Raw genomic sequence first — 88,628 nt, 5'->3', positions numbered from 1 at the left:
GCCGGGTAGCTACATGCGGAAGAGATAAGTGCTGAAAGCATCTAAGCACGAAACTTGCCTTGAGATGAGTTCTCCCAGTTTATAAGACTGTAAGGGTTGTTGGAGACTACGACGTAGATAGGTGTGGTGTGTAAGCGGTGCGAGCCGTTGAGCTAACACATACTAATTGCCCGAGAGGCTTAACTATACAACGCTCAAGTGTTTTTACAGCTTGTTTTTAATTTAAGAAGAGAAGAACAAAGCCAAAGAAGAACAAAAAATAAAATCAAAAGAATATTAAGTCAGAGCAGAGTAAGAAACGAAGCTCAAGGCTAAAACAGAATATTCTGGCGACTATAGTGCGGTAGTTCTACCTGAATCCATTCCGAACTCAGAAGTAAAATGCCGTAATGCCGATGGTAGTGTGGGGTTTCCCCATGTGAGAGTAGGGCATCGCCAGATTGAATTACAGCGAAAGCGAATAACCCCGTATCGTAAGGTATGGGGTTTTTGATTTTTATATTTCTTATTATATTGGTTTCTGATCTGTACCCCAAAAGTTAGACTAACTCTCTAACTGATTAAGATTGGCGGTAAATCCATTATCAAATGCAGAACTATCAACGCCTATTAGCGAAAAATAAGATTTCTCAAAGTATGTCTCGAAAAGAAAATTGTTTGGATAATGTGGCAATGGAAAGCTTTTTTGGGCGAATGAAAACGGAGTGTTTTCATGGAAAATCGTTTGCTAACATTGATGAACTGGAAAAGGTTATCAATGATTATGTACGGTACTATAATGAAGAACGAATCCAATTAAAATTAAAAGGACTGAGTCCGATACAATATCGAAAGCAGTCCTTTAAATAACAGTCTAACTTTTTGGGGTCAGATCAAATTTGTTACTATTGGTATTTCAGTTAATAAATTATTTGGTGTTGTCCGTAGTTCCTCTGGTAAGGTTGATAGCTTACTCTTATGGAAACAAGCTAAATTAAAGTCCATTCCACCAAGAGATTGCTCCTGCTTAAAGTAGTTATTTTTTTGATAACGTTCAGAAATAAACCAATAACACTTATAACCAATCTTATCCAAATAGGATATCAACTCATTAGAGTGATGAATATGAGCTTCTACAAAAATTATAGGCTTATGCCTATCTATGATATTCTTTGCACCATTTAACACATTTAGCTCAAATCCTTCTGCATCAATTTTTAATAGTTCTATACCTGCCAATCGATTAATTTCTGGATGTTTATCTAGAGAAATGACATTTATAAACTCCTTAGATTCTAGGCCTACAAAATTATCTTCAGTGCTAAACCCTTTATCTAATGAAAAACTCCCATAATTCCAAGCAGTATCATAATTTGATGAGGGAATCTCAATCAACTGTTCATTTTCACTAACCCCCAAATTATAGGCATAAACATTTGTTAATTGATTAAGCGACAAATTTGCACAAAGTGTCTGAAAAATAACCCTTTGAGGTTCAAAACAAAATAATTTACCCCCCCCCCACTTATTTTCTTTGCAATAGGAACTGCGTGCATTCCAATATTCGAACCAACTTCAATGACATTACTTGAAGAATTTAGGTTTTCCAAAAAAAATTGAACTTCTACATCTGACCATTCGCCATAAAGTGCAGCATATTGGCTAATAAAATCCCCTTCAATAAGATTAAAGGTTCCCCACTTTAATTGATAAATAGATGTTTTCATAAATAATATGCCTTAGATTTAAATTACCGATACTATAACAAAAATAGAACTCTTTGTACGATAAAATAAACAAAGGAATTAATTTTTAATCATCCGTACAAATTCTCCGTACGACTTACGAATCTCTTATATGTTATCTTCCAACTGCACTTTTTCATCGCATTTTGCTGTATTTCATAGTAAACCATCCCAAGTTTTCAGAAATAATAGGTAATTTATGCGTCTTTTCATTGGAATTTTAGTAGGTGTTTAAACCATTCTCTCTGGTAGATTTTCGATGGAAAATGCTGCGCTTTACTTTGGTATTGCGAGTGGTGGAACCATTAGTCAATGGTTAAAAGCCTTTCGGAAAAACGGTATAAATGGGCTCCAACCCAAACTCAAAGGTCGCCCAAGTATGAAACCCAAATACGCTAAAATACCTCTACCACCCAAAACAGAAGAAGAACGTTTATGCCTACGCATCCTTGAGCTAGAAGCAGAGGTTGCTTTTCTAAAAAAGTTGGACGAAATAATCAAGAGGGACGAAGCCAAACGGCAGAAACAGTCCAAAGTTTGAGAGAGCATTATCCGTTAGAGATACTTTTACCTATAGCGAAATGAACACGAAGTACCTTCTTCTATCATCGCTCATCCAAACCTGATAGAGATAGCACAGTAAAAGCCCGAATTCGTGATATTAAGCAGGCAGAGCCTAATTATGGCTATCAACGAGTCAGTGCGAAGCTCGTGGAAGTGAACCATAAGTGTTTACAACGCTTGATTGAAGAAATGGGTTTGCAAGTTCACACGAAGAAACTGCGTAAATATCGTTCATACAAAGGTGAACAAGGCAAAATTGCACCGAACCTGTTACAACGGGATTTTAGTGCGAGTAAACCGAATGAGAAGTGGCTGACCGATATTACCGAATTTAGCGTGAAAGACGAAAAGTGCTCTTTTTCCCCGATTTTAGATTGCTTTAATAATGAACGGATTGCTTATGGATTAAGTCGTCGCCCTAGTGCAAGAAATGCTATTACAAGCGGTGGAAAAATTACCGAGAACTACGAATTTGATATTACATTCAGACCAAGGAATCCATTATCAAATGCCGAGCTACCAACGCCTATTAGCGAAAAATAGGATTTCTCAAAGTATGTCTCGAAAAGGGAATTGTTTGGATAATGTGGCAATGGAAAGCTTTTTGGGTGAATGAAAACGGAGTGTTTTCACGGAAAATCGTTTACTGGTATTAATGCACTTGAAAAGGTTATCAATGATTATGTCTGGTACTATAATGAAGAACGAATCCAATTAAAATTAAAAGGACTGAGTTCGATACAATATCGAAAGCAGTCCTTTAAATAACAGTCTAACTTTTTGGGGGCAGATCACCCTCTTTTTAGCAACTATTTTGTCTACTATAGCCTGAATTTTAGGGGAAGGAAAATAGTCAAAAAATATGTATATTTTACGCACATTAAAAATAGCCACCAATTTCTTTATAGTGTAGCTATTATATAATATTGTAGGTTTTGAATTTGACTTATTAGTTTAAAGTTCCTAATAATTCTCCCATTCTAGTTTTATTGCCAGTTTGGATTTCTTTCGCAAAGGTTATCGTATTTTTAGGGAAAAGATTGATGACGGTTGAACCTAAACGGAATGCCCCCATCTCTTCACCTTTTTTCAGATGAATTGCTTTTTCACCTTCAGTTTCATAGTGATATTCTACCACTTCATTTGGGCGAGGCGGGTTGATGATGCCAGCCCATACAGTACTCATACTCGCTGTAACGGTCGCCCCTACTAAAATTTGCACTATCGGTCCAAATGCGGTTTCAAACTCACAAATTACTCGTTCATTGCGTGCAAATAAATTTGGCACATGTTCGGCTAAAAATGGATTTACGGAGAACAGTTCTCCTGGGACATAAATCATTTTTTTTAACACGGCATCACACGGCATGTGTACACGGTGGTAATCGCTAGGTGATAAATAAGTCGTAATAAAATCGCCATTTTTAAATTTTTCTGCCATTTCAAGATCGTTAGCAAGTAAGGTTTCAAGTGTGAAGAAATGCCCCTTCGCTTGAATAAGTTGATTTTCTACGATGCTACCATATTCACTCACACAACCATCCGCAGGTAAAGCGATAGTGTTTTCGCCTTCTACGATAGGACGAACACCTGCTTTTAATGGACGGATGAAAAACTCATTAAAGGTTGCATAATCTGAAGGGGCTGTTTTTTCTGCTTCGTTTAAATTTACGCTATATTGTTTTGCAAAGAGTTTGATGATGAGATGAGTCACTGATCCCCATTTTTGTTCAGCAAGCCAGCCTGCTACACGGGTAATGGAAAGTTGAGGTAAAAGATAGTGACAGGCAATCTTTATACGTTGCCAGTAAGTTGGAGTTGGATAGGCTTTAAGTGCCATAACATTATCCTTTCTGTTGTTTCGAAAATGGGCGATTATAACAGAAAAGCGGTTAAGACCAAATATGTAAAAGGTTGTTGAACCGAACGTGAGTTGAGTCTTCTTTAATCTTTATAGACACAACCCACCCAATTCTGTTCGGTTCAACAAATCTGAGAAATGATTATAAAACAATACGTGAGCGGTTTTTCTCAAGTGTCGCCGCTCCAATACCAGATACTTCTTTTAATTGCTCAATACTTAGGAATGCACCATTTTTGGTACGATAATCCACAATAGCTTGGGCTTTTTTCCCGCCAATCCCAACGAGTTTGTCTTGAATTTCTGCGGCTGACGCAGTGTTAATGTTTACAGAGTTTGGATCTGCAGTAACCTGCTGAATATTAACAGGTGCTGTAGAGGTTGCTGGTGCAGTTACAACGGGGGGTTGTGTAGATAGCGTTGTTGGTTGGGTTGTAACTTCATTGGCAAATACTGCGGTTGAGAATAAGCCAACGATAAGCGATATTGCAAATGTGTTGATTTTTTTCATAAAGTCCTCTTGTGAAAAATGGTTAATGAACCGAAGTGAAAGATACAGATGTAGGGAAAAGCTCGCAACGAGCAAAAATGGAATTTTCGAGCATACTCGAAAAAATAGAAAAAAGAGATTGATTTTTGCTGTAAATTTGTGAACAGAAAAAATGAACTTGACTGAGCCAAAAGATTTATTAATTTTTTGGGGAAAAATCGTGCTGATAAGAAAGAAATCCTTTAAAATAAATAAAAATCTTATTTTTAATCCGTGGAATTTAATATGAGTCAGAATGAACGCAAAGAACCTACTTTTGGTGATTTAGAAACAAAAAATCCTAAAACAGTTATTCCTTCATTACGTATAACACAATCGCCAGGGCATACTTTTACTCCAGTAATTCGACCCGCAGGCTTAGTAAAATCTGAATTGCCTAAAATGGATGGTGGTGATGCAACACATCCTACAGGATTTGCCTTTTCCCCTATAGAAGAGGAGGTTATATCCCAAGCTGAAAATATAGTAGAAGAAGTAAAAGAGATGAAAGATCAAGTTATAACAAATACACAAGAACCCGTAGAAGATATAGAATCTGTGTTACCAGAAACTATAAAAGTGACAATTAATGCAGCAGAGCGTGTTATTCCTATAACAGGGAGAAGTGAAACAACAGCAGAGAAGAATACAAAAGAAGGTTCGTCAAAACACCGACGTTTGGGTATCGTTGCTTTATTAGCCGTTGCACTAGGTGTCGCATTTTGGTTATTAAAACCAAGCACACCAGAGACGGTTGAAGAATTACAATCTCAGCAGGGTGGTAGCTTACCTATTGAATTCCGCCCTGTAGATGAGGCAGAGGCTCAACGTCAAGAGGCTGAGGCAAAAGCACAAGCTCAAGCACAGCAAGAAGCTTTAGTTCAGCAACAAAATCAGCAACAAGCTCAGTTAGAACAACAAACACAGCAGCTAGCTCAACAGGTTATTTCTCCAGTAGAGAAAATAGAACAACCGCAGCCTGTTCAATCTGTGGCAAATGAATTTGCTCAGCCACAATCAACCTTGCAAGTAAATCAGCCTCAACCAATGACGGTTGTCACTGAAAAACCTGCGACTCAAGGCAGTGTAGTATATCAACCTGAAACACCAACAGCTCAAGTTGCTCAACCAAAAGTTGAGAAATTAAAAGCATCTCATCATGCAAATAATAAACAAGTTGTTCAACCAAAAGTTAAGGCGGTAACGAAAGCAGAGTTTGATACTAAGAAATCACAAAATGCTCAGTTAGATCGTTTAGTAAAAAATGTTGAAACGGGTAAGCCAGTTGTAGATAAAGCCACACTAGCTCCTTCATTAGCAGCAAAAACAGAAGCTGCAAAAAGTCAAAATGTGGTTATGGCGAGCAAAACATTAAGCGTGCCTAAAGGCGTCTCATTAATGCAAGTATTCCGTGATAATCAGCTCAATATTTCTGATGTGAATGCAATGAGTAAAGTGAATAACAAAGTGAGCAGTTTAAAAGTAAATGAAAAGGTAACTGTGCGTTTAGATAAAAATAACCGTGTGGTAGAAATGACTATCGGTTCAGGCGGTAAATTTACTCGCCAAGCAGATGGCACTTACCGCTTTAAATAATTAAGCTAAAGAGCAACGCCAATACGTTGCTCTTTTGTTATAAAAGGGGAAAAATATGTCTTTAAAGCTTAATATTAGCCTATTTATATTGATATTATTGCTCATTTCGGGTTGTACAAAAGTTGCTGTTTCGCCTGTTGAGCAGGTGCAGCAAGTTCAGAAAACGAATAGTGACAATACTGAGCAAGTTAAAAAAGTTGCTCAACGTAGTGTGGTTAAAAACCAAGCAATGAACCTTTATTTGTGCAAGAATGATAAAGAAGTTCGTATATTGAAAACGAAAGGCAAAAAGAACAGTATTAGTGTTACCTTTATGGATACTACCCATACACTTTCGCCAACAGTCACAAAAAACGGCAAGAAATATAGCAATATTCGTTGGGTATGGTGGGAAATGCGTTCTGGCATTGCGGAGCTCTATGATAATAACAAAAAAGCCCTTGCGAAAGAGTGCATTAAGCAACGTTAAGCATTAAACAAGCGGTTAAATTTAAGAGAAAAAATGAATATTTTAGTGATTGGTCCTTCGTGGGTGGGCGATATGATGATGTCGCACGCCCTTTATCAGCAACTCAAGGTGCAATATCCAGATTGCCAAATTGATGTAATGGCACCTGATTGGTGTCGTCCATTGTTGACAAGAATGCCAGAGGTGCACAAAGCTATTTCTATGCCGATTGGACATGGTGCTTTCCGTTTAAGAGAACGTTTCCAACTGGGAAAATCTCTTCGTAATCAATATGATATGGCGATTGTGTTGCCTAATTCGCTGAAATCTACCTTTATTCCATTGTTTGCCAAAATTCCCGTGCGTCGAGGCTGGAAGGGGGAAAGTCGCTATTTCCTGCTGAATGATTTGCGTGCCAATAAAAATGACTACCCTATGATGGTGCAACGCTATGTAGCGTTAGCTTTTGAAAAGGGGCAAGTGCCAACGGTGCAGAATTTACCGTTGATTTATCCTTATTTGCAAACACAAGCGGTCGAAATTGAGCAGACAAAAGCAAAATTTGCAGATATGCTTGCTGTATCTGAAAATTGCTCTGTGATTGGTTTTTGTCCAGGGGCAGAGTTCGGTCCTGCGAAACGTTGGCCGCATTATCATTACGCCAAATTGGCGGAGATGTTGATTGAAAAAGGTTATGCGATTCGCTTATTTGGCTCGAAGAAGGATCAAGAAGTGGGCGAGCAGATTTGCGAGAGTTTGCCTGAAAATCTTCGTTCTTATTGCGTTAATCTAGCTGGGCTAACAGATCTCAATCAAGCGGTCGATTTAATTGCCGATTGCGTTGCCGTGGTCAGCAACGATAGCGGCTTAATGCACATTGCTGCTGCATTGAATAAGCCGCTCGTAGCACTTTACGGACCAACAAGCCCACAATATACCCCCCCTCTTTCACCAAATGCGGAAGTCATTCGTTTGATTGAAGGTGGCTTGATTAAAATCCGCAAAGGTGAAGGTCAAGGTGGCTATCACCAAAGTTTGATTGATATTACGCCTGAAAAGGTAATGGAGACATTGTTGAGTAAATTAAATAAAGCGTAATGAAAGTCCTTATCGTTAAAACCTCCTCAATGGGGGATGTAATTCATACTTTGCCAGCCCTTACGGATGCTCAAAAAGCGATTCCGAACATTCAATTTGATTGGGTGGTGGAAGAGCTATTTGCGGAAATTCCTCACTGGCATTCGGCAGTTAATCGGGTGATTCCCGTGGCAATTCGTCGTTGGCGGAAAAATTTGCTGAATCGCCAAACGTGGCAAGAATGGCAAGCCTATCTGAAAGTGCTTCGAACAGAAGAATATGATGCCGTGATTGATGCCCAAGGCTTGATTAAAAGTGCAGTGCTTGTAATCAAGCAAGCCAGAGGAACAAAATATGGTTACGATAAACATTCTGTCCGTGAAGGGTTGAGTAGCTGGTTTTACGACAAAACCTTTTCGATTGCGTATCAACAGCATGCCGTGGAGCGTATTCGCAAACTCTTTGCCGAAGCCTTAGGCTATGCATTACCGCAAACTATTGGCGATTACGGCATAGCCCCTCATTTTGTAAAACAGCCACAAAATCCGACCGCTTATATGGTGGCAATTCACGCAACCACACGAGTAGACAAGCATTGGAAAGAGGAATATTGGGTTGAGCTGATTCGCTCGGTTACAATGCAAGGACTGCAGGTGCATTTACCTTGGAGGAGTGCTGAAGAGAAAGCCAGAGCAGAGCGACTAGCGAAAATTTCAGCTGATGTGGTGGTCTTGCCTAAATTAATGCTCGCAGAGCTAGCACAAGAGATCGCCAATGCGAAAGTGGTAGTGTCGGTTGATACAGGCTTAAGCCATTTAACCGCTGCATTGGATAAGCCAAACGTGATTTTATACGGAGCCACCGATCCGAAATTGATTGGGGCTTACGGCAAAAATCAGCATTATCTGACGGGCAGCGGTATGGAAAACATTTTGCCGTATCGGGTGTTGCAGGTGTTGGAGAATGAGTTGTAGTCTAGTATAGATATTAATTTTTTGGATAACGCTCTAGGTATTTTCTAGAGCGTTGTTGTATATGAGAAATTAGTAAAGAATATACCCTTGTTTACTTAATGATTCTACTTTATCTTTCCACTCTTGAAGTTCTTTTTTAGGAACGCCATAACGATAACCATCAGCAGCCATGCAACTGGTGATAAGCGTGTCTTTTTCCGTGACTTCAACTTTATTCATGCCAACATCATAGGTACATTTTGCATATTTACTTTTTGCTATATCAGGACTTACGCCATCTTTGAACCATCTATCGACGGGTTTTTTTGGCATTGGTTGCATATTTGCACAGCCCGCTAAAGTTGTACAAATGCTTGCTAGAATAATTAATTTAGAGATTTTCATTATGTTGTTCCTAATTTAGTTAAATATATTATTTTTAGCGTGAATTTAATACCAAGCATTTTGGGTTACAGCTGTTGATACATTAGTCACTTTATTGGTTCCTGTATCAATTTTTACTCTTAATTGTTTTTCATTAAACGTGATAACTGCATATAGTTTTTTCATGGAAAATTTCCTCATTAAAGTTAGTCTGTAGAGGTTTGCTATGTTATATTTAGTATAAATTTAATCCAGACACTCAAAGAGCAATTTGCTACGCTTAGAGAGTGAAAATATGACTAATAGGGTAGATTGTGGGATCATCAGAAAAGATCAAAATTATGCGTGAAATGAACCAATGGACACAGGAAGAAGTAGCGGAGAAATTAGGTATGTCTACGACAGGTTATGCGAAGATTGAACGTGGACAAACCAATGTTAGCGTAGAAAAATTAAAACAAATTGCTCAAGTTTTTAATCTGAATGTTGCCCAGTTACTTGATGATGATGAACGTTTTGTGATTTGTTCAATTGGCGATAATCATTCAAACTACAATAACTATTTCGGTACAAACGAAAAACTCTCGCTTGAAAATGAGAAATTAAAGCAGCTACTGAATGCAAAAGAAAGCGAAATTGAAGCATTAAAGAAAGTGATTGCGTTGTTAGAAAATGCAAAACAATCAGAAAAATAGACCGTTTGCAGACTTCTCACAATGCCTTGACATTTAGCCAGCATCACACTACAATTTACCGTCCTTTCCATAAGGGAAGGATTTTTTAATTTTATTTTTAATAATTTTAACTGGAGCTTTTAAATGGCAACTATCAACCAATTAGTACGCAAACCGCGTGTGAAAAAGGTTGTAAAAAGCAACGTTCCTGCATTAGAGGCTTGCCCGCAGAAACGTGGCGTGTGTACTCGTGTATACACTACTACACCTAAAAAACCAAACTCTGCATTACGTAAAGTTTGCCGTATTCGTTTAACTAACGGTTTCGAAGTAACTTCATACATCGGTGGTGAAGGTCATAACCTTCAAGAGCACAGTGTTGTGTTAATCCGTGGTGGTCGTGTTAAAGATTTACCAGGTGTGCGTTACCACACAGTACGCGGTGCATTAGACTGTGCTGGCGTTAAAGACCGTAAACAAGGTCGTTCTAAATACGGCGTTAAACGTCCTAAAGCTTAATGGATCTCCGTTAAGTAAGGCCAAACGTCTAAATTTTTAAATTTAACCATAAACTCCAGTCAATCGTGCTAAGCCAATGTTTAGCTACAATAGATGAGTTTTGGAATATCCTGAATATATATAAACGGAGTATTTACAATGCCACGTCGTCGTCGTATTGAACCTCGCAAAATTCTTCCAGATCCAAAGTTCGGTTCTGAATTACTTGCAAAATTCATCAACGTTTTAATGGTTGATGGTAAAAAATCTACAGCTGAAGCTATCGTTTACGGTGCTTTAGAAACTTTATCTCAACGTACAGGTAAAGAAGCATTAGAAGCGTTCGATGCTGCACTTGAAAACGTACGTCCAACTGTTGAAGTTAAATCACGCCGTGTGGGTGGCTCTACTTACCAAGTTCCAGTTGAAGTTCGTCCATCTCGTCGTAATGCATTAGCAATGCGTTGGGTAATCGAAGCAGCTCGTAAACGTGGTGACAAATCAATGGCATTACGTTTAGCAAACGAACTAACAGATGCAGCTGACAATAAAGGCTCAGCAGTGAAAAAACGTGAAGACGTTCACCGTATGGCTGAAGCGAACAAAGCGTTTGCACACTTCCGTTGGTAATCGTTGCTTTAAAACGAAATTGCTAGGCTTCATCTTGTGTTTATTAGGTGAAGCCTCATTATTAAGAATTTTAATTTAAATCCCAAACAAGGTAATAAATAAAAATGGCTCGTCAAACTCCTATTGAGCGCTACCGTAATATTGGTATTAGTGCTCATATCGATGCAGGTAAAACAACTACCTCTGAGCGTATTCTATTCTATACAGGTGTAAGTCACAAAATCGGTGAAGTTCACGATGGTGCTGCAACAATGGACTGGATGGAACAAGAACAAGAACGTGGTATTACCATCACTTCTGCTGCAACAACAGCATTCTGGTCTGGTATGTCACAACAATATCCACAACACCGTATCAACGTTATCGATACTCCAGGGCACGTTGACTTCACTATCGAAGTGGAACGTTCAATGCGTGTTCTTGATGGTGCGGTAATGGTTTACTGTGCGGTAGGTGGTGTTCAACCTCAATCAGAAACAGTATGGCGTCAAGCTAACAAATATTCTGTACCACGTATTGCGTTCGTAAACAAAATGGACCGTACAGGTGCAAACTTCCTACGCGTTGTTGAGCAAATCAAAACGCTTTTAGGTGGTAACTCAGTTCCTCTTCAACTTCCAATTGGAGCAGAAGAAAACTTCACAGGTGTGGTTGACTTAATCAAAATGAAAGCAATCAACTGGAACGAAGCTGACCAAGGTATGACATTCACATACGAAGATATCCCAGCGGATATGTTAGAAGCATGTGAAGAATGGCGTAACAACCTTGTTGAAGCAGCAGCTGAAGCATCTGAAGAGTTAATGGACAAATTCTTCTCTGGTGAAGAATTAACTGAAGAAGAAATCAAAACTGCATTACGTCAACGTGTATTAGCAGGTGAAGTCATCCCAGTTTGCTGTGGTTCTGCATTCAAAAACAAAGGTGTTCAAGCAATGCTTGATGCGGTAATCGACTACTTACCAGCACCAACTGATATCCCAGCAATCAAAGGTATCAACGAAGACGAAACTGAAGGTGAGCGTCACGCAAGCGATGAAGAACCATTTGCATCATTAGCATTCAAAATTGCAACTGACCCATTCGTAGGTAACTTAACCTTCTTCCGTGTGTACTCGGGTGTAATTAATTCTGGTGATACAGTTTACAACTCTGTAAAACAAAAACGTGAACGTTTCGGTCGTATCGTACAGATGCACGCTAACAAACGTGAAGAGATCAAAGAAGTTCGTGCGGGTGACATCGCTGCAGCAATCGGCTTAAAAGATGTTGGTACAGGTGACACATTATGTGCATTAGACGCACCAATTATCCTTGAGCGTATGGAATTCCCAGAGCCAGTAATCTCTGTTGCGGTAGAACCAAAAACTAAAGCAGACCAAGAGAAAATGGGCTTAGCATTAGGTCGTTTAGCACAAGAAGACCCTTCATTCCGTGTTCATACTGATGAAGAATCTGGCGAAACAATCATTTCTGGTATGGGTGAGTTACACTTAGACATCATCGTTGACCGTATGAAACGTGAGTTTAAAGTGGAAGCAAACATTGGTAAACCACAAGTATCTTACCGTGAAACTATCCGTACTCGTGTTAATGATGTGGAAGGTAAACACGCAAAACAATCTGGTGGTCGCGGTCAATATGGTCACGTTGTAATTGACTTATACCCATTAGATCCAGAAGGTCCTGGTTACGAATTCGTGAATGAAATCAAAGGTGGTGTAATTCCTGGCGAATACATCCCAGCAGTTGATAAAGGTATCCAAGAACAACTTAAATCTGGCCCATTAGCAGGCTACCCAGTAGAAGATATCGGTGTACGTTTACACTTCGGTTCATACCACGATGTTGACTCATCTGAGTTAGCGTTTAAACTTGCAGCGTCATTAGCATTTAAAGCAGCGTTCGCAAAAGCTAACCCAGTATTACTTGAGCCAATCATGAAAGTTGAAGTGGAAACTCCACCAGACTACGTTGGTGATGTAATTGGTGACTTAAGCCGTCGTCGTGCAATGGTAAATGGTCAAGAAGCAACAGAATTCGTTGTTAAGATCAATGCTGAAGTTCCATTATCAGAAATGTTTGGTTATGCAACAAACTTACGTTCACAAACTCAAGGTCGTGCATCATACTCAATGGAACCATTAAAATATGCTGAAGCTCCGAAAAACGTTGCTGATGCAATCATTGAAGCACGTAAATCTAAATAATTAGATAAATCGTTATTTCAACCCGAGCCATAGCATAAGGTTATGGCTCATATTTTAGGAAACTATCAAAGTGTCTAAAGAAAAATTTGAACGTACAAAACCCCATGTAAACGTGGGTACGATCGGTCACGTTGACCATGGTAAAACAACTTTAACAGCTGCAATCACAACTGTATTAGCGAAACACTTCGGTGGTGCAGCTCGTGCATTCGACCAAATCGATAATGCGCCAGAAGAAAAAGCACGTGGTATCACCATCAACACTTCACACGTTGAGTACGATACAGCAACTCGTCACTACGCACACGTTGACTGCCCAGGACACGCGGACTACGTTAAAAACATGATCACTGGTGCGGCACAAATGGACGGCGCTATCTTAGTAGTAGCAGCAACAGATGGTCCAATGCCACAAACTCGTGAGCACATCTTATTAGGTCGCCAAGTAGGTGTTCCATACATCATCGTATTCTTAAACAAATGCGATATGGTTGACGATGAAGAATTATTAGAATTAGTTGAAATGGAAGTACGTGAACTTCTTTCACAATATGACTTCCCAGGTGATGACACGCCAGTAGTACGTGGTTCAGCGTTACAAGCGTTAAACGGCGTAGCAGAGTGGGAAGAAAAAATTCTTGAATTAGCAAACCACTTAGATACATACATCCCAGAGCCAGAGCGTGCGATTGATAAACCATTCTTATTACCAATCGAAGACGTATTCTCAATCTCAGGTCGTGGTACAGTAGTAACAGGTCGTGTTGAGCGTGGTATCATCAAAGCGGGTGAAGAAGTTGAAATCGTAGGTATCAAAGACACTACGAAAACAACAGTAACTGGCGTGGAAATGTTCCGTAAATTATTAGACGAAGGTCGTGCGGGTGAAAACGTTGGTGCATTATTACGTGGTACAAAACGTGAAGAAATCGAACGTGGTCAAGTGTTAGCGAAACCAGGTACAATTACACCACACACAGACTTCGAATCAGAAGTGTACGTATTATCAAAAGAAGAAGGTGGTCGTCACACTCCATTCTTCAAAGGTTACCGTCCACAATTCTACTTCCGTACAACTGACGTAACTGGTACTATTGAATTACCAGAAGGCGTAGAAATGGTAATGCCAGGCGATAACATCAAAATGACAGTATCATTAATCCACCCAATCGCGATGGACGAAGGTTTACGTTTTGCGATTCGTGAAGGTGGTCGTACAGTAGGTGCGGGCGTTGTTGCTAAAATCATCAAATAATTGATGGTTTAGTCAGAGCTTCACAAGAAAAGGCGTATCGAAAGGTACGCCTTTTTGTGTTTTTATTTCCTCTCTAAGTGGTCTAAGTTCCTGACATTTTCTCTAAATTTCATAGATTTTAATCGCAAAATTCACGAAAATCAGGTAATCTACGCACATCTTTTTTATCCGTTGATTCGGTTTTCTCTGTAAAAATCAGAATGATCGGTCAATTTATTTAACCCAATGGAATTTCACTATGGATATTCGCAAAATCAAAAAATTAATCGAATTAGTAGAAGAATCAGGCATTACCGAATTAGAGGTTTCTGAAGAAGAAGGCACAGTACGTATTAGCCGTGCGGCTCCAGCTGTTGCACCAGCAGCAGTACAATATGTGGCAGCACCTCAACAAGCATCAGTTTCTGCACCTGTAGCTCCACCAACAGAGTCTGCTCCAGCTCAAGAAGCATCATCTGTTTCTTCTGAAGTTTCAGGTCACGCAGTACTTTCTCCAATGGTAGGAACTTTCTACCGCAGCCCAAGCCCAGATGCGAAACCATTTATTGAAGTAGGGCAACAAGTGAAAGTGGGTGATGCACTTTGTATTGTTGAAGCAATGAAAATGATGAACCGTATTGAATCTGATAAAGCAGGTGTTGTAAAAGCAATCCTTGTCAATGATGGTGAAGCGGTTGAATTCGATCAAAAATTAGTCATCATCGAATAATGTTATAGGCAGTTGGGGAACGGTTCCTGAGTTGATCGAAGGACTTCTCAAACCATAAGCCTAGGAAGCGGTGAAATTTAGAGAAGATTTTACCGCTTGATTGTTTTCAATAGTGAGTAAAACTCATTCTACAAGGAATAAGCAATGTTAAAAAAAGTTGTCATTGCCAACCGTGGCGAAATTGCTTTACGCGTTTTACGTGCCTGTAAAGAATTAGGTATTAAAACCGTAGCAGTTCACTCAACAGCAGACCGCGAACTTAAACACGTATTATTAGCGGATGAAACCGTCTGTATCGGTCCTGCACCTTCCGTAAAAAGTTATTTAAATATCCCTGCTATTATTGCGGCAGCAGAAGTAACGGATGCTGATGCGATCCACCCAGGTTACGGCTTCTTATCTGAAAATGCAGATTTTGCAGAACAGGTTGAAAATTCTGGTTTTATCTTTATTGGCCCAACGGCGGATGTAATTCGTTTAATGGGCGACAAAGTATCTGCAATCAATGCAATGAAAAAAGCGGGTGTGCCTTGCGTGCCAGGTTCTGATGGTCCAATCGGAAATGATCCGAAGAAAAACAAAGAAATTGCAAAACGTATTGGCTATCCAGTCATTATTAAAGCATCTGGCGGCGGTGGTGGTCGTGGTATGCGTGTGGTTTACCAAGAGAAAGATTTAGAAGAATCGATTGCAATGACTAAAGCGGAAGCGAAAGCGGCGTTCAACAACGATATGGTATATATGGAAAAATACCTTGAAAATCCACGCCATATCGAAATCCAAGTAATGGCGGACACGCATGGCAACGCGGTTTATTTAGCAGAACGTGATTGCTCAATGCAGCGTCGCCACCAAAAAGTGGTTGAAGAAGCTCCAGCACCAGGCATTACCCCTGAATTGCGGAAATTCATCGGTGAGCGTTGTGCAAATGCGTGCCGTGAAATTGGCTATCGTGGTGCAGGCACATTCGAATTCCTTTTTGAAAATGGCGAATTCTATTTCATCGAAATGAACACCCGTTTACAGGTAGAACACCCAGTAACAGAAATGATTACAGGTGTGGATTTAGTGAAAGAGCAACTTCGTGTTGCAGCAGGATTACCGCTTTCTATCACGCAAGATGATATCAAAGTGAAAGGTCACGCGATGGAATGCCGTATCAACGCTGAGGATCCAAATACCTTCTTACCATCACCAGGTAAAATTACACGTTTACACGTGCCAGGTGGTTTAGGTGTGCGTTGGGATTCACATATTTACTCAGGTTATGCTGTTCCTCCACACTACGATTCAATGATTGGTAAATTGATTACTTTTGCTGAAAATCGTGATATTGCTATCCGTCGTATGGAGCAAGCATTGTCCGAAACTATTATTGAAGGCATTAAAACTAATATTCCACTTCACGAAAAAATTATGGAAGATGAAAATTTCCGTAAGGGTGGAACGAATATTCACTATTTAGAGCATAAGTTAGGTCTGAAATAATTTTTAGATCATTTATGAATGAGTAAGCGGTTAAATTTTAAAGATTCTTTGCAAAAGTTCTTTAGGATTTAACCGCTTGAGTGTTTTTGAAACCCTCCTGTTTTGTTATAGCTTCTGTTACCATTTAGATTTCTTAAGGAATTTCTGATAGAATTTACAAAAGCATTTTAGCCATAATATTCATTTTATGACGCTAAAAACCCAACCACTCTTTAAGGATCAAAATGCAACCAAACGACATCACTTTTTACCAACACTTTGAAGCGGATATTCTCGCTGGGCGTAAAACCATCACAATTCGGGATAAATCCGAAAGCCATTTTAAAGCAGGTGATATTTTACGTGTCGGTCGATTTGAGGATAATCAATATTTCTGCACCATTGAAGTGTTAAGTGTATCGCCGATTACTCTTGATGAACTGACGGAATAACACGTGAAGCAGGAAAATATGGGGTTGGAAGAATTAAAAGAGGTAATTAGGGGGGTTATCCGAGTGAGGAGTCGCTTTTTATAATTAAATTTAGGTTTTTTATATGATCTATACTATTTGTTTATTCATTCTTGTTATTTTTATTTATTTAGCATTAACTCCAGATATGGAAAGAGATTTCATTAATAATATAAAGTTGAAAATAAAATTTAAGAATGGAAAGAGATTAATTTGTTTTTTATTTATTTTATTTGCTGTATTTCATTATTTCCTTTTTAGTGATATATCAAATCCAAATGTAGGCGTTCTTTTTATTATAACCTTGCTGATATGCATGTGCTGGATTTATATGTTTAGTAATTTTAATAAACTATCTGAAGATATCAGAGTGAAATTAATAATTATTGGTGGTCTATTTGTTGCAACGTGTATGACAGCTACATCTATGCCATTAGAGCAGAAAAACAATGAAGATATAAGCAATATTTATCAGCTTAAAACTTTTTGGAACTTTATATATTTGGTAATGCCAGTTTTCTTTATTTATGAGTTAAGCAAAAAGAATAAGCTATTAGAGTTATTATCTAAATATAGAAAGTATAGAAGATATTTAAGAATAAAAACTATTGATTTAAATAAAAGAGAGCAACAATGACACAAAAATTTGAAATGGCAGACCGTTTTAATCCGTCTGCGGTAGAACAAGCCCTTTATCAACATTGGGAAGAGAGCGGTTATTTTAAACCGTCTGAAAATGAAAACGCGCCGAGCTATTGCATTGCGATTCCACCACCGAACGTAACAGGTTCCCTACACATGGGGCACGCTTTCCAACAAACCTTAATGGATACTTTAATCCGTTTTAACCGTATGGAAGGGCATAATACCTTATGGCAAGCAGGGACAGACCACGCCGGTATCGCCACCCAAATGGTGGTAGAACGTAAAATTGCCGCAGAAGAAGGCAAAACCCGCCATGATTATGGTCGTGAAGCGTTCATCAACAAAATTTGGGATTGGAAAACCTATTCAGGCGGCACAATCAGCCAACAAATGCGCCGTTTAGGGAACTCAATCGACTGGGAACGTGAGCGTTTCACGATGGACGATGGTTTATCCAACGCAGTAAAAGAAGTGTTTGTTCGTTTGCACGAAGAAGGTTTGATTTACCGTGGCAAACGCTTAGTAAACTGGGACCCAAAACTTCACACCGCGATTTCTGATTTAGAAGTGGAAAATAAAGAGAGCAAAGGCTCCCTTTGGCATTTCCGCTATCCGTTAGCAAACGGTGCAAAAACGGCAGATGGTAAAGATTATTTAGTGGTCGCAACTACGCGTCCAGAAACCATGTTGGGCGATACGGCGGTGGCTGTGCATCCTGAAGATGAACGCTACAAAGATTTGCAAGGTAAGACGGTAATTCTACCGCTTGCAAACCGTGAAATTCCAATTATTGCCGATGAATATGTAGATCGTGAATTCGGTACGGGTGTGGTGAAAATTACCCCTGCACACGACTTTAACGACTACGAAGTGGGTAAGCGTCACAGCTTGCCGATGGTTAACGTATTAACCTTAAATGCGGATATCCGTGATGAAGCGGAAATTATCGGTACTGATGGCAAACCACTTGCTGGCTATGAGGCGACTATTCCTGCTGATTTCCGTGGTTTAGAGCGTTTTGTTGCACGTAAGAAAATCGTGGCAGATTTTGAAGCACTTGGTTTATTAGACGAAATCAAACCACACGATTTGAAAGTGCCTTATGGTGACCGTGGTGGCGTGCCGATTGAGCCGATGCTAACTGACCAATGGTATGTGAGCGTGAAACCGCTTGCTAATGTGGCAATCAAAGCGGTGGAAGACGGCGAAATCCAATTCGTGCCGAAACAATATGAAAATCTTTACTTCTCTTGGATGCGTGATATTCAAGATTGGTGTATTTCCCGCCAACTTTGGTGGGGACACCGTATTCCTGCGTGGTATGATGCAGAAGGTAATGTGTATGTTGCACGTAACGAAGAAGAAGTGCGGTCAAAATATAACTTAGATTCTGCGGTTGAGCTCAAACAAGATGAAGACGTGTTAGACACGTGGTTCTCATCAGGCTTATGGACGTTCTCCACTTTAGGCTGGCCAGAGCAAACTAAAGAGCTCAAAATGTTCCACCCAACGGATGTGTTAATCACAGGTTTTGATATCATCTTCTTCTGGGTTGCGCGTATGATTATGTTTACGATGCACTTTGTAAAAGATGAAAATGGTAAACCACAAGTACCATTCAAAACGGTGTATGTAACAGGCTTGATCCGTGATGAGCAAGGTCAAAAAATGTCGAAATCGAAAGGTAACGTGCTTGATCCAATCGATATGATTGACGGTATCAGCCTTGAAGATTTACTTGAAAAACGCACTGGCAACATGATGCAACCGCAATTGGCAGAGAAAATTGCCAAAGCAACCCGCAAAGAATTTGTGGACGGCATTGCCGCTCACGGTACAGACGCATTGCGTTTCACATTAGCTGCGTTGGCTTCAAACGGTCGTGATATCAACTGGGATATGAAACGTTTAGAAGGCTACCGCAACTTCTGTAACAAATTGTGGAATGCAAGCCGTTTCGTGCTTACCAATGAAAAATTAGATTTAAGCGAAGGCGAGATCGAATTCTCATTAGCTGATCGTTGGATTCAATCGGAATTCAATCGTACCGTGGAAACTTTCCGTAATTCATTAAGCCAATATCGTTTCGACCTTTGTGCCAATGCGATTTATGAATTTACCTGGAACCAATTCTGCGACTGGTATTTAGAATTAACTAAACCAGTATTTGCCAACGGTAATGCCGCACAAATTCGTGCAGCAAGCCAAACTTTGGTTCACGTATTAGAAAAATTATTACGTTTAACACATCCGCTTATTCCATTTATTACCGAAGAAATTTGGCAAAAAGTGAAAGGTTTTGTCGGCATTACTGCAGACAGCATTATGTTGCAACCTTTCCCACAAGTGGAAGAGAACGGCTTTGATCCAGAAGTAGAAGCTGAAATTGAATGGCTAAAAGAAGTGATCGTTGCGGTGCGTAATATTCGTGCAGAAAGTAACATCGCACCAAGTAAAGGCTTAGATCTGCTATTCCGTAATTTAAGCGCAGAAAACGCAAAAATTCTCGAAAAACAGACCGCTCTTTTAAAAGCCATGGCGAAGTTAGACAACGTTCAAGTGTTAGCCGCAAACGAAACTGCACCGCTTGCGGTAGCGAAACTCGTTGGCAATGCTGAATTACTCGTGCCAATGGCGGGCTTTATCAATAAAGAAGCAGAGCTTGCCCGTTTAACCAAAGAGATTGAAAAATATCAAAACGAAGTTAAACGCATCGAAAGCAAACTCAGCAATGAAGCTTTCGTGGCTAAAGCACCAGAAGCAGTGATTGCGAAAGAACGCGAAAAACAAGCGGAATACCAATCTGGATTAGAGAAAATCCAAGAGCAGTATAAGGCGATTGAAGCTCTGTAATTGAAAAATAAGAGCAGAATAAAGATCTGCCTCAAAAAATTAGACTGTTATTTAAAGGACTGTTGTCGATATTATATCGGGTTCAGTCCTTTTAATTTTAATTGGATTTATTCGCCCAAAAAATTTACCATTTCTGTATCATCCAAATAATTTCCTTTTGGCGACATATTTTGGAAAACCTATTTTTCGCTAATTAGCTAGGCATTCGATCCTTAAAACCAACCGCTAATGGTTTAAATGGACTATTTAGGTAAAGTATTGGAATAAAAATCTGGCGAAAGATCCAGATTCCTGTGTGGTTGCGGGATAGAATCCTGTTAGTGTTTTACGGAAATGTATTATTAGGTTTATTAAGATTGTCACTCTAGTCTATTTTTTGTATAATCCTCCCCCTTCATACTAAAATTCCTAGAATCGCAAATTGTTGGAGTAACAAATGGCTCGTGTAACTGTTCAAGAAGCTGCTGAAATTATCGGCAACCGTTTTGATTTAATTTTAATTGCGGCACGTCGTGCAAGACAAATCCAGCTTCACACTCGTGAGGCATTAGTGCCAGAAGAAAATGATAAGCCAACTGTAATTGCTTTAAGAGAAATCGAAGAAGGCGTAATCAATGGTGAAATTATGGATCAGTTTGATAATCAACAAGCTGTTCAACAAGATATCGCAGAAAAAGAAGCAATTTCATTCTTAGCAGACGTTCAAGCAAATGCTTAATTAAAATTTATAAATTCCTGAAATGGATAATGGACAATTAAAACGCAAGCGGTTAAATTAACCATATTAATTGCAATTTATTGTCCATTATCCATTTTTAATGTTGGGGGTATCGTGTATCTTTTCGAACCATTAGATCGCATAATTCGTCAGTATTTGCCAGCCGATAAAATTGAGCTGGTCAAACGTGCTTTTGTTGTTGCGAGAGACGCTCATGAGGGGCAGACTCGCTCAAGCGGTGAACCCTACATTACGCACCCTGTTGCCGTTGCAGGCATTATTGCGGAAATGAAACTCGACCACGAAGCCGTAATGGCGGCGCTTTTACATGATGTAATTGAAGATACGCCTTATACCGAAGAACAACTTGCAGCTGAATTTGGCAAAAACGTTGCTGAAATTGTGCAGGGGGTTTCAAAACTCGATAAATTAAAATTCCGCACTCGCCAAGAAGCACAAGTGGAGAACTTCCGCAAGATGATTTTGGCGATGACCAAAGATATTCGCGTGGTATTAATCAAACTTGCCGACCGCACGCACAATATGCGTACGTTGGGTTCACTCCGCCCTGATAAGCGCGTGCGCATTGCCAAAGAGACGCTCGAAATTTACAGCCCACTTGCCCACCGTTTAGGCATTACACATCTGAAAAACGAGTTGGAAGATCTCTGTTTCAAAGCGATGTATCCGCACCGTTATAATGTGCTAAAAATGGCGATTGAAATAGCACGCGGTACTCGTCAAGACTTGCTTGCCACTATTTCGCACGAACTGGAAAGTCGCCTGAAAGAAGCGGGAATTCCTGCTCGCATTTACGGGCGTGAAAAACATCTTTACACCCTTTATCACAAACTTCGCCAACGCGATCAGCGTTTCCGCTCAATTTTAGACATTTACGCTTTCCGCGTGGTGGTGGATAATGTGGATAATTGCTACCGAGCATTGGGGCGAGTGCATGCTCTGTATAAACCGCGTCCGTATCAAGTGCGAGACTACATTGCCGTGCCGAAAAGTAACGGCTATCAATCGATCCATACCTCAATGATTGGGCATAAAGGTCTGCCGATTGAGGTGCAAATTCGCACCGAAGAGATGGATCAAATGGCAGAACTTGGTGTGGCGGCATTCTGGCAATATAACGATGAGCAAATTCACGCAACCAGCGTGCAACAAAAAGCACAAAAATGGCTACAAAGTATCATCGAATTGCAACAAAGTGCAGGCAATGCAGAAGAGTTTATCGAAAGCGTGAAATCGGAGCTGTTCTCAAACGACATTTACGTATTCACGCCAAAAGGCAGAATTGTAGAATTGCCTGCAAAATCGACCGCTATCGACTTTGCTTATGCGGTGCATTCCGATATTGGCGATCACTGTGTGGGTGCGATTGTGGATCGTCAGCCATATCCAATCTCACAACCGTTACAATCTGGTCAAACGATTGAAATTTTAACTGAAACAGGTCGTTACCCAAGCTCAAGCTGGTTGAATTTTGCAGTGAGTGCTAAAGCTCGTTCGAAAATCAAACAAGCCTTAAAACAGCTTGATGCTTTGGATAAAGCTTTAGAAACTGAAGAGCCTGAGAATCTGAATGTAGAATTAGTGTTGGAAATCAAAGATCAACCAGGTGTGTTGGCAAGCCTTACCAATACCATTGCATCTCTTAATAGTAACATTGGTTCGGTGCAAAGTTACCCAATTGAAAACGGTAATTATCAAGTGAAATTACAGATTTCGGTTACTGATAATGCTCATCTTTACGTGGTTATTCAACGATTAACCAAGTTAAGTGGTGTGGTGAAAGTGGATAAGAAATAGCACCTATCATTAAGTAGGGTAGGGTTATCCCGTCCCTACGAAATCTAAGCGGTTAAATATGCTGAACTTTTTGTAAATTATTCTGCAAATTTAACCGCTTTTTATTTTACTGGCGACAAAAACCGCTATAATGGCACGAATTTTTAACATTCATTTGAATACTCAAAAAGGAACATAGTCAATGTTATATCCAAGCGAAGAATTTTTATACGCACCTATTGAATGGGTGGATCACAGTGAAGGTTACACCGACATTCGTTATCACAAATCAACAGATGGGATTGCGAAAATTACTATTAACCGCCCAGAAGTGCGTAACGCTTTCCGTCCACAAACGGTAAAAGAGATGATTCATGCATTTGCAGATGCTCGTTTTGATGAAAAAATCGGCGTAATTGTATTAACAGGTGAAGGCGAATACGCATTTTGTGCGGGCGGCGACCAAAAAATTCGTGGTGATTACGGTGGCTATAAAGATGACAGCGGCGTGCACCACTTAAACGTTTTACAATTCCAACGTGATATCCGTACTTGCCCAAAACCAGTGGTGGCAATGGTAGCAGGTTATGCCGTAGGTGGCGGTCACGTGTTACATATGATGTGTGATTTAACCATCGCTGCAGATAACGCGAAATTCGGTCAAACAGGCCCGAAAGTGGGTTCATTCGATGGCGGTTGGGGTGCAAGCTATATGGCTCGCATTGTAGGTCAGAAAAAGGCCCGCGAAATCTGGTTCTTATGCCGTATGTACGATGCGAAACAAGCACTAGATATGGGCTTAGTGAACACCGTTGTGCCTTATGCTGATTTAGAAAAAGAAACTGTGCGTTGGTGCCGTGAAATGTTACAAAACAGCCCAATCGCATTACGTTGTTTGAAAGCGGCGTTAAATGCAGATTGCGATGGTCAAGCAGGTCTTCAAGAGTTGGCGGGCAATGCAACAATGTTGTTCTATATGACGGAAGAAGGTCAAGAAGGTCGCAACGCGTTCAACGAAAAACGTGAACCTGATTTCAGCAAATTTAAACGTAATCCGTAATTCTACTACTTTTATAGCCGAATTCTGAATATTTTACTCTCTCCCACAAGGGACGAAGATGATTTTAGAACAAGGCAATTCTTACTCCAAGCGGTGGCATTTCGTAAATTTCTTGCAAAATCTCACTGCTTTATTTTTTGATTATATATAAGACAATATTATGTTTTCTCACCAAGATTATCTTTCTTTTGTCAATAAGAAAAATAAAATGAATGGAATAGATTTATTTAAATTAATTCCAGATAAAGCGGTTAAAATTGCATTTTTCGATCCTCAATATCGAGGGGTTCTTGATAAAATGTCCTATGGAAATGAAGGTAAAGGGCGAGGAAAGGAGAGAGCGGCTTTACCGCAAATGACAGATGAGATAATTCAGCAATTTATTAATGAATTTGAAAGAGTATTATTACCTAATGGGTATCTATTTTTGTGGGTTGATAAATTTCATTTAGTTGAAGGTGTTAAACCGTGGTTGGAAAATACCCCGTCGTTATCTGTTGTCGACATGCTTACTTGGGATAAACAAAAAATAGGCATGGGATATAGAACAAGACGTAGAAGCGAATATTTAGTTGTTATTCAAAAAGAGCCAAAAAAAGCAAAAATTACTTGGACATTGCATAATATTCCTGATGTTTGGGCGGAAAAATTGCAGAGCAAACCGCACACACATTCAAAACCGATTGAAATGCAAAAACAACTTATTCTTGCAACAACTCAAGAAGGGGATCTGATATTGGATCCAGCATCTGGAGGGTATTCTGTGTTTGAATGCTGTAAACAAACAAATAGAAATTTTATTGGTTGCGATTTAATTTTTGGAGACGATGAAAATGAGCAAGATTAGTAATGCGTTAGGTCGTAAAGATGGTAATTCTGGTTATACTCGTGTTGTTGGGAACGCAGAACTAGGACAACTCTTATCAAGAGTGCAAGCAACAGTTATTTCTAATGGTAATGAACTCGAAAGGTTAATTACACAAAGATGTAACTTAATTGAAAATATTGATGTTTTTATTGAAGATACCACGAGGGGAAATAATGTTCAAAATGGAGTATATCTTTGCTTGAAAAAAACCTTTAAAAAGTCTAAGAAGTATGCCGAAAGCGTGAAAGGTATTGAGCCTGATATGCTTATTTTCATTGTAGAGAGCTATCGCGTTTGTAAAGTGATTGAATTGAAAGATGGAGATGCTTTTGATACAAAAAAATCACAAGGTGAAAAAGAGCATTTAGAAAAATTTGCAACATTATTTGGTGCAAAAATTCCTTTTGTTACGGATTATTATATTTGTAGTTTCAATCAAAATGATAAAAAACTCATTATGGCAGGATTTAAAGGTGTTTTTTCATTAGAGCATATTTTAACAGGGAAAGAATTATGTCAGATTCTCGGTATTTCTTATCAAGAAATTCTTGATATTAGAAGAAGAGATACTGAAGAGAACTTTGCTTACTTAATTGCTGAAATGATGAAAATCCCTGAAGTTAGAGAAGAAGTGAAAAAACATTTCTAATTGAGTAAATCTTTTGCAAAATTTCACCGCTTTCTTTTGGTTGAACTATGTCAAAATGTAAAAAAAAGCAAAAAAACAGTCGTTTTCTTTGTTCTCGATTACTCACCACGGGGCTAAAATTAGGCGTGGTTGGGGCGAGCTTTATGGCGGTTTATGCCGTGTATTTAGACGGTAAAATTCGCACTAAAATGAACGGGCAAGTTTGGCAATTGCCAGCTGAAGTTTATGCTCGCATTGAAAGCATCAAAATTGAGGAAAATCTCACGCTGGAGCAAACCAAAACCGCTTTGTTAGATAATGGCTATCGTCAAGTATCGCAAATTGTTGCTCCTGGTGATTTCAAACTCGAAGGCAATAATATTGTGGTGTTGCGCCGTGCCTTTCCATTTCCTGAAAGTCCTGAAGCACAACGTGTTTTGCGTTTACGTTTTCAAAACGACAAACTGACTTATATTGAAGATTTGGGGACTCAGCGTTTAGTGGAAGAGTTTAGGCTGGATCCCAAATTGATTGCAATGTTACATTCAGAAAGCGATGAAGAACGCCAAGCGTTAAAATTGCAACAATATCCGTATTTCCTCATCCAAGCCCTACTTTTAACCGAAGATAAACGCTTTTACCAGCACGATGGTATCAGCCCAATGGGGATTGCCCGTGCGTTGGTCGCGAACTATCAAGCAGGTAGAACAGTGCAGGGGGCGAGTACGCTCACGCAACAGTTGGTTAAAAACCTCTTTTTGAGCAGCGAAAAATCACTAAGCCGTAAGATTAACGAAGCACTGATGTCGCTGATTTTAGATGCTCGTTACGATAAAAACCGTATTCTTGAAACGTATCTAAACGAAATTTATTTAGGTCAGAACGGTAGTTATCAAGTGCATGGTTTTGCGTTGGCAAGTCAATTCTATTTTGGTCGCCCAATCCAAGAAATCACTCCGTCACAAATGGCATTGTTAGTTGGAATGGTGAAAGGTCCATCACTTTACAATCCGTGGCGACACCCAGAGGCAGCACTTGAACGCCGAAATGTGGTGCTCAAATTGCTCCAAGAAAACCACGCAATTAGCCAAAGTGACTACGAATTTCTAGTCAAACAACCGCTAGGCGTGAAAGAGAAAGGTGCGATTTATCGCCAACAACCTGCCTTTATGCAAGCGTTGAATATGGACTTGAAAAATGAGTTTGGTGAAAACCGCTCAGCTTTGCTTTCTGGGGCAAAAATTTTTACCACTCTTGACCGTAAACAACAGCGTTCTGCGGAACAAGCGGTAATTAATGGCTTGGAAGATTTGGAAAATTCGGATAAGAAAATCAAAGATTTACAATCTGCGATTGTGGTGTCGGAATATCGTACGGGTAAAGTGCGAGCGATTGTAGGTGACCGTTTAACTCAATACGCAGGCTTTAACCGTGCGATTCAAACTAAGCGTCAGATCGGCTCGTTAGTGAAGCCTTCGATTTATGCAATTGCGTTGTCTGATCCGAAAAATTTCCGTCTTAATACACCCATTGACAACAAACCGATCACTATTCACGTGAAAGGTTCTGCTCCATGGTCGCCAAAAAACTATGACAGACGTTTTAGTGGCTCAGTGATGTTGATGGATGCACTGGTTCGCTCGCTCAACATCCCAACCGTGAATATTGGGATGAAGTTCGGTTTGCGAAAAGTGATTGCGAAGCAAAAAGAAATGGGTTGGGATAAGGTTGATATTCCTGTTTATCCCTCAATGTTGCTCGGTGCTTACTCAATTTCACCGTATGACGTAACTAAATCCTACCAAGTGATTGCAAACAAGGGCTTGAAGGTGCCTCTCACGACGATTGAATCCATCACGGGCTTTGATGGTAAACCACTCTATCAACGCAATATTGAAGATGTGAGCAAACAGATACTCCCTGAAGAGGCAGCGACACAAGCGCTTTATGCAATGCAGCAGGTAGTGGAACGTGGAACAGCACGTAGCCTACAAAATGAGTTTGCCGACTTACGCTTGGCTGGTAAAACAGGGACAACCAACAATGCTCGTGATACTTGGTTTGTGGGGATTGATGGCGAAAATGTCGCGACGGTATGGCTAGGTAAAGATAACAATGCCGACACGCATTTAACGGGTTCAAGTGGGGCATTGTATGTTTATAAAGAGTATATCCGCCGTGCTTTACCGTTGAAATTTAGTTTGCCGAAAGTGAAAGATATTCAATGGGTAGGCATTAATAGCTATGGCAGTATTGCTTGTGAAAGCGGACGCCAAATTCCAATGTGGCGTGACCGTGGACAAACTTATTGTTCTTCAGGTGGCTTAGTTGTAGAAACCCAGAAACCAACGGTGTTAGAAGCTCTTTCACTTGGAAAATCGAAAACAGAGAATACCAAAGCAGAGGTTTCAGAAGAGCAGCAAACTATCCCTACAGAAGAAATTGCACCAACGAGTGAATAGTTTAAGATAAAGAAAGCGGTTGATTTTAGTAAGGAATTTGTTAGTTTTCTTATAAAATTAACCGCCTTTGTTTGTTTAGTAAGCAACTGAATACGAAAAAGGTTGCAAGCTTGCTCAAAATCCTTATAATTCACCCTCATTATTTTAGTAGCATTCTTTTAAACCTTTCTATGCCGACTTAGCTCAGTAGGTAGAGCAACTGACTTGTAATCAGTAGGTCACCAGTTCGATTCCGGTAGTCGGCACCATTTATTCTCCAATTTTTAATAAGCCTTTCAAACTTACCTTCATTTTCTCAACTTGCTCTAAATACAGCTCTTTATTTTCTAATTCATCAATGAGCTGCAATACAGCTTGTGAAAGCGTTACCCCTTGAGCATTCGCATACTTAGAAAGCTGTAGCCAACTTGCGTATTCTAAATCAATCGATTTCTTTTTGGTTGTGATTTTTTCAGCATTGAAAAAACGTTTACGGCGAGCACGAATAGACTGGCGCATTTTTTTGCGTTGCTCAGCGGTCATTTCTGTTTTTACCCATTTTTCGATTTCATCAGGCGAGTTTTGTAGCGTAGTCAGCAGCTGGATTTTTAGCTCAATCATACTGCTTTCGGTATATTTAGTGATATTTTCACCCTCGCGGTGTTTCTTGAGTAAGTATTTCCACTTCCAATTCGCTTCTTGGGATTCTAGCTTTTGATATCTCATTGTTTCTCTTGATTTATTCGCAAATTTTAGGCAAGTATAACGGAATTTTGTATAATAAACCAAATTTCTATTATGAGGCATTTTTGTGAATTTATCTCCTTTATCGTGGCAGTCGCTTTCTTTATCTCACACCTTCCAATTAACGGGCGAACAAGTCAATTTCTTCGATTTTCAGCCGAAGGCACAGCAAGCCCTAAGCCTATTTAAATCGCAAGAAATGGGCTCATTATTAGTGATGAAAAGTGAAGTGTTGCCTGAGTTTTTAGACGAACTCAGCACCCAATTATCTATAGAGAATTCACAGCCTGTGATTGTGAGAACCGAATTTAAAGCCTCTCATTTGTTCGGCTACACACTCTTTTTAGAAAAAGAGAATCGCATCAAGACCATCGAATGGGCAATTCAGCAAGCACAAAATGGCATTTTAGTGCTACGTTTAAACACGCTATTACACGATTTAAAACAGTGGGATAAACTCAAACAAGCCTTGTTATTCGGCTTTTATGAACAGAATGCGGTAAACCATGTGCCCGAAGCGCTGCCTGCGATTCAAAGCCCATTTAAATTGCTGTTGGTTGGCAGCCGTGAAGATATTTCAATGCTCGCTGCCTATGATGGCGATTTGTACCAATTTGCCCAATATACCGAAGTAGATTCATTCTTGAATGTGGATGAGACAAGCCTCAACCAATGGGGCGATTATGTGCAAGCCTACGCCCAAAAATTTACGCAACGCAAATTAAGCGAACCCGCACTTCAGCAGCTTTTACAACATTATATCCGTGAAAGCGAAAGCCAAACGATGATTTCTATTTCACCCACTAAGCTCAAAAATCAGTTGCTCGGCTTTGCAAAATTCTACCCAAATTCAACCGCTTTCACGGAGGTCAATAGCTACTTTGAAGCCCAAGAGAAGCAGGCTTCGAACCTAAATGAATATGCCTTGCAGGATATTTTGAACAACCAAGTTTATATCGAAACGGAAGATGAAGAAATTGGGCAGATCAACGGATTATCAGTCATCGAATTTGAAGGCGTGCCCTATGCTTTTGGCGAACCGCTTCGCATCAGTTGCAACGTGCAATATGGTGATGGCGAAATTACCGACATTGAACGTAAAGTAGAACTCGGCGGCAACATTCACTCGAAAGGGATTTTAATCGCCCAATCTTGCTTGGCGAATTTGTTAGAGTTACCAACCCAATTGCCGTTCTCTGCATCACTTGCCTTTGAGCAATCTTACGGCGAAGTGGATGGTGACAGCTCATCATTAGCGATTTTCTGCGTGTTAGTCAGCAGCTTAGCGAAGGTCGCACTACCGCAATCTATTGCGGTGACAGGCTCTATCGACCAATTTGGTAACGTGCTAAGCGTGGGCGGTGTAAACCAAAAGATCGAGGGCTTTTTCGAAGTGTGTGATGCTCGTAGGCTGACAGGGAAGCAGGGCGTGATTATTCCTGCAAGCTGTGTGTCACATTTAAGCCTGAAACCTAGCGTATTGGCTGCCGTTAAAGCAGAGAAATTCCAGATCTGGGCGGTTGAAAGCGTGTTTGAGGCGGTCGAAATTTTACTGAAAAATACATTTTATGCGGAAGAACGTCGCGAAAAATCCGACAAACCTGCCTTGTTTGATCTTATTCATCAAGGCATTGAGCAAAGTTTAAATCACGATGTAGAACATAAATTGTGGCATAAAATCTTCCCTTGGTGGAAATCTCACTGATCCGACAAGTCAGCTAACAGTTGTTAGCTAAAATAAAAGCCTGTACTATCTGCTTTTACAAACAAAATTAGGAAAGCAAGAGAATACAGGCTTTCTTTTTAGTAATACAGGATTAAAAAGATGAACAGTTGTACACCAAATATTAAATCTAACTACACTTATGAAGATTTATTAGCATCAGGACGTGGTGAATTATTCGGCAGTGAAGGTCCTCAATTGCCTGCACCTCCCATGTTAATGATGGACCGAGTGAACTTGATGACCGAAAATGGTGGCTTGTTCGATAAAGGCTACATTGAAGCGGAATTAGACATTCGCCCAGATTTATTCTTTTTCGATTGCCATTTCATCAATGACCCTGTGATGCCAGGTTGTTTAGGTTTAGACGCAATGTGGCAATTAGTTGGCTTCTTCTTAGGCTGGGTTGGCGGAAAAGGCAAAGGCCGTGCTTTAGGTGTTGGAGAAGTAAAATTCACAGGACAAATCTTACCGACCGCGAAAAAAGTAACTTATCGCATTCATATGAAACGAGTGATCAACCGCAAGCTCGTGATGGGATTAGCGGATGGCGAAGTGGAAGTGGATGGTCGTGTAATTTACACCGCAACAGATCTGAAAGTCGGCTTATTCCAAGATACTTCTTCATTCTAGTTATTTAATTTTTCGATCACGCTCGAAAATTTAAACATTCCCAATTTACATTTCTCGCAAACTCGCCCATAGTGTTCTCTCTTTTGAGGAAAGATTATGTGGCGAGCTTTTACTTTAATAGAAATTTTAATTACCTTAACGCTTCTTACTATTTCTATTTTATTTATTTCTCCTATCCTTTTTTCTTTGCAAGATAAATGGGCGTTAGAAAGAGAAATAGAAAATCTCTCTTCTTTCATTTATCAAATTCAAACTAAAGCTCGTTTTCAAAAAAAGAATTATTCACTTACCATTGCGCAAAATAATAATGAAAAAAAATGGTGCATTATTGCGATTCAAAAAGAGAGTAGTAAACAAGTAACCTGTAATTGCTTAAATATGAAAAGTTGTTTGCTGACAGATGAATATCATCTTTATGAAAACCAACATAAAAACATTGTATTACGCAACAAAAGCCTCTTTCCAAAATCTTTTATTAGTATTGATGGCAATGCAGGACGGCTAGAGTCTAAATGTATCAATATTAGCCTAAATAATACCAGTGAAATTCTACAATTCGATCAGTGGGGAAGAATTTATGTTAGCCCGAAAAATAAGCGAAGTACCTGTAAAGATTAGCCATTTGAAGGCATTTAGTTTAGTTGAAATTCTAATTTCATTAGCATTAGGTTCAATGTTATTACTTTCTTTTACCTATTATTACTCTAATTATTATATTGTTTGGAAAAAACAAAAAGAGCAATTTTTCTTACAAAAAGAAGCCCATCAATTAGCACATTATTTGCAACAACATATTCAGCATTTAGGTTATCAAGGCAATAATAAAGAAGAGAGTAATTTTGAATTGTTTGAGAAAGATAACCAACGTTTTGTATTAAATGATCAATGTTTAATCTTTTTTTATGATCTCAACGGTGATGGTTGTTTAGGCAAGCGAGCGACGAAAAAGTCATTATGTAGAAACGGAAAACTAAATAATACTAAAGATCTAGCAAAAGAAGTTTTTGGCTTTAAGCTAGAAGAGAAAGAAATCCATTTTTATGCGGATAACCGTTTTGAAAATTGCTTGGGTGAAAAATGTAAAGCACTATTAGATAGCTGCGAAAATAAATGGACAAAATTTACCTCTAAAGAGGAGTATTTAGTTGATAAACTCCAATTTAATTGGAAAAAACAAAATGAATTGATGCAAATAGAATTAACGCTTTCTTCAATTAAAGATCATAAACTAAGCTATAGTTTAATTGCTAATGTTTATTTATTAAGTGGAGCTTCTCAATGAAAAAATTAGAAGCCAGTAGTTTATTAAGTTCGTTACTGATTTTATCAGGCATTTTGACATTGCTGTTTTTAACCAAAGAAAATTGGTTAAAGCAAGAAAGTGTTGCACATGGCTATTATCAACAATATTTATCTTCTAAACTCACATTATTAAAAAGAGTAAATCAAAATGAATGTGCCTCTCAGAAAAAAGAGATTGTTGAAGAGAAAATAGGCGAACTTATTTATTCTTACCAGTGTGAAATGAATAGTCTATTTATTAAACCAAAGCCCACGAAAGATAAATATATTGCAGTAGATAATATTGAAAATTGGCTAGATTTAGATTCTTATGCTTCCCAAATAATTTATATTAATTCATTATCTGAATTACCTAAAAATAGTGAAAATGATCCAAAAATTGTTATAGCAAAAAAGGCGATTGAAGAGAGATTAGAAGATTATTTTTACGGTATTATTATTACCGACTACCATTTTGATATTACAGGATCTAAAAAAGTATATGGCGTGCTTTATTCTACCTTTGATAATGAGCGAGAAGAGCGGAATCTAACTTTTAGAAGAGCTGTAGTAGATAATTTAGAACAGAAATATTCAAAATGGCATCTCGTACCAAATTCAAAAAATATATTAAATAATAAATAGTATGGTTAAAAAATTAAAAGCGGAAAGTTTAGTTTCACTACTTGTCGCATTAACGTTATTTGCAATTTTGGCATTAAATTTCACCGCTTGGCAGAAAGATCAGCTTGAACGCGGAACAAGAAATTACCAGCAACAGCAGGCATTGCAAATTGCAGAAAATCAGATTGCGTTAAGAATGGCGGGGCTAAGTTGCGAGTCGCAAGCGGTCGAAAATGATGTAAGATTTACCATCCAATGTAGTGGGGAGTTAATAAAGGTCACTTATCCGATGGGGAAGGTTGAAATTAAAACAAAGTAATCGGCTAAAAGCGTTGAATATTCTAGCCAATTCAAGCAAAATGGCTCGTTCTATGAGGGTTTTAGTATGTTCACCGTTTATTATTCCAATGATCTCAACGCCTTAGCGTCAATGCTTATTCAATATCAAAAAATTTCCCCAAATCCCGATCCTTTTGCCGAAGAAACCATTTTGGTACAAAGTATCGGAATGGCTCAATGGCTACAAATGGAAATTGCTGAGCAAACAGGCATTGCAGGCAATTACAACTTCCCATTCCCGACCAGTTTTATTTGGCAGCAATATCGCCTTATTTTTCCTTACCTGCCGAAAGAGAATATTTTTGAACGTGCTGTGATGGCGTGGCGATTGATGCGAATTATCCCGAATGTACTTGAGCAAGAAGGCTTTAGTGCCTTACGAGCTTATCTTAAATCTGAAAAAGAGGGTTCGGATTTGCGCCTTTATCAATTAGCCAATAAAATTGCTGATCTTTTCGACCAATATTTAGTTTATCGTCCACATTGGTTAGTTTCCTGGGAAAAGAATAATCAAAAATTAGTTATTGATGAAATTAAACATCATTTTTCTAATAAAATCAAAAATGAAGAAGATATTGCCGAAAATGTACTTTGGCAAAGTATTCTATGGAATTTATTGATTGAAGATACTAAGAAAGATTACGATGAGCTTTTATTTACTACTTCACATCGTGCCTATTTACAAAATTTATATTTTGAAAAATTAGATAATTTGACTGAAGAAGAACAACAAAGATTGCCTAAACGTATTTTTGTTTTTGGTATTTCTTCACTTCCACCGTCTCAGCTTGCTGTATTAAGAAAATTAAGTGAGCATTGTGATATTCATTTATTCTTTTTAAACCCCAGTGAAAAATATTGGGGTGATAGTATTGAAGATAGCGTATTAGAAAAACTTGCATTAAAACAACAACTCTCTCAAGAAGATATTGATGCATTATTAGCACAACAAGGTAATCAACTACTCGCAATTTGGGGTAAACAAGGGCGAGATTTTTTAGCACAATTAGTGGAAGAAGAACATGATGTGATAGAAGGTTTTATTCCACCTTTTGAAGCCCATAATTTAAGCCAAATTAAGCAAGCGATTTTAGAATATCATAACGAACTTGATTTAGATTTCAAACAAGATCATTCGATTCAAATTCATTCAGTACATAGTATCTTACGAGAAGTTGAAATTTTACATAATCAATTGCTTCATATTTTTGAACAAAATAAAACACTCTCGGCAAAAGATATTATTGTGATGTCACCGAATATTGAGCAATATGCCCCTTATATTCAAGCTGTATTTTCTCGTTATGATAAAAAAGATGAAAAAGGCATAAGAGATAAACGTTATATCCCATTTACAATTTCAGACCAAAAAATCAGTGAAGTTGATCCTATTCTTTCTAGCTTTATTTATCTGCTTTCAATGAAAGAGAGCCGTTTTAGTGCAGAAGAAATATTAGATCTATTAGACGTTAAGGCAATAGGTGAGAAATTTAATTTACGTGAAAACGATATTGTTTTATTAAGAAATTGGATTAAAGCAAGCGGTATTCGTGCAGAACTTACCATTCAGAAAGATGAACAATGGGATAATTATAATTCTTGGGAAAATGGTTTAAATCGCTTACTGCTTGGTACAAGCTTAAAAGAAGAGAGCGGTATTTGGCAGAATACGATTGCTTTTAATGAGAGTTATGGCTTGATTTCAGAACAAGTGGGTTATTTAGCAGATTTTATTGAGAAATTAACAGCTTGGGCGAATTTTTTACAGGAAAGTCATACTATTGATAAATGGAAAGAAATGCTGGAATATATAGTCAATCATTTCTATCAAGAAAATGAAACGACGACTAACGCATTATTATTGATCTTTGAAGAAATTGAAAAATGCTATTCACTAATTGAACAAACAAAATATAATCAGACTATTTCGATTGATATTATTAGCTCAATTTTTAAAGAGAAATTAAATTATCAAAAAAGCCATCTACAATTTTTAGCAGGAAAAGTGAATTTCTGTACTTTATTACCAATGCGAGCTATTCCATTTAAAGTAGTTTGTTTATTGGGAATGAATGAAGCAGATTTTCCAAGACAGCAACAAATCAATAGTTTTGATTTAATGCAATATCATCCACAAAAAGGTGACCGAGCAAGACGAGATGATGACCGTTATTTATTCTTAGAAGCATTGCTCTCTGCTCAAGAGATTTTTTATATTAGTTATATTGGTCAATCATTAGTCAATAATAAAGAGTATTTTCCATCGATATTAGTTTCGCAATTAATGGACTATTTAATTGAGCACTCTGATTTAGAAGAAAAAGCACAACTTATTCAAAACCATCCTATTACGGTATTTAGTCCAAATAATTTTAAAGAAAATTATTTTTCTTATGATAAAGAGTGGTTGCCGTTAGTACAGAATAGTAATGGAGTTAAAGAGTTTATCTCAGAACAAATTATTAATGAAGTAGAGTTGCCAAAATATATTGAATTAGACGATCTAATTAGCTTTATTCAATCACCTGTTCGTTATTTTTTTACTCATCGATTAGGCGTGAATTTTAGCTCAAGCGAAGAGAGTATTGAAGAAACTGAACATTTTTCACTTTCTCGTTTAGATGAATACACTCTATTAGATGAACTATTAAATATCAAAGATGAAGAGCTAGAGAATTTCTTTGAAAAAGAAGATCTAAAAGGGAATTCGCTAGTGCTGAATTTTGGTAAATTAAAAAAAGAAGAATTAAATTCTCGCATTGAGAATATGCGTTCAGAATTGGCTGGTTATTTAAATCAAGATAGTCAAGTGCTTGAAATTAATTTAACGTTCGATCAAACCGAACTTGTTGGCAATATTCCGCATCAATTTGGTAATGGTATTGTGTTATGGCGAACGGGTAGTTTGCGAGATAAAGATGTGATTAAACTTTGGATTTATTATCTTGTCTCAATTTTATCAGGAAAAGAAAACTCACCTGTTTTCTATTATTTAAATAACAAAGCGTTAGCTCAGCTCGGTTTTAATAAAATAGAAAAAGAACAAGCTAAGGCACAGCTTGAAATCTATGTTTCCGCTTATCTACGCAGTTTTGTTACATTTGAGTTGGCAATTACCTCAAGTTTAGATAATTACTTTGACAATATTTCTGAAAATATCGAAAAAGATTGTGAAAATAAACTGATTGAAATTGCAGAAAGTTATAATGATGAGAATATCTATTTACAACGTATTCTTAATCAAAGTGAAAAATTAGATTATGCTCATATTCACCAAACGACATTAGATTGGTTTGATTTAATGCAAAAATCTAAAAATAAAGGATAATAAAAATAAATATGAAGAAAACACGATTAAATCACGCTATTCGTTATGCTATTCTTTCTACATTTTTGGCACTGAATGTGATACCAATTGCATTTGCAGAAAATAAGCAAAATTTGAGTGCTATTATTCAAGAAAAAACTCAAGCTAATTTAGGCTTTGAGTTGATTAAAAGCCAAATCAATAAAAGCCCGAATGATAAAGCTATTTACCAAGGTATTAAATTAGATAATGGGATGACGGTATTATTGATTTCGGATGAAAAGGCGAATAAGTCCCTAATATCAATGGCAATTCCCATCGGTTCGATGGAAGATCCGATTTCTCAACAAGGTTTAGCACATTATTTAGAACATATGATCTTGATGGGATCAAAAAACTTCCCAGAAATCAATAGTTTAGATAACTTTTTAAACAAAAACGGGGGCTATAATAATGCCTCAACTACAGCTTATCGTACCGCTTATTATTTGGAAGTAAATAACGATGCATTCGATGAAGCAGTTACTCGCTTTGCTGATACGCTCGCATTTCCACTGCTTTCTAAGGAAAATGCGGAAAAAGAAGTGAATGCAGTGAATGCTGAAATGGTGCGTGCAAAATCAAGTGATGGACATTTATTAAATAGCGTTAATTTAGCTACTTCTAACCCTGCACATCCAATTACAAAATTCACTGTGGGAAATAAAGAAACACTTTCAGATAAACCAAATAGTTTATTACAAACAGAATTAGAGAAGTTTTATCATAAAAATTATTCTGCAAATTTGATGAAAGTGGTTTTATATTCTAATCAACCGATTGAAAAATTAGCAAAATTAGCAGATAAAACATTGGGTAAAGTAGAAAATAAACATTTAGTTGCCCCGAAAATAGATGTTCCACTTTTGAGAGATGAAGATAAGAGTGTACTTATCTCTTATAAGCCTATTCGACCAATGAAAATGTTAGCTATTTCATTTGATATGCAAAATGATGAAGACAAATTTGCAAATAAAACAGGAGAATATTTAGCCTATATTTTTAATAATAATACTGATGGCACTTTATCAGATTATTTAATTAAGCAAGGTTTATCAGATAGTGGAATTTCTGCTCAAGCAACAGCAAATATAAGTCGTAATCGTGGTAGTTTTACCTTTTATGTTGCATTAACTGAAAAAGGATTAAAAGAAAAAGAAAATATTATTTCTCTTATTTTCCAACAAATAGATCAAGTAAAAAAACAAGGTATTCAAGAAAATTATTTTAATGAAGTACGTGAGAGTCTAAAACAAGAATTTGCTCATTTACAAGTCGAAAAAAACGGGAATTATATTGAAGCTCTCGCAGAACAAATGCTATTTTATCCTTTAGAAAATATTTTAGATGCGGATTATCTGGTTAAAAATATGGATAAAAAAGCGATTGAAGAAAAATTATCTGAAATGAATATCGATAATGCACGTATTTTATTGGTTAGCGATGATGTAAAAACTGATAAGAAATCGCCCTATTTTGAAGCGGGTTTCTCTATTGAAAAAATAAGTGATGAACAGAAAGAAGCATGGCTAGATTTCAGTAAAAACCCTGAAATCAAATTACCTGAATTAAATCCTTATTTCACTACTGACTTTTCTTTAATTAAAGAAGATAAAAGAACTTCGCCGAAATTGATTGAGGAAGAAAAAGGGACACAACTTTATGCAATGTCAAGCCAATATTTTTCTCATGATCCGAAGGCTCGTATTGCTGTTAATTTCTCAATTACGCCAAGAACACATAGCTTAAAAGAAAGCATCAGTGCGACAATTTTGAGTTATATGAATGAATTAGCTCAAGCAAAAGTGGATTTCCAATCTTCTGTAGCAGGGATGGAGGCTGGCTTATCGTTAATCGAAAATGGTTTTTCATTGCGGGCAGAAGGTTATACACAGCATTTGGCTCAGTTAATGCAAGATAAAATGCAACAATTTAGCCAATTTGAATTAAATGAAAAATATTTAGTACAAGCGAAACAGCGTTTAATTGAAGCCTTAGATGGAAAACGTAAAGCGAATAGCTTAAATCAAGCAAATGAAATCTTTGTAAATTTCTCTAGTTATCCTTATTTTGAAGAGGATAAACAGCGTGAGATGATCGACAAAATTACGTTAAAAGATATTCAATCTATTCGAGAGAAATTATTATCGAAAGCTACGAGTGTGCGGGCTTTATCTGTAGGTAATTTCACTGATAATCAAGTTAAAAATATTATTTCTGAGTTAGAAAAAACAGCTAAAAATAATAATAGTAAATTAGCTAAATATCGCTATTTAGATATTAACCAAAGCACAAAAAAATTAAATGCAATTAAATTTGTACCAAATGAAGATAATGCACTCTTGATTGCTTATATGGCAAAAGGCTATGATGAGTTGGCAGGCGAAGTGCGAGCAATGTTGCTGAAAGATATTATTTCTCGCTGGTATTTTGATGATTTACGCACTAATAAACAATTAGGCTATGTAGTGTATGCAACTCAAGCGAAAGTAGGCAAAACATCAGGTATTCGTTTTATGGTGCAAAGTCCAAATACGAGCCCGAAAGGGATTATGCAACATAATGAACGCTTTTTTGCAGAAAGTTTGCAAAAATTGACCGTTTTAAGTGAGTCTGAATTTGATAAGTTCAAAGAGAGTTTATTAAATAAATTGGAAAGAAAGCCTGAGTCGCTTTCACAAGAATTTGAAAACTTTAGTTTTGATTATGCACGAGGCAATCAGCTATTCGATCGTAAAGAGAAGTTGATGCAAGCGGTGAAAAATCTGACGAAAAATGACATTCTGGAATTCTATCAAAACGCGGTGATTGAGCAACAAGGTTTGGTCTTCATCAGCCAGGCATTGGGCACGAAAGTAAAAGCCGCTGATGCGATTTCACCACAGGGGTTTGAGAAAGTGGAGAATGTTGAAGAACTTCAGAAAGCATTTGAAGTGAAGTTTTATTAAGATGCTAAAGGCACAGGCATTTAGATTTGTGCCTTTTAATACAAAGGATCGTTATTTTCACTATTCTTTATTTACGCTATGATAGCTACCTTTCTATTTTCCTAAGAATAATTATGCTCAAAAAATCCAAATTTATCCTTGTTGGTATTACCTTGGTCACACTTTTTGCTTGTACTACAATGCCTAACAAGCAACAGCCCAAAAAATCTGTACAAGCAAGATTTCTAAAAGAAGATATTACACAGTCGGAATTGAATAATCTAAAAGATTACAAACGCTATTACTATGTTTGTAAGAATGTCATGACAGGTGAACGGGCATCGCTGACTAATTATTTCCCGCTTTCACGAGAGAGTCGAAAAAAAGAAAATTTTGGTATCTATTTTCAGCTAAACGGTGGAAAAGCTGTGCCGTTCGATCATATTCAGAATAGGGAATTGAATGCTCGAGGTACGCGTTTTGAGGTTATTTATCGTTCATATTACCCAATTGAAGGGGGCCCAGTTGAGCTTGTAGCTCGTCAACACGGTTCCACTTACTACAAAATCTATCAAGGGCAACGAACAGCTTGGTTGAATTGTAAGGAAGGCTGATTAGAGCTTGTAGATGTATTATAAACATCTACAAGTATTGATTTTATTACATCGCTACAATCACGCATTCTGCCACACTTCTTGCATTAGATTGGGCAGTTGCAGCTGCTGAACGATTCCCGACAGGACCGACAAATACGCGGTTCCAATCTGCCCCGCTAACAATACGGGCGTTGAAACCTGCCATAGCAAGGCGGGCTTGCATATTTTCGGCTTGTGCTTTGTTTTTGAATGCACCGCATTGAAGTCCAAAACTACCAGGTTTGGGGTGAGAAGCGGTCGGTTTTTCTTCCGATTTTGCAGATATTACTTTAGCTTGCTCTGTTTTTGTTGGCTCTACTTTCGCTTTTGCTTTTTCTGCTTCCGCTTTTTTCGCAGCTAATTCTTGCTGTTTTTTTAACTCTGCTTGTTTACGTTTTTCTTCAGCAAGTTTTTGCTCGCGTGCTTTTTGAGCTGCGATTTCAGCATCGGATGGTACTGCTGGTTGCTCTCTTGCGACTTCTGGCTCAATGGGTTCTGCTGCAAGGCGAGCTGCTTCTTCCTGTTTACGTTTTTCTTCTAATTGTGCCAGTTGCTCTTTCGAAAGCTGAGCTGATTTTGGCTGTCCTTTGTTTGGATAGGTAATCACCTCACGGGTTTCTAAATCGCGAATGTAGCTATACACTTCCTCAGGGCGACTAGGCAATGTTGTGCCTTGTGGCAAGGGTTGTGCAATTTGTGGAATCGGAGAATTAGGGGCTGGTGCATTTTCTTTCATCAACCATAAGCCCAGTCCAAGTGCTAACAAAATAATGATAGCCAGCGATAATATGGTGGAAACGCGCATTCCTTTCGATCTTTTTGAGCGAGCCATAGATTGTCGAGACATCTTTTCTTTGAACCTTAAATTAAAAAATATTGTGCTAAATTTTACTGAAAAATAGCCCGTTTGCCTATCAATTAGGCAAGTTCAGTTTTAAAAGTTTTGTAAATTTTTGTTACATTTGCTGAATTTTCCGTTTAAATATGAAGCAAATGCGACAAATACACATCAAATCGGTGATTTTTGGTCATTTGGCTAAAATCAGGTTTTTGTTCAGCAATAAACGGAGCATAATCAGGGCGTTTGACTACCACGCGTTTGCGAGCCACTTGTTTCGCTGGTTGGAAAAAATCATCCGAATCTAAATCTGCACCCACTAAATGTTGGAATACGCGCATCTCTTTTTTGACCAACGCACTTTTTTGTTTATGTGGAAACATCGGATCGAAATAGACCACATCAACTGGTGCTTCATTCGCAGTAGCATATTCACTAATGGTATGAAATGGCAATAAAATCATCCTTGATTGCATAAATTCGCCAATTTCAGGATCTTGATAAGCCCGCTTTAAGCCATCTTCCAGTAAGGCGGAAACCACGGGGTTGCGCTCAATCAATTGCACTTTACAGCCAATTGCCGCCAATACAAACGCATCGCGCCCAAGCCCTGCGGTTGCATCAATTACGGTGGGTAAGTAGCTACCTTTAATGCCGACTGCTTTCGCTACTGCTTCGCCTCGTCCACCGCCAAATTTACGGCGATGTGCCATCGTGCCATCCACAAAATTAACCGCAATTGCACCCAATTTTGGTTCGTCTAATTTGCGTAATTCCAAGCGTTCGGGTGTTTGTACTAGAGCTAAAATAGCATCTGGATTGTGGCGTAGTTGCCATTTTTCACAAATGGCTTGGAAGGCGTTTTCATCGCCATTTTCGTTAATCAATTGAATTGTCATTACAAAATATAATCTTTAAAAAGCGTGTCAAAATGGGCGATAAGTGCTTCTTTACCTGCAACCTCTTCCGTTTCCCAGGCTTGTGTTAGGTGGTTTGTAGCAAATTGTTGTTGATAAAGCTCCGCAATAGGGAAATAACTGATATGCCAAGGCTCAACGCCAATGAGCTTACCTTCGTTGTTTTCAGGCATAAAGGGGAAGTAAAAACCAAACGTTTCAGCATTTGCCAACAACCAGTTGGTTAAACGCTGGAAGTAACCGCCTGTCTGGTATTCCCAAGGTTCAAGCATCAATTTTTTGCCCACAGGCAGCATCTCAGGATCGAAGAAATCGATCTCTGTTCCCCAGTGATGGCGGCTCGCACCTGGTACAGCAGACCAGCGTAAAATAGCTTGGCATTTTTGCCAATCGCTCAAGCCTTCCAGCTCAATCGCATTGCCTTTATCATCGTGTACTTTACGCTCGCCATTAAATTTGGCGTTCCAAATCAGTTTCTGGCGTTCAAAATCACGGAACGTGCTGGCAGGTTGTAAATTAAAGCCTGCATTTTTGGCAGCTTGCTGTAATGCTAAAAAAGCTTTTACCGCTTCTGGTTGCAAGGCGTGTTTGTCCGATAGTGCATTCGGCAATGCAATTAAATGCTCACGGTTTTTGCCCGTGAGAATATCGGTAAGGTTTGCAAAGTTTGGCATTTTTTTGACCGCTTGTTTAGATAAAATGTAGCAACTATGTTGTTTTTCGAGTAGTGGCGAGTGTAATACGCATCTACAATTCTTTAATCAACAATTTTTCCGCAATTTGGTAATAAACTTCACCACATTTGCTTAAATCGTCCACATTTACGCACTCGTTCACTTTATGAATGGTGGCATTGAGAGGGCCGAATTCCACCACTTCGGCACCCATTAGGGCGATAAAACGTCCGTCTGATGTGCCGCCACTGGTGTCTAAACGAGGTGTAATCTTGGTTACATTTTTGACCGCTTGTTGGGCAGCTTGGACTAACTTTCCATTGCCTGCAAGAAACGGTTTTCCAGACAAGTTCCAGCTAATTCGGTGTTTTAAACTGTGTTTTTGCAACATTTCGGAAACTTTTGATTTAATGACTTTATCGGTTACTTCCGTGCAATAGCGTAAGTTAAATTGCACATAAAGCTCCCCGGGGATCACGTTATTGCTGCCCGTGCCTGCTTTGATGTTGGCGATTTGCAGACTGGTTGGTGGGAAGAATTCGTTGCCGTTGTCCCATTGGTACGTGGTGAGTTCTGTCAAGAAACTTAGAGAAGTATGCACAGGGTTTTCGGCAAGATGTGGATAAGCAACGTGTCCTTGCACGCCTTCAATGTAAAGCTCAGCAGTGATTGAACCGCGGCGACCATTTTTAATTACATCTCCCAGCACTTTACCGCTTGAAGGTTCGCCCACTACAGCATAATGGATGGGTTCATTGCATGCCATTAAGGTTTCAACCACTTTTACTGTGCCATCTTTGGCGGCAGCTTCTTCGTCGGAGGTGATGAGTAAAGCGATTTTGCCAGCGTGGTTTGGGTTATTTTTCACAAAATTTTCTGCGGCAACTACAAGGGCAGCGAGTGAGCCTTTCATATCGGCAGCACCGCGTCCATAAAGAATGTTATCCACAATTTCAGCAGAGAAAGGTGGGTAAGTCCACGCATTTTCATCACCCACAGGTACTACGTCAGTATGACCTGCAAAGACTAAACAAGGTGAATCTTTCCCATGCGTTGCCCATAAGTTGAGCGTGTCGCCAAATGGTAGCCATTCGATCTGAAATCCGACCGCTTGCAAGCGTTCTGCAATCAGTTGTTGGCAGCCTTCATCATTTGGGCTGATGGAAGGGCGCTGAATTAAATGTTGTGCTAAAGAGAGGATTTGTTGTTTCATTTTTTATTTCCCAAAAGCCACTTTATACTCTGTTTCATTAAACCCAATCAATGCTTTGCTGTCTTGTAAAATAATCGGGCGTTTGATAAGCGTTGGTTGCTCGGTTAAAACTTGTAATGCAGTTGCACGATCTAAGTTATTTTTAACCGCTTGATCGAGGTTACGCCAAGTCGTCGAGCGTTTATTTACAAGCGTTTCCCAACCAAAGGTTTGTTCTGCTTGTTCAAGCCAAGCGGTATCTAAGCCATCAACGCGATAATCGTATAATTGATGTGGGATCTGGTTATCCGCTAGCCATTTCAACGCTTTCTTAACGGTGTCACAATTTTTAATACCATATACTTTAATCATTTTTCTTCCTTATTCTACGCTATTCATCGCTTGCCAAATACTCAAAGCTTCAGCCGTTTCGGCAACATCATGCACGCGGACAATTTTTGCTCCGTTTTGAACCGAGAGTAATGCCCCCGTTACGCTGCCAATTACGCGCTGATCCACAGGTTTGCCCGTAATTGCCCCAATCATTGATTTTCTGGAAAGCCCTGCTAACACAGGGAAACCAGAATCGACAAAGGCTTTGAGATGTTTCAATAATTGGTAATTATGTTCAACAGTTTTGCCAAATCCAAAGCCAACATCTAAAATAATATGCTCTTTCGGAATACCTGCAAGCGTACATTCTAAAATGCGGTGGTTTAAAAAATCTGCTACTTCTTCGACGACATCCTCATAATGCGGGGCTTGTTGCATCGTTTGCGGCGAGCCTTGCATATGCATAATGCAGACAGGTAAATCAAGTTCTGCGGCGGTCTCTAGTGCATTGAGTTCTGTTAAGGCTCGAATATCATTGAGAATATCCGCCCCTGCTTTTGCTGACTCGCGGAATACTTCTGCCTTTGAGCTATCTACTGAAATCAAGCAATCAAAACGATTTCTAACGGCTTCAACAAGCGGTACAACTCGCTCAATTTCTTGCGAAACGGTTACAGTTTCTGCATTCGGACGGGTCGATTCGCCACCGATGTCGATAATGTCTGCCCCATCATTGAGCATTTTTTCCACTTGAAATAGTGCTTTATCTAGCGAGAAAAATTTCCCCGAATCGGAAAAAGAATCAGGAGTGAAATTCAAAATGCCCATAATATTCGGGCGAGTTAAATCCAACAAGCGGTCAGATTTTTGTTGGTTTTTGAAATGGATTTGCATTTTGTTCTCCTTTTTCGACCGCTATTTTTCTGCTCGTAACTTCGCCAATACCGCTTTCATTTTTTTATCTAAAGGTGCGGTAATTACCATTTCTTCACCCGTTTTGGGGTGTTCAAAACGGATAGAATAAGCGTGCAAGAACAGGCGATTTAAGCCAATTTGTTGCATTTTCTGGTCGAAATCACGGTCGCCATATTTATCATCACAAGCTATCGGGTGCCCAGCGTGTTGGGTATGCACGCGGATTTGGTGGGTTCGCCCTGTTACTGGCGAGGCCTTTACCAAGGTCGCTGACGGATAACGCTCTTCAATCACAAAACGGGTTTCCGACGGCTTGCCTGCTTCGCTCACTTTTACCATTCTTTCACCGCTTGCAAGTTCATTTTTGAGTAGTGGGGCTTTCACTACTTTAACGTGTGATTGCCATTGCCCTCGTACTAATGCTAAATAATCTTTTTGTACGACTTTTTCACGCAGTTGCTCGTGTAAATTGCGTAATGCTGAGCGTTTTTTAGCAACGAGTAGAATGCCCGATGTATCTCGGTCGATACGGTGTACTAATTCTAAAAAACGTGCTTGCGGACGTAATGCGCGCAAGGCTTCAATTATGCCAAAACTCAAACCGCTTCCGCCGTGCACGGCAATGCCAGAAGGCTTGTTGATCACCAACATCACCTCATCTTCATACAAAATCTGGCTTTCTAATTCCGCCACTTTGTTGAGTTTGGTTGAAACGGGCACTTCGTTCTTCTCTGCCACACGCACAGGTGGCACACGCACGACATCATCTTCTTGAAGTTTGTATTCTGGCTTAATTCGCCCTTTATTGACGCGCACTTCTCCCTTACGTACGATGCGATAAATCAAACTTTTCGGCACACCTTTGAGTTTCGCTAAAAGAAAATTATCCAAACGTTGCCCTGCTTCATCATCGGAAATGGTAAAAAATTGCACGTTTGAACTTATTACTTTTTCTACAGTCATAAAATAATCAATTTAGAGATAATATTGTCCTGAATTCTAACACAATAGCCCCTAAATTGCGGGTAATTTCAATAAAAAGGAAACAAAATGTCACAACCAACTCAAACAGAAACGCAAGCAACGCAAAATATTGATGTGATTGCCACCACGGAAAAAATTTTTAATCAACTTGATTCAATGAGTCTTGATGCCATTCTCCGTGATTGGATTATTCCTTATGGCACAAAAGTTTTTCTAGCAATCGCTATTTTTGTGGTAGGTAAATGGCTTGCTAAAGGTATTAGCCAATTACTGAGTAAAGCTGTGCTAGCTTCAACCAAAGATGAAATGTTACAAAGTTTCGTGCGTTCGATTAGCTATTTCTTACTGCTGCTGATTGTCGTGATTGCCTCGCTTTCCCAACTTGGAATTAACACCAGCTCACTTGTAGCACTGATTGGTGCGGCTGGCTTGGCGATTGGTTTATCGTTACAGAATTCATTACAAAATTTCGCAGCAGGCGTGATGTTATTGATCTTCAAACCCTTTAAAAAAGGCGATTTTATTGAAACTTCAGGTATTAGTGGCACGGTGACTCAGATGGGGCTGGTTGTGCTTGAGCTTCGTACTGGTGATAATAAAACGGTACTTGTACCTAACAGTAATGTGTTTTCAAGCACGATTACTAACTATTCTGCGAATGAAACTCGCCGTGTCGATTTTATTTTTGATATCTCTTACGATGATGATATTGCTCAAGCCAAAGAGATTATTCGAGAAATTTTAGAAAAAGATGACCGTGTGTTAAAAGAACCTAAACCTGTTATCGCTGTTAGCACGTTAGCCTCAAGTAGTGTACAAATCATTGCTCGTCCGTGGGTAAATACGCCGAATTACTATGCGGTTTATTGGCAGGTTACTGAAAATGTGAAAATCGCTTTTGACAAGGCAGGTATTTCAATTCCATTTAACCAATTAGATGTGAATTTGAGCGGTTCTATACCAGAAAGCTCTGTAAAATAGAGTTAATCCCATTCCATCTTCAATGGGTTAATCCCAATTCTCGAGCTGTGTAACCCTACTTTTAATTGCTCAATTCGTTGGCAGATGCGGTTGGTTATACCTTCCGCTTCTGCCATTTTTTCAGGCGTAACACCCTCTGGTGGCTTACCAAATAAAATTGAATTTAGCAGGCGTTCGGCGTGCATTCCTTCATGGCAGTAGTGCAATACGCCAGCATCTTGGAAACAGGTTGCAACATTGGCAATTTTAGTTGTCGCAATACCTAAAGCACCATCTTCTCCTCCTAATTCACGGAAAAGGGCATTTTGCGGAAAGCCACCGCAGGCGAAGAAAAAGGCTCTGCGGACAACCACATTGCCACCGCCAGTCATTCGCATATGCTGCCAAGCATATTCAAATTGCGGATGCGTGGCATATTTTTCCGCAATGCCAACAGGTTTTAAATCAAGGCGAACAAGGCTGACATCAGGGCAGAAATCCATCACGGCTTGAGCCACTTGTAAGGCTTGCGGTTCGTAGGCATCATCAGCATCTAAAAAGGCGATAATTTCCGCTTCACTTTGTAATGCTCCCCAATTTCTTGCTTTTGCTACACCGCCATTTTTCGGCATTTGTTCAATACAAATTTTTTCAGGGAATTGCTTTTTTAGCGATAACATCAGTTCAAATGTGCGATCTGTTGAACTATCATCAACTAGCCAAATTTTCCCTAATTCGGCTTGATTTAACGTACTTTGTACTGACTTCAGCAATGTGTTTTCGGCATTGTAACAAGGAATAATTACATCAATCATATAAATTTTTCTCCTGTTTCATTGAGTACTAAGATGGAGGCATAATCGTCTCTCCAATCACCTAAGACAATACGAGTAAAGCCATTTTCTTGATGAATATGTTCTCGGTGTGTATGCCCATGAATAAGTAATTTTGCTTTAAATTCTGCTACTTTTTCAGCAGTAAATTGTGTATTTACATCCATGATCGTTAAAGATTTTGATTGCTTATCTTGTTGACTTTTGGCTCGAATTTTATTGGCAATCTTCAAGCGGATAAAAAGGGGTAGGCAGAGGAAGAGTTTTTGTCGCCATTTTTGATGTACTTTTCGGCGGAATTGCTGATATTTGACATCGTCAATGCAAAGAGTATCGCCGTGGCAAAGTAATATCTTTTTGCCGTATAAATCAAGTACTTGATAATCAGGCAAAATCTCCATTCCTGTTTCTTGAGCAAAGCGTTGACCAATTAAAAAATCACGGTTTCCGCAAATAAAATAGCATTTCACACCGCTTGAGGTAAGTGTTTTAATAGCTTGTTTGATTTGAACGGTGAGTGAGGATTGCTCATCATCACCAATCCAAAAGTCAAACAAATCACCTAAAATATAAATACTTTCCGCAAGCGGTGCTTTTGTTTGCATAAATTGCAAAAATAGCTCCGTTAATTTAGGAGTAGATTTGCTTAAATGCAAATCGGACATAAAGTAGATCATAGTGTTAAATCAAATTGTTAAAATTAGCAGTAATGTAACGAAAAATAGTAGGCACTGCAAAGAGTAAATTTTGTGATTTAGATCACATTTGTGTGCTTAACTTAAGAGGTAGCTAAAGTAAATGTAATGTTAAAATAAATGTCTGTGATGAGGCGATAAAATTCATCGCCTCATGCTGAACGTGAAAGGTTAACTTTTTAAATTTGCTTCTGTAATATGTTTAATATTTTCTAATACAGCTTGATAATCTATCGTTGGCATTCCCGTACCACCTAAAAAGTGCATTTGCACGTTTTCCACACCACAGAAGTTAAATAAGCCGTTACCAAGCGTGTGGTCGAGTGATTGCAAAAAGCCTTTTTGTTCATATTTCTCATTAGTGTTACCCATTGTGACGAATTGTTGCATTTTCTTGCCTTTGAGTAAGCCAATGGTCTCTTTACCTGTTTGGTAAGCAAAGCCGTGGGTTAATACGCGGTCGATGTAGCCTTTTAAAATCGCGGGGAAACCCATCCACCAAAGCGGGTAAACGAAGGTAATCAAATCCGCTTCTTTCCAGAGAGCCTGTTCGGCTTGCACATCTTCTTCGTATTGTTTGCTGAAGGTGTTGATACACTCTTGCCATTTCAGCACAGGCAGGAAATTTTCTCCGTTTAAATCGCGAATGATAACGTCGTGTCCAGCTGATGCTTCAACGACTTTTTGCAAAACTGCTTGGTTGAAACTTTCAGGATTGGGATGAGCATAGATAATAAGATGGGTCATATTGTGTTCCTTTTGTTATTTGCTTTTAGTGCATTTTACCTGCGAAACAAAATTTTCTCTATCGTTCTTTGATTCTCATCAATAAAAGGAAGATTAGCTTTTTAAATACCTCTTTCAGGTAATAAGGGGAAAATCGGAAAAATCGGATAATATCCATTCAGTATTTTGTAAGTGAAAAATCTGTTTTGAGTGATTTAACTGATCAACATTTGCCACGAAGAGCTTTCTTACGAGGACAATTTTTAAATACGCTGAAAACAGAGCAAACCCAGCTACAAGGCTATTCGGTAGTTCGTCCACCTTGGGCGGATTTGGCAAATTTCTTGGAAAAATGCACCGCTTGCGGGCAGTGTGTGACAGCTTGTGAAACCAAGATTATCAAGCAAGGTGCGGGCGGTTTTCCAGAGGTGGATTTTACTCTTGGCGATAAGGAGTGCACCTTCTGCGAAAAATGCGTAAAAGTGTGTCCAGAGCCTGTTTTTTTGTTAACCAGCGAAGTGGCTTGGTCACATAAGGTGGAAATTTCCGAGCAATGTTTATTGCAACGAAAAATTGAGTGTCGTTCTTGTGGTGATTATTGCCCTGAGCGAGCCATTCGATTCCGTCCAAGTTTAGGCGGAATTGCAATATTATCTTTAGATTTAACCGCTTGTAACGGCTGTGGGGCTTGTTTAAGTGTTTGTCCTGTTAAGGCAATTAGCCTTGTGGATAATTAATATTTTAGTGATTTCTGATGAGTCAATTTAGCGAAAACGAAAATTGGTATGTGTGTAGCATTGTAGTGCAAGCCAGACCAGAAAAATTAGAACAGGTGAAAGCTGAGATTTTAGCCATCCCAACGGCAGAAATCCATGGTGAGAAACCTGAGGAGGGAAAATTGGTGGTGACTCTTGAAAGTAACCGTCAATTAGCTCTTGCTGATTTAATGGATGAAATTAAAGGCATTTCAGGTGTGATTGTAGTGTCATTAATTTCAAATTATTTAGATGAAAAATAATAGCGTGGGAAAAATTATGGAACTCAATCGTAGAGATTTTATGAAAGCCAATGCAGCGATGGCGGCAGCGGCGGCGGCGGGAATGACGATTCCTGTGAAAAGTGTCTATGCGGAAGATATGGGCATTAAGTGGGACAAAGCCCCGTGTCGTTTCTGCGGAACAGGCTGTAGCGTATTGGTCGGCACCAAAGATGGTCGTGTGGTGGCAACCCAAGGCGACCCAGATGCAGAAGTAAACCGTGGCTTGAACTGTATTAAAGGCTACTTCCTGTCCAAAATTATGTACGGTGCAGACCGTGTACAAACGCCTTTATTGCGTATGAAAGAGGGCAAATTCCATAAAGAGGGCGATTTCACGCCTGTGACTTGGGATCAGGCTTTCACTGTGATGGCGGAAAAAGTGAAAGATATCTTGAAGAAAAAAGAACCGAATTCTGTTGGTATGTTCTCTTCGGGTCAAACCACGATTTTTGAAGGCTATGCGAAAGTGAAACTGTGGAAAGCGGGTTTGCGTTCTAATACTATCGACCCGAATGCACGCCACTGTATGGCATCTGCTGCGGTAGCCTTTATGCGTACCTTCGGTATGGATGAACCAATGGGTTGCTATAACGATATCGAAAAAACCGATGCTTTTGTGCTTTGGGGCTCTAATATGGCGGAAATGCACCCTATTTTATGGAGTCGTATTTCTGATCGCCGTTTATCTAATGACAATGTCCGTGTGGTAGTCATGTCTACTTTCGAACATCGTTCATTTGAATTGGCGGATACTCCAATCATCTTCAAACCGCATTCAGACTTGGCAATCCTCAACTATATTGCGAACTACATTATTCAAAACGATAAAGTGAACTGGGATTTCGTCAATAAACATACTAAGTTTAAACGTGGTGAAACCGACATCGGTTACGGCTTACGCCCAGAACATCCGCTTCAAAAAGCGGCGAAAAACGTGAAAACCGCGGGCAAAATGTACGATTCTGACTTTGAAGAATTCAAGAAAATCGTTGCCCCTTACACGCTTGAGAAAGCACACGAAATGTCTGGCGTACCGAAAGATCAGCTTGAAACACTTGCAAAAATGTATGCAGATCCAGAGAAAAATATTGTTTCTTACTGGACGATGGGCTTTAACCAACACACTCGCGGTGTGTGGGTAAACCAAATGATGTATAACGTGCATTTATTGACAGGTAAAATCTCAAAACCAGGTTGTGGACCGTTCTCGCTAACAGGTCAGCCATCAGCTTGTGGTACGGCTCGTGAAGTAGGGACTTTCGTTCACCGTTTACCAGCGGATATGGTGGTCACCAACCCTAAACACGTTGAAATTGCTGAGAAAAAATGGAAATTACCAAAAGGCACGATCCCAACTGTGCCAGGCTATCCAGCAGTACAACAAAGCCGTGCCTTAAAAGATGGCAAGATGAATTTCCTATGGCAGATGTGTACCAACAATATGCAAGGTGGCCCAAATATTAATGAAGAAATTTTCCCAGGCTGGCGTAACCCTGAGAACTTCATTGTGGTTTCAGACCCTTACCCATCAGTTTCAGCAGTGGCAGCAGACTTAATCCTGCCAACCTGTATGTGGGTAGAAAAAGAGGGTGGTTATGGTAATGCAGAGCGTCGTACACAGTTATGGCGTCAACAAGTTAAAGGTCCGGGCGAATCTCGTTCAGACTTATGGCAAATTGTGGAATTCTCTAAATACTTCAAAACTGACGAAGTATGGGGCGAAGAATTATTAGCACAAATGCCTGAATATCGTGGCAAAACACTTTATGAAGTGCTTTACGAAAATGGCGAAGTAAACAAATTCAACGTGCCAACCGATATTCCTGGTTATCTCAACGATGAAGCGGATCACTTCGGTTACTACTTACAAAAAGGCTTGTTTGAAGAATATGCTTCATTCGGTCGCGGTCACGGTCACGACTTAGCCTCATTCGACACTTATCACCAAGTGCGCGGTTTACGCTGGCCAGTGGTGAAAGATGAAAAAACAGGCGAATTTAAAGAGACCTTATGGCGTTATCGTGAAGGCTTCGACCCGTATGTGAAAGCGGGCGAAGAAGTGGCGTTCTATGGATACCCAGACAAAAAAGCGATTATCTTAGGTGTGCCGTATGAGGGCCCTGCGGAAAGTCCAGACGAAGAGTACGATTTATGGCTCTGTACAGGTCGTGTGTTAGAACACTGGCATACAGGTACAATGACTCGTCGCGTACCTGAATTGCACCGTGCATTCCCGAACAACCTTGTTTGGATGCACCCAGCAGATGCGAAAAAACGTGGTTTACGCCACGGTGATAAAGTGAAATTGATTACCCGTCGCGGTGAAATGATTTCACACTTAGACACCCGCGGTCGTAACAAATGCCCAGAAGGTTTGATTTTCACCACCTTCTTCGATGCAGGTCAGTTAGCCAATAAATTAACTTTAGATGCAACCGACCCTATTTCAGGCGAAACCGATTACAAAAAATGTGCGGTGAAAGTGGTTAAGGCGTAAATATACTCCCCTCTTTAGAAAAGAGGGGCAGGGGGAGATTTGATTACGATGTCTCATCTCCTATGAGGTTGAAGTTACTTCTACCAAATCTCCCCTAACCCCTCTTTGCTAAAGAGGGGGATCTATATCACTAAGCGGTCAATTTCCGCAAATCTTTTGCAAAATCCGACCGCTTGAATACCGCAAAAAGGAAACGCTATGAAACTAGATCCAAACCGCCGTCAATTTTTGAAAAATGTGACACGAACTGCGGCGGGGGTATGTGGAGCAGGCGTTATTCTTGGATTGCAACAACAGCAAGCTAAGGCGAAAGAAGGCGTGGCTCTGCGTCCACCTGGGGCGTTGCCAGAAAACGAATTCTTAGCTGCTTGTACCCGTTGCGGGCAGTGTGTGCAGGCGTGTCCTTACGATATGTTGCACTTAGCTTCGCTGATTGCTCCGATGGAAGCAGGAACGCCGTATTTCGTGGCACGCGATAAGCCTTGCGAAATGTGTCCCGATATTCCTTGTATGAACGCTTGTCCGAGTGGTGCATTAAGCGAAGAGCTTAAAAATATCAACGATGCCCGTATGGGCTTGGCTGTGTTACTTGACCACGAAACCTGCCTCAACTGGCAAGGATTGCGTTGCGATGTGTGCTACCGAGTTTGTCCGCTGATTGACAAGGCGATTACGCTTGAGAATGTCCATAACGATCGCACAGGCATTCACGCCAAATTGATTCCAACCGTGCATTCTGATACTTGCACAGGCTGCGGTAAATGTGAACAAGCATGTGTGTTGGAGGAGGCGGCGATTAAAGTGTTACCGATGGATTTAGCCAAAGGCTTGCTCGGGCGCCATTATCGCTTAGGTTGGAAAGAGAAACAGAATGCAGGTAAAGCTCTAATTGAGGAACAGCACCCTGACGGATTGCGTCCGCAGTTTGAGGCAAGAATGCCAGAGGGGATGAGTGAAGCAAGCTATAAACCAATGCAAGTGAAGCCAAATCAGAAAGTGGCAACACCAAGCCGTGCTTCTATGGATTATGTGCCAAGTTCAACCACTGTGCCAGAAGCGGAACATTTCCCAAATTTAGACTTAAATATTAAGGGGGTGAAATAGTGGCAGTTGCTCCAAAATATACCCCAAATAAACCCAAAGATGCGGGCTTAGAAGCTCGGCAAAAATTGGGATGGTGGCGAGCTTATCGCTTCCTGATTTTAAGACGGCTCAGCCAATTGAGCATCATTTTGATGTTTTTGAGCGGGCCGATGTGGAATGTCTGGATCTTAAAAGGCAATTATAGCTCGAGTATGTTATTCGACACCGTGCCGCTGACTGATCCGCTGATTACTGCAGAAAGTTTAGCCACAGGTTACTTTCCTGAAATGACTACGCTTATCGGTGCGTTCATCATTGTGCTGTTTTATGCGGTTGTGGCAAGCAAAGCCTTTTGTAGCTGGGTTTGTCCAATGAATATAGTGACCGATGCCGCTGCGTGGCTCAGACGCAAACTCGGCATTCGTCAATCGCTAAAAATCTCCCGCGAATTACGTTATGTGATTCTAGGTGTGATTTTAGTCGGCAGTGCTTTCACAGGCTCGTTGCTGTGGGAATGGATTAACCCCGTTGCTGCTATTGGACGTGTTTTCGTTTATGGCTTAGGAGCAACACTCTGGCTAGTTGCAGTTATTTTCCTGTTCGATTTACTAGTTGCTGAACACGGCTGGTGCGGTCATCTCTGTCCGATTGGGGCAATGTATGGCGTAATTGGAGCAAAAAGTTTAGTGAAAGTGAATGTGGTGGATCGCAGCCGTTGCGACCGCTGTATGGACTGCTACAACGTCTGCCCAGAGCCACAAGTGTTGCGTATTCCACTGCACGGTAAGCCTGAAGATAGCCAAATTGTGTTGGCGAAAGATTGTATTACTTGCGGACGTTGTATTGACGTTTGCGCTGAAAATGTTTTTGCATTTGGTTCTCGGTTTGAGAAGCAAATTAACATTAAAAATTTGTAAAATTGTAATGGAGTGATTTATGAAAAAATTCCTTGCTGTAATGCTAATGGCACTTTCGGGTGTGGCTTTAGCAGATGCCCCAAAAGTGGCAAATAATATTGAAGGTGCGGCAGAAAGTATTGCCCCAGCTTTTACCACCCCTCCTAAAGATGTGGGTAATATTCCGATTACTTTCCCACACCAGCCGCCACTCGTGCCACATAGCATTCGTGGTTTACAAGTAACGAAAAATGCCAACCAATGTTTGGGCTGCCACTCACCTGATGTTGCCCCAACTACAGGTGCCCCACGTGTGCCAGAAAGCCATTTCTTAGATCGCGATGGTAAACGCACTGAGGGTACATCACCGCGCCGTTACTTCTGCTTACAATGCCATGTGCAGCAAGCAAACGTAAACCCAATTATTCAAAATAAATTTGACACTATTCGCCAGGCACAAGGCAAATAAGGAGCAACGAAATGATTAAAAAAATTTGTACTTGGCTTCGTACGCCAAGTAAATTAGCAATTGGTACATTAATTATTATCATCGGTGTTGGCACCTTAATTGCCTCAGCTGGCTTTAACAAAGGGATGGAAATGACTAACACAGAGCAATTCTGTTCGGATTGTCATATGAACGATGTTGTGCCGGAATACCAAGCATCAATCCACTTTAGCAATCGTTCAGGCGTGAAAGCGATCTGTTCTGACTGTCACGTGCCACACGAATTTGTGCCGAAAATGATCCGCAAAATGCAGGCTTCGACTGAAGTTTATGCACACATCACAGGCAAAGTGGATACCAAAGAGAAATTCGAAGCACACCGCTTAGAAATGGCAGAACGTGAATGGGCACGTATGAAAGCCAACAACTCAAAAGAGTGCCGCAACTGCCACAACTTTGATGATATGGACTTCACCCAACAAAAAACGGTAGCACAACAAATGCACGCCTTGGCACAAGAGCAAAACAAAACTTGTATCGACTGCCATAAAGGTATTGCCCACAATCTGCCACATATGGAAAAAGTACAAAAATCCTTTATTCCTGCGGATATGATTAAAGCGGAAGAGAAGAAATAATTTCTATAGCTAGAAACAACAAGCGGTTCAATTTGGTAAAAGTTTTACCATTTTGAGCCGCTTTTTGTTAAAGTGAAAAAAACAGAATGAGAATAATATTATGACACAACTTCATCTTCAAAATGCCACCTTTCTACTCGATCAACGAAAAAAACTCAACATTGAAAATCTGACGATTCAAACCAACGATTTCTGGGCAATTGTGGGCGGAAATGGTTCAGGGAAATCTGCCTTAGCTCAAGCATTATGCGGAAAAATTCTTTATTCGGCTGGTGAGCTGCAAAATGATTTTCAACGCATTGTGATGCTCTCTTTTGAGCAGCAACAGAAAATAATGGAAGCGATTTTTAATGATCGCAATAACGATACTGTAAGCCCTGATGATTTTGGACTCACCGCTCGCCAAGTGATTTTAGCAGACACAAAAAATGAAAAGTTATGTGAAGAATACGCAGCAAAATTAGGGATTACCTCTTTGCTTGAGCGCCCATTTATGCAACTTTCTACGGGTGAGAGTCGCAAAGTACTGTTTTGTCAAATGTTGGTCAGTGAGCCTGATTTATTGATTTTGGACGAGCCCTTTGAAGGGTTAGATCAAGCCTCTCAACGTTATTGGCAGCAATTAATGATGGAAATTCGTAAGAAAATGACAGTAGTACTGATTGTTAATCGTTTTGGAGATATTCCTACTTGTGCAACCCATATTGCACTGTTGGATAGTTTGCAGCTGATTTTGCAAGGTAAAAGGGCGAATGTTGAGCAACAAGCGGTCTATTCTCAGCTAAAATTTGCAGAAGAAAATATGCACGCCTCTCTGCCAGGAAGCCTCTCGGCAAAAGAGAAAATTGAAGGGAATCCATTTGAGCTAGAAAATGTAACTATTCAATATGGAGAGCAAAAAATTATTGATAATTTAACTTGGACGATGCAACCGCAGCAACACTGGTGGATTAAAGGCCCAAATGGTGCGGGGAAATCTACCTTGCTTTCGATTATCACAGGCGATCACCCGCAGGCTTATGCGAACAAAGTTAAATTGTTCGGTCGCCAACGGGGAACTGGGGAAACCATTTGGGAAATCAAAAAGCACATTGGTTACGTAAGCAGCCAATTGCATATGGATTATCGCGTGAATTGCTCTGCGTTAGAAGTGATTGTTTCGGGCTTTTTTGACTCCATCGGCGTTTATCAACGTATTCCCGAAAGTGTGAGAATGAAAGCGATGGAGTGGCTTGCTCGATTAAACTTGCAAAATCTTGCCCAAACGCCATTCCGCTCTCTTTCTTGGGGGCAACAACGGTTGTTGCTGATTACACGGGCGATGATCAAACACCCGCCCATTCTGATTTTAGATGAACCACTGCAAGGTTTAGATGGGTTAAATCGCCAACTCGTGAAGCAATTTATCGAACAGCTGGTACAAAATAGTGAAACACAGTTGCTATTTGTTTCTCACCAAGATGCTGATGCACCAAACTGCTTAACCCATTTATTAGAGTTTGTACCGAGCGAAATAGGCTATGTTTATCGACAGGCAGAATTGGGTTAATTTTTTCAGGTTGAATTTCTTATCATTGAAGGGCAGAGATGCCCTTTATTATTTCTACTTCTCTTCTTAGTATCTTTTTTACCTTCCCTTCATATAACTTTATGGAATATTATGGCTAGATAAATTATTAGATTGGTATAAAAAAGATTTATAGAATCAAGCCATTCCAAAATTTATTTAGTAAAGGTAAAACAAAATGGCTGCTCACGTAATTGATTTTCTAACCCTTGGTAATAACTTTGGTACGCCTGAAATGCGTGCTGTTTGGTCGGAAGAAAATCGCTTACGTCAACAAATTGAAGTTGAAGTCGCACTAGCAAAAGCGGAAGGCGAACTGGGTGTTATTCCTGTAGAAGCGGCAGAGAAAATCGCAAAATCTGTAGATGCTAATGCGCTCGATTTTAATCAACTTGCAGATGAATCTGTCAAGTTAAAGCATACCTTTATGGCAACCATCAATGCGTTGCAACGCCAATCTGGTGAAGCGGGTGAATATATTCATTATGGTGCAACCACCCAAGATATTGTGGATACCGCAACCGCTCTTCAATTAAAACAAGCCTTTGATATTGTGCAACGTGATAGCTGTTTAGTGGCACAAGCCTTAAAACAACTGGCAAAAAAATATCAATATTTACCAATGGTGGGGCGCACGCACGGAATGCAAGCATTACCGACAACTTTTGGTTTTAAACTGGCGGTGTGGCTAGATGAGTTTGTTCGCCATTTACAGCGCTTAAATGAAATTCGTGAACGTGTTTTAGTGGGCAATATTAGCGGCGCAATTTGTACATACGCTTCTTTTGGTGAAAAAGGCCCAGAAGTGGAGGAGCGAGCGTTAACACTACTTGGCTTAAATACACCGAATATTGGCTGGCAAGCAGCACGCGATCGTTTCTCTGAATATGCTTCAGTCGTGGCGTTAATTAGCGGTACTTTAGGTAAAATCGCTAATGAGTTTTACAACTTAATGCGTACCGAAATTAACGAAATCGAAGAGCCGTTTTCAGCAGGAAAAATTGGTTCTTCCACAATGCCACACAAGCGTAATCCTGCGGCACTAGAGGGAATAGCAAGTTTAACCTCACCGATTTTTAAAAGCGTTGCCCTTATTCACGAATCTATGCGTGTAGAGCACGAGCGTGATGCGATGAGCTGGCGTGCAGAATGGATTGCTTTGCCAGAAATGAATATTTATCTCTCTGCGCAATTACAAATTGCCCTTGCGGTTTTGAAGGGAATGAAAGTGAATGCCGCTCAAATGATGAAGAATTTAGAGTTACAAAACGGTTTACTTCTTTCCGAAAAAATTATGTTTGAATTGGGAAAAAAATTAGGAAAACAGACCGCTCATCACCTTGTTTATGAATGTTCAATGCAGGCTTTTGAACAAGAGCAACCATTCAAAAAAGTACTTTTGGAAAATGAAGCGATTAAAGCGGAATTTAGTGAAAAAGAAATTTCTGAGTGGCTCATTTCACAAAATTATTTAGGGAGTGCACCTGAAAAAGTGAATGTCGTTATTCGTTATGCAGAGCAGTCTGGCTTGTTAGAGGAATAATTGCGATATGGAAATTCGAGCACTAGAGAGAGAAAATGCGGAAGTCTACCAAAAGTTACTGCATCAGGCTTATCGCCCCGTTTTAGATTTAGGTATTCATTTTGCCGCTGCAACGGCAGATTTAGCCACGATTTCACAACATTTACGCACAAATTTAGTTTTTGGCGGTTTTATTCAAGGCAAATTAGTTTGCTCGATAAGTTTGCGTTTACCTTGGGGTAATAACCCAGGCCCTTTTGGGGTACCGCATATTGGCTGGCTTGCTACTCATCCTGACTATAAAAAACAGGGCTTAGCCATACAGCTATTAAACTGGGTGGAAAAGCACATTTTATTACAGCAGCTTAAAGTGCCTTTTGTGACTTTAGGTACTGCAGAAAATCATCCTTGGCTTTCTCAGTTTTATTTAAGCCAAGGTTTTGAAGAGGTTGGGCGTGCAGATTTAACTGCAGATCATACAACGATTTATTACCGTAAAATTCTAAACCAAACTTTATTTGAAGATTATCAACAACATCATACCCAAAAAAATTAGGAGATCATTATGTCTTTTAAAACTACCGCAATCACTACTTTAGTTGCAGCCACTTTTATTCTTGCAGGTTGTGATGAAAAGCAAGTAGAAACTGCAAAAGCTGAAGCCACTAATAAAGTACTTAAAGTTGGTTCTACAGGACAAAGTTATCCAAATGGCTTCAAACAAGAAGGGAAATTAGTCGGCTTTGATGTCGAAACAACCGAAGCAATTGCTAAAGAGCTGGGTTATACAGTGGAGTGGACGACGGCAGAATTTTCGGGTCTAATGGGGCAGCTTGATTCAGGTCGTTTAGATACGGTGGCGAATGCCGTGGCAATTACAGATGCGCGCAAAGCAAAATATCACTTTACCCAGCCTTATAGCTACTACGGTAGCCAAATTGTGACCCATAAAGATAATGCAGACATCAATACTTATGAAGATCTTAAAGGCAAAACGATTTCGGGTGTGTTGGGCTCAAACCATTTAAAAAACCTTCAAAAACAATTCCCAAATGACGAAGTCAACGTAAAAACATATGAAACTCGTGATGGCGCAATGTATGACCTTGTTTATCAACGTGTAGATGGCTACGTAAATTCTAAACCTATTTTATTAGCAGAAATTAAACGCGGTAATTTGCCTTTTAAATTAGTGGGCGATCCGCTTGTGATTGAAGAAGTAGGTTTCCCATTTGAGAAAAATGAGAAAGGTGAAAAATTAAGCCAAGAATTTAACCAAGCTATTCAGAAATTAAAAGAAAATGGCACATTAAAATCACTTTCCATTAAATATTATGGCGAAGATATTACTGAACCAAGTAAATAAAATACTCTCCCTTTATTTTTAAAAGGGTGAGTGCAAGCGGTTATTTTAGACGAAATTTTTACAAGGTAAACCTAATGAATTTTGATTTTAGCTATTTTGTTTCTGTGTTTCCAGAGATTGTTACTTATCTACCTACTACACTCTTTATTACAATTATTTCGATTGTTATTGCTATTATTGTTGGTTTATTTATTGCGTTAATTCGAGTGCAAAAAGTGTTGGTTGTAGATAGTTTACTTGCGTTATATATTTCATTATTTCGCGGTATGCCAACGGTAGTGTTACTTTTTATTATTTATTATGGTTTACCTCAATTATTTCCAAGCCTAAAAGGGATTTCAGCGATGGCTGCAGCATTATTATGCTTTAGCCTGAAATATTCTGCTTATCTTGCTGAGATTTTCCGTGCGGGTTTGGAGTCTGTCGATAATGGTCAGCGTGAGGCAGGGATGGCAATGGGTTTATCGCTTACCAATATTTATCGCCATATCGTTCTGCCACAAGCCTTTGTAAATGCTTTGCCAAGCACAGGGAATATGTTTATCTCGCTATTAAAAGATTCATCTGTAGCCTTCTTTGTCGGCGTGCCAGAATTATTGTCGGCAGGTAAATTGATTACGGCAGAATCTTATAAATTCTTTGAAACCTATTTAGCCGTTGGCATTATTTATTGGTTGACAGTAGTGCTTTATTCTTGGGCACAAAAATGGTTAGAAAGCATTCTCTCTTCCCCTTATAAACGTTAAGGAATTAAGATGACTACAATGATTTCAGTTGAAAAACTTACCAAGTCTTTTGGTAAAAATATCGTGTTGGATAATATTGATTTATCTATTCAAGAAGGGGAAGTGGTTGCTATTATTGGTCCATCTGGTTCGGGTAAATCTACGTTATTGCGTTGTTTAAATTTATTAGAAAAACCAGATAATGGCATAATAAAAATTGCAGAAACAGAATTAGATGTAAAACAGCATTCTAAGAAAGAAGAATTAGCTTTGCGCAATCAATCTGCAATGGTTTTCCAAAGTTATAATTTATTTAAAAATAAAACTGCATTGGAAAATATTACGCTTGCACCTTTAGTCAATCAAAAATTAAATAAAGCCGAAGCAACGGATCTTGGTTTAAGTTTATTAAAACAAGTTGGGCTTTCAGAACAAGCCAATCAATATCCCGTTACCCTTTCAGGCGGGCAGCAACAGCGTATTGCGATTGCGCGTGCACTTGCGGTAAAACCAAAAGTATTATTGTTTGATGAGCCAACCTCAGCGCTTGATCCAGAACGCGTGAATGAAGTTTTACAAGTTATTCAGCAGTTGGCAAAACAAAAGATCACAATGGTGATCGTGACCCACGAAATGGATTTTGCGAAACACGTTGCCGATCGGATCATTTTTATGGCAGATGGGCATATTGTTGAGCAAGGGCCGGCAAAACAAGTGATCGATTTTCCACAGCAAGAACAAACCAAACGTTTTGTTCGTCAATTTGCAGATCCAGTCGAGTTTTATATTTAATGAATGCTTTTGATTTTGCCGAGCAGATTTTATCCATCCCGCTGATTACCGACTCTGCGACATTAAAAAAAGCACAGCAAGGCATAATGGATTATTTTGCAGCAAGCCTTCAAGCTCGCAATCACAAAAAATTGCAAGATTTTAAAGCGTGGATAAATCAAGAAGGCGGTAATCCACAAGCTTGGCTTATTGGGCAAAAGCAAAAAGCAACCGCGCGCCAAGCTGCACTATTTAACGGTTTTCAAGCCCATTTATTAGATTATGACGATGTGCATTCTGATGTTCGAGGGCATCCTTCAGCAGTGATTTTAAGTGCATTGTTTGCCTCGCTTTCTTCTGAAAAATCGTCTTTGGTAAATAGCCAGCGTTTTTTGACCGCTTACATTATTGGCGTTGAAGTGATGGCACGTTTAGGAAAAGCGGTAAATCCTGCCCATTACTTAAAAGGCTGGCACAGCACAGCAACCCTTGGCGGAATTGCGGCAACCTGTGCGATATGTTACTTGCATAAAAAGGATTTTTTGGCTCAAGCCATTGCATTAGCTGCTACTCAAGCATCAGGTATGCGAATGGTTTTTGGCTCTCCTATTAAAGCGTTGCACGCAGGAATGGCAGCACAATCTGCGATTCAAGCGGTGGAGTGGATAGAGGCAGGATTATCGCTTGAGCAAAATGCTTTTGATGAAAATATTGGTTTTTTTGCCCTTTTTACAGAGAAACGTTCTCCTCAAGCCTTGCTTGAAAAATGGGGCGAAAATTGGCAAATCGATCAGCTCTGGTTTAAAACTTATCCCTATTGCTCAGCAGCTGCGGGCATTGCGGATGCAGCTTATCAGCTTAGAGAAGAATTGGATGATCCTAATGAGATTAAGCAAATTTTGCTCTTTTTTCACCCAAATGCAGATGCAGCATTGATTTATCGAGCGGTTCAAAAACCAAGTGAAGGGCGTTTTTCTGCGGAATATCTGGTGGCAGCCATTTTGCTCGGTAAAAGGCTAGATTTTCAGCATTTTGAACAAGCAGAATGCGAGCCTGATATTTGCAAGTTGATGACAAAAATCGACCGCTTGTATCAAGCAACGCCCGAGAATAAAAGAGCCGTTACTATTGTGATGCGGTTAAAAAACGGTGCAGTTTTACAAGCGCAATCTGATTACCCTAAAGGCAGCCCAATGAAGCCTTATTCTGGTGAAGAACTCAACCAGAAATTGGCTCAAGCAATAAATAACGAAGCCATCTATCGCGATTTTTCTCAAGCGCTTTCTGCTTTACCAGAAGGCGTCGAAATGAATGCATTTATTCAAACCTACCAATCTATTTTGTGAGAAGCAGTATGGAAAAATTACATCAGTTAATCCGACAATACCAAGAACTAGCCGATTTCTTACGCCAATTTCGTCAAGAACGCCATCGTTTTCCTGAGCTTTCAAATGAGGAGTTTGAAACGACCGCAAAAATTAAAAGTGAGTTAGAAAAACATCACATCACGATTTTAGATTTACCGTTGAAAACAGGGTTAGTTGCCGAAATCAAAGGCGCAAAACCGGGCAAAACGGTGATGTTACGTTCAGACATTGATGCCTTGCCTATTTTGGAAGAATCAGGCGTGCCTTTTAGTTCCGAGCGAGAAGGCGTAATGCACGCTTGCGGTCACGATTTCCATCTTTCAGCAGCATTAGGGGCGGCTATTTTGCTTAAACAGCACGAAAATAAGCTAGAAGGCACCGTTCGAATTCTTTTTCAAGCGGCAGAAGAAACAGGATTGGGTGCACTGAATGTGTTAAAAGCAGGGGCATTAAAAGGTGTTGATGCGATTTTTGGCTTGCATAATGATCCTACCTTACCTGTTGGTACGCTTGGCACAAAGCCGCACGCACTCACTGCGGGTGTGGATCGTTTTGAAGTTCATATTCATGCGAAAGGCGCGCACGCTGCTCGCCCGCAAGATGGAAAAGATCCGATTATTGTATTAGCTCAGGTTATCAGCAGCGTACAAACTATTATTAGCCGTAATGTGGCGACCCACGAAAATGCGGTAGTTTCCATTACCCACGTGCAAAGTGGTAACACTTGGAATGTGATTCCTGATAGTGCTTATTTAGAAGGGACGGTGCGAACCTTTAATACTGAAATTCGCACGCAAATTGAGCAACGTTTCCGCACCCTTTTAGCAGGGATCGCTGCGGCGTTTGAAGTTTCAATTGAACTAGAATGGCACGCAGGCCCACCATCAGTGAATAATGCCGAACAATGGGTTCCGCTCACGCTAGAGGTTGCACAAGCGGTCGGTTTTGAGGCAAAAATTGTCGAAGCTAGCCCAATCGGTGAGGATTTTGCCTTTTATCAACAAGAGGTACCAGGTGTATTTGTGATGGTCGGTTCTGGCGGCCCTTATGCGTTGCATCACCCCCAATTCCGTGTTGACGATGATGTTTTATTTCCAACGGCTTATTATTTGGCGGAATTAGCCATTCAATTTCTGAATCAATTTATGATGAATACCTCCAAAAGCACCGTTGCTCATCACTAAAATATGATCGCCTGTTTTTGCTTCTTGGGCAATCATTTCAACTAACGTATCAATGCTTGCTGACCATTTCGCTGGTTGAGTTAATGCATCAGTGATTTGGCTCACTTTCCAAGGAATGGTATCAGGCTGATAAATAAAGACCGCTTGTGCATCGTGTAGGCTTGGTGCAATGTCATCTTTATGCACACCCATTTTCATTGTGTTTGAACGAGGCTCTAAAACCGCGATAATGCGGGCATCTTTGCCAATCTTGCCACGAAGTGCATCGATTGTGGCTTCAATTGCGGTTGGGTGGTGGGCAAAATCATCATAAACGGTGATGCCATTTACTTCGCCTTTCACTTCCAATCGGCGGTTAGCATTGATGAATGAACCTAATGCTTTGCAAGCCCCTTCAATGCTCACTCCTGCATGCTGTGAAGCGGCAATTGCCATCAATGCATTATGCATATTGTGGCGGCCAATGATATTCCAATGCACTTCGCCTGCTTTCTCACCCAAATGATATACTTCAAATTGTGAACAATCGGCATTCAATGGTTTAGCAAACCACTCTTTGCTTTCACCAATCGTTTGCACTTCACTGTATGTTCCCATTTTTAGTGTATTTTGTACGTTTTGATCGTCGCTTGCTGCCAAAATACGTCCTTCGCTTGGAATGGTACGAATGAGATGATGAAATTGGCGTTGAATCGCATGTAAGTTCTCAAAAATATCGGCGTGATCGAACTCGATGTTATTGATAATCAGGGTTCTTGGCGAATAATGCACGAATTTCGACCGCTTGTCGAAGAAGGCAGAATCGTATTCGTCCGCTTCAATCACGAAGAATTTGCTTGAACCTGCTCGTGCGGAAATGCCGAAATTGCCCGCAACGCCACCAATTAAAAAGCCTGTGTCGATTTGGTTTTGATCTAAGATCCACGCTAACATTCCCGTAGTGGTCGTTTTTCCGTGCGTGCCTGAAACAGCAAGCACCCAGCGATCTTTAAGGAGATGGTCGTGTAGCCATTGCGGACCTGAAGTGTAATTAAGCTGATGATTTAAGACATATTCCACACAAGGGTTACCGCGGCTCATTGCATTACCAATCACGACTAAATCGGGTGCGGGTTGGAGTTGAGCCACATCGTAGTTAGGGATAATTTCAATGCCATGTGTTTCTAAAAAGGTGCTCATTGGCGGGTAAACATTGGTGTCTGAGCCTGTCACTTTGTAGCCTAGCTCGCGTGCGATCATCGCCACACCGCCCATAAAAGTGCCACAAATACCAAGAATATGGATGTGTTTTCGGTTCATTGAAGTCTTCTCTTAATTGTAAAAATAAATCCCCTTCTTTACTAAAAAGGGAGAATTGAATGAAGTATAACAAAAAAGGCTAAATTCCCGAAGAATTTAGCCTTTCTCTATAAAGTTATTTCAATTATTTTACATCGAAATATGCTTGTAACTCGTCGCTACCGCCAATGTGTTTACCACCAATGAATACTTGTGGTACAGATGTGCGACCAGTGATTGCACGTACAGAAGTTGTTGAAGCATCTTTACCTAATACGATTTCTTCGTATGGGAAACCTTTCACTTCTAACAATGCTTTCGCTTTTGCACAGAATGGGCAACCTGGTTTAGTGATGATTGACACAGATGGTTTTGCTTCCCAAGATGGATTTAAGTATTTGATCATTGTGTCTGCATCAGATACTTTGAATGGGTCACCTGGTTCTTGTGGTTCAATGAACATTTTTTCAACTACGCCGTTGTTCACGAACATAGAATAACGCCATGAACGGTCACCGAAGCCTAAGTCATTTTTGCTTACTAACATACCCATACCGCGAGTGAAATCACCGTTACCATCTGGAAGCACAGTCACGTTTTGGCACTCTTGATCCGCTTTCCATGCGTTCATAACGAATGTATCGTTTACTGATAAACAAACGATTTCATCTACACCTAATGCATAAAACTCTTTTGCTAATTCGTTGTAACGTGGTAAATGAGTTGATGAACAAGTTGGGGTAAATGCACCTGGTAATGAGAAAACAACCACTTTTTTGTTGTTGAAAATTTCATCTGTAGTCACATCAACCCATGTGTCGCCTTGACGTGTGTGGAATGTAACAGAAGGCACTTTTTGACCTGTCATATCTTTTAAAGACATATTTTTTCTCCAAAAAATAAATAAGAATTAAAAATCGCACGCATTTTATAGATAAATATGCCATAATTCATCTTATTCTATTGATAGGTAATATTTATAAATAAGTAAGGAAAAGGTTATCATGAACATCAGGGATCTGGAATATTTAATTTCATTAGCAGAATATAAACATTTCCGCCGTGCTGCCGATGCATGCAATGTGAGCCAGCCAACATTAAGCGGTCAAATTCGCAAATTAGAAGACGAATTAGGCACGATTTTACTTGAACGTACCAGCCGCAAAGTGCTTTTCACTCAAGCGGGTTTAGCATTAGTCGATCAAGCCAAATCTGTATTACGTGAAGTGAAGGTGTTAAAAGAGATGGCAAGTAATCAGGGCAAAGAGATGTCGGGGCCACTTCACGTAGGCATTTTACCTACGCTCGGTCCATACTTGTCACCTATCATCGTACCCGCAATGAAAGAGACATTCCCTGAGCTTGATCTTTATTTATACGAATTACAAACATCCCAAATGGTGGATCAGCTCTCTGCAGGTCAGCTTGATTGCGGTATTTTGGCTTTTGTTAAAGAGAGTGAGCCTTTTATCGAAGTACCGCTTTTTAACGAAGAGATTTTGCTTGCGGTATCAGATAAGCACGAATGGGCGAAAGAAAAACAACTGCCGATTTCGGTTTTAAAAGATAAAGAACTACTTTTCTTAGATGATGGGCATTGCCTACGCACGCAAACGCTAGATTACTGCTTATCGGTTGGTGCGAAAGAGAGTGCCCATTTCAAAGCAACCAATTTGGAAACACTCCGCAATATGGTGGCAGCTAATGTGGGCATTTCGCTGATTCCAAAATTTGCCGCGAAAGAAACAAGCGGTGTGAAATACATCTCATTTTGCAATCCAACACCGTTCCGTGCGATTGGCTTAATTTATCGCCCAGGTTCACCACTTCGTACCCGTTATGAACGCCTTGCCAAAGGTATCGAAGAAGTGATGAAAAAACAAGATGTTGAATAATCGATACAGAGATAAAAAATGAGTCATGTAGGTATTCGAGCACAACAAAAAGAGAAAACCCGCCGTGCCCTTGTAGATGCAGCGTTCAACCAATTGAGTGCCGAAAAAAGTTTCAGCAACTTAAGTTTGCGGGAAGTCGCTCGAGAGGCGGGCATTGCTCCAACCTCGTTTTACCGCCACTTCAAAGATATGGACGAATTGGGATTGGCAATGGTAGATGAATCAGGCTTAGTACTCCGTCAGTTAATGCGTCAAGCTCGTAAACGTATTGAGAAAGGCGGCGGCGTGGTTGCCCTTTCGGTTGAAACTTTCTTTGAACTGATTAACGACCGTCCAAACGTTTTCCGCTTATTATTGCGTGAAAGTTCAGGTACATCACAAGCCTTTCGTACCGCAGCTTCGCGTGAAATTCAGCATTTTATTGCAGAACTTACTGACTACATCTTAATGAAAAGCCCTGAATTAGGGCGTGAAATCGCTCATATTCAAGCAGAAGGTTTGGTCACTCTTGTTTTTACTGCAGGCTCACACGCTTTAGATATGAACAACCAACAACGTGACGAACTCAAGAAACGGGTGATGACCCAACTTAGAATGCTGATGCACGGTGCATCCGCTTATGTCAGAAAATAGGGTGTTATTTATACACCCTGTCTGGCTTAATTTCGTGCCGAATACACTTTAAACTTAGTCGATTTCGCCACCACTTCGTGCTTGCCGAATGCACTGTCTAGCAAGTTTGGATAAGGCAAAAAGGCATTCGCTACGATGCGTAATTCTCCACCTTTGGTTAAATGGTTTTTCGCTTGTAAGATCAAATTTTCGACCGCTTGATAAGCTGTATCCACGCCATCGTGGAACGGTGGGTTGGAAACAATCAGGTCAAATCGCCCTTCAATATGCGAAAATACATCGCTTGCCAACACTTCACCTTCTAATGTATTTTTTGCCAAAGTACGTTGGCTAGAAGCAATCGCCATGGCGTGAATATCACTCATCGTCAGTTTAATTTTCGGGAATTGTTTCTTTAAGCTCGCCCCAATCACACCTGCACCACATCCTAAATCCAACACTTTGCCTTTTAATCCATCAGCTTTATGGAAGGTGGAAAGTAACAGCTTTGTGCCGCCATCCAATTCTGCCGAGCTAAACACCGCTGGCAAAGCAGAAATCGTTAAATCGTTGAGTACGTAGCTTTTCCAGAATTTTTCTGCATTGAAAGTCGGCACGTTTTGTAGCTCAAAATGGTACAAACCACAGCGACGAGCCGAATCAATTTTGGCAATATTGCCAAACGGTTCGAGCATTTTTTCCACCGAGCGCACTCCGGCACGATTTTCTCCAATAATCAACAGTTCTTGCCCAACTTGTGCTTGAGCCAGCCATTCTAACAATTGATATTGGCATTCCTGCTTGTTCTTTGCCCAATAATACACAGCTAAATCAGCTTTTTTGCTGTTTTCTACACCAAATTCGACAGCTTGGCGTGAGTGAGCGTAGTCAAAATAGCTGCTAAACACAGCAATATTTTTGGTATCTTTTAAACTTTGGGCAAAATCGTCACGTACATAACCGAAAAATAGTACCGATTTTTCAGCAAACAGAGGCAAATGGCGAGCTAATACCTCGCTTTCAAGAGAGAACATAATTTCCTTTCCTTTAAAAATAATTTCCGCATTTTACCCAGTTTTGCTACTATTCCCTATCAATTTTTTGCGAGAACAAGATGAATAGACGAGATTTATTATTGCAAGCAATGGGCGTGACACAATGGCAGTTGGTTAAGCCACAAGTGCTGAAAGGCGATGCTCAAATTCGGTTAGATCAAGCGGTCAAATTAGTGGTGATTTGTGAAGAAGAACAACAAAAAAGCAGTCTTTTTCAAGACTTGCTTTTTGCACTTTCATTGCAATCGAATGAATTTTACTGGGTAAATTACGAGCAATTTCATCGAATCCGTTTCGAACATAAGCCATTTTTCTTGGTGGTAGAAGCCGAAGAGCAAGCGGTCAGAATTCAGGAAAAATATGCAAATCAGCCGCAGTTACATGTCGAAAATTGGGCAGAATTGTTGAAGCCAGAGAGCAAAAGGAAGCTGTGGAAAGGACTTGATATGGCGTTTAAATACCAATAACTTTTGACTTGCTCAAGAGTCCGTTGTATGAACTCTCCTTTATTTTACCATTGAATCTTAATTCACATTGATTTTATGAAATTTGCTCAGTTAAGAGCTGCCAGCCTTGTTGACGATATTGTTTGTAACGCTCACGGGCTTGAGCTTTTTCGGTTTCGTTCACAGGTACAAATTCAATCACTTTATTAAAACTTGTCACAAATTCAGGAATTTGTGTTTGTAAGCTAATCAACAAATCTCGGCGTTGAGCGTTTCGTTTACCTTTCCAGCTAATTTCAATAGGCGTTGGATATTGTGTCGCTTCGCCCGAAAGATTGTGCGGTACAAAAGAGTCAGGCTCCCTTGCCCACAGTAGTTCATCAATTTCAAAGGCTTGTTGCTCAGTTTCACATGTAATCAATACACGCTTGCCAAGTCTCCATGCTTTTGCTGCTAAATCACACGCTTGTTCGTGAATATTATCTTTGTTTAAAACGTAAAATTGAGCCTGTTTCACTACTATTTCCTACTTAAAAATCCCCTAACCCACCCTTCCAATTCAATCAATACGTGGTAGTACAAAGTACGCAATCACAATAAAAAGTCACTTGTACGGGGCTACACGGTATGAAGTGAAACTGCCCGCGGTTTCTGCTTTTATTAATTGCTATGCCTTAAGCGAGGTTGTATTCGCTTTGAATTGGAATGCCTGATTTTATCTAAATCTCACTCAACCAATTCGCCTGTTGAATTTGAGTATCTAACTGGCGGTGTTGTTTCGCGATTTCATCAATTTGCTTGCGGATATTTTTCACGTCAATTGCCGCAAGGGTTTTGATTTCGCTACGACTGTAGCGGTCAAAGGTTTGAGTAGCAGCATCCGCAAGATTAATTAGCGTGTTATGTTCGGCTTTCAAACGATCACGTTTTGCCAATGCTTCAACCATCAATTGTCCGCTTTCAAGTTGAATACGGTTGTTGGCTAAATTGATTTTAACGATAAGCTGCTCAAGTTTTGTTGCCACTTGGCGATATTCTGCTAACAATGCTTCTGGTGATTCTGCAGGTTCTTCGCCCTCTTGATATTGGGCATTTTGGTTTAAGCGTTGTTTTAGTTGCTCTACACGGCGTTGTGAATCGGCACGTTCAATTAAGGCTTCTGCTAATTTCATAGTGTGTCCTTGAACTAAATAAATTTACAATACTCTAACACAACACTTACACTATTTCGATAAAAATAGTGGTAAGATCGCATCACTTTTATTTATTTTAAGGAGTTATTATGGGGTTATTTGATTTTGTTGGCGACATTGGTCGTAAATTATTTAATAAAGAAGAAGACGCATCAAAAGCAGTTACTGAACATTTAGCAGAAGACAATCCTGGTATTGAAAACGTGCAAGTGACAGTTGAAAATGGTGTGGCAACTGTATCTGGTGCAGCAACGACAGCCGCAGCGATTGAGAAAGCGGTGTTAATGGCGGGTAATGTAGCAGGGATTATTTCTGTCAATATTGATAATGTTCAGCTTGCAAGCGGTGAAAAAATTGGTATGGATGACGAATTTTATGTGATCCAAAAAGGCGATAGCTTATGGAAAATTGCAGAAAAAGCTTATGGCAACGGAGCAAAATATACGGCTATTTTTGAAGCAAACCGTGAAGTGATTAAAGATGCAGATAAGATCTTCCCAGGTCAAAAAATCCGTATTCCAAAAGGTTTATAATTTCATTTAATATAGAAAAACGGAGAAAATTTTATTCCTCTCCGTTTTTTTATTTTATGTATTAAATCCCCTTGCATTGTTAGTGCTTGCAAGATATGGCTTTGAACGTTACAATACCTGTCTATTTATCTATCTTTTATATACTCACCATTGAGGTTTAAGAATGTCAATTTCTATCGAAACTTTAGAAGGCTTACAACGCCGTGTAACAATTACCGTAGCTGCAGATAAAATCGAAGCAGCTTACAAAGAACAGTTAAAAGGCTATGCGAAAAACGCTCGTGTAGATGGTTTCCGTAAAGGTAAAGTTCCTCACTCAATCATTGAACAACGTTTTGGTGTGGCAGCTCGTCAAGATGTGTTATCTGATGAAATGCAACGTGCATTCTTTGATGCCGTTATCGCAGAAAAAATCAACCTTGCAGGTCGTCCAACTTTCACACCAAACAACTACCAACCAGGTCAAGAGTTCTCTTTCTCTGTTACTTTTGAAGTGTTCCCAGAAGTAGAATTAAAAGGTTTAGAAAACATCGAAGTTGAAAAACCAGTGGTTGAAATCTCAGAAGCAGATTTAGACAAAATGGTTGATGTTTTACGCAAACAACAAGCAACTTGGGCAGAAAGCCAAGAAGCTGCGAAAGCAGAAGATCGCGTAACAATCGATTTCGTAGGCTCTGTAGATGGCGAAGAATTCGAAGGTGGTAAAGCAACTGACTTCGTACTTGCAATGAGCCAAGGTCGTATGATTCCTGGTTTTGAAGAAGGTATCGTAGGTCACAAAGCGGGCGAGCAATTCGATATTGATGTGACTTTCCCGGCAGAATACCATGCTGAAAACTTAAAAGGTAAAGCAGCGAAATTTGCGATTACCTTGAAAAAAGTAGAAAACATCGTATTACCTGAATTAACTGAAGAGTTCGTGAAAAAATTCGGTAACGCAAAATCAGTAGACGATTTACGTGCAGAAATCAAGAAAAATATGCAACGTGAATTAAACAACGCAGTCACTGCACGTGTGAAAAACCAAGTAATCAACGGCTTAATTGCTCAAAACGATATCGAAGTGCCAGCGGCTGCAGTAGCGGAAGAAGTGGATGTATTACGTCAACAAGCGGTTCAACGTTTTGGTGGTAAACCAGAAATGGCAGCACAATTACCAGCTGAATTATTTGAAACAGAAGCAAAACGCCGTGTTCAAGTAGGTTTATTGCTTTCAACGGTAATTGGTGCTAACGAATTAAAAGTGGATGAAGCACGCGTTGAAGCGATGATCGCAGATATCGCATCAGCTTACGAGCAACCAGCTGAAGTAGTAGAATACTATGCTAAAAACCGTCAATTAACTGAAAATATCCGTAACGTAGTATTAGAAGAACAAGCGGTTGATACAGTATTAGCGAAAGCGAAAGTGACTGAAAAAGTGATGTCATTTGACGAGTTAATGCAATCACAAGTTCAAGCCTAATCTTTAAAGCCGCTCAGTTGTGAGCGGTTTTCATGTACAAGCGGTTTGTTTTCGCAAAACTTTTGCAAAATCTGATCGCTTGATTTGCATTATTTGCAACCAAAGAGAGGATTTATGGACTTAACGTTTACTCAACAACTTCAACAATTTATCGGAAATCATCCTTTGCTGATTGCAGCGTGGGTGGCAGTATTTGTGATTACCCTTTATACCTTATTTAAAGGGGCAACCAGCAAATTCAAAGTGATTGAAAATGCTCAAGCAGTGCAGCTAGTGAATAACGAAGAAGGCGTATTCTTAGATGTGCGTACTGACGATGAATTCCGTAAAGGGCACATTGTAGAAAGCCACTTAATTCACCCAAGCGACATCAAAGAGGGAAAAACCACTGCAATCGATAAATTTAAAGTTCGTCCAGTAATCGTGATAGATGGTAACGGTTTTGGTGCAACTAAAATCGCAGAACAGCTTGTTAAGCACGGTTTCGAGAAAGTTTATGCACTGAAAGAAGGTATGATGGGCTGGAAAGCAGCAAATCTGCCAACAGTAAAAAAATAAGGAAATATTATGGCTGAAGAAAACAAAGTTGCTGAAGCAACAGAACAAGAAGCACAACAGTTTGAATTCCAAATTCAACGTATCTATGTAAAAGATGTTTCTTTTGAAGCACCTAACCTACCAAATATCTTTAACCAAGAGTGGGCACCAAAATTAGGTTTTGAACTGGATACTGAAACGCGTGAATTAGGCGAAAATCTTTACGAGGTAGTATTACATATTAATGTTTCAACTACATTAGAAGGCAGTGGCGACACCGCATTCATTTGTGAAGTAAAACAAGCGGGTGTATTTACCATCAAAGGCTTAGAAGGATTACAATTAGCACATTGCTTATCTGCACAATGCCCAGAAATCCTCTACCCTTACGCTCGTGAATTAATCGCAAGCCTAGTAAACCGAGGTACATTCCCAGCATTAAATCTTTCTCCAGTAAACTTTAATGCATTGTTTGCGGACTACCTTGAACGTTTAGAAGCTGAGTCTGAAGAAACTACTACAAATTAGTATTGTAAAAGCCATTTAACTTTCATGTTAAATGGCTTTGATTTATTGGAAAGGCTAAGCAACAGCAGCTGTTACCACAATCTCTACTTTCCAATTTGGATCGGCAAGTCTTGCTTCAATTGCTGCACGAGGTGGGGCATTATTCTCAGCAACCCATTCATCCCACGCACGATTCATTTCCGCATAATCGCCCATATTTGCCAGATAAACGGTTGCCATTAAAATTTGGCTTTTATCTGTACCCGCTTTCGCAAGAAATTTATCAATCTCGCCCAATACTTGTTTAGTTTGCTCGTAGGCATTTTTGCTTGCGTCGGTTGGCACTTGCCCTGCTAAATATGCGACACCATTGTAAATCGCCACTTCTGAAAAACGATGGCTAACATCAATTCGTTTAATCATATTTTTCCTATTTTGCTTTTAACAACTCAATAATCTCTTTTAATGCCACAATTTCCGCATCTTTTTGAGCTAATAACGTATCTTTCATTGCCAGTAAACTATTTAATTTTTCATTTTCCACTGTTAAGGCTTCATTTGTGCCAAAATGCCCATTTGTCACGTTATTTGAATTATCACCACCTAGAGAAAAGAATATTGTTCTATCCTTACAAGTAATCAATTCGCCCATATCAATATTAAACACATTCGCAATTTGCTGTAATTTATCTAAATTAATACTACTTTGTCCACGCTCAATTTTGGCATATCCATTCGGCGACATCGAAAGTTTTTCCGCCATTTCTTCTTGCGACCATTGATTGATTTCTCTCATTACGCGAATTTTATCATGGACTTCCATTTTATTTCCTTAAAGTGCGGTTTTAGGTAGTGACAGATAAGTTTTTGACACTGTTCGTTTGTGGTGAAAAATTGGGGTTGAGTATAACATTTACGCGAAATTTATCCAATCTTGAGGACGTTTTTATGACAATGACATTTACTAGATCATTATTAGCAACAGCCGTAATGGTGGGATTAACTGCTTGTGGTTCAGGTGGTGGTAATAGCGGTAATAATGGAGCCACTAATTCATCAACGAATACATCAAATGGTGTATTTAATGGCGAAAAAGTTTCTGAAGTTCAAAGAGAACAACCAACAACCCCAAAAGTTGAACCTGCTAAACCTACGGAAACAGCAACGACTCCAAACGTTGAACCCGCTAAACCAGTGGAAACAGCAACGACTCCAAACGTTGAACCCGCTAAACCTTCGGAAACAGCAACAACACCTACAGTTGAACCTGCTAAACCTTCAGAAACAATTACAGTTCCTGTTGTAACTCCTACAACTGAAAATACGCCAAAAGAAGTGGTTTGGGATAAATTGCCTGCAGTACCAAAATTTGAAGAGTCTTCAATATCTGGTTATGGCTCTAATTTAAAAGGCAAAGCAACCTATCTTTCTCAGAATATAGATGCTAGTGCAAAAATTAATGGTAACAATATTTCTTCAAAAGTCGATGGAAAAAGTTATGTTATCTTAAATGCTGATTTTGATAATAAAAAAATCAACGGTTCTGCAGTCTTTAATTTTTATTCATCAGATGATGTGAAAAAAGCTCAAGCTGAACTTGAATTTAAAGAGGCTGCTCTCTATAAAAATGATAATCGCGTAGCATTTAATAGTGAGGCAACGGGTAAAATCCTGACAGAAACGTTAAAAACAGAAAACTTATCAGGTTCATATGGAGGTGAAACTAATCGATATGATGGAGATGATATATACTTCAAATATGATGTATCTTCATCTGATAAAAATATAGAAATAATCGGCTCTCAAACTTTATATAAACAATAATTTATTTAAAAGGCTCTAGCAATAGAGCCTTATTTCTTTAATATCATGAAAAACACACTTCTTTTTATTTTAGTCTCAAGTATTTGTTGCAATATTTTTGCTAACGAAAAACAAGAAAACACCTATTCTATTTCCGATTTAGAAAAAGATCCTAAAACAACCGAAAAATTACTTTCAGATATGCTAAGTATTGATCGAATGGATTTAGTAGATCGTTTATTACCGATTTATCAAATTTTTCCAGAAAACAATCCAAGATTGGTTAATTACGCCAAAATAAGACAAGTAAGATTATTATTCTTAGATTATCAAAATAATAATGCCAAAAAGGCTTTTCAGTTATTGCAAATGGAAGAAAATTTAAATCATGAAGAGCGGTCGATTATTCAAAATTATTTGCAAGCAATTGAAAACCGAGAACGTTGGCAATTTTCTTTAGGTGGGAATTATTTACAAACTAAGAATGTGAATAATACATCTAATGAGCGACATATCGAAAACACGGGTTTTGTGAAAAATGATGATATGTTGCCACAATCGGCACACGGCTTTGCTTATTATTTTGATGCTCAGAAAAATTGGAACATAGCAGGTTCGCATTATCTGTATTTTACGAATAATCTATATGGCAAAAATTATTGGGATAATCATAATTATGATGAAATCACTAACCGCACTTATTTAGGCTATCAATATCAAAATGCTAAATATAAATTGGTATTAAAACCGTTTTATGAGCGACAATGGTTGGGCGGTTATCGGTATAACTGGGCAAATGGGGCAAGGGCGGAATATGGGCTGAGTTTTGCAAAACATTGGCAAATTTCGACCGCTTTTGAGTTCAGTCAGCCTCGTTATTTCACTCAACCTGATCGCAATGGTAACATTAAACTGGCTTCCACCACGTTTATTTGGCAACCCACCGAAAAAGGTTATTACTATTTAGGTACGGATTTTATTCGAGAAACCACACGTATAAAACAATATAGTAATGATATGAAAGCCTTGAGAATAGGTTGGAGGCAAAATTGGGGCTATGTGATTGCTACTCAAGTCAATGGTTCAATTGCGTTAAAACAATATAAAGATTTTGCTTCTCTTGGTGGAATTTTGCCATTAAATAAAATTCGTCGTGATAAAATCTATTCTCTGAATTTAACTTTATGGAAACAAGATTGGCAGTATTTAGGTTTTACGCCGAAAGTGCAATTCCGTTGGAAAAAACAAGAAAGTAACATTCCTTCAATGTTTTCTTATTCAGAAAAATATGTGCAGATGTTGGTGGAAAAGGATTTTTAACTCCAGAAAAACAGAAGCGGTCGAGTTTGCAAAATCTTTTACAAATTCGACCGCTTGACAATTGTAGGGTTATTCTACTTTCACAATCCAGCCTTCAGGTGCTTCGACATCACCGAATTGGATGCCTGTTAGTTCATCGTAAAGACGACGGGTAACAGGGCCTACTTCAGTTTCTGAATAGAAAACGTGGAAGTTGCCGTTGTGTTGAATACCGCCTACAGGGGTAATTACTGCTGCAGTACCACACGCACCAGCTTCAGCGAATTGGTCGAGTTGGTCGATATACACATCGCCCTCGATTGTTTCCATTCCTAAACGCTCTTTTGCGATATGTAAAAGAGAGTATTTGGTAATACTTGGTAAAATAGATTCTGATTTTGGCGTGATAAATTTATTATCTTTTGTGATCCCAAAGAAGTTTGCAGCACCGACTTCTTCAATTTTGGTGTGAGTTTTTGGATCTAAATAGATTGCATCCGCAAATTTACGTTCTGGCGTACCTTGTTCTGCGGCTAATTCGTGTGGAAGTAAGCTTGCTGCGTAGTTTCCGCCCACTTTCACGCCGCCAGTGCCCATTGGTGCAGCACGGTCGTAATCAGTCGTGATGAAGTTTGATGGAGCCAAACCGCCTTTGAAGTAAGCACCCACTGGGCAGCAGAAAACAGAGAAAATAAACTCTGGTGCTGCTTTCACGCCGATGTTTTCGCCCACACCAATTAAGAATGGACGTAAGTATAAGGTTGCACCAGAGCCGTAAGGGCCCAACCAATCTTGGTTAGCTTTAACCACTTCTTTACACGCACGTACGAATAATTCTGTTGGTACGCGTGGCATTAAAAGACGGTCTGCGGTACGTTGCATACGCTCTGCATTCGCCTGCGGACGGAATAAGTTGATTGAACCATCTTTGCAGCGGTAAGCCTTTAAGCCTTCAAAACATTGTTGCCCGTAGTGAAGAGCGGTTGAACCTTCGTGAATATGTAATGTGCTATCTGTAGTGAGTTTTCCTTCGTCCCATTTGCCCTCTTTCCAGTGAGCGATGAAACGGTAATCTGTTTTAATATATGAAAAACCTAAATTTGCCCAGTCTAAATCTTTTAAAGCCATTGTTGTGTCCTTTATTTTTGTGAGTGAAAATTTGAGATGTTTTGCATTGTAAGATAAAAAAGATGAGGAATGTAGAGGCAAGCGGTAGATTTTTGTGAAAATTTAGTGAAAAAAGAATAAAAGGGTTAAGCATTCCACTTAACCCTTTTTCGCGTGTCTAAAAATTAACTATTTTTTGCTTCTTCTGCAGCTTTTACAATCACCGCAAATGCTGGTGCTTTTAATGATGCACCGCCCACTAATGCACCGTCGATATCTGGCTGAGTGAATAATTCTGCTGCGTTAGCATCGTTTACAGAGCCACCGTATTGAATAATCACTTGATCCGCTACTGCTTGAGATTTTGCTGCGATATGACCACGAATGAATGCGTGAACTGCTTGTGCTTGTGCTGGCGTTGCAGATTTACCTGTACCGATAGCCCAGATTGGCTCGTAAGCGATTACCGCACCGTTAAAGGCTTCTACGCCTAATGCATCAATTACTGCATCAATTTGGCGTGCACATACTGTTTCAGTTTGACCTGCTTCATTTTCAGCTTCAGTTTCGCCGATACATAATACAGGCACTAAACCAGCGGCTTTTAATGCACCGAATTTTTTCGCAATGAATTCATCGCTTTCTTTGTGGTAAGTACGACGTTCAGAGTGACCGATGATGATGTATTTAGCACCAAAATCTTTTAACATTTCTGTTGAAATATCACCTGTAAATGCACCTTGTACGTTTACATCAACGTTTTGTGCACCTAATGAGATTACTGATTGGCCTGCTAATGCTGCTTCTGCTTCTGCTAAGTACATTACAGGTGGAGCGATTGCCACATCACAACCTTTAACATCTGCTAATTCTGCTTTTAAACCTGCAACTAATTCTTTTGTGAATACTTTGCTGCCGTTTAATTTCCAGTTACCCATAACAAGTGGACGACGTGCCATTTTTATTCTCCTGTTAAATTAGAAATACGAACGGGGAAAGTGTACCAAATTTTGTGTATGCTTGCATAACTATCTTAACTTTATTTGACATGGGGCAAGATAATTTAACCGCTTGTGTCGGGTATAAAAATCATAATGGTTAGCAAGGGGCAAGCATAGTCATAGCCTTAATATTGGCGTAGGGGGAGTTTTATCCCCATCCTATATCTTTTTAAGGGAAGGATAGCCCCTACAAATTTTTGTTATTTTTTACGATGTGCTCGCGGATGTGCTTGGTCGTATACGTGAGCCAGATGTTGGAAATCCAAATGCGTATAAATTTGAGTGGTTGAAAGGCTACTATGCCCAAGCAATTCTTGCACTGCACGTAAATCGCCTGATCCTTCCAACATATGCGTTGCAAAGGAATGGCGGAGTTTATGCGGATTAAGATGGGTTTCCAACCCCTGTTTTTTGCCCCATTTTTCCATAATTAGCTGAATTGAACGGTGCGATAATCGCCCGCCTCGTTGGTTCAAAAATATGGCGTTATCTTGCGGTGTAAGGCTTCCACGCACTTCTAGCCACGCTTTTAAAGCTTGTTTAGCTTTGGAGCCAACAGGCACGATTCGCTCTTTGTTTCCTTTCCCAAGCAAACGCACTTCTCCTGCTTGTAAATCGAGCTTATCTAAATCCAAACCTTGCAATTCAGACAACCGCAAACCTGAGCTATACATCAGCTCCATCATCGCTAAATCGCGTTTTTCAAGCGGTGAATTTGCCTCGACATTTAGCAATTGCGAAAGCTGTTCTGCCTCCACATTTTTTGGTAAATGTTTTGGCTGCTTTGGTGCTTTTACGCCTACCGCAGGATTCACGCTGATTTCGCCCATTTTTAAAAGATAAGCAAACCATTGCCGCAACACGGCCAACCTCAAGCCAATACTTTTGGCACTCAACCCTTGTTTATGGCTTTGGCTTAACACCCAACGTACGGTTGAGCTATCCACATCCAACCAAGATTGGACTTGCTCACGATCAAGCAATTCACAAATGGCAAACAATTGGTGCTGGTAATTTTTGAGCGTATGGGGACTAACCTGTTTTTCAAGGCGAAGAAAGGCCCAATAAGGGGCGGTTTGTTGGAATAAAGGATTCGTTGTGCTTGGCATAAATTTGTTATTTAAAAGATTACTTCGCCCCTATGCTTGTAGAGGCTGTTGCAAAGCAACGGAGGAGGGATTGTAGTGGAGTTGCAAAAAATGAGTCAAATTAGACCGCTTGTTTTACTGCCCTCCGCCTTCGACCTCTCCCTCCACAGAAAGAAAGCTAATTACGCAAGATTCAACTGACCAATCTTCACGCCGACATTGCCCAATGCAACAGGGCTTAAATATTGACCTAAGAACTCGAAAAGCTCGTCTAATTCGGTGAATTGACGTTGTACTTTCACATCATCTTCCACTTTACGCACGAATTCATAAATCGCTTTGCCGTTCTCAATTTTTGCTTCAAGCGTAAGATAAACAGTTTCAAAAAAATGGTTTACATTGCCTTCCTCGCCTGGGTCACTCACGCGAACATTCCAGTTATTGCTAAATAAAATTTCAGTTTTTGACATTGTGTTTTCCTTCTTATTTTGGGGTAAATGAAAGGGCAATTTTCATTGCCCTTTGTTTTTTTATTGTAAAACAGAAATATCCGCCACTTGTAAGAACAAGCCTTGCAACGTGTTTAAAATCGCTAAGCGGTTTTGGCGCAATGCTGGATCTTCAGCATTTACCATTACGTTATCAAAGAAACTGTCTACTGGTGCACGTAAGTTCGCTAATTTATCTAATACTGTCGTGTAATCGCCTTGTGCGATAAGCGGTTGAACTTCAGTACGTAATGCAAGTACCGCTTCAGCAAGGGCTTTTTCTGCTGGTTCTACGCAAGCAGTTAAATTGATCTCGCCAATTGCAGCATCCGCTTTCGCTAAGATATTACTTACACGTTTATTTGCTGCCGCTAACGCCTCTGCTGAATCTAAAGTACGGAAGTGTGAAACCGCACGTACACGCGCATCAAAATCAGCAGGGCGAGTTGGACGACGCGCCAATACCGCTTGAATCACATCTACCGCAATACCTTCATCTTGATACCATGCACGGAAACGACCGAGCATGAAGTCCACCACATCGGCGACCACATTTTGATTCGTGAGTTTATCGCCGAAAAGTGCGGCTGATTTTTTCACTAAATCTTCTAAATCAAGTGGTAAGTTTTTCTCAACAATAATACGTAATGCCCCTAATGCCGCACGACGCAATGCAAATGGGTCTGCGCTACCTTTTGGTGCTTGGCCGATACCGAAGATACCTGTTAGAGTGTCAAATTTATCCGCTAAAGCGACCGCACTTGCCACGAGTGATTTAGGTAATTCATCCCCCGCAAAGCGTGGCATATATTGTTCGTTTAATGCCACTGCAACTTCTTCATCTTCACCATCATGACGAGCATAGTGCATACCCATTACGCCTTGTGTATCGGTGAATTCGAATACCATGTTGGTCATCAAGTCACATTTTGACAGTAAGCCGGCACGTTTTGCTTTCGCTTCGTCTGCACCAATTTGTTTTGCAATTTCGCCTGCCAGTTGCTCAATGCGGTCTGTTTTGTCTTTTAATGTACCCAGTTGTTGTTGGAATAACACGGTTTCTAAGCGCGGTAAACGATCAACAAGTTTTTGTTTTAAGTCTGTTTTGAAGAAGAATTCCGCATCGGTTAAACGTGGACGAACCACTTTTTCGTTACCTTCGATGATCGCCGTTGGGTCTTCAGGATTGATGTTAGATACAAAGATAAAGTGCGGTAATAATTTACCGTCTTTGTCATAAATTGGGAAATATTTTTGGTCACCTTTCATGGTGTAAACTAAGGCTTCCGCAGGCACGGCTAAGAAACGTTCTTCAAATTTAGCCGCTAAAACGTTTGGATATTCCACCAACGAAGTCACTTCTTCAAGCAAGCTTTCTTCAATGTCAGCCACACCGCCAAGTGCGGTTGCTTTTGCTTGAGATTTTGCCAAAATTTCTGCTTTACGCTCGTTGAAATCAGCCACTACAGAACCTTTTTCACGTAATAATTGTGGATATTGGTCTGCATGTTGAATTTCAAATTCTTTCTCGCCTAAGAAACGGTGACCGCGAATAGTGCGAGCACTTGCCACACCTAAAATTTCGCCTTCGATTAACTCATCGCCTAACAGCATAGTTACCGTGTGAACCGGGCGAATAAACTGCACGGTTTTATCAGCCCAACGCATTGGTTTTGGAATTGGCAATTTCGCCAACGCATTTACCACAATATCGTTCAGCAAGTTTTTGGTCGGCTGACCTTCAATTTTTGCACGATGAACAAGCCATTCACCTTTATCGGTCGCAATACGTTCTGCTTGCTCAACGGTAATGCCGCAACCACGCGCCCAACCTTCTGCCGCTTTGGTCGGTTTACCTTCTGCATCAAAGGCTGCTGACACTGCTGGCCCGCGTTTTTCGATTTCTTTGCTTGGTTGTTGGGTTGCTAAGTTCAACACTTTCACCGCCAAACGACGCGGCGCCGCAAACCATTCGATTTTGTCGAATGATAAGCCAGCTTGATTCAATTCCGCCTCAACGTTATCCGCAAAAGAGGTCGCTAATGTTTTGAGAGCTTTTGGTGGCAGCTCTTCTGTGCCGATTTCTACTAGGAAGTTTTGGGTTGTCATTTTGAGTTCTCTTTTATTAAATCTATCTGTTCTAACAGTTCTAAACAATCTATTTTACAAGCTCTTATTACTACTTGATTTAAGGATTCTCCACAAATTACCCCATCCAGGTTATTTTTTTCGCAGAATTTATTTAGAGCAATATTCAACTGTCCATGGTCAGCAAGATATTTAGATGCTATATCTAAAAATGGATATTCATAAAATTTAGCCAAATTAATTTTTCTTACTAGCTTTAATTTAGTCTTATATACTTTCACATTATTCTTCTTGGCATTCATTAATGCAAAACCGTTATAATAGTTTTGCTTTTCTTTATCTTTTGTAAACCATATAACCTTATCTAAGTCCAAAGCGGGATTTTTAAAATCAATATCCCCCGAATGCCATAATTCAATATTAATTGGCAATGTAATAACACTTTTACCTTGATTTACCCAAGAATTTTCTATAGCTGAAATAGCTTTAAACATAATTATCTTCGTCCTTCAAAGTTTTCATTGAATTTATTTTCTAACGGTTCCGTTTTCAATACTCTCCCTCAACACCTGTTGAAAACGCTCATAATCACAAAAACCATATTCATCTTTTTTACAGTCTTTGAGGGTTAATGCCGTTTGGTTTGGTGGTGTCGCTAAACTTAATGGCGTGATATTAATCAGCTGTTCAGTGCTTTGATAAACATAATCCAACTTAAATTTGAGCTTACCGCTCGGTTTATGTTTCCACACTTCAAACAGCAACTTCCCACCGATTGGGATATTTTCCAATGAATCATTCAACTCATAAGGCTCGGCACCTAGTGCTGCAAGCAGAGCAACGATATTAGAATCGTGTCCAACTAATAAGTTAATTTTGTTTTCACTATTTAGCTGTTGCTGAATAAATGCTAACAACGGATATGAGACATTTTGTGCTAACGCTTCGTTATTTTTAAATAACGTGCGGTAATATTCGTTTTTAATTTCGTTAATTGCACGCCATTTTTCTTGGCTATCCACACGACCGTTTGCAATTTCTGCATCAGGTTTGCCCACATAATGGGCGAGCAATAATGCACTGACAATTTTCTTTCCTGTGCTGATAGAGCCAGTAATCTTGACCGACTTGCCATCTTTAATACTGTATTCACCGACTTTTCCACCTAAATCACACTCGCCTTTTTGCAAGCAGTTTGGTGAGTTTTTGTAATCAATGATTTCACTCAATAGTGCATAATTTGGTGCTAATTTTTGCTGTAAAGCGGTTAAATCAATCTTATTTTTTGCAGATTCAATCAAGGCTTGACTTGGATTATGCGCTTGTGTATTAAAAATCGGATCTTTTTCTGAACCAATTTTACCGTGATGTTGCAATTGAACATTACAGCCCGCAAATGCACCAGAAACAATCGCCTGACCTGTTGCAATGGTGCGTTGCACACCATTTGCATAAGCAAAAATGCCTTCGCCCGATGCACAACGTTCTGTTGTTAGTAACCCTTTATCTGCAAGCCATTGACCTAAATACTGTCCGAAATAGGTTTCTAGCACCGTCCCTTTTGCAGTGAGATAGCCAGAAGGTACATTCCATTTTGCCCATTCATAAGGGGAATATTTCGCCATTTCTTGCGGATCTTTTTCCACTGGTGAACGCAATCCGTGTCGGCTGAAAATCAATACTTTCTCTAATTCATAATCAGAACTTGAGGAAGTTTGACCATTTTCTGTTGCAAACGCACTACTTGCTAAAGCTGAGCCAAGCAAAAGTGCGGTGAATTTTAGGGTTATTTTTTTCATATTCGAGACCTAATCATTTAATGTTGAAATTGAGCTATAAAAATTCAAGGCATATTTGGTGCCGTAAACTAACACCATAAATACTGCAACAATATTGACTACCGCAAAAAAGATTAGTTGTTTACTGTTGCTCTCCACCCAGAGCATTTTAAATAATGCGAGCGTACCAATATTTTCATCAAGTTCGCTCTCTCCGCTTAGTGTTCTTAAGGTTTTCAGCATCTCGCGTACAAAAGCGACAGTATTGATTGCCATGACGCTGAGTGCAATAAATCCAGAAGCGAGGCATAAAAACAGCACTGGTACATCACTCCACCCCCAATGTACCCAATCCATCTCAGAAAACATAAATAATGCCAGTGATAAAAATAACACTGCAGGCGTTAAATTTCGCAAAAACATTAAATAGTCATCGCCAATTTTAAATAAAAATTGTAAAAAACTGACCTTCTTCATTACTTACGAATCTTCCAACTTGTCTTGGTTTTCATTAAACTCACTTTACCATCTTTTGAGATATAGCCGCCTTTTACCACATCTAAAACCGTATTTTCTGGCAAATCAGACGTAAACACTTCAACCTGTTGTTTATCTTCCGAAAGAATGCCGTAAACCGTTTGGGTTTTATTGGTTGGGTCGTCTAGCTTAATATCCGCTACATCAAACACTTGTACACAGGCTTTTTTCAAATAAGAATAAGACTGTCCCGCACTTAGTAAGCAACTGTGAGCATCTGTTTCACTGCCCACAGTTGGCATTTCAGCTTGCGGTTGAGCATTGCTACAAGCGGTTAAAATCATGGTAGAAGTTGCAAGAGCTAACGTTTTTTTTATCACTTTAGAAAATCTCTTTTAATTTGGATTCATCTAAAACAACATCGCCATTTGGTAATAACAACGCAGGAATACCTAAATAGCCATTTGCTTTCGAGTTATCAAATTCTGCATTGCTATCGCGTAAACGAATGAATTGTTTGAGATTAGGTAATGAAGTCATAATTTCTACTTCATCGTAATCCACGCCTAAGCGATCCAACTCCGCGACAAATGGTGCGGTATCTGGGCATGTTTCTGCATAAAAAAGAATGGGTTTGCTCATTTTTCTCTCCTAAAGTACGGTCAAATTTCACCGCACTTTTCACCTCAATAAAGTTAGCTCTTGCGTAATGGTTTCATCGGCTTTTTGGAAATAGCCGTGTGTTCAACGTAATTGTCTCTGCGGTGTAGAGACAATTTCTTCACTATAGATAACTTACTTTTGAGTTTGTAATTTTTAAATACTTTTTGAGAATAAGACCATTAATCACTTTTGTGATGGTACTTAATTCATGTTGTTTATTTAATTCTCTTAAGCAAGTTCTACTATGAATATCATTTTGTAATGAAGAAAGTTTCGTAGGTAAATGTCTTTTATTACTAGGAGTATTGTTTTTAATGATATGAGCAACATACTCATTTAATGCTTGTACAGAAATATCTATTATTTCAGGATTAGATATAATTGTTTCTGTAATAGCTTTATCAACTCCAATTCCTTCTTTCATTACTGATTTTCGAAGACAAATTCTCCCATTTTTCTGATTTGCAATAAAATTACAAATCCCATCATAACCGCGATCATTTGATAAAATATAAAACTCAATATTTTTATCTATCGTTTCATCCAACTTACCAAGGTAATACGCAATGTGAAAATCCACATTATTCTTGGCTATCGCTTTCACGGTAATTAGAGTGATGTTAATTTCATCCGTGAAGGATTCGGATAAATTAATTGATTTAGTTGTTGAACCTGTAAATAAAAATACACGCTCATACTCTGCTAAATTTAATCCATCTAATTTATTTAGATTTTCATAATCTATAAAAGCATACTTCATACTTCTTCCTTAATTTTTTGAGTTTAAAAGTTAAGAAAGGAATTGGAACTTTCTGAAGTTTTTTGACCGCTTATTATTTTTGCATTACCACTTAAGCGGTCAAATTCCTCTGCTATTTTGCAAAAATTATTTTTTACAACCAGGGAAACCTAAGGCTTCACGGCTTGCATAATAGGCTTCCGCCACGCCTTTGGTTAAGGCACGAATGCGTAAAATATAGCGTTGGCGTTCGGTTACCGAAATCGCTTTACGTGCATCTAACAAGTTGAAGCTGTGTGCTGCTTTCAAAATACGCTCATAAGCTGGCAATGGTAACGGTTTTTCTAAGGCTAATAACTCTTGTGCTTCTTTTTCGTATTGATCGAAGCAGTAGAATAAGAAATCTGTGTTTGCGTGTTCAAAGTTATAAGTTGATTGCTCAACTTCATTTTGATGGAAAACATCGCCATAAGTGGTTTTGCCCAATGGACCGTCAGACCAAACTAAGTCATACACAGAATCTACGCCTTGAATGTACATTGCTAAACGCTCTAAACCGTAAGTCACTTCGCCCGTGACAGGTTTACATTCTAAGCCACCCACTTGTTGGAAATAGGTAAATTGGGTTACTTCCATGCCGTTTAACCATACTTCCCATCCTAAGCCCCAAGCCCCTAAGGTTGGGTTTTCCCAGTTATCTTCCACGAAACGAATGTCATTTTTGGTCGGATCGAAGCCAAGCATTTCAAGCGAGCCTAAATAAAGCTCTTGAATGTTATCTGGAGAAGGTTTGATTACCACTTGGAACTGGTAGTAATGTTGTAAACGGTTTGGGTTTTCGCCATATCGACCATCCGTTGGGCGGCGTGAAGGTTGCACATAAGCAAATGCCATCGGCTCTGGACCTAATGCGCGTAATGCGGTCATTGGGTGAGAAGTACCTGCGCCCACTTCCATATCAAAAGGTTGCACAATGGTACAGCCTTGGTTTGCCCAATATTCTTGCAGGGCTAAAATCATACCTTGGAATGTTTTTACGTTAAATTTTGTGCTCATAATCGTTGATCTAATGTGATTAAAAATATTGGTATTATACTTGAATCCGTAAAACGGATAAAGGCGAAAAAATGCAGTTGAAAAGAATAAAAAAGAGGCTTTTACATTGTTTCAGTTACAACATAAAAGCCTCTTTAAGAACAGATCTTAGGCTACCAACGATACCCTAATTTCACACCAATTATTCTCTGTTTACTTAATTGTGAACCTTGAGCTTGAGTCGCATATACCGACATATGGAAATGCGAGATCTCACCACTTACACCCAATTCTTTTTGCCAATAACGCCCGAATTGTTGTTGTAAAGTCGCCTGATTGACTTTAGTTTGCACGCGAGCATTTGAAGCATCGACATAATTTATTGAGAAATACGGTTTAATTGTTACATCTTGAGCTGGTGTAAAGGTGTAATCTACTTTAGCCCCTGTAGTATAACTATTAAATGCTATTTTTGGTGTCTGAATATTCACACCTTCGTATTGGTAATTTTCACCTTCAACAAAATGGCGATTTACACCAAGATAAGGCTGAACACCTAATTCTCCTAAACGGAACTGATAATTCGCATTAAGACCATAACTCATCACACGACGATGGATTTTTTGGCTTTGTTCACCTGAAATTTTACTTGAACTCACCCCATAACCTGCGTTGAGACCCAATTGCCAATCATGCCATTGATATTGTGCAAATGCTGACACCATCGTGAGATCCATATGATTGGAGATCTGCTCATCAAAGGTATTATTAGCACGACCATGTGAGAAAATCGCCCCTATCCGTCCATTCTCAACTTTTTTCTGAGCACCAATTTGGCGTAAATTCATATTTTGTTGATAAGCACGGAAGTCATCTGAGTCATAACGTTTTTTATCTTGCGTAATATTCGTCCATACTGAAAGATCTGAATCGGAAACTAAAACTTTATCAAGCTCATGTTGAACCGAAAGCATACTATTTACCGTTGCAGACAATTCAGAAAGAGCACTATTTGAATAACGACTAATAAGCTCTTTTCGCTTGCGTGCCTCTTCAGCCT

Annotated in this window: 92 protein-coding genes, 1 tRNA gene, 2 rRNA genes and 4 pseudogenes; 63 read left to right on the top strand and 36 right to left on the bottom strand. The window is 39.5% G+C overall.

Going from position 1 to position 88,628, the window contains the following annotated elements; genetic code table 11:
- The 3 genes and pseudogenes from B0185_RS09695 to B0185_RS09685 all read left to right on the top strand — a co-directional run.
- Positions 1-187: ribosomal RNA gene (locus B0185_RS09695) — 23S ribosomal RNA — on the top strand; the annotation flags it as partial.
- 138 nt (positions 188-325) lie between these two features.
- Positions 326-441: ribosomal RNA gene (gene rrf / locus B0185_RS09690) — 5S ribosomal RNA — on the top strand.
- A 141-nt stretch (positions 442-582) separates the two neighbouring features.
- A pseudogene (locus tag B0185_RS09685) lies at positions 583-849 on the top strand (transposase); the annotation flags it as partial.
- 18 nt (positions 850-867) lie between these two features.
- Here B0185_RS09685 and B0185_RS09680 read toward each other — a convergent pair.
- Together B0185_RS09680 and B0185_RS09675 are read right to left on the bottom strand one after the other, a co-directional pair.
- Positions 868-1,464 (bottom strand): annotated as a pseudogene (locus tag B0185_RS09680) (FkbM family methyltransferase); the annotation flags it as partial.
- A complete protein-coding gene (locus B0185_RS09675; RefSeq protein ID WP_005707414.1) occupies positions 1,419-1,706 on the bottom strand; it encodes a hypothetical protein in 288 nt (95 codons plus the stop codon). The pseudogene B0185_RS09680 and the gene B0185_RS09675, both read right to left, overlap by 46 nt.
- 256 nt (positions 1,707-1,962) lie before the next feature.
- Here B0185_RS09675 and B0185_RS09670 point away from each other — a divergent pair, with 256 nt between their 5' ends.
- The 4 genes and pseudogenes from B0185_RS09670 to B0185_RS10485 all read left to right on the top strand — a co-directional run.
- On the top strand, positions 1,963-2,265 hold the full coding sequence (locus B0185_RS09670) for a helix-turn-helix domain-containing protein (RefSeq protein WP_050855334.1): 303 nt from the start codon (positions 1,963-1,965) through the stop codon (positions 2,263-2,265).
- Positions 2,266-2,441: 176 nt separating this feature from the next.
- A complete protein-coding gene (locus B0185_RS10380; protein ID WP_232610061.1) occupies positions 2,442-2,831 on the top strand; it encodes a hypothetical protein in 390 nt (129 codons plus the stop codon).
- Positions 2,764-2,904 (top strand): hypothetical protein, encoded by a 141-nt coding sequence (locus B0185_RS10490; protein WP_370447477.1) that lies wholly within the window; start codon positions 2,764-2,766, stop codon positions 2,902-2,904. The genes B0185_RS10380 and B0185_RS10490 overlap by 68 nt, the downstream gene beginning before the upstream one ends.
- Positions 2,901-3,056: pseudogene (locus tag B0185_RS10485) on the top strand (IS3 family transposase); the annotation flags it as partial. The gene B0185_RS10490 and the pseudogene B0185_RS10485, both read left to right, overlap by 4 nt.
- 181 nt (positions 3,057-3,237) lie before the next feature.
- On the opposite strand, the gene asd reads toward B0185_RS10485, so the two are convergent.
- Both asd and B0185_RS09650 read right to left on the bottom strand, forming a co-directional pair.
- Positions 3,238-4,128 (bottom strand): archaetidylserine decarboxylase, encoded by an 891-nt coding sequence (gene asd, locus B0185_RS09655; RefSeq protein WP_005707403.1) that lies wholly within the window; start codon positions 4,126-4,128, stop codon positions 3,238-3,240.
- Positions 4,129-4,291: 163 nt separating this feature from the next.
- Positions 4,292-4,660, bottom strand: coding sequence for a ComEA family DNA-binding protein (locus B0185_RS09650; RefSeq protein WP_005707401.1), 369 nt, complete (start codon positions 4,658-4,660; stop codon positions 4,292-4,294).
- Between the two features lie 264 nt (positions 4,661-4,924).
- Here B0185_RS09650 and B0185_RS09645 point away from each other — a divergent pair, with 264 nt between their 5' ends.
- The 4 genes from B0185_RS09645 to rfaC are packed head-to-tail and all read left to right on the top strand — an operon-like array spanning position 4,925 to position 8,773.
- Complete coding sequence (locus B0185_RS09645; protein WP_005707399.1) at positions 4,925-6,274, top strand: LysM-like peptidoglycan-binding domain-containing protein; 1,350 nt, start codon at positions 4,925-4,927, stop codon at positions 6,272-6,274.
- Between the two features lie 55 nt (positions 6,275-6,329).
- A complete protein-coding gene (locus B0185_RS09640) occupies positions 6,330-6,743 on the top strand; it encodes an MliC family protein (protein WP_005707396.1) in 414 nt (137 codons plus the stop codon).
- A gap of 33 nt (positions 6,744-6,776) precedes the next feature.
- Positions 6,777-7,820, top strand: a complete 1,044-nt coding sequence (gene waaF / locus B0185_RS09635) for a lipopolysaccharide heptosyltransferase II (RefSeq protein WP_005707402.1) — start codon at positions 6,777-6,779, stop codon at positions 7,818-7,820.
- Positions 7,820-8,773, top strand: coding sequence for a lipopolysaccharide heptosyltransferase RfaC (gene rfaC / locus B0185_RS09630; protein ID WP_005707407.1), 954 nt, complete (start codon positions 7,820-7,822; stop codon positions 8,771-8,773). Before waaF ends, rfaC begins: the two co-directional genes overlap by 1 nt.
- 69 nt (positions 8,774-8,842) lie before the next feature.
- Here rfaC and B0185_RS09625 read toward each other — a convergent pair whose 3' ends face one another.
- A complete protein-coding gene (locus B0185_RS09625; protein WP_005707395.1) occupies positions 8,843-9,157 on the bottom strand; it encodes a hypothetical protein in 315 nt (104 codons plus the stop codon).
- A 293-nt stretch (positions 9,158-9,450) separates the two neighbouring features.
- Here B0185_RS09625 and B0185_RS09620 point away from each other — a divergent pair, with 293 nt between their 5' ends.
- The 18 genes and pseudogenes from B0185_RS09620 (at position 9,451) to B0185_RS09535 (ending at position 28,328) form a co-directional block, all read left to right on the top strand.
- On the top strand, positions 9,451-9,831 hold the full coding sequence (locus B0185_RS09620; protein ID WP_005707406.1) for a helix-turn-helix domain-containing protein: 381 nt from the start codon (positions 9,451-9,453) through the stop codon (positions 9,829-9,831).
- Positions 9,832-9,954: 123 nt separating this feature from the next.
- A complete protein-coding gene (gene rpsL, locus B0185_RS09615) occupies positions 9,955-10,329 on the top strand; it encodes a 30S ribosomal protein S12 (RefSeq protein ID WP_005543325.1) in 375 nt (124 codons plus the stop codon).
- 138 nt (positions 10,330-10,467) lie between these two features.
- Entirely contained in the window at positions 10,468-10,938 is a 471-nt protein-coding gene (gene rpsG, locus B0185_RS09610; RefSeq protein ID WP_005707405.1) for a 30S ribosomal protein S7, read from the top strand.
- Positions 10,939-11,042: 104 nt separating this feature from the next.
- A complete protein-coding gene (fusA, locus tag B0185_RS09605) occupies positions 11,043-13,148 on the top strand; it encodes an elongation factor G (protein WP_005707400.1) in 2,106 nt (701 codons plus the stop codon).
- Between the two features lie 70 nt (positions 13,149-13,218).
- Positions 13,219-14,403 carry an elongation factor Tu gene (tuf, locus tag B0185_RS09600; protein WP_078177606.1) on the top strand — a complete coding sequence of 395 codons (1,185 nt, stop codon included), beginning with the start codon at positions 13,219-13,221 and terminating at the stop codon, positions 14,401-14,403.
- 238 nt (positions 14,404-14,641) lie between these two features.
- Positions 14,642-15,112 carry an acetyl-CoA carboxylase biotin carboxyl carrier protein gene (gene accB / locus B0185_RS09595; RefSeq protein ID WP_005707172.1) on the top strand — a complete coding sequence of 157 codons (471 nt, stop codon included), beginning with the start codon at positions 14,642-14,644 and terminating at the stop codon, positions 15,110-15,112.
- 144 nt (positions 15,113-15,256) lie between these two features.
- Positions 15,257-16,600 (top strand): acetyl-CoA carboxylase biotin carboxylase subunit, encoded by a 1,344-nt coding sequence (gene accC / locus B0185_RS09590; protein ID WP_005707167.1) that lies wholly within the window; start codon positions 15,257-15,259, stop codon positions 16,598-16,600.
- 224 nt (positions 16,601-16,824) lie between these two features.
- A pseudogene (gene yqfB / locus B0185_RS10480) lies at positions 16,825-17,138 on the top strand (N(4)-acetylcytidine aminohydrolase).
- A complete protein-coding gene (locus B0185_RS09580; protein WP_039863380.1) occupies positions 17,135-17,686 on the top strand; it encodes a hypothetical protein in 552 nt (183 codons plus the stop codon). Before yqfB ends, B0185_RS09580 begins: the two are co-directional and overlap by 4 nt.
- Positions 17,683-20,547, top strand: a complete 2,865-nt coding sequence (gene valS, locus B0185_RS09575; RefSeq protein WP_005707169.1) for a valine--tRNA ligase — start codon at positions 17,683-17,685, stop codon at positions 20,545-20,547. The genes B0185_RS09580 and valS overlap by 4 nt, the downstream gene beginning before the upstream one ends.
- Before the next feature lie 257 nt (positions 20,548-20,804).
- A complete protein-coding gene (gene tilS / locus B0185_RS10475) occupies positions 20,805-20,915 on the top strand; it encodes a tRNA lysidine(34) synthetase TilS (RefSeq protein ID WP_078208119.1) in 111 nt (36 codons plus the stop codon).
- 68 nt (positions 20,916-20,983) lie between these two features.
- On the top strand, positions 20,984-21,265 hold the full coding sequence (gene rpoZ, locus B0185_RS09565) for a DNA-directed RNA polymerase subunit omega (RefSeq protein WP_078208115.1): 282 nt from the start codon (positions 20,984-20,986) through the stop codon (positions 21,263-21,265).
- A gap of 114 nt (positions 21,266-21,379) precedes the next feature.
- The gene (locus B0185_RS09560; RefSeq protein WP_005707015.1) at positions 21,380-23,083 is read left to right on the top strand and encodes a RelA/SpoT family protein; all 1,704 of its coding nucleotides are present in this window, start codon (positions 21,380-21,382) and stop codon (positions 23,081-23,083) included.
- Between the two features lie 181 nt (positions 23,084-23,264).
- A complete protein-coding gene (menB, locus tag B0185_RS09555; RefSeq protein ID WP_005707068.1) occupies positions 23,265-24,122 on the top strand; it encodes a 1,4-dihydroxy-2-naphthoyl-CoA synthase in 858 nt (285 codons plus the stop codon).
- Positions 24,123-24,282: 160 nt separating this feature from the next.
- Entirely contained in the window at positions 24,283-24,969 is a 687-nt protein-coding gene (locus B0185_RS09550) for a restriction endonuclease subunit M (RefSeq protein ID WP_005707043.1), read from the top strand.
- Positions 24,956-25,639, top strand: a complete 684-nt coding sequence (locus tag B0185_RS09545) for a type-2 restriction enzyme HhaII (RefSeq protein WP_005707040.1) — start codon at positions 24,956-24,958, stop codon at positions 25,637-25,639. Before B0185_RS09550 ends, B0185_RS09545 begins: the two co-directional genes overlap by 14 nt.
- A gap of 47 nt (positions 25,640-25,686) precedes the next feature.
- Positions 25,687-28,080: a penicillin-binding protein 1B gene (gene mrcB, locus B0185_RS09540; RefSeq protein ID WP_005707083.1), complete on the top strand. Its 2,394-nt coding sequence runs from the start codon at positions 25,687-25,689 to the stop codon at positions 28,078-28,080.
- A gap of 172 nt (positions 28,081-28,252) precedes the next feature.
- Positions 28,253-28,328 (top strand) — tRNA-Thr (locus tag B0185_RS09535).
- A 1-nt stretch (position 28,329) separates the two neighbouring features.
- Here the strand turns inward: B0185_RS09535 and matP are convergent.
- Complete coding sequence (gene matP / locus B0185_RS09530) at positions 28,330-28,785, bottom strand: macrodomain Ter protein MatP (RefSeq protein ID WP_005707086.1); 456 nt, start codon at positions 28,783-28,785, stop codon at positions 28,330-28,332.
- 85 nt (positions 28,786-28,870) lie between these two features.
- On the opposite strand from matP, the gene B0185_RS09525 reads away from it, so the two are divergent.
- The 9 genes from B0185_RS09525 (at position 28,871) to B0185_RS09485 (ending at position 40,290) form a co-directional block, all read left to right on the top strand.
- Positions 28,871-30,508, top strand: coding sequence for an AAA family ATPase (locus B0185_RS09525; protein ID WP_005707081.1), 1,638 nt, complete (start codon positions 28,871-28,873; stop codon positions 30,506-30,508).
- Positions 30,509-30,628: 120 nt separating this feature from the next.
- The gene (gene fabA, locus B0185_RS09520; protein ID WP_005707058.1) at positions 30,629-31,159 is read left to right on the top strand and encodes a bifunctional 3-hydroxydecanoyl-ACP dehydratase/trans-2-decenoyl-ACP isomerase; all 531 of its coding nucleotides are present in this window, start codon (positions 30,629-30,631) and stop codon (positions 31,157-31,159) included.
- Positions 31,160-31,255: 96 nt separating this feature from the next.
- Positions 31,256-31,777 carry a prepilin-type N-terminal cleavage/methylation domain-containing protein gene (locus tag B0185_RS09515; RefSeq protein WP_005707025.1) on the top strand — a complete coding sequence of 174 codons (522 nt, stop codon included), beginning with the start codon at positions 31,256-31,258 and terminating at the stop codon, positions 31,775-31,777.
- A complete protein-coding gene (locus B0185_RS09510) occupies positions 31,737-32,441 on the top strand; it encodes a hypothetical protein (RefSeq protein ID WP_005707013.1) in 705 nt (234 codons plus the stop codon). The genes B0185_RS09515 and B0185_RS09510 overlap by 41 nt, the downstream gene beginning before the upstream one ends.
- The gene (locus B0185_RS09505) at positions 32,438-33,085 is read left to right on the top strand and encodes a DUF2572 family protein (RefSeq protein WP_005707056.1); all 648 of its coding nucleotides are present in this window, start codon (positions 32,438-32,440) and stop codon (positions 33,083-33,085) included. The genes B0185_RS09510 and B0185_RS09505 overlap by 4 nt, the downstream gene beginning before the upstream one ends.
- 1 nt (position 33,086) lies before the next feature.
- Positions 33,087-33,383: a DUF5374 domain-containing protein gene (locus B0185_RS09500; protein ID WP_005707011.1), complete on the top strand. Its 297-nt coding sequence runs from the start codon at positions 33,087-33,089 to the stop codon at positions 33,381-33,383.
- Positions 33,384-33,449: 66 nt separating this feature from the next.
- The gene (gene recC / locus B0185_RS09495; RefSeq protein WP_005707010.1) at positions 33,450-36,731 is read left to right on the top strand and encodes an exodeoxyribonuclease V subunit gamma; all 3,282 of its coding nucleotides are present in this window, start codon (positions 33,450-33,452) and stop codon (positions 36,729-36,731) included.
- Between the two features lie 11 nt (positions 36,732-36,742).
- On the top strand, positions 36,743-39,697 hold the full coding sequence (gene ptrA / locus B0185_RS09490) for a pitrilysin (RefSeq protein WP_005707045.1): 2,955 nt from the start codon (positions 36,743-36,745) through the stop codon (positions 39,695-39,697).
- Between the two features lie 113 nt (positions 39,698-39,810).
- A complete protein-coding gene (locus tag B0185_RS09485; protein ID WP_039863356.1) occupies positions 39,811-40,290 on the top strand; it encodes a hypothetical protein in 480 nt (159 codons plus the stop codon).
- Positions 40,291-40,336: 46 nt separating this feature from the next.
- Here B0185_RS09485 and ftsN read toward each other — a convergent pair whose 3' ends face one another.
- From ftsN to rluC, 7 genes are all read right to left on the bottom strand, one after another.
- Entirely contained in the window at positions 40,337-41,158 is an 822-nt protein-coding gene (gene ftsN / locus B0185_RS09480; RefSeq protein WP_039863355.1) for a cell division protein FtsN, read from the bottom strand.
- Positions 41,159-41,289: 131 nt separating this feature from the next.
- A complete protein-coding gene (locus B0185_RS09475) occupies positions 41,290-42,048 on the bottom strand; it encodes a class I SAM-dependent methyltransferase (protein ID WP_005707055.1) in 759 nt (252 codons plus the stop codon).
- Positions 42,048-42,740, bottom strand: coding sequence for a M15 family metallopeptidase (locus B0185_RS09470; RefSeq protein WP_005707079.1), 693 nt, complete (start codon positions 42,738-42,740; stop codon positions 42,048-42,050). Before B0185_RS09470 ends, B0185_RS09475 begins: the two co-directional genes overlap by 1 nt.
- A gap of 73 nt (positions 42,741-42,813) precedes the next feature.
- Positions 42,814-43,953: a succinyl-diaminopimelate desuccinylase gene (gene dapE / locus B0185_RS09465; protein WP_005707032.1), complete on the bottom strand. Its 1,140-nt coding sequence runs from the start codon at positions 43,951-43,953 to the stop codon at positions 42,814-42,816.
- Positions 43,954-43,956: 3 nt separating this feature from the next.
- Positions 43,957-44,304, bottom strand: coding sequence for an ArsC family reductase (locus B0185_RS09460; RefSeq protein WP_005707020.1), 348 nt, complete (start codon positions 44,302-44,304; stop codon positions 43,957-43,959).
- Between the two features lie 9 nt (positions 44,305-44,313).
- Complete coding sequence (gene folP / locus B0185_RS09455; protein ID WP_005707064.1) at positions 44,314-45,159, bottom strand: dihydropteroate synthase; 846 nt, start codon at positions 45,157-45,159, stop codon at positions 44,314-44,316.
- 21 nt (positions 45,160-45,180) lie between these two features.
- Positions 45,181-46,143 (bottom strand): 23S rRNA pseudouridine(955/2504/2580) synthase RluC, encoded by a 963-nt coding sequence (gene rluC, locus B0185_RS09450; protein ID WP_005707031.1) that lies wholly within the window; start codon positions 46,141-46,143, stop codon positions 45,181-45,183.
- Positions 46,144-46,230: 87 nt separating this feature from the next.
- Here rluC and B0185_RS09445 point away from each other — a divergent pair, with 87 nt between their 5' ends.
- Positions 46,231-47,145: a mechanosensitive ion channel family protein gene (locus B0185_RS09445; protein ID WP_005707029.1), complete on the top strand. Its 915-nt coding sequence runs from the start codon at positions 46,231-46,233 to the stop codon at positions 47,143-47,145.
- A gap of 2 nt (positions 47,146-47,147) precedes the next feature.
- Here the strand turns inward: B0185_RS09445 and B0185_RS09440 are convergent, their stop codons facing one another.
- From B0185_RS09440 to B0185_RS09430, 3 genes are all read right to left on the bottom strand, one after another.
- Positions 47,148-47,939, bottom strand: a complete 792-nt coding sequence (locus B0185_RS09440; RefSeq protein WP_005707039.1) for a glycosyltransferase family 2 protein — start codon at positions 47,937-47,939, stop codon at positions 47,148-47,150.
- A complete protein-coding gene (lpxH, locus tag B0185_RS09435; RefSeq protein ID WP_039863353.1) occupies positions 47,936-48,634 on the bottom strand; it encodes a UDP-2,3-diacylglucosamine diphosphatase in 699 nt (232 codons plus the stop codon). Before lpxH ends, B0185_RS09440 begins: the two co-directional genes overlap by 4 nt.
- A 189-nt stretch (positions 48,635-48,823) precedes the next feature.
- Entirely contained in the window at positions 48,824-49,399 is a 576-nt protein-coding gene (locus B0185_RS09430) for an NAD(P)H-dependent oxidoreductase (protein WP_005707075.1), read from the bottom strand.
- Positions 49,400-49,584: 185 nt separating this feature from the next.
- Between B0185_RS09430 and napF the strand changes: the two genes are divergently transcribed.
- From napF to B0185_RS09355, 15 genes are all read left to right on the top strand, one after another.
- On the top strand, positions 49,585-50,115 hold the full coding sequence (napF, locus tag B0185_RS09425) for a ferredoxin-type protein NapF (RefSeq protein WP_005707059.1): 531 nt from the start codon (positions 49,585-49,587) through the stop codon (positions 50,113-50,115).
- A gap of 17 nt (positions 50,116-50,132) precedes the next feature.
- Positions 50,133-50,396 (top strand): chaperone NapD, encoded by a 264-nt coding sequence (locus tag B0185_RS09420; RefSeq protein ID WP_005707085.1) that lies wholly within the window; start codon positions 50,133-50,135, stop codon positions 50,394-50,396.
- Between the two features lie 16 nt (positions 50,397-50,412).
- Positions 50,413-52,914, top strand: a complete 2,502-nt coding sequence (napA, locus tag B0185_RS09415; RefSeq protein WP_039863362.1) for a nitrate reductase catalytic subunit NapA — start codon at positions 50,413-50,415, stop codon at positions 52,912-52,914.
- A gap of 198 nt (positions 52,915-53,112) precedes the next feature.
- Complete coding sequence (gene napG / locus B0185_RS09410) at positions 53,113-54,018, top strand: ferredoxin-type protein NapG (protein ID WP_005707073.1); 906 nt, start codon at positions 53,113-53,115, stop codon at positions 54,016-54,018.
- On the top strand, positions 54,018-54,914 hold the full coding sequence (napH, locus tag B0185_RS09405) for a quinol dehydrogenase ferredoxin subunit NapH (RefSeq protein ID WP_005707057.1): 897 nt from the start codon (positions 54,018-54,020) through the stop codon (positions 54,912-54,914). Before napG ends, napH begins: the two co-directional genes overlap by 1 nt.
- A gap of 19 nt (positions 54,915-54,933) precedes the next feature.
- On the top strand, positions 54,934-55,362 hold the full coding sequence (locus B0185_RS09400; RefSeq protein ID WP_005707052.1) for a nitrate reductase cytochrome c-type subunit: 429 nt from the start codon (positions 54,934-54,936) through the stop codon (positions 55,360-55,362).
- An 11-nt stretch (positions 55,363-55,373) separates the two neighbouring features.
- Positions 55,374-55,979: a NapC/NirT family cytochrome c gene (locus B0185_RS09395; RefSeq protein WP_005707065.1), complete on the top strand. Its 606-nt coding sequence runs from the start codon at positions 55,374-55,376 to the stop codon at positions 55,977-55,979.
- A gap of 100 nt (positions 55,980-56,079) precedes the next feature.
- Positions 56,080-57,528: a molybdate ABC transporter ATP-binding protein ModF gene (gene modF, locus B0185_RS09390; protein ID WP_005707028.1), complete on the top strand. Its 1,449-nt coding sequence runs from the start codon at positions 56,080-56,082 to the stop codon at positions 57,526-57,528.
- A gap of 196 nt (positions 57,529-57,724) precedes the next feature.
- Positions 57,725-59,089 (top strand): adenylosuccinate lyase, encoded by a 1,365-nt coding sequence (gene purB / locus B0185_RS09385; RefSeq protein ID WP_005707060.1) that lies wholly within the window; start codon positions 57,725-57,727, stop codon positions 59,087-59,089.
- Between the two features lie 7 nt (positions 59,090-59,096).
- Positions 59,097-59,624 (top strand): GNAT family N-acetyltransferase, encoded by a 528-nt coding sequence (locus B0185_RS09380; protein WP_005707007.1) that lies wholly within the window; start codon positions 59,097-59,099, stop codon positions 59,622-59,624.
- Between the two features lie 9 nt (positions 59,625-59,633).
- Positions 59,634-60,434 (top strand): amino acid ABC transporter substrate-binding protein, encoded by an 801-nt coding sequence (locus tag B0185_RS09375; RefSeq protein WP_005707008.1) that lies wholly within the window; start codon positions 59,634-59,636, stop codon positions 60,432-60,434.
- A 74-nt stretch (positions 60,435-60,508) separates the two neighbouring features.
- Entirely contained in the window at positions 60,509-61,180 is a 672-nt protein-coding gene (locus B0185_RS09370) for an amino acid ABC transporter permease (RefSeq protein ID WP_005707017.1), read from the top strand.
- 18 nt (positions 61,181-61,198) lie between these two features.
- Positions 61,199-61,951 (top strand): amino acid ABC transporter ATP-binding protein, encoded by a 753-nt coding sequence (locus B0185_RS09365; RefSeq protein ID WP_039863360.1) that lies wholly within the window; start codon positions 61,199-61,201, stop codon positions 61,949-61,951.
- Entirely contained in the window at positions 61,951-63,276 is a 1,326-nt protein-coding gene (locus B0185_RS09360; protein ID WP_005707022.1) for an MmgE/PrpD family protein, read from the top strand. The genes B0185_RS09365 and B0185_RS09360 overlap by 1 nt, the downstream gene beginning before the upstream one ends.
- Before the next feature lie 8 nt (positions 63,277-63,284).
- Positions 63,285-64,481, top strand: coding sequence for an amidohydrolase (locus B0185_RS09355; RefSeq protein WP_050855332.1), 1,197 nt, complete (start codon positions 63,285-63,287; stop codon positions 64,479-64,481).
- Here the strand turns inward: B0185_RS09355 and mpl are convergent.
- Positions 64,416-65,780 (bottom strand): UDP-N-acetylmuramate:L-alanyl-gamma-D-glutamyl-meso-diaminopimelate ligase, encoded by a 1,365-nt coding sequence (gene mpl, locus B0185_RS09350; RefSeq protein ID WP_005707023.1) that lies wholly within the window; start codon positions 65,778-65,780, stop codon positions 64,416-64,418. The genes B0185_RS09355 and mpl overlap by 66 nt on opposite strands.
- A gap of 124 nt (positions 65,781-65,904) precedes the next feature.
- Positions 65,905-66,642: a glutathione peroxidase gene (locus B0185_RS09345; RefSeq protein WP_005707035.1), complete on the bottom strand. Its 738-nt coding sequence runs from the start codon at positions 66,640-66,642 to the stop codon at positions 65,905-65,907.
- A 121-nt stretch (positions 66,643-66,763) separates the two neighbouring features.
- On the opposite strand from B0185_RS09345, the gene oxyR reads away from it, so the two are divergent.
- Both oxyR and fabR read left to right on the top strand, forming a co-directional pair.
- On the top strand, positions 66,764-67,654 hold the full coding sequence (oxyR, locus tag B0185_RS09340) for a DNA-binding transcriptional regulator OxyR (protein WP_005707038.1): 891 nt from the start codon (positions 66,764-66,766) through the stop codon (positions 67,652-67,654).
- Positions 67,655-67,672: 18 nt separating this feature from the next.
- Positions 67,673-68,287, top strand: a complete 615-nt coding sequence (fabR, locus tag B0185_RS09335; RefSeq protein ID WP_005707046.1) for an HTH-type transcriptional repressor FabR — start codon at positions 67,673-67,675, stop codon at positions 68,285-68,287.
- A gap of 26 nt (positions 68,288-68,313) precedes the next feature.
- On the opposite strand, the gene rsmC is transcribed toward fabR, so the two are convergent.
- Complete coding sequence (gene rsmC, locus B0185_RS09330) at positions 68,314-69,300, bottom strand: 16S rRNA (guanine(1207)-N(2))-methyltransferase RsmC (protein WP_005707076.1); 987 nt, start codon at positions 69,298-69,300, stop codon at positions 68,314-68,316.
- 80 nt (positions 69,301-69,380) lie between these two features.
- On the opposite strand from rsmC, the gene B0185_RS09325 reads away from it, so the two are divergent.
- On the top strand, positions 69,381-69,788 hold the full coding sequence (locus B0185_RS09325; protein WP_005707062.1) for a DNA polymerase III subunit psi: 408 nt from the start codon (positions 69,381-69,383) through the stop codon (positions 69,786-69,788).
- 73 nt (positions 69,789-69,861) lie between these two features.
- Here the strand turns inward: B0185_RS09325 and B0185_RS09320 are convergent, their stop codons facing one another.
- A complete protein-coding gene (locus B0185_RS09320; protein WP_005707077.1) occupies positions 69,862-70,284 on the bottom strand; it encodes a DNA polymerase III subunit chi in 423 nt (140 codons plus the stop codon).
- Between the two features lie 202 nt (positions 70,285-70,486).
- Complete coding sequence (locus B0185_RS09315) at positions 70,487-70,939, bottom strand: DIP1984 family protein (RefSeq protein ID WP_005707047.1); 453 nt, start codon at positions 70,937-70,939, stop codon at positions 70,487-70,489.
- 110 nt (positions 70,940-71,049) lie between these two features.
- Between B0185_RS09315 and lysM the strand changes: the two genes are divergently transcribed.
- The 4 genes from lysM (at position 71,050) to secB (ending at position 74,023) form a co-directional block, all read left to right on the top strand.
- Positions 71,050-71,493, top strand: a complete 444-nt coding sequence (lysM, locus tag B0185_RS09310) for a peptidoglycan-binding protein LysM (protein ID WP_005707051.1) — start codon at positions 71,050-71,052, stop codon at positions 71,491-71,493.
- Between the two features lie 163 nt (positions 71,494-71,656).
- Positions 71,657-72,958 (top strand): trigger factor, encoded by a 1,302-nt coding sequence (tig, locus tag B0185_RS09305; RefSeq protein WP_005707021.1) that lies wholly within the window; start codon positions 71,657-71,659, stop codon positions 72,956-72,958.
- Positions 72,959-73,072: 114 nt separating this feature from the next.
- Positions 73,073-73,516 carry a rhodanese-like domain-containing protein gene (locus tag B0185_RS09300; protein ID WP_005707049.1) on the top strand — a complete coding sequence of 148 codons (444 nt, stop codon included), beginning with the start codon at positions 73,073-73,075 and terminating at the stop codon, positions 73,514-73,516.
- A 9-nt stretch (positions 73,517-73,525) separates the two neighbouring features.
- Complete coding sequence (gene secB, locus B0185_RS09295; RefSeq protein WP_005707005.1) at positions 73,526-74,023, top strand: protein-export chaperone SecB; 498 nt, start codon at positions 73,526-73,528, stop codon at positions 74,021-74,023.
- 54 nt (positions 74,024-74,077) lie between these two features.
- On the opposite strand, the gene B0185_RS09290 is transcribed toward secB, so the two are convergent.
- Positions 74,078-74,425: a RidA family protein gene (locus B0185_RS09290; protein WP_005707078.1), complete on the bottom strand. Its 348-nt coding sequence runs from the start codon at positions 74,423-74,425 to the stop codon at positions 74,078-74,080.
- A gap of 7 nt (positions 74,426-74,432) precedes the next feature.
- On the bottom strand, positions 74,433-74,825 hold the full coding sequence (locus B0185_RS09285) for a helix-turn-helix domain-containing protein (protein ID WP_005707033.1): 393 nt from the start codon (positions 74,823-74,825) through the stop codon (positions 74,433-74,435).
- Positions 74,826-74,950: 125 nt separating this feature from the next.
- Here B0185_RS09285 and B0185_RS09280 point away from each other — a divergent pair, with 125 nt between their 5' ends.
- Both B0185_RS09280 and B0185_RS09275 read left to right on the top strand, forming a co-directional pair.
- A complete protein-coding gene (locus tag B0185_RS09280) occupies positions 74,951-75,826 on the top strand; it encodes a hypothetical protein (protein WP_005707037.1) in 876 nt (291 codons plus the stop codon).
- A gap of 45 nt (positions 75,827-75,871) precedes the next feature.
- The gene (locus B0185_RS09275; protein WP_005707048.1) at positions 75,872-77,125 is read left to right on the top strand and encodes a surface lipoprotein assembly modifier; all 1,254 of its coding nucleotides are present in this window, start codon (positions 75,872-75,874) and stop codon (positions 77,123-77,125) included.
- 69 nt (positions 77,126-77,194) lie between these two features.
- On the opposite strand, the gene B0185_RS09270 is transcribed toward B0185_RS09275, so the two are convergent.
- The 13 genes from B0185_RS09270 to B0185_RS09210 form a co-directional block, all read right to left on the bottom strand.
- Positions 77,195-78,247: a branched-chain amino acid aminotransferase gene (locus tag B0185_RS09270; protein ID WP_256595178.1), complete on the bottom strand. Its 1,053-nt coding sequence runs from the start codon at positions 78,245-78,247 to the stop codon at positions 77,195-77,197.
- Positions 78,248-78,396: 149 nt separating this feature from the next.
- Complete coding sequence (tpiA, locus tag B0185_RS09265; RefSeq protein WP_005707041.1) at positions 78,397-79,170, bottom strand: triose-phosphate isomerase; 774 nt, start codon at positions 79,168-79,170, stop codon at positions 78,397-78,399.
- Between the two features lie 242 nt (positions 79,171-79,412).
- A complete protein-coding gene (gene xerC / locus B0185_RS09260; protein ID WP_005707063.1) occupies positions 79,413-80,321 on the bottom strand; it encodes a tyrosine recombinase XerC in 909 nt (302 codons plus the stop codon).
- A 161-nt stretch (positions 80,322-80,482) separates the two neighbouring features.
- Entirely contained in the window at positions 80,483-80,770 is a 288-nt protein-coding gene (locus tag B0185_RS09255; protein ID WP_005707050.1) for a DUF5377 family protein, read from the bottom strand.
- Between the two features lie 60 nt (positions 80,771-80,830).
- Complete coding sequence (gene glyS / locus B0185_RS09250) at positions 80,831-82,897, bottom strand: glycine--tRNA ligase subunit beta (RefSeq protein WP_005707072.1); 2,067 nt, start codon at positions 82,895-82,897, stop codon at positions 80,831-80,833.
- On the bottom strand, positions 82,894-83,370 hold the full coding sequence (locus tag B0185_RS09245) for a hypothetical protein (RefSeq protein ID WP_005707027.1): 477 nt from the start codon (positions 83,368-83,370) through the stop codon (positions 82,894-82,896). Before B0185_RS09245 ends, glyS begins: the two co-directional genes overlap by 4 nt.
- Positions 83,371-83,403: 33 nt before the next feature.
- Complete coding sequence (locus B0185_RS09240; RefSeq protein ID WP_005707071.1) at positions 83,404-84,675, bottom strand: histidine-type phosphatase; 1,272 nt, start codon at positions 84,673-84,675, stop codon at positions 83,404-83,406.
- A 9-nt stretch (positions 84,676-84,684) separates the two neighbouring features.
- Positions 84,685-85,131 (bottom strand): hypothetical protein, encoded by a 447-nt coding sequence (locus B0185_RS09235; protein ID WP_005707030.1) that lies wholly within the window; start codon positions 85,129-85,131, stop codon positions 84,685-84,687.
- Complete coding sequence (locus tag B0185_RS09230) at positions 85,131-85,511, bottom strand: hypothetical protein (RefSeq protein ID WP_039863348.1); 381 nt, start codon at positions 85,509-85,511, stop codon at positions 85,131-85,133. The genes B0185_RS09235 and B0185_RS09230 overlap by 1 nt, the downstream gene beginning before the upstream one ends.
- A gap of 1 nt (position 85,512) precedes the next feature.
- Positions 85,513-85,773, bottom strand: coding sequence for a hypothetical protein (locus B0185_RS09225; RefSeq protein ID WP_005707074.1), 261 nt, complete (start codon positions 85,771-85,773; stop codon positions 85,513-85,515).
- 142 nt (positions 85,774-85,915) lie between these two features.
- Positions 85,916-86,554, bottom strand: coding sequence for a PIN domain-containing protein (locus B0185_RS09220; RefSeq protein WP_005707084.1), 639 nt, complete (start codon positions 86,552-86,554; stop codon positions 85,916-85,918).
- 126 nt (positions 86,555-86,680) lie between these two features.
- Positions 86,681-87,589 carry a glycine--tRNA ligase subunit alpha gene (gene glyQ / locus B0185_RS09215; RefSeq protein ID WP_005628151.1) on the bottom strand — a complete coding sequence of 303 codons (909 nt, stop codon included), beginning with the start codon at positions 87,587-87,589 and terminating at the stop codon, positions 86,681-86,683.
- A 152-nt stretch (positions 87,590-87,741) separates the two neighbouring features.
- The coding region (locus B0185_RS09210; protein WP_143413723.1) for an autotransporter domain-containing protein at positions 87,742-88,628 on the bottom strand (887 nt) is incomplete at its 5' end.

Source organism: Haemophilus parahaemolyticus (genome assembly GCF_002015035.1).
GTDB classification, from domain to species: Bacteria; Pseudomonadota; Gammaproteobacteria; order Enterobacterales; family Pasteurellaceae; genus Haemophilus_A; species Haemophilus_A parahaemolyticus.
This window is presented reverse-complemented; position numbering and strand designations above follow the sequence as displayed.

Coding starts and splice junctions, on each gene's coding strand:
- B0185_RS09315 (WP_005707047.1), bottom strand. CDS start 70,939: ATGAAATTAGCAGAAGCCTTAATTGAACGTGCCGATTCACAACGCCGT.
- tpiA (WP_005707041.1), bottom strand. CDS start 79,170: ATGGCACGTCGTCCACTTGTTATGGGTAACTGGAAATTAAACGGCAGC.
- rluC (WP_005707031.1), bottom strand. CDS start 46,143: ATGACTGTAGAAAAAGTAATAAGTTCAAACGTGCAATTTTTTACCATT.
- rfaC (WP_005707407.1), top strand. CDS start 7,820: ATGAAAGTCCTTATCGTTAAAACCTCCTCAATGGGGGATGTAATTCAT.
- B0185_RS09500 (WP_005707011.1), top strand. CDS start 33,087: ATGGTTAAAAAATTAAAAGCGGAAAGTTTAGTTTCACTACTTGTCGCA.
- lpxH (WP_039863353.1), bottom strand. CDS start 48,634: ATGATCTACTTTATGTCCGATTTGCATTTAAGCAAATCTACTCCTAAA.
- B0185_RS09550 (WP_005707043.1), top strand. CDS start 24,283: ATGTTTTCTCACCAAGATTATCTTTCTTTTGTCAATAAGAAAAATAAA.
- B0185_RS09290 (WP_005707078.1), bottom strand. CDS start 74,425: ATGATTAAACGAATTGATGTTAGCCATCGTTTTTCAGAAGTGGCGATT.
- purB (WP_005707060.1), top strand. CDS start 57,725: ATGGCTGCTCACGTAATTGATTTTCTAACCCTTGGTAATAACTTTGGT.
- waaF (WP_005707402.1), top strand. CDS start 6,777: ATGAATATTTTAGTGATTGGTCCTTCGTGGGTGGGCGATATGATGATG.
- B0185_RS09365 (WP_039863360.1), top strand. CDS start 61,199: ATGATTTCAGTTGAAAAACTTACCAAGTCTTTTGGTAAAAATATCGTG.
- tig (WP_005707021.1), top strand. CDS start 71,657: ATGTCAATTTCTATCGAAACTTTAGAAGGCTTACAACGCCGTGTAACA.
- B0185_RS09510 (WP_005707013.1), top strand. CDS start 31,737: ATGTTAGCCCGAAAAATAAGCGAAGTACCTGTAAAGATTAGCCATTTG.
- B0185_RS09255 (WP_005707050.1), bottom strand. CDS start 80,770: ATGTCAAAAACTGAAATTTTATTTAGCAATAACTGGAATGTTCGCGTG.
- lysM (WP_005707051.1), top strand. CDS start 71,050: ATGGGGTTATTTGATTTTGTTGGCGACATTGGTCGTAAATTATTTAAT.
- B0185_RS09400 (WP_005707052.1), top strand. CDS start 54,934: ATGAAAAAATTCCTTGCTGTAATGCTAATGGCACTTTCGGGTGTGGCT.
- accB (WP_005707172.1), top strand. CDS start 14,642: ATGGATATTCGCAAAATCAAAAAATTAATCGAATTAGTAGAAGAATCA.
- B0185_RS09355 (WP_050855332.1), top strand. CDS start 63,285: ATGGAAAAATTACATCAGTTAATCCGACAATACCAAGAACTAGCCGAT.
- B0185_RS09235 (WP_005707030.1), bottom strand. CDS start 85,131: ATGAAGAAGGTCAGTTTTTTACAATTTTTATTTAAAATTGGCGATGAC.
- B0185_RS09475 (WP_005707055.1), bottom strand. CDS start 42,048: ATGACAATTCAATTGATTAACGAAAATGGCGATGAAAACGCCTTCCAA.
- secB (WP_005707005.1), top strand. CDS start 73,526: ATGGCTGAAGAAAACAAAGTTGCTGAAGCAACAGAACAAGAAGCACAA.
- B0185_RS09430 (WP_005707075.1), bottom strand. CDS start 49,399: ATGACCCATCTTATTATCTATGCTCATCCCAATCCTGAAAGTTTCAAC.
- B0185_RS09370 (WP_005707017.1), top strand. CDS start 60,509: ATGAATTTTGATTTTAGCTATTTTGTTTCTGTGTTTCCAGAGATTGTT.
- fusA (WP_005707400.1), top strand. CDS start 11,043: ATGGCTCGTCAAACTCCTATTGAGCGCTACCGTAATATTGGTATTAGT.
- napA (WP_039863362.1), top strand. CDS start 50,413: ATGGAACTCAATCGTAGAGATTTTATGAAAGCCAATGCAGCGATGGCG.
- glyQ (WP_005628151.1), bottom strand. CDS start 87,589: ATGAGCACAAAATTTAACGTAAAAACATTCCAAGGTATGATTTTAGCC.
- xerC (WP_005707063.1), bottom strand. CDS start 80,321: ATGCCAAGCACAACGAATCCTTTATTCCAACAAACCGCCCCTTATTGG.
- B0185_RS09485 (WP_039863356.1), top strand. CDS start 39,811: ATGCTCAAAAAATCCAAATTTATCCTTGTTGGTATTACCTTGGTCACA.
- folP (WP_005707064.1), bottom strand. CDS start 45,159: ATGCAAATCCATTTCAAAAACCAACAAAAATCTGACCGCTTGTTGGAT.
- B0185_RS09240 (WP_005707071.1), bottom strand. CDS start 84,675: ATGAAAAAAATAACCCTAAAATTCACCGCACTTTTGCTTGGCTCAGCT.
- B0185_RS09580 (WP_039863380.1), top strand. CDS start 17,135: ATGATCTATACTATTTGTTTATTCATTCTTGTTATTTTTATTTATTTA.
- mpl (WP_005707023.1), bottom strand. CDS start 65,780: ATGAACCGAAAACACATCCATATTCTTGGTATTTGTGGCACTTTTATG.
- B0185_RS09380 (WP_005707007.1), top strand. CDS start 59,097: ATGGAAATTCGAGCACTAGAGAGAGAAAATGCGGAAGTCTACCAAAAG.
- fabR (WP_005707046.1), top strand. CDS start 67,673: ATGAGTCATGTAGGTATTCGAGCACAACAAAAAGAGAAAACCCGCCGT.
- B0185_RS09245 (WP_005707027.1), bottom strand. CDS start 83,370: ATGTTTAAAGCTATTTCAGCTATAGAAAATTCTTGGGTAAATCAAGGT.
- rpoZ (WP_078208115.1), top strand. CDS start 20,984: ATGGCTCGTGTAACTGTTCAAGAAGCTGCTGAAATTATCGGCAACCGT.
- B0185_RS09545 (WP_005707040.1), top strand. CDS start 24,956: ATGAGCAAGATTAGTAATGCGTTAGGTCGTAAAGATGGTAATTCTGGT.
- B0185_RS09225 (WP_005707074.1), bottom strand. CDS start 85,773: ATGAGCAAACCCATTCTTTTTTATGCAGAAACATGCCCAGATACCGCA.
- B0185_RS09395 (WP_005707065.1), top strand. CDS start 55,374: ATGATTAAAAAAATTTGTACTTGGCTTCGTACGCCAAGTAAATTAGCA.
- B0185_RS09220 (WP_005707084.1), bottom strand. CDS start 86,554: ATGAAGTATGCTTTTATAGATTATGAAAATCTAAATAAATTAGATGGA.
- B0185_RS09505 (WP_005707056.1), top strand. CDS start 32,438: ATGAAAAAATTAGAAGCCAGTAGTTTATTAAGTTCGTTACTGATTTTA.
- dapE (WP_005707032.1), bottom strand. CDS start 43,953: ATGAAACAACAAATCCTCTCTTTAGCACAACATTTAATTCAGCGCCCT.
- B0185_RS09325 (WP_005707062.1), top strand. CDS start 69,381: ATGAATAGACGAGATTTATTATTGCAAGCAATGGGCGTGACACAATGG.
- accC (WP_005707167.1), top strand. CDS start 15,257: ATGTTAAAAAAAGTTGTCATTGCCAACCGTGGCGAAATTGCTTTACGC.
- asd (WP_005707403.1), bottom strand. CDS start 4,128: ATGGCACTTAAAGCCTATCCAACTCCAACTTACTGGCAACGTATAAAG.
- recC (WP_005707010.1), top strand. CDS start 33,450: ATGTTCACCGTTTATTATTCCAATGATCTCAACGCCTTAGCGTCAATG.
- B0185_RS09375 (WP_005707008.1), top strand. CDS start 59,634: ATGTCTTTTAAAACTACCGCAATCACTACTTTAGTTGCAGCCACTTTT.
- B0185_RS09645 (WP_005707399.1), top strand. CDS start 4,925: ATGAGTCAGAATGAACGCAAAGAACCTACTTTTGGTGATTTAGAAACA.
- menB (WP_005707068.1), top strand. CDS start 23,265: ATGTTATATCCAAGCGAAGAATTTTTATACGCACCTATTGAATGGGTG.
- B0185_RS09640 (WP_005707396.1), top strand. CDS start 6,330: ATGTCTTTAAAGCTTAATATTAGCCTATTTATATTGATATTATTGCTC.
- ftsN (WP_039863355.1), bottom strand. CDS start 41,158: ATGTCTCGACAATCTATGGCTCGCTCAAAAAGATCGAAAGGAATGCGC.
- B0185_RS09445 (WP_005707029.1), top strand. CDS start 46,231: ATGTCACAACCAACTCAAACAGAAACGCAAGCAACGCAAAATATTGAT.
- rpsG (WP_005707405.1), top strand. CDS start 10,468: ATGCCACGTCGTCGTCGTATTGAACCTCGCAAAATTCTTCCAGATCCA.
- fabA (WP_005707058.1), top strand. CDS start 30,629: ATGAACAGTTGTACACCAAATATTAAATCTAACTACACTTATGAAGAT.
- napG (WP_005707073.1), top strand. CDS start 53,113: ATGAAACTAGATCCAAACCGCCGTCAATTTTTGAAAAATGTGACACGA.
- glyS (WP_005707072.1), bottom strand. CDS start 82,897: ATGACAACCCAAAACTTCCTAGTAGAAATCGGCACAGAAGAGCTGCCA.
- B0185_RS09285 (WP_005707033.1), bottom strand. CDS start 74,825: ATGGAAGTCCATGATAAAATTCGCGTAATGAGAGAAATCAATCAATGG.
- valS (WP_005707169.1), top strand. CDS start 17,683: ATGACACAAAAATTTGAAATGGCAGACCGTTTTAATCCGTCTGCGGTA.
- ptrA (WP_005707045.1), top strand. CDS start 36,743: ATGAAGAAAACACGATTAAATCACGCTATTCGTTATGCTATTCTTTCT.
- B0185_RS09675 (WP_005707414.1), bottom strand. CDS start 1,706: ATGAAAACATCTATTTATCAATTAAAGTGGGGAACCTTTAATCTTATT.
- B0185_RS09470 (WP_005707079.1), bottom strand. CDS start 42,740: ATGCCAAACTTTGCAAACCTTACCGATATTCTCACGGGCAAAAACCGT.
- B0185_RS09280 (WP_005707037.1), top strand. CDS start 74,951: ATGACAATGACATTTACTAGATCATTATTAGCAACAGCCGTAATGGTG.
- B0185_RS09460 (WP_005707020.1), bottom strand. CDS start 44,304: ATGATTAAAGTATATGGTATTAAAAATTGTGACACCGTTAAGAAAGCG.
- mrcB (WP_005707083.1), top strand. CDS start 25,687: ATGTCAAAATGTAAAAAAAAGCAAAAAAACAGTCGTTTTCTTTGTTCT.
- B0185_RS09420 (WP_005707085.1), top strand. CDS start 50,133: ATGAGTCAATTTAGCGAAAACGAAAATTGGTATGTGTGTAGCATTGTA.
- B0185_RS09300 (WP_005707049.1), top strand. CDS start 73,073: ATGGACTTAACGTTTACTCAACAACTTCAACAATTTATCGGAAATCAT.
- B0185_RS09625 (WP_005707395.1), bottom strand. CDS start 9,157: ATGAAAATCTCTAAATTAATTATTCTAGCAAGCATTTGTACAACTTTA.
- B0185_RS09275 (WP_005707048.1), top strand. CDS start 75,872: ATGAAAAACACACTTCTTTTTATTTTAGTCTCAAGTATTTGTTGCAAT.
- rsmC (WP_005707076.1), bottom strand. CDS start 69,300: ATGTTCTCTCTTGAAAGCGAGGTATTAGCTCGCCATTTGCCTCTGTTT.
- B0185_RS09345 (WP_005707035.1), bottom strand. CDS start 66,642: ATGTCTTTAAAAGATATGACAGGTCAAAAAGTGCCTTCTGTTACATTC.
- matP (WP_005707086.1), bottom strand. CDS start 28,785: ATGAGATATCAAAAGCTAGAATCCCAAGAAGCGAATTGGAAGTGGAAA.
- B0185_RS09360 (WP_005707022.1), top strand. CDS start 61,951: ATGAATGCTTTTGATTTTGCCGAGCAGATTTTATCCATCCCGCTGATT.
- rpsL (WP_005543325.1), top strand. CDS start 9,955: ATGGCAACTATCAACCAATTAGTACGCAAACCGCGTGTGAAAAAGGTT.
- modF (WP_005707028.1), top strand. CDS start 56,080: ATGACACAACTTCATCTTCAAAATGCCACCTTTCTACTCGATCAACGA.
- B0185_RS09650 (WP_005707401.1), bottom strand. CDS start 4,660: ATGAAAAAAATCAACACATTTGCAATATCGCTTATCGTTGGCTTATTC.
- oxyR (WP_005707038.1), top strand. CDS start 66,764: ATGAACATCAGGGATCTGGAATATTTAATTTCATTAGCAGAATATAAA.
- B0185_RS09515 (WP_005707025.1), top strand. CDS start 31,256: ATGTGGCGAGCTTTTACTTTAATAGAAATTTTAATTACCTTAACGCTT.
- B0185_RS09440 (WP_005707039.1), bottom strand. CDS start 47,939: ATGATTGATGTAATTATTCCTTGTTACAATGCCGAAAACACATTGCTG.